The sequence below is a fragment of the Alkalimonas sp. NCh-2 genome, from assembly GCF_039631345.1.
Classification (GTDB): Bacteria; Pseudomonadota; Gammaproteobacteria; order Enterobacterales; family Alteromonadaceae; genus Alkalimonas; species Alkalimonas mucilaginosa.
This window is the reverse complement of the sequence record NZ_JBDIUV010000005.1, coordinates 57,672-173,014: the sequence shown is the minus strand read 5'-3', so window position 1 is coordinate 173,014 and position 115,343 is coordinate 57,672. Positions and strand designations below refer to the sequence as shown.

The 115,343-nt window shown below is 52.8% G+C and carries 96 protein-coding genes and 1 tRNA gene (2 of these 97 cut by a window edge); 38 read left to right on the top strand and 59 right to left on the bottom strand.

Features of this window, described 5'->3' with window-relative positions:
* The 5 genes from ilvD to ABC502_RS13660 form a co-directional block, all read left to right on the top strand.
* On the top strand, window positions 1-88 hold the final stretch of the coding sequence (gene ilvD / locus ABC502_RS13680; protein WP_345916238.1) for a dihydroxy-acid dehydratase. It extends 1,763 nt beyond the left edge of the window; only the last 88 of its 1,851 coding nucleotides appear in the window; its start codon lies off the left edge, out of view; its stop codon occupies window positions 86-88.
* A 203-nt stretch (window positions 89-291) separates the two neighbouring features.
* The gene (gene ilvA, locus ABC502_RS13675) at window positions 292-1,854 is read left to right on the top strand and encodes a threonine ammonia-lyase, biosynthetic (protein WP_345916237.1); all 1,563 of its coding nucleotides are present in this window, start codon (window positions 292-294) and stop codon (window positions 1,852-1,854) included.
* A gap of 72 nt (window positions 1,855-1,926) precedes the next feature.
* Entirely contained in the window at window positions 1,927-2,124 is a 198-nt protein-coding gene (locus ABC502_RS13670) for a ribosome alternative rescue factor ArfA (RefSeq protein ID WP_345916236.1), read from the top strand.
* 72 nt (window positions 2,125-2,196) lie between these two features.
* On the top strand, window positions 2,197-3,651 hold the full coding sequence (locus ABC502_RS13665; protein ID WP_345916235.1) for a hypothetical protein: 1,455 nt from the start codon (window positions 2,197-2,199) through the stop codon (window positions 3,649-3,651).
* Window positions 3,652-3,970: 319 nt separating this feature from the next.
* Window positions 3,971-4,207, top strand: a complete 237-nt coding sequence (locus tag ABC502_RS13660; protein WP_345916353.1) for a ribosome alternative rescue factor ArfA — start codon at window positions 3,971-3,973, stop codon at window positions 4,205-4,207.
* Here the strand turns inward: ABC502_RS13660 and zapE are convergent.
* The 4 genes from zapE to ABC502_RS13640 all read right to left on the bottom strand — a co-directional run bounded on the left by zapE (window position 4,117) and on the right by ABC502_RS13640 (window position 8,801).
* Window positions 4,117-5,316, bottom strand: a complete 1,200-nt coding sequence (gene zapE, locus ABC502_RS13655; RefSeq protein WP_345916234.1) for a cell division protein ZapE — start codon at window positions 5,314-5,316, stop codon at window positions 4,117-4,119. The two genes, ABC502_RS13660 and zapE, sit on opposite strands and share 91 nt — an antisense overlap.
* Window positions 5,317-5,352: 36 nt before the next feature.
* Window positions 5,353-7,116 carry an alpha-amylase domain-containing protein gene (locus tag ABC502_RS13650; RefSeq protein WP_345916233.1) on the bottom strand — a complete coding sequence of 588 codons (1,764 nt, stop codon included), beginning with the start codon at window positions 7,114-7,116 and terminating at the stop codon, window positions 5,353-5,355.
* Window positions 7,117-7,472: 356 nt separating this feature from the next.
* Window positions 7,473-8,357 carry a DUF4097 family beta strand repeat-containing protein gene (locus tag ABC502_RS13645; RefSeq protein ID WP_345916232.1) on the bottom strand — a complete coding sequence of 295 codons (885 nt, stop codon included), beginning with the start codon at window positions 8,355-8,357 and terminating at the stop codon, window positions 7,473-7,475.
* Between the two features lie 186 nt (window positions 8,358-8,543).
* Window positions 8,544-8,801, bottom strand: a complete 258-nt coding sequence (locus tag ABC502_RS13640) for a hypothetical protein (protein WP_345916231.1) — start codon at window positions 8,799-8,801, stop codon at window positions 8,544-8,546.
* Between the two features lie 146 nt (window positions 8,802-8,947).
* Here ABC502_RS13640 and ABC502_RS13635 point away from each other — a divergent pair, with 146 nt between their 5' ends.
* The gene (locus tag ABC502_RS13635) at window positions 8,948-10,186 is read left to right on the top strand and encodes a divalent metal cation transporter (RefSeq protein ID WP_345916230.1); all 1,239 of its coding nucleotides are present in this window, start codon (window positions 8,948-8,950) and stop codon (window positions 10,184-10,186) included.
* A 6-nt stretch (window positions 10,187-10,192) separates the two neighbouring features.
* Here the strand turns inward: ABC502_RS13635 and ABC502_RS13630 are convergent, their stop codons facing one another.
* From ABC502_RS13630 to ABC502_RS13620, 3 genes are all read right to left on the bottom strand, one after another.
* Window positions 10,193-12,634, bottom strand: a complete 2,442-nt coding sequence (locus ABC502_RS13630) for a penicillin acylase family protein (protein ID WP_345916229.1) — start codon at window positions 12,632-12,634, stop codon at window positions 10,193-10,195.
* Window positions 12,635-12,834: 200 nt separating this feature from the next.
* Window positions 12,835-13,329, bottom strand: a complete 495-nt coding sequence (ilvN, locus tag ABC502_RS13625; RefSeq protein WP_345916228.1) for an acetolactate synthase small subunit — start codon at window positions 13,327-13,329, stop codon at window positions 12,835-12,837.
* Between the two features lie 2 nt (window positions 13,330-13,331).
* The gene (locus ABC502_RS13620; RefSeq protein ID WP_345916227.1) at window positions 13,332-15,071 is read right to left on the bottom strand and encodes an acetolactate synthase 3 large subunit; all 1,740 of its coding nucleotides are present in this window, start codon (window positions 15,069-15,071) and stop codon (window positions 13,332-13,334) included.
* A gap of 308 nt (window positions 15,072-15,379) precedes the next feature.
* On the opposite strand from ABC502_RS13620, the gene ABC502_RS13615 reads away from it, so the two are divergent.
* Window positions 15,380-16,228 carry a tetratricopeptide repeat protein gene (locus tag ABC502_RS13615; protein ID WP_345916226.1) on the top strand — a complete coding sequence of 283 codons (849 nt, stop codon included), beginning with the start codon at window positions 15,380-15,382 and terminating at the stop codon, window positions 16,226-16,228.
* Window positions 16,229-16,248: 20 nt separating this feature from the next.
* Here ABC502_RS13615 and ABC502_RS13610 read toward each other — a convergent pair whose 3' ends face one another.
* A complete protein-coding gene (locus ABC502_RS13610) occupies window positions 16,249-16,632 on the bottom strand; it encodes a response regulator (protein WP_345916225.1) in 384 nt (127 codons plus the stop codon).
* A 92-nt stretch (window positions 16,633-16,724) separates the two neighbouring features.
* Between ABC502_RS13610 and ABC502_RS13605 the strand changes: the two genes are divergently transcribed.
* Window positions 16,725-17,909, top strand: coding sequence for a methyltransferase (locus ABC502_RS13605; protein ID WP_345916224.1), 1,185 nt, complete (start codon window positions 16,725-16,727; stop codon window positions 17,907-17,909).
* On the opposite strand, the gene ABC502_RS13600 is transcribed toward ABC502_RS13605, so the two are convergent.
* The 3 genes from ABC502_RS13600 to speA form a co-directional block, all read right to left on the bottom strand.
* The gene (locus ABC502_RS13600) at window positions 17,906-18,841 is read right to left on the bottom strand and encodes an acyltransferase (RefSeq protein ID WP_330087688.1); all 936 of its coding nucleotides are present in this window, start codon (window positions 18,839-18,841) and stop codon (window positions 17,906-17,908) included. The genes ABC502_RS13605 and ABC502_RS13600 overlap by 4 nt on opposite strands.
* A gap of 3 nt (window positions 18,842-18,844) precedes the next feature.
* Entirely contained in the window at window positions 18,845-19,738 is an 894-nt protein-coding gene (locus ABC502_RS13595) for an acyltransferase (RefSeq protein WP_345916223.1), read from the bottom strand.
* Between the two features lie 82 nt (window positions 19,739-19,820).
* Window positions 19,821-21,707, bottom strand: a complete 1,887-nt coding sequence (gene speA, locus ABC502_RS13590) for a biosynthetic arginine decarboxylase (RefSeq protein WP_330087686.1) — start codon at window positions 21,705-21,707, stop codon at window positions 19,821-19,823.
* Window positions 21,708-21,905: 198 nt separating this feature from the next.
* Between speA and speE the strand changes: the two genes are divergently transcribed.
* Window positions 21,906-22,772, top strand: a complete 867-nt coding sequence (gene speE, locus ABC502_RS13585; RefSeq protein ID WP_345916352.1) for a polyamine aminopropyltransferase — start codon at window positions 21,906-21,908, stop codon at window positions 22,770-22,772.
* A 54-nt stretch (window positions 22,773-22,826) separates the two neighbouring features.
* Here speE and ABC502_RS13580 read toward each other — a convergent pair whose 3' ends face one another.
* Entirely contained in the window at window positions 22,827-23,477 is a 651-nt protein-coding gene (locus ABC502_RS13580) for an OmpA family protein (RefSeq protein WP_330087684.1), read from the bottom strand.
* 150 nt (window positions 23,478-23,627) lie between these two features.
* Between ABC502_RS13580 and proB the strand changes: the two genes are divergently transcribed.
* Window positions 23,628-24,764 carry a glutamate 5-kinase gene (proB, locus tag ABC502_RS13575; RefSeq protein ID WP_330087683.1) on the top strand — a complete coding sequence of 379 codons (1,137 nt, stop codon included), beginning with the start codon at window positions 23,628-23,630 and terminating at the stop codon, window positions 24,762-24,764.
* Here the strand turns inward: proB and ABC502_RS13570 are convergent.
* The 5 genes from ABC502_RS13570 to ABC502_RS13550 all read right to left on the bottom strand — a co-directional run bounded on the left by ABC502_RS13570 (window position 24,749) and on the right by ABC502_RS13550 (window position 30,693).
* Window positions 24,749-26,863 carry a DUF6351 family protein gene (locus tag ABC502_RS13570; RefSeq protein ID WP_345916222.1) on the bottom strand — a complete coding sequence of 705 codons (2,115 nt, stop codon included), beginning with the start codon at window positions 26,861-26,863 and terminating at the stop codon, window positions 24,749-24,751. The genes proB and ABC502_RS13570 overlap by 16 nt on opposite strands.
* 52 nt (window positions 26,864-26,915) lie before the next feature.
* The gene (argA, locus tag ABC502_RS13565) at window positions 26,916-28,256 is read right to left on the bottom strand and encodes an amino-acid N-acetyltransferase (RefSeq protein ID WP_330087681.1); all 1,341 of its coding nucleotides are present in this window, start codon (window positions 28,254-28,256) and stop codon (window positions 26,916-26,918) included.
* A 213-nt stretch (window positions 28,257-28,469) separates the two neighbouring features.
* A complete protein-coding gene (locus tag ABC502_RS13560; RefSeq protein ID WP_330087680.1) occupies window positions 28,470-29,618 on the bottom strand; it encodes a glutathionylspermidine synthase family protein in 1,149 nt (382 codons plus the stop codon).
* A gap of 21 nt (window positions 29,619-29,639) precedes the next feature.
* On the bottom strand, window positions 29,640-30,257 hold the full coding sequence (locus ABC502_RS13555) for a DUF1190 domain-containing protein (RefSeq protein ID WP_330087679.1): 618 nt from the start codon (window positions 30,255-30,257) through the stop codon (window positions 29,640-29,642).
* 25 nt (window positions 30,258-30,282) lie between these two features.
* Window positions 30,283-30,693, bottom strand: coding sequence for a DUF350 domain-containing protein (locus ABC502_RS13550; RefSeq protein ID WP_330087678.1), 411 nt, complete (start codon window positions 30,691-30,693; stop codon window positions 30,283-30,285).
* A 233-nt stretch (window positions 30,694-30,926) separates the two neighbouring features.
* Between ABC502_RS13550 and ABC502_RS13545 the strand changes: the two genes are divergently transcribed.
* Window positions 30,927-32,987, top strand: a complete 2,061-nt coding sequence (locus tag ABC502_RS13545) for a M13 family metallopeptidase (RefSeq protein ID WP_330087677.1) — start codon at window positions 30,927-30,929, stop codon at window positions 32,985-32,987.
* Window positions 32,988-33,047: 60 nt separating this feature from the next.
* On the opposite strand, the gene ABC502_RS13540 is transcribed toward ABC502_RS13545, so the two are convergent.
* On the bottom strand, window positions 33,048-33,620 hold the full coding sequence (locus ABC502_RS13540) for a porin family protein (RefSeq protein ID WP_345916221.1): 573 nt from the start codon (window positions 33,618-33,620) through the stop codon (window positions 33,048-33,050).
* 207 nt (window positions 33,621-33,827) lie between these two features.
* Between ABC502_RS13540 and ABC502_RS13535 the strand changes: the two genes are divergently transcribed.
* Window positions 33,828-36,242: a prolyl oligopeptidase family serine peptidase gene (locus ABC502_RS13535; protein ID WP_345916220.1), complete on the top strand. Its 2,415-nt coding sequence runs from the start codon at window positions 33,828-33,830 to the stop codon at window positions 36,240-36,242.
* Between the two features lie 71 nt (window positions 36,243-36,313).
* On the opposite strand, the gene malQ is transcribed toward ABC502_RS13535, so the two are convergent.
* Entirely contained in the window at window positions 36,314-38,452 is a 2,139-nt protein-coding gene (malQ, locus tag ABC502_RS13530) for a 4-alpha-glucanotransferase (protein ID WP_345916219.1), read from the bottom strand.
* A gap of 409 nt (window positions 38,453-38,861) precedes the next feature.
* On the opposite strand from malQ, the gene ABC502_RS13525 reads away from it, so the two are divergent.
* From ABC502_RS13525 to ABC502_RS13515, 3 genes are all read left to right on the top strand, one after another.
* Window positions 38,862-41,555: a TonB-dependent receptor gene (locus tag ABC502_RS13525; RefSeq protein ID WP_345916218.1), complete on the top strand. Its 2,694-nt coding sequence runs from the start codon at window positions 38,862-38,864 to the stop codon at window positions 41,553-41,555.
* 71 nt (window positions 41,556-41,626) lie between these two features.
* Entirely contained in the window at window positions 41,627-43,123 is a 1,497-nt protein-coding gene (locus ABC502_RS13520) for a tryptophan halogenase family protein (RefSeq protein WP_330087672.1), read from the top strand.
* A 167-nt stretch (window positions 43,124-43,290) separates the two neighbouring features.
* The gene (locus ABC502_RS13515) at window positions 43,291-45,006 is read left to right on the top strand and encodes a hypothetical protein (RefSeq protein ID WP_345916217.1); all 1,716 of its coding nucleotides are present in this window, start codon (window positions 43,291-43,293) and stop codon (window positions 45,004-45,006) included.
* A 24-nt stretch (window positions 45,007-45,030) separates the two neighbouring features.
* Here ABC502_RS13515 and ABC502_RS13510 read toward each other — a convergent pair whose 3' ends face one another.
* Window positions 45,031-46,608, bottom strand: coding sequence for an ATP-binding cassette domain-containing protein (locus ABC502_RS13510; RefSeq protein ID WP_345916216.1), 1,578 nt, complete (start codon window positions 46,606-46,608; stop codon window positions 45,031-45,033).
* A gap of 216 nt (window positions 46,609-46,824) precedes the next feature.
* Window positions 46,825-48,024 carry an MFS transporter gene (locus ABC502_RS13505; protein ID WP_345916215.1) on the bottom strand — a complete coding sequence of 400 codons (1,200 nt, stop codon included), beginning with the start codon at window positions 48,022-48,024 and terminating at the stop codon, window positions 46,825-46,827.
* Window positions 48,025-48,139: 115 nt separating this feature from the next.
* Between ABC502_RS13505 and ABC502_RS13500 the strand changes: the two genes are divergently transcribed.
* A complete protein-coding gene (locus ABC502_RS13500; RefSeq protein WP_345916214.1) occupies window positions 48,140-48,646 on the top strand; it encodes a MarR family transcriptional regulator in 507 nt (168 codons plus the stop codon).
* 30 nt (window positions 48,647-48,676) lie between these two features.
* Here the strand turns inward: ABC502_RS13500 and ABC502_RS13495 are convergent, their stop codons facing one another.
* The 8 genes from ABC502_RS13495 to ABC502_RS13460 form a co-directional block, all read right to left on the bottom strand.
* Window positions 48,677-50,824, bottom strand: coding sequence for a TonB-dependent receptor (locus ABC502_RS13495; protein ID WP_345916213.1), 2,148 nt, complete (start codon window positions 50,822-50,824; stop codon window positions 48,677-48,679).
* A gap of 174 nt (window positions 50,825-50,998) precedes the next feature.
* Window positions 50,999-51,289: a DUF3325 domain-containing protein gene (locus ABC502_RS13490; RefSeq protein WP_345916212.1), complete on the bottom strand. Its 291-nt coding sequence runs from the start codon at window positions 51,287-51,289 to the stop codon at window positions 50,999-51,001.
* Complete coding sequence (locus ABC502_RS13485; protein ID WP_345916210.1) at window positions 51,286-52,893, bottom strand: PepSY-associated TM helix domain-containing protein; 1,608 nt, start codon at window positions 52,891-52,893, stop codon at window positions 51,286-51,288. The genes ABC502_RS13490 and ABC502_RS13485 overlap by 4 nt, the downstream gene beginning before the upstream one ends.
* A 10-nt stretch (window positions 52,894-52,903) precedes the next feature.
* Window positions 52,904-53,203, bottom strand: coding sequence for a DUF3649 domain-containing protein (locus ABC502_RS13480; RefSeq protein WP_345916209.1), 300 nt, complete (start codon window positions 53,201-53,203; stop codon window positions 52,904-52,906).
* A 359-nt stretch (window positions 53,204-53,562) separates the two neighbouring features.
* The gene (locus ABC502_RS13475; RefSeq protein WP_345916350.1) at window positions 53,563-54,762 is read right to left on the bottom strand and encodes a mechanosensitive ion channel family protein; all 1,200 of its coding nucleotides are present in this window, start codon (window positions 54,760-54,762) and stop codon (window positions 53,563-53,565) included.
* 148 nt (window positions 54,763-54,910) lie between these two features.
* Complete coding sequence (locus ABC502_RS13470) at window positions 54,911-55,648, bottom strand: phosphoadenylyl-sulfate reductase (RefSeq protein ID WP_345916208.1); 738 nt, start codon at window positions 55,646-55,648, stop codon at window positions 54,911-54,913.
* 11 nt (window positions 55,649-55,659) lie between these two features.
* The gene (gene cysI / locus ABC502_RS13465) at window positions 55,660-57,378 is read right to left on the bottom strand and encodes an assimilatory sulfite reductase (NADPH) hemoprotein subunit (RefSeq protein ID WP_345916207.1); all 1,719 of its coding nucleotides are present in this window, start codon (window positions 57,376-57,378) and stop codon (window positions 55,660-55,662) included.
* Window positions 57,378-59,192, bottom strand: a complete 1,815-nt coding sequence (locus ABC502_RS13460) for an assimilatory sulfite reductase (NADPH) flavoprotein subunit (RefSeq protein ID WP_345916206.1) — start codon at window positions 59,190-59,192, stop codon at window positions 57,378-57,380. The genes cysI and ABC502_RS13460 overlap by 1 nt, the downstream gene beginning before the upstream one ends.
* 285 nt (window positions 59,193-59,477) lie before the next feature.
* Here ABC502_RS13460 and ABC502_RS13455 point away from each other — a divergent pair, with 285 nt between their 5' ends.
* Window positions 59,478-60,272 carry a DUF2884 family protein gene (locus ABC502_RS13455; RefSeq protein ID WP_345916205.1) on the top strand — a complete coding sequence of 265 codons (795 nt, stop codon included), beginning with the start codon at window positions 59,478-59,480 and terminating at the stop codon, window positions 60,270-60,272.
* Window positions 60,273-60,344: 72 nt separating this feature from the next.
* On the opposite strand, the gene ABC502_RS13450 is transcribed toward ABC502_RS13455, so the two are convergent.
* Together ABC502_RS13450 and ABC502_RS13445 are read right to left on the bottom strand one after the other, a co-directional pair.
* The gene (locus ABC502_RS13450; RefSeq protein ID WP_330087661.1) at window positions 60,345-60,809 is read right to left on the bottom strand and encodes an ankyrin repeat domain-containing protein; all 465 of its coding nucleotides are present in this window, start codon (window positions 60,807-60,809) and stop codon (window positions 60,345-60,347) included.
* 121 nt (window positions 60,810-60,930) lie between these two features.
* Entirely contained in the window at window positions 60,931-62,403 is a 1,473-nt protein-coding gene (locus ABC502_RS13445) for a catalase (RefSeq protein ID WP_345916349.1), read from the bottom strand.
* 224 nt (window positions 62,404-62,627) lie between these two features.
* Between ABC502_RS13445 and ABC502_RS13440 the strand changes: the two genes are divergently transcribed.
* Both ABC502_RS13440 and ABC502_RS13435 read left to right on the top strand, forming a co-directional pair.
* Window positions 62,628-63,686 (top strand): M28 family peptidase, encoded by a 1,059-nt coding sequence (locus tag ABC502_RS13440; RefSeq protein WP_345916204.1) that lies wholly within the window; start codon window positions 62,628-62,630, stop codon window positions 63,684-63,686.
* 80 nt (window positions 63,687-63,766) lie between these two features.
* Window positions 63,767-64,489 carry a VC0807 family protein gene (locus ABC502_RS13435; RefSeq protein WP_345916203.1) on the top strand — a complete coding sequence of 241 codons (723 nt, stop codon included), beginning with the start codon at window positions 63,767-63,769 and terminating at the stop codon, window positions 64,487-64,489.
* 3 nt (window positions 64,490-64,492) lie between these two features.
* Here the strand turns inward: ABC502_RS13435 and ABC502_RS13430 are convergent, their stop codons facing one another.
* Window positions 64,493-65,806 carry an MFS transporter gene (locus tag ABC502_RS13430; protein ID WP_345916202.1) on the bottom strand — a complete coding sequence of 438 codons (1,314 nt, stop codon included), beginning with the start codon at window positions 65,804-65,806 and terminating at the stop codon, window positions 64,493-64,495.
* 151 nt (window positions 65,807-65,957) lie between these two features.
* Here ABC502_RS13430 and ABC502_RS13425 point away from each other — a divergent pair, with 151 nt between their 5' ends.
* Together ABC502_RS13425 and ABC502_RS13420 are read left to right on the top strand one after the other, a co-directional pair.
* A complete protein-coding gene (locus tag ABC502_RS13425) occupies window positions 65,958-66,779 on the top strand; it encodes an ABC transporter permease subunit (RefSeq protein WP_345916201.1) in 822 nt (273 codons plus the stop codon).
* Complete coding sequence (locus ABC502_RS13420) at window positions 66,776-67,681, top strand: ABC transporter ATP-binding protein (protein ID WP_345916200.1); 906 nt, start codon at window positions 66,776-66,778, stop codon at window positions 67,679-67,681. The genes ABC502_RS13425 and ABC502_RS13420 overlap by 4 nt, the downstream gene beginning before the upstream one ends.
* A 35-nt stretch (window positions 67,682-67,716) precedes the next feature.
* On the opposite strand, the gene ABC502_RS13415 is transcribed toward ABC502_RS13420, so the two are convergent.
* The gene (locus tag ABC502_RS13415; protein ID WP_345916199.1) at window positions 67,717-69,000 is read right to left on the bottom strand and encodes an amidohydrolase family protein; all 1,284 of its coding nucleotides are present in this window, start codon (window positions 68,998-69,000) and stop codon (window positions 67,717-67,719) included.
* Between the two features lie 3 nt (window positions 69,001-69,003).
* Window positions 69,004-69,291, bottom strand: coding sequence for an accessory factor UbiK family protein (locus ABC502_RS13410; RefSeq protein WP_330087655.1), 288 nt, complete (start codon window positions 69,289-69,291; stop codon window positions 69,004-69,006).
* A 125-nt stretch (window positions 69,292-69,416) separates the two neighbouring features.
* Here ABC502_RS13410 and rep point away from each other — a divergent pair, with 125 nt between their 5' ends.
* Complete coding sequence (gene rep, locus ABC502_RS13405; RefSeq protein WP_345916198.1) at window positions 69,417-71,435, top strand: DNA helicase Rep; 2,019 nt, start codon at window positions 69,417-69,419, stop codon at window positions 71,433-71,435.
* Here rep and ABC502_RS13400 read toward each other — a convergent pair.
* The 3 genes from ABC502_RS13400 to elbB all read right to left on the bottom strand — a co-directional run bounded on the left by ABC502_RS13400 (window position 71,432) and on the right by elbB (window position 74,690).
* Window positions 71,432-73,330: a diguanylate cyclase gene (locus tag ABC502_RS13400; protein ID WP_345916197.1), complete on the bottom strand. Its 1,899-nt coding sequence runs from the start codon at window positions 73,328-73,330 to the stop codon at window positions 71,432-71,434. The genes rep and ABC502_RS13400 overlap by 4 nt on opposite strands.
* A 211-nt stretch (window positions 73,331-73,541) precedes the next feature.
* A complete protein-coding gene (locus ABC502_RS13395; protein WP_330087652.1) occupies window positions 73,542-73,943 on the bottom strand; it encodes a c-type cytochrome in 402 nt (133 codons plus the stop codon).
* A 96-nt stretch (window positions 73,944-74,039) separates the two neighbouring features.
* The gene (gene elbB / locus ABC502_RS13390; RefSeq protein ID WP_330087651.1) at window positions 74,040-74,690 is read right to left on the bottom strand and encodes an isoprenoid biosynthesis glyoxalase ElbB; all 651 of its coding nucleotides are present in this window, start codon (window positions 74,688-74,690) and stop codon (window positions 74,040-74,042) included.
* Window positions 74,691-75,147: 457 nt separating this feature from the next.
* Between elbB and polA the strand changes: the two genes are divergently transcribed.
* Complete coding sequence (gene polA, locus ABC502_RS13385; protein WP_345916196.1) at window positions 75,148-77,919, top strand: DNA polymerase I; 2,772 nt, start codon at window positions 75,148-75,150, stop codon at window positions 77,917-77,919.
* 404 nt (window positions 77,920-78,323) lie between these two features.
* Here the strand turns inward: polA and yihA are convergent, their stop codons facing one another.
* Complete coding sequence (yihA, locus tag ABC502_RS13380; protein WP_345916195.1) at window positions 78,324-78,998, bottom strand: ribosome biogenesis GTP-binding protein YihA/YsxC; 675 nt, start codon at window positions 78,996-78,998, stop codon at window positions 78,324-78,326.
* Window positions 78,999-79,206: 208 nt separating this feature from the next.
* Here yihA and ABC502_RS13375 point away from each other — a divergent pair, with 208 nt between their 5' ends.
* The 3 genes from ABC502_RS13375 to ABC502_RS13365 all read left to right on the top strand — a co-directional run bounded on the left by ABC502_RS13375 (window position 79,207) and on the right by ABC502_RS13365 (window position 81,514).
* The gene (locus tag ABC502_RS13375) at window positions 79,207-79,833 is read left to right on the top strand and encodes a c-type cytochrome (protein ID WP_330087648.1); all 627 of its coding nucleotides are present in this window, start codon (window positions 79,207-79,209) and stop codon (window positions 79,831-79,833) included.
* A gap of 650 nt (window positions 79,834-80,483) precedes the next feature.
* Complete coding sequence (yihI, locus tag ABC502_RS13370; protein ID WP_345916194.1) at window positions 80,484-81,053, top strand: Der GTPase-activating protein YihI; 570 nt, start codon at window positions 80,484-80,486, stop codon at window positions 81,051-81,053.
* Entirely contained in the window at window positions 81,050-81,514 is a 465-nt protein-coding gene (locus ABC502_RS13365) for a DUF2489 domain-containing protein (RefSeq protein ID WP_345916193.1), read from the top strand. The genes yihI and ABC502_RS13365 overlap by 4 nt, the downstream gene beginning before the upstream one ends.
* A 40-nt stretch (window positions 81,515-81,554) precedes the next feature.
* Here the strand turns inward: ABC502_RS13365 and ABC502_RS13360 are convergent, their stop codons facing one another.
* The 3 genes from ABC502_RS13360 to ABC502_RS13350 form a co-directional block, all read right to left on the bottom strand.
* Window positions 81,555-82,838 (bottom strand): amidohydrolase family protein, encoded by a 1,284-nt coding sequence (locus tag ABC502_RS13360; RefSeq protein ID WP_345916192.1) that lies wholly within the window; start codon window positions 82,836-82,838, stop codon window positions 81,555-81,557.
* A gap of 153 nt (window positions 82,839-82,991) precedes the next feature.
* Window positions 82,992-83,528 (bottom strand): DUF1285 domain-containing protein, encoded by a 537-nt coding sequence (locus ABC502_RS13355; protein ID WP_345916191.1) that lies wholly within the window; start codon window positions 83,526-83,528, stop codon window positions 82,992-82,994.
* 74 nt (window positions 83,529-83,602) lie between these two features.
* Window positions 83,603-83,678, bottom strand: a tRNA-His gene (locus ABC502_RS13350).
* Between the two features lie 159 nt (window positions 83,679-83,837).
* On the opposite strand from ABC502_RS13350, the gene ABC502_RS13345 reads away from it, so the two are divergent.
* The 3 genes from ABC502_RS13345 to ABC502_RS13335 all read left to right on the top strand — a co-directional run bounded on the left by ABC502_RS13345 (window position 83,838) and on the right by ABC502_RS13335 (window position 87,861).
* Complete coding sequence (locus ABC502_RS13345; protein WP_345916190.1) at window positions 83,838-84,668, top strand: mechanosensitive ion channel domain-containing protein; 831 nt, start codon at window positions 83,838-83,840, stop codon at window positions 84,666-84,668.
* Complete coding sequence (locus ABC502_RS13340) at window positions 84,665-85,402, top strand: DUF481 domain-containing protein (protein ID WP_345916189.1); 738 nt, start codon at window positions 84,665-84,667, stop codon at window positions 85,400-85,402. The genes ABC502_RS13345 and ABC502_RS13340 overlap by 4 nt, the downstream gene beginning before the upstream one ends.
* 167 nt (window positions 85,403-85,569) lie before the next feature.
* Entirely contained in the window at window positions 85,570-87,861 is a 2,292-nt protein-coding gene (locus ABC502_RS13335) for an EAL domain-containing protein (protein WP_345916188.1), read from the top strand.
* An 8-nt stretch (window positions 87,862-87,869) separates the two neighbouring features.
* Here the strand turns inward: ABC502_RS13335 and ABC502_RS13330 are convergent, their stop codons facing one another.
* From ABC502_RS13330 to ABC502_RS13315, 4 genes are all read right to left on the bottom strand, one after another.
* A complete protein-coding gene (locus tag ABC502_RS13330) occupies window positions 87,870-90,878 on the bottom strand; it encodes a diguanylate cyclase (protein WP_345916187.1) in 3,009 nt (1,002 codons plus the stop codon).
* Window positions 90,859-91,419 carry a single-stranded DNA-binding protein gene (gene ssb, locus ABC502_RS13325; protein ID WP_330087639.1) on the bottom strand — a complete coding sequence of 187 codons (561 nt, stop codon included), beginning with the start codon at window positions 91,417-91,419 and terminating at the stop codon, window positions 90,859-90,861. The genes ABC502_RS13330 and ssb overlap by 20 nt, the downstream gene beginning before the upstream one ends.
* A 173-nt stretch (window positions 91,420-91,592) precedes the next feature.
* Window positions 91,593-92,393, bottom strand: coding sequence for a THxN family PEP-CTERM protein (locus tag ABC502_RS13320; RefSeq protein WP_330087638.1), 801 nt, complete (start codon window positions 92,391-92,393; stop codon window positions 91,593-91,595).
* A gap of 146 nt (window positions 92,394-92,539) precedes the next feature.
* On the bottom strand, window positions 92,540-93,907 hold the full coding sequence (locus ABC502_RS13315; protein ID WP_330087637.1) for an MFS transporter: 1,368 nt from the start codon (window positions 93,905-93,907) through the stop codon (window positions 92,540-92,542).
* Between the two features lie 256 nt (window positions 93,908-94,163).
* Between ABC502_RS13315 and uvrA the strand changes: the two genes are divergently transcribed.
* From uvrA to ABC502_RS13295, 4 genes are all read left to right on the top strand, one after another.
* Window positions 94,164-96,986: an excinuclease ABC subunit UvrA gene (gene uvrA, locus ABC502_RS13310; RefSeq protein ID WP_345916186.1), complete on the top strand. Its 2,823-nt coding sequence runs from the start codon at window positions 94,164-94,166 to the stop codon at window positions 96,984-96,986.
* Between the two features lie 60 nt (window positions 96,987-97,046).
* Complete coding sequence (locus ABC502_RS13305) at window positions 97,047-97,349, top strand: type II toxin-antitoxin system HigB family toxin (protein WP_305946078.1); 303 nt, start codon at window positions 97,047-97,049, stop codon at window positions 97,347-97,349.
* A 17-nt stretch (window positions 97,350-97,366) separates the two neighbouring features.
* Window positions 97,367-97,738 (top strand): transcriptional regulator, encoded by a 372-nt coding sequence (locus ABC502_RS13300; protein WP_330087635.1) that lies wholly within the window; start codon window positions 97,367-97,369, stop codon window positions 97,736-97,738.
* Window positions 97,739-97,862: 124 nt separating this feature from the next.
* On the top strand, window positions 97,863-98,324 hold the full coding sequence (locus tag ABC502_RS13295; RefSeq protein WP_330087634.1) for a hypothetical protein: 462 nt from the start codon (window positions 97,863-97,865) through the stop codon (window positions 98,322-98,324).
* Here the strand turns inward: ABC502_RS13295 and ABC502_RS13290 are convergent.
* Together ABC502_RS13290 and ABC502_RS13285 are read right to left on the bottom strand one after the other, a co-directional pair.
* Entirely contained in the window at window positions 98,314-98,841 is a 528-nt protein-coding gene (locus ABC502_RS13290) for a hypothetical protein (protein ID WP_345916184.1), read from the bottom strand. The genes ABC502_RS13295 and ABC502_RS13290 overlap by 11 nt on opposite strands.
* Window positions 98,838-99,764 carry a pseudouridine synthase gene (locus tag ABC502_RS13285; protein ID WP_345916183.1) on the bottom strand — a complete coding sequence of 309 codons (927 nt, stop codon included), beginning with the start codon at window positions 99,762-99,764 and terminating at the stop codon, window positions 98,838-98,840. Before ABC502_RS13285 ends, ABC502_RS13290 begins: the two co-directional genes overlap by 4 nt.
* A gap of 112 nt (window positions 99,765-99,876) precedes the next feature.
* On the opposite strand from ABC502_RS13285, the gene ABC502_RS13280 reads away from it, so the two are divergent.
* Entirely contained in the window at window positions 99,877-100,227 is a 351-nt protein-coding gene (locus ABC502_RS13280) for a RidA family protein (protein ID WP_330087631.1), read from the top strand.
* Window positions 100,228-100,238: 11 nt separating this feature from the next.
* Window positions 100,239-100,631, top strand: coding sequence for a DUF4920 domain-containing protein (locus tag ABC502_RS13275; protein ID WP_330087630.1), 393 nt, complete (start codon window positions 100,239-100,241; stop codon window positions 100,629-100,631).
* Between the two features lie 60 nt (window positions 100,632-100,691).
* On the opposite strand, the gene ABC502_RS13270 is transcribed toward ABC502_RS13275, so the two are convergent.
* The 4 genes from ABC502_RS13270 to ccoG form a co-directional block, all read right to left on the bottom strand.
* Window positions 100,692-101,486 (bottom strand): putative porin, encoded by a 795-nt coding sequence (locus ABC502_RS13270; protein ID WP_330087629.1) that lies wholly within the window; start codon window positions 101,484-101,486, stop codon window positions 100,692-100,694.
* A 258-nt stretch (window positions 101,487-101,744) separates the two neighbouring features.
* Window positions 101,745-102,386, bottom strand: a complete 642-nt coding sequence (locus tag ABC502_RS13265; protein WP_330087628.1) for a thiol:disulfide interchange protein DsbA/DsbL — start codon at window positions 102,384-102,386, stop codon at window positions 101,745-101,747.
* A gap of 79 nt (window positions 102,387-102,465) precedes the next feature.
* Window positions 102,466-103,461: a serine/threonine protein kinase gene (locus ABC502_RS13260; RefSeq protein ID WP_330087627.1), complete on the bottom strand. Its 996-nt coding sequence runs from the start codon at window positions 103,459-103,461 to the stop codon at window positions 102,466-102,468.
* Between the two features lie 51 nt (window positions 103,462-103,512).
* Complete coding sequence (gene ccoG, locus ABC502_RS13255) at window positions 103,513-104,937, bottom strand: cytochrome c oxidase accessory protein CcoG (protein ID WP_330087626.1); 1,425 nt, start codon at window positions 104,935-104,937, stop codon at window positions 103,513-103,515.
* 167 nt (window positions 104,938-105,104) lie between these two features.
* Between ccoG and ABC502_RS13250 the strand changes: the two genes are divergently transcribed.
* Both ABC502_RS13250 and ABC502_RS13245 read left to right on the top strand, forming a co-directional pair.
* The gene (locus ABC502_RS13250) at window positions 105,105-105,470 is read left to right on the top strand and encodes a hypothetical protein (protein ID WP_330087625.1); all 366 of its coding nucleotides are present in this window, start codon (window positions 105,105-105,107) and stop codon (window positions 105,468-105,470) included.
* 39 nt (window positions 105,471-105,509) lie between these two features.
* Entirely contained in the window at window positions 105,510-105,938 is a 429-nt protein-coding gene (locus tag ABC502_RS13245; protein WP_330087624.1) for a DUF3010 family protein, read from the top strand.
* 9 nt (window positions 105,939-105,947) lie between these two features.
* Here the strand turns inward: ABC502_RS13245 and ABC502_RS13240 are convergent, their stop codons facing one another.
* Window positions 105,948-106,298, bottom strand: a complete 351-nt coding sequence (locus tag ABC502_RS13240) for a replication protein RepA (RefSeq protein WP_345916182.1) — start codon at window positions 106,296-106,298, stop codon at window positions 105,948-105,950.
* On the bottom strand, window positions 106,258-106,953 hold the full coding sequence (locus ABC502_RS13235) for a division plane positioning ATPase MipZ (protein ID WP_330087622.1): 696 nt from the start codon (window positions 106,951-106,953) through the stop codon (window positions 106,258-106,260). The genes ABC502_RS13240 and ABC502_RS13235 overlap by 41 nt, the downstream gene beginning before the upstream one ends.
* Before the next feature lie 275 nt (window positions 106,954-107,228).
* Here ABC502_RS13235 and ABC502_RS13230 point away from each other — a divergent pair, with 275 nt between their 5' ends.
* On the top strand, window positions 107,229-108,932 hold the full coding sequence (locus ABC502_RS13230; protein ID WP_345916181.1) for a hypothetical protein: 1,704 nt from the start codon (window positions 107,229-107,231) through the stop codon (window positions 108,930-108,932).
* Between the two features lie 31 nt (window positions 108,933-108,963).
* Here ABC502_RS13230 and ABC502_RS13225 read toward each other — a convergent pair whose 3' ends face one another.
* The 6 genes from ABC502_RS13225 to ABC502_RS13200 all read right to left on the bottom strand — a co-directional run.
* Window positions 108,964-109,749: a peptidylprolyl isomerase gene (locus ABC502_RS13225; protein ID WP_345916180.1), complete on the bottom strand. Its 786-nt coding sequence runs from the start codon at window positions 109,747-109,749 to the stop codon at window positions 108,964-108,966.
* A gap of 115 nt (window positions 109,750-109,864) precedes the next feature.
* A complete protein-coding gene (locus ABC502_RS13220) occupies window positions 109,865-110,968 on the bottom strand; it encodes an SLC13 family permease (protein ID WP_345916179.1) in 1,104 nt (367 codons plus the stop codon).
* Window positions 110,969-111,063: 95 nt separating this feature from the next.
* Complete coding sequence (locus tag ABC502_RS13215) at window positions 111,064-113,025, bottom strand: TonB-dependent receptor (RefSeq protein WP_345916178.1); 1,962 nt, start codon at window positions 113,023-113,025, stop codon at window positions 111,064-111,066.
* Window positions 113,026-113,144: 119 nt separating this feature from the next.
* Entirely contained in the window at window positions 113,145-113,930 is a 786-nt protein-coding gene (locus tag ABC502_RS13210; protein ID WP_345916177.1) for a kinase, read from the bottom strand.
* Window positions 113,917-115,311: a sigma-54 dependent transcriptional regulator gene (locus ABC502_RS13205; RefSeq protein ID WP_345916176.1), complete on the bottom strand. Its 1,395-nt coding sequence runs from the start codon at window positions 115,309-115,311 to the stop codon at window positions 113,917-113,919. The genes ABC502_RS13210 and ABC502_RS13205 overlap by 14 nt, the downstream gene beginning before the upstream one ends.
* Window positions 115,308-115,343: the final stretch of a HAMP domain-containing sensor histidine kinase gene (locus tag ABC502_RS13200; protein WP_345916175.1), read on the bottom strand. It continues 1,467 nt past the right edge of the window; 36 of the gene's 1,503 nt are visible here — the last part of the coding sequence; its start codon lies off the right edge, out of view; the stop codon is at window positions 115,308-115,310. Before ABC502_RS13200 ends, ABC502_RS13205 begins: the two co-directional genes overlap by 4 nt.

Here is a 115,343-nt window from a genome sequence, read left to right as displayed (position 1 = left end):
GGTCAGCAATGCGCTGAAAGCCTACGCCATGCTGGCCAGCAGTGCCGATAAAGGCGCGGTGCGGGATTTGTCGAAGTTGGAAGGCTAGTACCCAGCAAAGCGCAGACAGGTAACAACATCAGAGTAAGCTGCACACAAGGACGCCGTGAATACATCCCTGTAGGCTCGGCTCCAGCATCCATGCTGTAGACGCCTTGTTTAGCAGCTTGTGGTCTTCGCCAGCGAGTCCTGTGTAGCGGCTGAAAAGCAGTCAAAAGTAGCAGCAAGTAGTGATCAATCAATGGAGTAGCAATGAATAACCTGGCAACAGCACAACCCGCCCCGGCAGATACCGATGTGATGCAGCAGTATCTACGCGAGATTTTGTTGTCGCCAGTGTATCAGGCGGCGGTAGAAACCCCGACCCAGCCGATGGCCAAGCTAAGCCAGCGGCTGGGGCAACAGGTGTGGCTTAAGCGCGAAGACAAGCAACCAGTGTATTCCTTCAAACTGCGTGGTGCCTTTCACAAGCTGCACAAAGTGAAGCAGCAGAGCCCGGATGCGCGGGTGGTTTGTGCCTCGGCCGGCAATCATGCCCAGGGCGTGGCGCTATCGGCCAGCAAGCTGGGCCTGCAGGCCACCATAGTGATGCCAATCACCACCCCGGAAATCAAAGTGGCGGCGGTGAAAGCACTGGGCGGCAAAGTAGTGCAGCACGGCACCGGTTTTGATGAAGCCAACCGCTTTGCCATGGAGCTAGCCGAAACCGAAGGGGCCTGCTACATCCCGCCTTTTGACGATCCGGATGTGATTGCCGGTCAGGGCACGGTCGCAAAAGAACTGCTGACCCAGCACAATCAGCTGGATGCAGTCTTTATTCCGGTCGGTGGCGGTGGTTTACTGGCAGGCATGGCGGTCTATATCAAGGCGGTGTTGCCGCATGTCAAAGTGATAGGGGTCGAGCCGGACGATGCCAACTGTTTACAGGCCGCGCTAAAAGCCGGTACGCCGATGACGCTGGAGCGGGTTGGCCTTTTTGCCGATGGGGTGGCAGTCAAGCGCATTGGCAGCGAAAACTTCAAACTGGCGCAGCAGTATTGCGATGATGTAATTACCGTCAGCAGCGATGAAATCTGCGCCGCCATCAAGGACATATTCGACGATTTGCGCGCTGTGGCCGAACCTGCTGGCGCCCTGGCGTTGGCAGGGTTAAAGAAATACAGCCAGCAGGCCGGTACCGCGCCCAACCAACAACTGGCGGCGGTATTAAGTGGGGCCAACCTGAATTTCGATACCCTGCGCTATGTCTCGGAGCGCTGCGAGCTGGGTGAGAAAAAAGAAGCCGTGCTGGCTGTGACTATCCCGGAGCAGACTGGCAGCTTCCGCCGCTTTTGCCAGACGTTGGGCGGTCGCGCCATCACCGAGTTTAACTACCGCTACGCCAGCGATCACAAAGCCCATATCTTTGTTGGCATCAAATTACGGCATGGAGTGCAGGAGCTGAATACCGTCAAGCAGGCACTGCAGGATGCCGGTTACGACTTTCTGGATTTATCCGATGATGAGCTGGCTAAATTGCATGTGCGCCATATGGTCGGTGGCCTGCCGCCCCGGCCCTTGACCGAGCAGGTGTATCAGTTCAACTTCCCGGAGTACCCGGGCGCGTTGATGAATTTCCTCAACACGCTGGGGGAACACCAAAACATCACGCTGTTTCACTACCGCAATCACGGCGCCGCTACCGGCGATGTGCTGGCAGGCTTTGAAGTGGCCGAACACAACGACATCGCCGAGCACTTAAACACCCTGGGCTACGAATACCGTTTGGTTAGTGATAATCAGAGCTACCTGACTTTTTTAACTGCGGGAAGATGAGATTCAGCAAACTCTTGCTGTGGACTAAAAGCGCAGCTACAATCCGCCCGATTTTTAACCAGGAGTAAATGCATGAGTAAGCCAGCAACAACCGAGCATGGCCGCGGGGAAATTCGCGATAATGCCATGAAAGCCTTAGTCACCAGCAAAGTATTTCAAACCAGGGTGGTGAAGGCGAAAAAAGGCAAAGGGTCCTACCAACGAAAAGGGCGTAATTCAAAAGATTACGCCCTTGTTGTTTCTATGCCATTTTCACAGGTCCCGCGCTGATAAAATGACATTGGTTATTTGCAGTGGTTGTGTTATTTTTCAGTAACAATAATTGCTACCTGTAGTTCATATATGCTTAAAAGTCTGATTTCTTTTCTTGCGCTCATTTGGCCTTTCTGGCTATGTGCTAACCCTTCAGTCATGAAAATGGCTGTGCTTGAGTATTATCCGCGCTGTGACTACAAAGTTATTTCATCCATAAATCAGCAGATGGAGCAAGCATCAAGCAGTGAGCAATTGCACGAGGAGTCAGCAAGCCTGTTGCAGGCTTTGGTGCAAAAATTAAAAGCAGAGGCTCAGTCTGTCGGTGCTGATGCGATTATTTTGAATTCTGTATCCCAACTCAGAGTCCATGATGCACCCACGGTTCCAAGCTCTGATGTCCTAAAGAACAGGAGAGCCAGGCGGCAAAACAACTCACAAGCGAATAGCATGACCTTATGGGCCAGTATTAACGCCGACTTTATTCAGTTGTGCGAAGAGGACCCTACCTTACCAAGAAAAAATACGCCCTTTGACGCAGCAGGTGTAGACTTAAACAACAAGCAGAGTCTCACTTTCGAAATCTCCTTTTCAGCGGACACTCAGATAACCTCCACTGAAAAAGAAGGTACTCGGCCTCTCTCAGACACTCTGGGTTTAAAGCAAGGGTTCTATGGGATTAAGCTTGGGATCTCGCCAGAGAATTTGGTGGCATGGCTTGGGCCAACATCTGTTGAGCTTCACCTGGAAAATAACGCCAAAGCGCTCGCATATGGGCGAAATCATTGGTTTTATTTTATCGACAATCAACTGGTAAGGATGGAGATTGGTAATCGGCATTTATCGGCTTTGGCAGAAGGGATGATTCCGGCGGATGCTTACTTTGATGACATCCAGCGTTGGCAACTGGATGGTAAATTTAGCTACGGAAGCACCCTGGAGACATTGCAGGCACATTATACTGACTCTTTGCAACAGCTTGCCGCAGACCGGTTTGCTTTAAGTCATCAACAGCATCAACTTGAACTTTATTTTGTCAACTACTTGAATATAGCTAGCGGCAAACAAGAAGCAAAGCTGAATAAAGTGGTGCTCAGAGATACCCAGCTTGACCATGAAGGATACCAATTAAGTTATTTGCCCGAAGCTAAATTACTGGAGATTCTGCAATCATTCTCATTGGATCATGAACTCGAAGAGATCATGGGGCATATCCTGCCAAAGCTGAGAGCGTCACATCATCTGCAGTTGCGAGGAGCCGAAAGGTTGTATGTTTTAAGCCCGAACTTTGCAATGCAATTTGATGGTTCTAAGCCGAGGACATTACTATTTCAACCAGTGCTCATTGGCGACGCTCACGCTCAGCCGTTAAGCCGTTTGCTTGCAGAAGCTGGCTTGCCCGGGACATTGCAACAGTTCCGCAATAAATACCAGGATAGCGTTTTTTCTTTTGAGCAGGATATCTATTACATCAATAATTACGATCTGGTGCTGCAATATGATGATGAGGATAGCATCCTCAGCCTACGTATTCGTTCCTATTAAGGCCAGCATAGCCATGCGTTGGTGGGGTGAGCTGGTTTTGCTTCAGTGCGTTTGGCGTGCTTTAGGCTATTGGCTAAAATAGCGCAGTTTCAGCTCGGCCAGGATGCCATCGTCAAGCAGCTGTTGCCAGGCAGCTCCCAACTGTGCCATTCGCCGCGCATCAAATTGGGCTTTACTGACCGCCAGATAGACAGGGCTTTACCGAACAATTGGGCATGTAAGTAATTGCGTGTTACAGGATGAGCCATAGCAAGTACCTCATCGGTTAACTTCATCGCACTAGCTTTTATGTCATGCCAGCAAGGTCGATAAAGTTGATCTGCTTTTCTCTGCAAAGCATGGCCGCGGGGAAATCCGCGATAATGCGATGAAAGCTTTAGTCACCAGCAAAGTATTTCAAACCAGGGTGGTGAAGGCGAAAAAGGGCAAAGGGTCCTACCAGCGAAAAGGGCGTAATTCAAAAGATTACGCCCTTGTTGTTTCTGGCCGCCAGCTTTGCATTTCAAATAGCCTGGAACTGCAGCGGGCAAACGCAAAAGCCAGCTGTTTCGCCTGATATAATTCTGTGGGCGGCACTTCAGCCGTCAGTAGCAACAGCTTACCACGATCGTAACACTCATCGACCAGCGCAATAAAACGGCGCGCTTCGTTGTCGAGCTTACTGACATAATAGTCTCTGTGTTCCCGTTGATAGCTGTCCTCCACACCATGAACTATGGGCTTATCTGCCAGATAACTAAACTGTGGTACCTGATGTACGGCAATGATGGGATACTGATCCAATAGTGCCATATAATCGAGTTGGCTACGTGGGCCAGCGCAGAGTGCATTAAAATCAAAGCCTATCACCTGCTCGTTGTGCCACAGCGCCGGAATGTCACGATTTAAGATGCGAATGGAAGGCAGCGGCAGCACAGGGCCGGTGAGTTGCTCGGCATGTTGCTTTAGCTGCTCGGCAGAAGCAGCCAATAAATAGTGTTGCCAGGCATTGCCGCTAAGCAGCCGATAATCCTGCGCACTGTTTACCCTGACAACTTCACAATAGCGTTGCAGAAGTGCGATCGTTGGTAAGAAGCGCTGCCGTTGCAAGCCGTTGGCATAGAGTTCTTCCGGTAAAGCATTGGAGGTGGTAACCAGCACGACACCAGCAGCAAACAAGTGCTGCCATAAAGTGCCAAGCAGCATGGCATCGGCAATATCGTTGACAAAAAACTCGTCAAAACATAATACCCGATACTGTCGGGCCCACTGCCGTGCGATGCGTTGCAGTGGATCGGTCTGGCCACTGAGCTGGTTTAACTCCGTATGCACCCGCGCCATAAAATGGTGGAAATGCAGGCGCGTCTTACTCGTGGTTTGCAGATGCTGATAAAACAGATCCATCAGCATGGTTTTACCGCGCCCGACAGGGCCTTGGATATAGAGGCCTCTGGGTGTTTGACCACTGGGGCTGTTTAGCTGGTTGGCCAATCGCTGCAAAAGCTTCAGCACTTGATACTGATGTTCGTCATAGTGCAATTGCTGTGCAGCGACTTGCTGCTGATAATGCTCTAGTAAATACTGCTGAAGTAAAATGGTGATTCGCTCCTTTTTTCCTGCTAACGAATTGGAGTGACAATTGCTCCGGGTTCGTTGCGAAAGGCCGCTTATACTGTTGCGCAGCAAAGCGGCTTTTGAGCGATTATAGCACTAGCTTGGGCGTTAAAAGCCACCATGAAAGCTTGGGTGCAGGTTGCTCTGGTTGTGGTTGCTACCACTTTCCCAGTTCTGACCACTGCCGCCGGTTGGGCCTTTACGGGTTTTCCATTCAAAGTTGCCCGGATCCGGGATGGTCACTTCCCAGACATGGCCACTGGTCCAGGTGCCTTCAATACCGCCGCCCCAATTGGTGAGCTCTGCACTGCTGCCAGTGAAGAACAGTGAAAAACCATAGCCAACATCCTTGGTCATCCGCAGGGTGATGGAGCCCGGCTGAGTGCCACCATTGGATTGTGGTACCCAGACTGACCAACCGGTACTTTCCGTCATAGTGACCGGGAAGCTGCCATAACCCTGCGCATTGGTGGTCACCGTGCCGCTGACATTGCCGGTATAATCGTAAAAGGTGGTATTCGGCTGATGGCTGTTGATGGTGAACGACTGCTGACCACCCCAGTTTCGACCCGATATCAGCATCACCAGACCGGTGCCCGGCACAGTGCTAAGCCCTTCGCGCACATAGGCGTAGACGGCCTCGGTATTGCCGGAGTACTCATGGCCAGGACCATAGGCAAAGTAGCGGCGCGCCTCAATCAATTTATCCAGCGTTGGCGCCATGCCAAATTCGTCGTAATCGCGGGCAAACACGGTCGGCACCCCATGCTCACGCAGCAGAATGTAAGCGTAGGCCTGGTTCTTGTAGTTGATCACCTGCGGCATGCCATAAGGGTTGCCGGCCCGGCTGGTATCGTGGTTATCGACAAAGGTGACCGCCCGATCACGGTGCTGGCTATTGACCAGACCACCCCACCAGCGCATGTCTTTGCTGCCACTGCTTAAAGCAACAAAGTCTTCGCGCAAATTGAAATCAAAAGCGCGCAAATGCGGCGTATTGACTGCATCCAGGTAACCGTTAATATCACTGACCCAGGCTTCGGCGACAAAGAACACATCCTCGCTGGTGGCCCACTGTACGTGATTGATCCAGTCACGGGTAAAATCGGTATCGACATGGGCAATGGCATCCATCCGAAAGCCGCTAAAGCCTACGCTGTTGATGATCCACTCGCCCCAGGCTTTCATTTCCTGCTGCACTTCAAAGCGGTTGTAATCGACATCCTCACCCATCAAATAAGGGAAGTGGAAGGTATTGCCCCACCATTTGCCGGGGTAGAGCTGATTGTCGGAGCCATTAAAGGCGGTCCAGTTCCAGTCAAAGTCGTGCCATAAGTAGCCCCAGTTTTGCTGGGTATAATGCGCCTGACGACCTTGCAGATGATACTCGGTCCAGGCCAGGCCAAAGCCAGGGATATGCTCCTGTGCATCGGCGCCCATGCGGTGGTTAAACACCACATCAAAATAGGCCTGAATACCCAGTTGGTCCAGAGCACTCAGTGCTTGTTGCAGCTGCTGACGGGTACCGTAACGGGTGGCGGTGGTGCCTTTTTGGTTAAACTCACCCAGATCCCATAAATCGTATACATCGTAACCGACACTGAAAGTACCATTCATGCCTTTGGCGGCGGGCGGCAACCACATAGAGGTAATGCCACGCTCGGCCAAAGGGGCCGCCATGGCCGGTAAATTGGCCCAAAGGCCAGGGTAGGCATCCCAATAAAATGCCTGGTACATGGTGTTGTTCACCTGCTGTGGTGGAATTTGTGGTAACTCGCTGGCCTGCAGGCCAAAGAATAAGCTGAGAGCGGATAAGGCAATGGCGCTGTGGCGCACCCTCTGCCAGATGGCGTTTTTCGCTGTGTTTTGCATGATTCTACCTGAAAATAAATGGTTTTATTTCCGGCCTGTAGTTGTACTACCCGGCTTCATGCCTTGCCGTCCTACGACTTTGTCCTTGTTGTTACCCCCTGCGTATCCGAACGCCACCAGCTGTACTAAACAGGCCTTGCGATCTCTGCGCTTAAAACTTGCACAAAGCCTTACTGTTATGGCCAAGCTGGTGCAGGTAAACAAGATGAATACGTATGCAGAGGTGAATTAACGAAATATTTGCACTGTTTTAGGGAAATTGTGAGTGAGCCGGTTTCGTCTAACCAGCTCTGTTGTGTCAGGTATGATCAGGCCCGGCAGCCTCATCCATCACAAACACCGGGCCTACTGTTCGTTTAGCGGGAAGGCAAGCGCACCTGACCGCGCACTTCCTGATGCCGTACCGAGCCACTGCCTTTGCGCTCCAGGCTCAAGTCCCCGCCAATGCGCTCGGCACGGATGCTGCCGGAGCCGATGGAGCCAAAGGCTGCATTGCCGGTCACATCACTGATCCGAGCTGAGCCGGAGCTAATGCGGTCTACGCTGACCGAGCCCTGCACATCACTGGCCCGGATCTGGCCTGAGCTTAGGCTGTTGAGCGTGACATCACCGGCTGCACTTTCAATACTAAGCTGTCCCGAGCTGACACTGCTGGCCTGCACGGCACCGACCTGACGCAACGTGACCTGGCCAGACGACAGCGCATTCAACTGCACCGGGCCAGCCTCAGTCAAAGTGAGTTGGCCACTGGACACCGTGCTGCTGACCGGGCCGGCTACCTTGCTGGCCTGCACCCGGCCAGAGCTTACTACCAAATCTAAACCGGCAATATTTTCAATACTGGCCGAACCAGAGCTGACCGTCAGATCCAGCAGCATGGACGCAGGCACCTGCAACGTTAAATCGAACCAGCCATAGTTGCCCCCCCGCCCAAAGAGCCCTGAGCCAAACTGATTGGAGCGCCGCTCAGGCAACAACTGCAATTGCGTAGACTGGCCCTGCTGCCGGCTTGCCAGCTGCAATTCATCCAGACGTTTTTGCGATGAAGCGCACAACCGGGCATGCACGGTCACTTCATGACTATTGCCACCTGTCAGCTTCAGCTGATCGGAGGCCATGGTCAGTTGCAAGCGCTGTACGTCCGACAAATTAAGTGTCCGCTCCACACTGTAGGCACAGCGTTCATTCGCCAGTGCCAAACCAGAGCTAAGTGCCAACACGGCGATTCCTGCTTTCCACATAATAAAATCCTCATGTTCGTTGCGTTGATCCCATCTTTTAATCAGCAAAGTTTGGGCCATAAATAAAGTTATTATTTATTAGTTGGTTACATTGGTGCTGGAGTTGGGCGATTTCATTAAATAAGCAAATTCACCAAAGATTGGCGAATTTGCTCATCATGATTAGGATTTATTTGTTTGCGAAAGTTACTCTAACCAGGGGGTATCAGGCAACATCGCCAGATGCTGGCAATAACGGGACAAATTAAAGGCTTCTTTGCGCTCTATCACCGCTTCCATTTCTGGTGCCAAGGCGCATGCCATCAGTTCAATCGCTTCTTCGCGGCTATGGCCGGTCAGTTGCAGTCGCATCAGGGCTTCGGTGGTTTCTTTTGGGTAACGGTCGGCCAATTGGTTTTCAATCACTTCAAACAACAGGCTTTGATCAAGCTGAGCATCGTCCATCGGGGGATCCTAGATTCGATTGAGTGACCTTAGTATGACGGATCCGACCGTCCTTGTCAGGCCAGAAAGATTGGAAAAGGCCACTGACGAAGAGCCCGGTTTACTGCTAAGATGTTTTCTTTAAAAAATCAGATAACTGCTGCGCTATGCTCTTGACACTCAAACACAAAATGTCCGCTCTCGGCCCCGGTTTGCTGATGGCCACCGCTGCCATTGGTGGCTCGCATCTGGTGGCTTCCACCCAGGCTGGCGCGCTCTTTGGTTGGCAGCTGTTGGGGCTGATTTTGCTGGTCAATGTGCTGAAATACCCATTCTTCCGTTTTGGGGTGCAGTACACTCTGGAGCAGGGTGAGAGTCTGTTGCAAGGTTATCAACGCAAAGGCCGCGGCTACTTTTACAGCTTTATCGTACTAAACCTGATAGCGGCTGTGGTCAATACCGCTGGTGTGCTGCTGCTCACCGCCAGCTTACTGCACTATGCGCTGCCCTGGCAGGTGTCGGTGACCCTGTTGTGCTGGCTGATTCTGGCCGTCTGTCTGCTGATTTTATTGCTTGGCCACTATCGGGCGCTGGATAAAGTCGCCAAGTTGATTATGGTGTTGCTGACGCTTGGTACCATCATCGCTGCTGTGATTGCGGCGCTGAATGGCGCCATGGCGCCAGCCGATTATCAGGGACCAAGCCCCTGGCAACTGGCGATGCTGGGTTTTCTGGTCGCTTTGATGGGCTGGATGCCGGCCCCGATAGAGATTTCTGCTATCAGCTCGCTCTGGCTAACCGCCAAGCAGCGCCAGCAGCCGATCAGCCGCCAGCAAGGTTTGTTTGACTTTAACCTGGGTTACTGGCTGACCGCAGGTCTGGCACTGGTGTTTGTCTCCTTGGGAGCTCTGGTGCAATACGGCAGTGATCAGCCGATAGCGCTGGCAGGTGCTGCGTTTGCTCAGCAACTCATTGGCATGTACGGCAGCACCATAGGGGACTGGTCGCGGCCGCTGGTCGCCGCCATCGCCTTTTTGTGCATGTTTGGCACTACCATCACGGTACTGGATGGCTACGCCAGAAGCTTGAATGAATCTTTTACCTTGCTGGGCTTACACCAGCGTGGCCAGCGCCGCAGTTACCAGGGCTGGCTGTTGGGCCAAGTCCTGGCTGGCATGGCGGTGATCCTGTTTTTCCGCTCAGCGCTTGGGCCTATGCTGACCTTTGCCATGACATTGGCCTTTTTAACCACGCCGGTCTTTGCCTGGCTGAATTACCGGTTGATGCGCCGCCACAGCAGCCAGCCCCTACCTGCATTGCTGGTGTGGTGGAGCCGGCTTGGCCTCTTGTACCTGCTCGGCTTTGCACTGCTGTTTTTGTTGTGGTATGGCAAGCTGTTGGACTAACCCCTGCTATTGAGCAGCTTGCTGCGGCAAGGTGAGCACCAGCTGCTTTACCTGATTGGCGGCAATATCCTCGGCTTTAAACAGCACCGGCCGCCATTGCAGTTGGCTAAAGTGCTGTGTTTGATCATCAAAATGCACCGATTCTGGATCGTGCGACTGGCTATAAGCCAGCAACATCGTAGCCTGAGGGCCTTGCTCGCTAAACTGCAACGCCAGCACATAACTGCTGCCATAATTGGTACGGTAACCGTATGTGTTGTCTTCCAATTGCATCAAAGGCGAGCGATCTGGCCGGGCTTGACCGGTAACAATGGTTGCCAGGCGCGAGGTGCTGCGTGATTGTGCTACCCCTTCCACCATATTAAAGACGCCTTCATACGAATAGCCGCCATGCATCGGAATGGGTTGCTGGCCGCTGGCCTTGACCAGGTGTTGTACGTCGGCAAGGGCAGCCTGAGGATTGATGCCCGCTTGTTGTAGGCGATGTAGTGCTGCGGCCAGTGCCAGTAAAATAGGATCCTGCTCTGCTGGCTCCACCGCCGGCGCCAGCCCTGTTGGTGTCTCTGCCGGCAGCGCTGGATCAAAAGGGATAGCAAACAAGGTATCGGATAAATCCCGATGACCAGGCACCCGGAACTCTGCCAAAAACTCCCGCATTAATAGCGCACCCTGGCTACTCAACTGATACTGCCCATCCCATTGCGCCAATGCCTGGCAGGCGGGTGTCAGGTCGACTGCTTCATCCAGTTGCAATAAAGGAGCATCCTGACAGCGCTGCAACAAAGACTGGTGCAATGTCTGGCCAAAGAGGGAGCCATTGTGATCCAGCACCTGCTGCAAGGCTGCTAAATCAAACTGGCCATCGCTGCCACTGACGATAGGGCTTGCCAGTAACATTGCATTGTAGCGGGTACGTGGGCTGCGAATACTTTGCTCGGGCCCGTACACCAGGCTGTAGCCTTCCAGCGGCTCTGTAAGATGGCTAAGCCAGTGGCTGCTATTGGCATTAAAGGCATAATCGTCACGTGTCAGCTTTGGCGCTTCTGACAGGGGCACCAGGCCTGGGGTATGTGTCTGGCCACTATCGTACCAGGCAAACAATGGGTTGTTGCCAGGCAGCAACAAGCTGCCAGCGCCATCCTGCCATAATACTGACAACGGCGGGGCGCCGATGGCCTGGCGCATGATCTGCTCGGCCTCAGGATGCAAGCGCGGTACCTGGGAAGCATCGACATAACTGGCGGTGCCTTCACTGCTGGCCAGTAAGGTATTGACCCAGGGGATCCCCTGGTGCTCGGCCAAAGCATCAAAGAACTCAGCGGTGGTGCTGGCTTTATTCAGCGCCAGCCACTGCTGCAGCATCCGGCTGTTGCCAAGGTTAGCATCTTTAATGGCCACCGCACTTTGGCTGGTCCAGCCCAGGCTGGGATCCAGGCTGGCTAAATTGACCAAAGGACCAAAGTGGCTGTGGTACAGGGTGTGCTCATGGCTGATCAAACTACCATCTGCTTGCCGAATTTCAACGGTGACCTGTTGCGGCGTGATGTCCCGATACTCGTCACCGTAACGATAACGCATGGGGTTGCCAGGCTCCAATTCCAGTTGATACAGGGTAAAACGCTTGCCCTGCGATACCGTATGGGTCCAGCCAAGCTGTTGGTTAAAACCAATCAACACTGCCGGCATGCCAATCATGCTGGCACCGGTCACATCCAGGGTGCCAGGAATGGTCAGGTGCTGCTCAAAAAAGCGCAGCTCCCCATCCCAGGGGAAATGGGGGTTGGCCAGTAAGCTGGCTTTGGCACCGGCACTGCGTTCTGCCCCCAATGCCCAGCCATTGCTGCCAAGGCCATTGGCACTAAATAACTGCGTCGGGTTCAGAGCCAGCTCAATCCCTGCTTCGCCGGATGGTGGCTGAGCGGCAGCCATAGCAGTTAAAAAGTTACGGCTGCTGGCGAGCAGAGCTAAATCCATATGGTAAGCCAGCAGGTCGATTTCGGAAATGGGCTGCACCCAGTCGGCATCACGGCAAGGGCTGGGGTAAGCCGCCGGACTATCAAACTCGCTTAAGCGTTGGTTAAAGCCGGCCACATAGCCATTGAGTGCAGCACGGGCATCTTCCGGTAAAGCCGCCAGCCGTTCTGCAGCCATTGCTGGCAAGTTCAGCCCGAGATAGCCAGCATCCATCAATACAAAATACTGATTGGGGCCGGGGCCGAAGGTGCGTGCCTGCTTGCCTTGCAATTTTAATATCTGCTCCGACAAGGTGCAGAGGTTCTCGCTGGCCTGACTGTAGCCAACACCATACCCCAAACCACGATAACTGCTGGCTTCGATATGCGGCACGCCATAGGCCGTGTAGGTAATCTGTACTTGCTCAGCGGGGTCTTTGCTGCTGTTGCAGGCGGTGAGTAGAAGAGCCGCTACGGGCAGAAGTTGACGCATCATAACTTTAAGCAACCTGAATGAAAATACTATGTAACCATCATAGACCATTGACATTGAAAGATCAGGCGGCAAAGTTCACACAGTATTCATTAAAACACTATGAAAGGCACACTTTGAACTGATAGGACTGGCTTCAAAGATGTGCCTTGACGGTCTCTCCGACGCAGACATAAAGAGTGCTGCAGTCGTAGCAAGTACTTTTAAAGCGCCAGAGTTTTCTCTCCGCGGGCAATGCCGGAAACACCGGAGCGCACCACTTCGATAATGGCTGAGCCTTTAAGCGCCTCGATAAAAGCATCCAGCTTGTCCGAAGTACCGACCACCTGAATGGTGAAGGTTTTAGCAGTGACATCGATGATTTGACCGCGAAAGATATCGGCACAGCGTTTAACTTCATCGCGCAGCTCATTGCTGGTGGCTTTGACCTTGATCAGCATCAGCTCGCGCTCGACATGGGCGCTTTCGCTTAAGTCCTGTAACTTCACCACCTCGATCAGCTTATGCAGCTGCTTGGTGATTTGCTCGATCACCTGATCGTTGCCATGGGTCACCAGCGTTAGCCGCGACATAGTAGCATCCTCAGTCGGTGCTACCGTCAGCGAGTCGATGTTGTAACCACGTTGCGCAAACAGGCCTACCACACGCGCCAATGAGCCCGGCTCGTTTTCCAGCAAAACAGAAATAATATGACGCATAATTAAGTCCTCTTTGTTTTGCTTAAGAACATCTCATTGATGGCACCACCGGGAACCTGCATTGGATACACATGTTCCTTTGGATCGACATGAATGTCTAAAAACACCAGTTGATCCTTAGTGGCAAAGGCGCGCTCCAGCGCCGGTTGCAGCTCTTCCGGTTTGGTGACCCGAATGCCGACATGACCGTAAGCTTCAGCCAGTTTGACAAAGTCCGGCAACGAGTCCATGTAAGAGCTGGCATAGCGCGACTCGTAGTTCATGTCCTGCCACTGCTTGACCATGCCAAGGTAACCATTGTTCAGGTTGATGATTTTCACACCCAGGCCGTACTGCTTGCAGGTGGACAATTCCTGAATATTCATCTGAATCGAGCCTTCACCGGTGACACAGATCACATCGGCATCGGGGTAATTCAGCTTCACGCCCATGGCGGCTGGCAAGCCAAAGCCCATGGTGCCAAGGCCGCCGGAGTTAATCCAGCGGTTTGGTTTGTTGAACTGATAATACTGAGCGGCAAACATTTGGTGCTGACCGACGTCGCTGGTGACGTAAGCCTCCCCTTGGGTGATGCGGCTGACCGCTTCAATCACCGCCTGAGGCTTTAACACTGGCGTATCGCTGTTGTAACGACCGCCATGCACAGCGCGCCACTGGTCAATCTGCTGCCACCAAGTCGCCAGTGCGGGCGCGTCCGGCTGAGCTTTCTTTTGCTCCAGTTGCGCCAGCATGGCTGACAGCACCGGCTTCACCAGGCCAACAATCGGAATATGGGCATTGATGGTTTTGGAAATGCTGGCCGGATCGATATCAATATGGATGATGGTGGCATCCGGGCAGAATTTTTTGGTGTTGTTGGTGACCCTGTCATCAAAGCGGGCGCCGACCGCCAAAATCACATCGGCATGGTGCATGGTCATATTGGCTTCGTAACTACCGTGCATACCCAGCATGCCAACAAACTGCCGATCGGCCGCAGGGTAAGCACCAAGGCCCATCAGGGTATTGGTCACCGGGTAGTTCAACTTGCGCGCCAGCGCAGTCAGCTCGTCGGACGCCTGGCCCATAATGACGCCGCCACCGGCATAAATCACCGGTCGCTTGGCTTTTAATAAAGCAGTGACCGCTTTTTTAATTTGCCCCGGGTGGCCAGCTGCGGTCGGGTTGTAGGAGCGCAGCTTGATCGACTCTGGGTATTGGTACGGATAGCGCTCATTGGGCATGGTCATATCTTTCGGAATATCCAGCACCACAGGTCCCGGCCGGCCGCTTTGCGCAATATAAAAGGCTTTTTTGATCAGGTAGGGGATATCTTCTGGCCGGCGTACCGACATGTTGTGTTTCACAATGGGACGGGAAATGCCGAGCATATCGGTTTCCTGAAAAGCATCTTCACCAATCAGGTGGCTCATCACCTGACCGGTCAGCACCACCATTGGGATCGAGTCCATGTAGGCGGTAGCAATGCCAGTCACCGCATTGGTCGCACCGGGGCCAGAGGTAACCAGCACCACACCGGCCTTGCCACTGGCTCGGGCATAGGCATCGGCCATATGGGTGGCGGCCTGTTCGTGGCGCACCAGCACATGCTTGACTTTGCTTTGCTGAAACAGCGCATCGTATATATGCAGCACAGCGCCACCCGGGTAGCCATACAGGTATTCCACGCCCTCGTCGGCCAGTGCACGGATCACCATGGCGGCGCCAGACAGCATCTCAGTTTTGGTATTCTGGCTTGTCATTGGTTCATTCTCTTTTGGTTCTAACATGCAAAGCAAAACAGCCTGCATGTCGCAGGCGTTGGAAACAAACTTCGACTGCTTACAGGCAAAGTTGTGGTTGTACGTGGCTGGTTGGAGGTGCCGCTTCGTTGGCGGCTGCGGCTGTTGGAATTATTTTAAGCCGTCTGTATGGCTTTAATGTACGTGATCGTTGGCACGATGTCGATGCCTTTTGCTGGTTTTTTCATGGCCTCGGTGCCTTGCCATGCCTTGCAAAACAAGGGTGCTGTCCTCATAGTATAACCATTGCCCGCAAACAAGGAACAACCGTGTCTTCCAGCCCGATTTTTGATGTCAGTATGGACAATGTGCGTGAACTGCTGGCCGCCTCTCAGCAACAACCGGTGGTATTTTTATTCTGGTCGGCGCAAAGCCAGGAATCACTGCAACTGGATCAGCAATTAAGTCAGCGCATGGCTAAAGCCCAGGGACAGCTGTTACTGGCCCGGGTCAATTGCGATGAACAGCAGCAAATGGCGATGCAATTTGGCATTCAGGCCCTGCCCACCACATTAATTATCAAAGATGGTCAGCCGGTCGATGGTTTTGCCGGCCCGTTGGACGACAAGGCTCTGGATGACAAGCTGGCCGCTTACCTGCCAAAAGCGGAAGACGAACTGGTGCAGCAAGCCTTGGTTTTGTTGGATGAGGCCAAGCATCAAGACGCCTTTCCACTGCTCAGTGAGGCCCTGCAACTGGCCCCTGAACGGGTGGATATCAAGCTGTTACTGGCCGACTGCGCGGTAGAGTTGGGCCAGTTGGAGCAAGCAGAAGCCCTGCTGGCAACCGTGCTGCTGCAGGATCAGAATGCCGATTATAAGGCCGTCCAGTCCAAGCTGGCCCTGGCCAAAGAAGCAGCCGATACTCCGGAAATTCAGGCATTGGAAGCAGCTCTGGCAAGCTCCCCGGATGACATGCAGTTACAAGAACAGCTGGCAGTGCAGTATCAGCAGGTGAAGCGCTCGGCTGAAGCGCTCGAGCTGCTGCACGGCATTTTACGGCAGGATCTGAATTTTTCCGAAAGTAAAAAGCTCTATCTGGATATTCTGGCGGCCTTGCCCAAAGGCGATCCCATTGCCAGTCAGTACCGTCGGAAGTTGTACAGTTTGTTGTATTAAATAAGTTTGCTCAGGCCAGCCTAATGGCTGGCTTGCCAGATTTGGCGGATGCGATCCGACAGAGTCATAGGATCAAAAGGTTTCACTACCACGTCGATAGCACCTAAGTCTTTGTACGATTGGACTTCATGGCTTTGTACCTTGGCAGTCATGAATACCACGGGTATGGTGCTAAGATCAAAACGTTGTTGCAGTTGTCGCAGGGTCTCAGGCCCATCCATGCCAGGCATCATCACATCCAGTAATACCAACTGAGGATTAAAGTCGGCAAACTGTTCCAGCGCCTGCTGACCGCCATGGCAGCTGCATACTTCAAAACCACCTACGGCCTCCAGGGCGATTTTGGCGATTTGCTGAATGGAGGGGTCATCTTCTACATGAAGAATTCGAACCAGTTCGGTCATCTCAGGCAATTCCTGTTGAGCTGTCGCATAACCTCACTATAATGCAGTTCTTTCATCCAGGCAAAAGCCTTCAGACGTTTCAAGGAGCAGCAATGTCGCATCAGGCCAGCTTTCTGCAATTGCAGCGGTTGCTGAGCAGCTACCAGCCTTACTGGCAGCTGATGCCTTTTGCCTGCCGCGAACTGCCCTGGCAAAACAGTTCCCTGTTGGCTCAACTGAATTTGCTTTCTGATGACGCTATCCGCCAGCTCGACAGCAACCCAACCAAACGGCAAGCCTGGTTTATCGATTGTTTTCCGGAGTTGGCACAGTTACCGGAGGTGCCCGCTTTTGACCGACTGCGGCCAATGCCCGAGCTGCCTTTTTGGCTCAGCAACGGGATTCCGGGGCGCAAAGTGGAGCAAATCCAGCAGTTTTGTACCCTGGTACCTGACAGTGTAGCCCCGGTGCTGGAGTGGTGTGCCGGCAAAGGGCATTTAGGCCGGATGCTGGCTTTCAGCCAACAACGTCGGGTACTCAGCCTGGAATGGCAGGATGCTTTGTGCCAGCAAGGTGCAGCACTGGCAGAAAAACACCAGTTGCCCCAGCGCTTTGTAAAGGCTGATGCGCTTTCAGCTGAAGGCCTGGCGGTACTGAAGCCGGAGCAACAGGTACTGGCGCTGCATGCTTGTGGCGAACTGCATCTGCAGCTGCTTCGCTCTGCCAGTCAGCAGGGCTGTCAGCAACTGCAACTGGTGCCCTGTTGTTACCATCTGATCCCAGAGCCACAGTATCAACCACTCAGCCAATTAGCGCAGCAGCACGATTTAGCGCTAAGCCAGCACGATTTAAAGCTGGCGGTGCAAAGCCAGGTCACAGCTGGAGCCCGTATCGCCAGGCTCAGAGAAACCGAAGTAGAATGGCGGCTGGCCTGGCAGGCATTGCGGGCAGAACTAAGTGGGGACAGCCACTATCAGCCGCTGGCGTCGGTCAGCAAACAAATATTCAGCACCGATTTTCGCCAGTTTGCTGAGTGGGCTGCCGAGCAGCAGCAAGTGACTTTGCCTGCCGGGCTAAACCTGGATGGCTATCTGGTGCAAGGGCGGTCACATGCTCGCTTAGTGCGACGCATTGAGTTGGTAAGGCACTTGTTTCAGCGTCCATTAGAGCTTTGGCTGCTGTTTGACCGAGCCTTGTTCCTCGAGCAACAAGGCTATCAGGTCGAAGTGGGTACTTTTTGTGCAAGAGAGCTGACACCACGCAACCTGATGCTGCGGGCTGAGCGCATCCAGCGCTAAGCGGAGCTGGCGCGTGACTCAGCCAGAGAAGTTAAGCGCTGACCAGAGCGGTGAAAGTCGGTGATCAGTTGGTCTTTACGCTGCCAGCGCTCATTGAGCCACTGCTGGAACTGCTGGCGAAAACTGTCATCACCAAAGTAATCCCCGATCATTGCCTCGGTGACTGGCAAGCGCTCTACCTGCAGCACCACCCGTTTCAGTTTGCCGGATAGCATTGCCAGCACGATATGCTTCGGATTGTCCGGATAAATCAGGGTGACATCCAGGATGGCATCGAACTGCTCGCCCATGCTGGCCAGGGTAAAGGCAATGCCACCGGCTTTCGGTGGCAGCAGATGTTCAAAGGGGCTCTTTTTCAGGCGTTGTTTGGTTTTGCTGCAGCGAGTGCCTTCGACAAAGTTGATGATGGTGGTCGGCTGATGACGGAATTTCTCACAGCTGCGCTTGGTGCTTTCGATATCCTGACCTTTAAGCTCCGGATGTTTGGCTAAGTAGGCCTGGCTGTAACGCTTCATAAAAGGCATATCCAGTGCCCAGGCACCCATGCCGATAAAAGGCACCCAACGCAGCTCTTCTTTTAAGAAAAACTTCGGCAGCGGCATCCGGCCATGGGTAAATTGCATCAGTAAGACCACATCCAGCCAGCTTTGGTGATTAGCAATCATCAGGTACCATTGCTCACGGCTAAGGCCTTCGGCTGGCAGTTGCTCCTGCCAATCCAGGTTATTTACCAGCTTAATGAAAAAGGCATTGATGCCAATCCATTGGTGGTAACAACCATGCACCGCCCTGCTGCAAAAGCGCTGCCAGCCGGTTATCGGCAACAAACGCAGCAGACTAAACACCAGCACAATGCTCCCCCAGAACGCCAGATTTAAAGCGAACAAAGCAAAACTAATGGGGGCCAATACCCAGGCTGGTAAGGTCGACATGGCTCAGGACTCCTGCTCTGCAGCCATTTGCTGCAACTGCTGATCTTTGTATTGCCAGAGTTCATTCACCCACTGTTGGAAGGAAGCGCGAAAAGCCGGATCCTGATAATCTCCCAGCAGTTGGTCGGTGATTGGCAATACTCGTACTTTGACGTTTATAGCATGAACAGCGCCGGAAATGTAATCCCAGAAAGTTGGGATCCGCTCCGGGTAGTGAATGGTAACATCCAGTATCTTATGCAACTGATGGCCCATAGCACCCAGCACAAAAGCGACTCCGCCAGCTTTGGGTTTGAGCAAATGCTGGTAGGGCGATTGTTGCTTATCGTGTTTCATTTGGGTAAAGCGGGTGCCTTCGACAAAATTCATCACCGTTACTGGCTTAAAACGGAATTTGGCACAGGCTTTACGGGTGGTTTCGATGTCTTTACCTTGCAGCTCTGGTTTTTTTGCCAGTTCAGCTTTGCTGTAGCGCTTCATAAAGGGGAAATCCAGCGCCCACCAGGCCAGCCCCATAAAAGGAACATACAGCAGCTCTTTTTTCAGGAAAAACTTGAGAAAAGGAATTCGGCGGTTAAACAGATTCTGCAGTACCAGAATATCGGCCCAGGATTGGTGGTTGGCTAGCAGCAAATACCAGTCTTTGCGCGATAATGCATCCATTCCTTCCACTTGCCAGTGAATGCGGGTAAATAGACGCGTAGTGACATTGTTCATGCTGATCCAGGCCACCGCAATGGCATCCAGCAGGTAAGTTAGCCAGGCCTGCCAGCGTTTCACCGGCAGCAGCTTTAACACGGCCAGCAACATCAGTGGCAAAAACCAGAACAGAGTATTAAGAGCGTAAAGCAACAAAGCCAGCGCGCCTCGCACCGGCTTTGGTAAAAAGTACAGCATGATTCACCTTAAACGTACAGTCGGCAGGCAAGCGCAGCTCCAGCTGCCTGCCGACACTGATCGGATCAGTGCTTAGTGTACCTTAATCTTCAAAATAGGTGTATCCATTGACACCGGCTTTCAGCTCTTCTAACAGCTCGGAGCGGCGCTCTGCCGGGATAGCCAGAGTTTCCAACTGCTCGCTGTACGACTGGATCAGCTTATTGGCATCAAAGTGCACATAGCGCAGCACATCGGCTACCGTATCGCCTTTAATTGCATTGGTTAGCTGGTAGCCACCATCGTCGGTCAGCTCCACATGCACCGAATCGGTATCGCCAAACAGGTTGTGCAAATCACCGAGGATTTCCTGGTAGGCGCCCACCATAAACATCCCCAGCAAGTACTGTTCGTCTTCTTTGTACACTGGCATCGGCAGACTGCTTTCAATACCATTACCATCGGCATAGCTTTTTAGCATGCCGTCGGAGTCGCAGGTAATGTCCTGAATGATGCAGCGGTGGTCCAACGGCTCGTGCATCCGCTCCAGCGGCATCACCGGAAACAGCTGATCAATGCCCCAGGCATCCGGCATCGACTGGAACAGCGAGAAGTTAACAAACAACTTATCGGCCAGCTTTTCGTTCAGCTCGTCGTGAATAGCCCGGTGCGAGCGCGAGCTTAAATCCAGGTTATCACGCACCCGGTTGATGGTGGCAAAGTAAATTTGCTCTAACAAGGACCAGTCTTGCAGGTTCAGTAAGCCATGCACATACTGGGTATGGGCATCGCTGAAATAGTGCACCGCATCGTGATAGGCCTCAACTGCTGTGCGAGGCGTAACATTGGTGTAGGCGTCCCACAGCCCCAGCACCACGGATGGCGCATCTTCGCCTGGCTCTGGCAGGTATTTCAGCCCTGGTGCCCGCTCAATATCAATCGCATCGGTCACCAATACCGCATGGTGCGCTGTCATGGCACGGCCGGACTCGGAAATAATATTTGGATGCGGCAAATCATACTCATCGCACACTTCTTTTAAACCATTGACCACATTGCGGGCATACTCGTACATGGTGTAGTTCATCGAGCAGGTCGAGCGCGAGCGCGAGCCTTCGTAATCGACCCCGAGGCCACCACCGACATCGACCGTATCAATCGGCACTCCCAAGGTGCGCAGCTCGGCGTAGTGACGGGCACACTCACGAATGGCATTGTGAATATCGCGGATATTGGCGATTTGCGAGCCGATATGGAAGTGCACCAACTGCAGCAAATCCAGCTTACCGGCTTCTTTTAACACCTCAATGGCCTGCAGCACCTGGGTAGCAGTGAGGCCAAACTTGCCTTTCTCGCCGCCGGTGTTTTGCCACTTGCCTTTGCCGATGGAGTTTAGCTTAATGCGAATACCGATATGCGGTGCCGCCCCTAGCTGATCGATTTCACGCAGCAGGGTTTTTAGCTCGGACAGTTTTTCCACCACAATGTAGACCTTATGGCCCATCATCTGGCCAATGGTGGCCAGTCGTAAAAACTCACTGTCTTTGTAGCCATTACAAACAATACTGAGTGGTTTGTCCGACACACCAAGAATGGCCATCAATTCCGGTTTACTGCCAGCCTCCAGTCCTACGGTGCCGCTGTCGTGGCTAAGCAACTTTTTTACCACCGAGTACTGTTGGTTCACTTTGATTGGATAGACCGCCGTGTACTGGCCCAGGTAGTCTTTTTCCTGTTTGGCTTTTTGAAAGGCGGTGATCAGGGAATCAATGCGGTGCTGCAAAATATCGGTGAAACGCACCAGCACCGGCAGCGTCAGACCCTCGTCTTTAAAACGCTGCACCAGCTCCGGGAAGTGAATACCCGGCTTGCTGTGATCCTGATCAGGGTAAGCTACCAGCTCGCCTTTTGGGTTAATATCAAAATACCCTTCACTCCAGGTGGCGACATTGTAGATGGAACGTGCTTTTTCGGTACCCCAGTCAATCATGGTGGATCCTTATCCTGTCATCGCAGCAGAAAAAAGAAAGCGAATGCTGTCAGGACAGAATTCGCGGCAATGCCTCTATTTTAAGCCCTATCACGGCTACTTGCAGCAAAATGCGATCAAAAATTTGTTTGTAGGGCGCAATACAGGCAAAATAATGGCCCTAAAATGCAATGCAAGGCTTTCACAAAGGGGACGATGATGTCTGGTCTGGATACACAACAATGGTTTACCGAAGTCTTTGAGCCCAGTGGCAGTGCCTTTGGCCTGGCCATTACTGCCAAGCTGGATGAAGTGCAATCGCCTTTTCAGCACATTGAAATTTTTGACACCACCCACTTTGGCAAGTTGATGGTAATCGACGGCTGCACCATGGTCAGCACGCGCGAGAACTTCCTCTACCACGAAATGATGAGCCACCCGGCGCTGTTTACTCACCCGAACCCGAAAAATGTGGTGATCATTGGTGGTGGCGACTGCGGCACCCTGCGTGAAGTGTTAAAGCACCCAGGCGTAGCAACGGTGCATCAAATCGATATCGACGAGCAGGTCACCCGGATGGCGGAAAAATACTTCCCGGAGCTCTGTGCCTCGAATCATGATCCGCGTGCGACCATTTTGTTTGATGATGGCATCAAATTTATGCGCGAAGCCGCGCCTGAATCGATTGATGTGGTGATTGTCGACTCAACCGATCCGGTTGGCCCTGGTGAAGGCTTGTTTAACCGCGCTTTTTACCAAAGCTGTCTGAATGCACTACGCCCGGGTGGTATTCTGGTGCAACAAAGCGAGTCACCTCTTATTCACTTGCAATTACTGACCGATATGCGTCAGGCTATGCTGGATGCCGGCTTTGCTGCGCTGCAAACGCTGAACTTTCCACAAATGATTTATCCGTCCGGCTGGTGGACCTGCACCCTGGCCCGAAAAGGGGAAGCTTTTACCGGTTTCCGTGAAGCCGATGCCGCCGCAGCCAATCTGAATACTGACTACTACAATGTCGACATTCACAAAGCAGCGATGGCGTTGCCCAACTTTGTGCAGAAGGCCTTTGCCGAGCAAAAGTAAGGGCTTTACCGACAAAAAAACCTGCCGTGCGGCAGGTTTTTTATTCGCAAAATTTTAGCTTTGCGTGACAGGTTCGATATGAATTTCTACCCGCCGGTTCAAAGCCCGGTTGGCTTCCGAGGTATTGGGCACCATCGGGTAGGTTGGTCCAAAGCCCTGAGTTTCCATTCGTACTGGCAACACGCCCTGGGCTGCTAAATAACTGCTGACGCTATCGGCCCGCTGCAGCGATAAACGCATATTGAAATCGTATGGTCCGGTATCATCGGTATGACCAGAGATAATCAACATGGTTTTGTCGTAGTTGCCGAGCACCCGTGCTATATCGTTTAGCACCGGGTACAGCTGAGGCTGAATATCGGCCCTGTTAATGACAAAGGTCAGCTGAGATGGAATTTCCAGCCGCAGATTATCGCCTTCACGGTGCACCTTTACACCAGTACCGCTTAACTCTTCACGCAGCGCTTTTTCCTGGTTATCCATATAGCTGCCTACAGCAGCACCCGCCAGAGCGCCGACCGCAGCACCAATCACCAAGCGTTTATTGCTGCGATTGGCTGTAGTTTTACCAGCAATGGCGCCAGCAACTGCGCCGATAGCAGCACCTCGGGTGGTATTCTGATTGTCGGTACTGGCACAGCCCACCAGCCCTCCCAGCGATAAACTTCCGGTTAATACACCGACCATCACAAGCTTTGACTTCATCTGCATAAACTCCTTTGACGTATAATAAATAGCATAATCCCACAAGCTGAATCACGGCTGAACTATTTTTGCATCCACTCACGAAAATGCATAGACATATGGCCATCCAAAATTATAATCAGAGCATCATTTCAGCAGTGAGCATTGGGTATGTTGGGGCAGTCTTGGCAGCGTTTGGTGTTAAAAGTGGGCAGCGCCTTAATAGCGCCGGAAGGTAAAGGTTGCTCTACCCGCTATTTGCTGACGCTGGCGCGCTTTATCAGCGAGTGCCGCTCGCGTGGCATTGAAGTCGTGTTGGTGTCCTCCGGCAGTGTCGCCGCCGGGCGCAGCGCCATTGCTTTTTCGCATCAGCCGCTGCCTATTCCGGTGAAGCAAGCTATGGCTTCCGTTGGCCAGTACCAGATGATGCAGTTGTGGCAAAATTTGCTTGATTGCCACTGTGGTCAGTTGCTGCTGACGCACGATGATTTTCACAACCGGCGCCGCTACCTGAATATTGAAAACACCCTGCGCACTCTGCTGGATCATCAGGTGCTGCCGATCATCAATGAAAACGACAGTGTCGCCACCGCCGAGCTGAAGCTGGGCGATAACGACAATCTGGCGGCTTTGGTGGCGACCGCCGTCGATGCCGATGTGCTGATTATCTGCTCGGATATTGACGGTTTGTACAGTGCCAACCCACGTAGCAACCCCCAGGCGCGCTTTATTGCTGAGGTGGAGTGCATCACACCAGAGATTTTCGCTATGGCTGGCGGCAGCCATCACAGTGTTGGCACCGGCGGTATGGTGACCAAGCTGCAGGCAGCGCAAAAAGCCGGGCAGCAGGGCATTGATACGCTGATCGTCAACGGGCAAAAAGCAGCGGTATTTGAAGCCTTGTTGGAAGGCAAAGCTGCCGGCACTTTGTTTCATCGCCAACAGGAACGGCTCAGTGCCAAGAAACACTGGCTGCTGCACGGTTTAAAAAGTCAGGGCCAGATCCAACTGGACGCCGGTGCGGTGAAAGCGCTGCAGCAACAGGGTGCTTCTTTATTGGCCAAAGGGGTTAGCGCTGTGAACGGCCAGTTTGATAAAGGCGATGCGGTGCTGCTGTGCGACAGCAGCGGAGCCCCTTTTGCCAAAGGTATTTGCCAGTATCCGGCATCAGAGCTTAGCCGGATTAAAGGCCTGCACAGCCAGCAAATCGCCGCCACCCTGGGGTATTGCCCACGTGAAGAAGTGATTCACCGCGACGATCTGGTGCTGTTGTCCGCTGCCGAAGCTGCTGCTCAGTCCTCGAAATAACGCCAATCCGGTGGATAGGCCAGATCCGGCTGCTGATAATCGCACAGCCCATCCGGAAAAATGTGCTTGAGTTCGCCCAGCCAGGGCGTCATATCCACTGCACCAAAGTCACCGCGCGCCAGCGCCTGCTCAATTGGTATTAGCGCGCACTGCAGCAGTAGGCCATGGCTTGGTGCGCCAGCCTGTTGCCGACTGTTGCTCAGTACCGGATAAGTTTGGTGACAGCGGCCCTCGGACTGCCAGACCTTATTACCGCTGGCAATCACCTGACCATCGGCTGCAAAACAACGATCCGAAGCTGCAGCCGGAGCTTTGCCACCACGAACCCAGTCCACCACAGCCGCAAAGGCTTCGCTTTCCGGAGTGTAATCCGGATGACTGACCCAGATGCGTTGCCAGGCTTGGTTTCCTCGCTGCGCCAGCCGCTCACGGACCATAAAAGATGGCTGCAAATGATGCATATCCAGCACAGGATCCAGGTAGTGGCGCAAATCCAGCACTGGGATCGACAACTCGCCGGTAAACAACTGGCCATAGCGATAGGCCCGCTCAATCGCCTTCAGGTTGGCCCGATAGCGTGGTGCTACCTTGATGCCAGCCTCCGTCATCTGTAGCGGAGCCATATTGTGCCGGCCAAAGGCACTCAGCCAGATGGGCGTATCCCAGATGGGCAGAAAACGTGCCCGCTCGGGCTGCATCTGATGCTGCGGCAGCCAGCTGCCAATGCGGGCATTCAGCTCTATAAACTGCTCGGGACTAAGCTGGTCTGCTCTAAGAGCCAGCAAACCATAGGGCACGCCAACATTGCCCCACAAGCTATGGGCAAAGCCATGCTGATCGCGGCCATAGATATCCACCAGATCTTCCCAGTAACTCCAATGTTGTTGTTGCAGCAACCCAGGGCTTACAAAGGGCCGTAACCGACCCTGCTGTGGGTTATGCACCATGGATGACAAGCCAAACCAGGCATTGATGCACTGGGTTGCTCCTGCCATCGGTGTTGGTTTGAACCCGGACAGCAACTGGATGGCGCTGATTTCCCGTTGGAAGCGCACCTGCTGATCCGGCACAGTGCTCAGCCCTTCAATCCACTGCCGGTGTTGCCAGTCTTGCCAGAAGTTTTTATCGCTGGCATTGAAGTAGTAATAGTTGTGTAGCAAATCGCAATCCAGCGCATAGACGACCTGGCTCAGCATATCCGGATAGCTGTATTGGGCAATGGCTGCATCCAGCAACCCAGGGGCATTTTGTGCCAGCAGATATTGCGCGATACCACCGCCGGAACCGCCAATACCAATGGTCATCTCCGGCTCGCCATAGAGGCTGATAAAATGCTGCTTTAACTGGCGAGCCACTTCTTCGGCCCGCAGAAAGTGGTAACTATGGCTGGTGCGGTTGGCGCTGCTGCTAATGACTGCATAGCCCTGACGCAGCTGGGCAGCCCGGTTGCGCAGCAAACGCTCAATACGCAGCTCGCCCTGACGAAAACCGATGCCAACCCCGCCATGAAACTGGTAAATCAGCTTGTCATTCCACTGGCTTTGACCAGTACGCAGCGGAAATTCATCGGTTAGTACCGGCATCACCAGCAGGTAAAAATAGCGCTGTATGGTGCCAAGTTCAGCCCGAAGCAACAGCTCACCATCGGCCAGCGGCCCCCCCTGATAAGCTGCTACAGTCCCGTCCTGGCTGAGCCGGTACCAGAGCAGACGACTGGGGTGCAGGCAGTCCTGGCTATACCCCTGCAAAGCGCCATCATCGGCATAAATGGCAACGCCATAGCCCTGGTCATTATCGACCAGTGGTGGCTCGATGCCCATCTGATGCCAGGCGCAGTAGAAAGGGTATTGCTTGGGGCCGGAAAAAAGGGGTGTTGATGGGCCCACCGCACCAAGTGGGATAGGGTACGGGTAGGTATCCAATGGCCGTGGCGTGTGGCCAATAAAGTCATCGACTTGTAACAGCTCACCAGCGCGCTCTGGTGGCACTGCCAGCACAGGGTGGGGCTCAAAAAAGCTGGCCGGGATCTCACTGCGCGGCCACATCAGAATCAAAGCCAGCACCAGGCCAAGCAACAACAACCATTTCAATAAGCGCACTTTGCTCTCCTTACTCGTTCTCTACTAAGGATAGCAATACGCCAGACTTGTGCTAGCTCAGAGGCAGAGCCAACACCTTGGATTTACGCTGATAATTGTACAGCTGCTGTTTTTGCGCCGGTAAATCCTCCACCGTGGCCAGCTCAAAGCCATGCTCCAAAAACCAGTGGATGCTACGGGTGGTCAGTGCAAACAGGGTATGATAACGCCGCTGTTTGGCCTGCTGGATCACGTATTTCAGCAAGACACTGCCCCTGTCAGCATCGCGGTAATCCGGATGCACCGCCACACAGGCAAACTCACCGACCTGCTCATCGGCAAAGGGATAGAGGGCCGCGCAGCCGATCACCAAGCCTTCTTTTTCAATCAGCACAAAGTAGTCGATTTCCATCTCGAGCTGCTCACGCGAGCGACGCACCAGCAAGCCCTGCTGCTCCAATGGCCGGATCAAGTCCAGAATACCGCCGATATCCGCAATGGTAGCCGGGCGCAGCTTCTCAGCCGACTCATTGACCATCTGAGTACCGATACCATCACGGGAGAACAGCTCCTGCAACAAGGCGCCATCGGCATTGTGGCTGATTAAATGACAACGCGGCACGCCGGCACGGCAGGCGCTAATCGCAGCATGCAAAAAAGCCAGACTGGCAGCACAACAACTGTCTTGCAGCTCTAACCGCTGCATAATTTGCTCAGCATCATTGGGAAGGAGTTCCGGGATAATATCGCCATCGTCGGATACAATGCCGCCATCGGCACTGAAGCCTATCATTTTATCGGCTTTTAACTTTATGGCGACCTGGGTAGCAATTTCTTCTGCCGTCAGGTTAAAACTTTCACCGGTGACGGAGGCCGCGATTGGCCCCATCAGCACCATGCCATTGCTATCGAGCTGACGGCGAATGCCCTGCACATCAATGCGCCTTACCCGGCCGCTGTGGCAATAGTCAACGCCCTCATCCACGCCAAGTGGCTGAGCAATGACAAAGTTGCCACTGACCACGTTGATTTGCGCACCCTGCATCGGTGTATTGCTTAAACTCATCGACAGCCGGGCGGTAATATCCAGTTGCAAAGCACCGGCTACCTGCTTGATCAGCTGAAAAGTATCGTCATCGGTGATCCGTACCCGCTTGTGGTAACTGGCATCCAAACCGGCTTGCTGCAGTGCCTGGTTGATTTGCGGCCTGGCACCATACACCAGCACAATTTTAATGCCCAGGCTGTTCAGCAGAGCAATGTCATTGATAATGCTACGAAAACCAGGCTGAGCAATGGCTTCGCCTCCCAGCATCACCACAAAGGTTTTGCCACGGTGAGCATTGACATAAGGGGCAGATTGGCGAAAGCCAGAGACAAGTTCAGTAGTACGCACCTTGGCAAAATCCTTCATCGGTTGAACACCCAGGCTGATGCAACACCACTGTATGAACACATCATGACAGCCGGATGAATCAGGAAAGAATAATTATACGGAAAAACAGGATAAATAATCAACAAATATTCACATGCACCCTGGCACCGGTCAAGCTGTTCTGCCCAATCAAGCACAAAGCCAACGTAACGCTGGCTTTGTGCTTGATTGGCTTGCTGCAGAGCTAAACCATCAATCCAAAATAATATGCGGTAAAAAACGCGAGCTGTCTTTGGTGATCAGGCTGTTGTCTTCGCGGATGCCGATGCCGGCTGCGCTGTCGCCGACCACCCAGCTACCGATTAAGGTATAATTGCCGTCAAAGCTTGGCAAGGGCTGCAGCCGCTGACGGATAAAGGGCGCGTCCTGATAAGGGCCGGGTTCGCTTAGGCGTTTGCCATCGGCAGTGACCAATTCGATATTGGCCCCTTCGCGTGAAAACAGCGGCTTGCGCAGCCAGCCTTTATCCAGTGCCTTGCCGCTATCAAAATGACTTTCCAGCAGGTTCGGATGGCCCGGGTGTTTTTGCCACAGCAAGGGCAAAATGCCTTTATTGGATAGCAGCAGTTTCCACAGTGGTTCCAGCCAGAGAGTCTGGGAAGTTTTTACCTGCTCAGCAAAAGCTTCTTCCAGCATAAATTCCCAGGGGTAAAGCTTGAACAAACCGGTAATGGGCTCGCCCTGCAGATCGTAGTATTGCCCATCCAGGCTGCCGATGTCTTCCAGTGCGATGTAGCGGCTGTCGACGCCACTTTGGGTGGCAATATCCAGCAGGTAATCGACGGTACCTTTGTCTTCGATGCTTTCGCGCACACTGGTAAAGTGAAATGGCTGCGGCAGTGTAAGATTGGCAAAGGCCTGCTCCAGTTTGTCCTGCAGTGAATTAAACTGATCGGCTCCAGCCGGCAGCTCGCCCCGCATGAGTTGGTCTTCCAACCAGACCCACTGAAAAAAGCCGGTTTCGTACAAAGAGGTCGGCGTATCGTAGTTCAGCTCCAGCAGTTTGGCCGGGCCGCTGCCGTCGTACACCAGATCCATCCTGCCGTAGAGGTGCGGATCGCCACGCTGCCAGGATTCGGCCAACGCATCACGGTAGTCTGCTGGAATAGCCAGCTGATCCAGTTTTTGTTCATCGGCCAGAATATCTGGTACCAGATCGAGCGCCATTGCGTGCAGCTCTTCGGTCACATCTTCCAGATCCTGCTCAATCTGGCGCAGACTAAACTGATAGTAGGCGCTTTCATCCCAATAGGGCTCGCCATCAATGGTATGAAACTTAAAGCCCAGGCTTTCGGCATAAGCCTGCCAGCCCGGCCGGGGCGTGCTGTTTACTCGCTTCATCGTACTCGCTTCTTCGTCTGCTTAACTGCCGTAACTGCGCTGGCGATTGGCCTGCTGTCGGGCCGCTTGCTGGCGCACCGCGGCTTGTTCGCCAAAACCACCACGACGGACCAGTTGCGCCCGCTGCGGCTGCACCGCCGAAGGCCGGACCCTGGCCACACCCGGCTGGCTGGCTACTGCCTGGTTACCGGCCGTACGGAAGGTGGAGCGATCATCGCGTGATTTGTACAACGGCTGGGTAGGTACTGCGGAGCGGTTGTTGGCGGTGCTTTGCTGCAGCTGCTGCGCCTGCCCTCCAGCCAGGTTGCCACGATTCATCATTTGGCCAGCCATATAGCCCATCATCATCGGCATAAAGAAACTGCCGCTTTGATGGCGCTCAGGGGCGGTTTCACACTGACCTGCGCCAAAATCTGCTTCGCATTCAAACTGGTCCTGATAGCGTGGCGCTACCTGCGTATGCAACACCGAGGCCCGCTCAAATTCAGCCTGACACTCTGCTGGTGGGTGATAAAAAGCGGCGCATTCTTCAGCATTATGAAAAACATGCACTTCCTGTTGTTGCTCGCCACAGCCTGCCAACAACAGGGTGGCCGCTGGTGCCATTAAGACCAGCGCGGCTTTTTTACTGCGTTTCATGAAAAAGTCCTCCGGGCGGAATGAATCAATAGCTCATGCTGGCAGAGTTCAGCATGCCCACAGCAATGGAGCAGGCAGCAGAGAAAATACCAGCAGCCAGTTCACCTTGCTGAATACGGGCCGGCAATTGCTTTAAGGTCAATTTAACAACAAAGAAGGTCAATACTTGCACGACCAGGGCAACGCCACCCCAAATGGCGCAATCGAGCAGCGACATCGAGTGGGTGATAGCACTGGCCAGCGGAATAGAGAAACCTATCAGCGCGCCACCAAAGGCGATTGCCGCTGCGCTGTTGTTGGCGCGGATCAGATCAAATTCGTGATGTGGCGTCACCCAGCTGTAAATGCGGGCAAAACACAGCAGCAGTATGGCTGCCAGCGTAAAGTACAACAGAAAGTAGGGAACTCCCGACAACGACAACCAAACCGTTTCCATGCAATGACTCCATAAGGCTGTTGAGAAAGAGCGCCGATCCTGACGAAAAAATCAGCCCAGTACAAGCTTTTTACCGCCTTTTTGCAGCGATTAACCGCTTACGGCCTGGTACAGAGCGCGTCTGACTTTACATCACAGCCGAACTTTATACACTGAGCGTTACAGAACGAGCAAAGTGAACGCTTTGTGCAAAATCGTCATGACTATAAAAAACACAACCACAGGAATCCCCGATGAAAAAAACACTTCTCAGCACAGTGGCGCTGGCTGTTAGCCTGGCTTTAACCGGCTGCAGCGGCGAAGCTCCGCTCCAGCAAGCATCGTCCAGCCAGCAGCAAGTAGAACTAAGCTCTGGCATTGAGCTGCACAATATGGATACCAGCGTAGCGCCGCAGCAGAATTTCTTCCGCTATGTCAACGGCAAATGGCTGGAGCGCACTGAAATTCCTGCCGACCGTGCCCGCTGGGGCAGTTTTGATGAACTGCGGGACCTGTCCGAGCAGCATGTATTGGCCATTATTCATGAGCTGGCGTCAGAGCAACACGCCAAAGACAGTGATGCGCAGAAAATTGCCGATTTGTTTCGTTCTTTCCTGGATACCGATACCATCGAAGCGCTGGGCCTGACACCATTGCAGCAGGATCTGGCACGCATTGAGTCGCTGCAAAGTCATAAAGACCTGGCAAAAGTTTGGGGTGAATGGCAAAGCATCCGTACTGGTACTCCTGTTGCTGTTTTTGTCAGCCAGGATCAGCGCCAGTCTGATCAGTACATTACTGCAGCCAGTCAGTCTGGTCTGGGCTTGCCGGATCGCGACTATTACCTGAAAGATGATGAACGTTCGCTGCAAATCCTCCAAGAATACCAGCAGCTGATCCAGCGCTTTTGGCAACTGGCTGGTTGGCAGCACGGTGAGCAGGCCGCGGAAAGCATCGTTGCAATTGAGCGGCAACTGGCAGAAGCTCAGTGGAGCCGTATCCAAAACCGCGATCGTAATGCCACTTACAACAAAATGACACCGGCAGAGCTGGCAGCACTGGCACCAGGTTTTGACTGGCCGGCCATGCTAAACGCAGCGCAACTGGGCGATATTGATGCATTGGTGATCCGTCAGCCCAGCTACTTCACCGATTTTGCAGCCCTGCAGCAACAAATTCCGTTAGCCGACTGGCAAAGCTACCTGCGTTTCCACCTGCTGCGCAGCAGTGCTGCTATGCTGCCCACTGCTTTTGATGACGCCAGCTTTGATTTTTATGGCCGGGTGTTAAGCGGCCAACAGGAGCAACGCAGTCGTGAGAAACGTGCGGTGCAAACCACGGAGCGGATGCTGGGCTTTTTGGTGGGCAAAAAGTATGTCGAGCGTCACTTTCAGCCAGAAGCCAAGGCGCGGATGGATGAATTGGTGAAAAACTTTATGGTGGCTTTTAGTCAGGCTATTGATGAACTGGAGTGGATGAGCGATGCCACCAAGGTTGAGGCTCAGGCTAAACTGGCCAGCTTCAACACCAAAATTGGTTACCCGGACGTGTGGCGTGATTACGATTGTCTGAGTATTGCTGCCAATGATTTGCTGGGTAACGCCCGGCGAAGTGCCGAGTGTGAATATGAGCGGATGATCGGCCGTTTAGGTCAGCCGGTGGACCGGGATGAATGGGGCATGACACCGCAAACGGTCAATGCTTATTACAGTTCCACCATGAATGAAATTGTGTTCCCGGCTGCTATTTTGCAACCACCTTTCTTTGATGTGAATGCCGACGATGCACTGAACTACGGTGCAATTGGCGCAGTGATTGGCCATGAAATTACCCACGGCTTTGATGATCAGGGGCGCCGCTCCGATGGCGAAGGCAACCTGCGTGACTGGTGGAGTGAAGAGGATGAGCGTCAGTTCCGGGAGCGGGCGCAGTTGATGACTGAGCAGTTCAATGCCTTCAACCCGATTGACGATCTCTACCTGCAGGGCGCGCTGGGGCTAGGTGAAAACATTGCCGATCTGGGCGGCTTAACCGTCGGTTACCGCGCCTATCAAAACTCGTTGCAAGGCCAACCTGCACCTGTGATTGATGGCTTTACCGGCTCACAACGGTTCTTTATCGGCTGGGGCCAGATCTGGCGCATCAAGTTCCGGGATGAAGCCTTACGCCAGCAAGTGATCACCGGGCCACATTCACCGGGCAAATACCGGGTACTGGGACCTTTATCCAATATGCCGGAGTTTTATCAGGCGTTTGATGTACAGCCGGGTGATGGTATGTACCGTGAAGAAGCGGTGCGGGTGAAAATCTGGTAACGCTTGCCAATAGATAAAAGAATGCCGGCGTTTTTGCCGGCATTTTTATTTGATCACGGCTTAGAAGCGATAATTAACACCCAAAGCCACATTGGATGAGCGAAGTTTAAATTCCCAACCATCGTCCCGCAATTTTTTGGTTGGCAAATGAACATATTCCAAAGTCACCGACAGTTGCGGTGTAAAGGCGAACTCGCCACCAACGCCGTAACTCAGGCCTTTGCTGTTAAATGAACCTCGTTCGCTCCCACCTTGGCCAGATTCTTTCCACTTGTATTTGGTATGAGCATAACCAGCTAAACCATACAAAGAAAACTCCTGCGATAATGGCACTATCCCCTTTGCATAAAGACCATAGCTATTGCCAGCAGAGAAGGTTTCGGAGTAGCCGTCTTCACGCCATTTCTTATCTTTAACGCCAGTTCCGAAGCGACCTTCCAGTGCAAAGTTTTCATGAAACTGATAACCGGCTAATACACCCAGAACCCCAAGATCCATGGATATATTAAAGCCGTCATCTTTCTCTTTTACCGTGTTCTTACTGTACTGAGCACCAGCATAAAAACCTTCGCTGGCTACTGCTTGTCCTGCTAATAGCGCTGCAGCACCTGCCATCAATGCTAACTTTTTCATCCTGAACTTTCCTTTTGGTTTGTTTAAAACACAAGCATCCTATCGAGCTAGAAATGAACAAAAACTTAACGCAAGATACAGTTGTTTACTATTTGTACAATCAGGGTTCCGCGCTTTATCCTGTATTCCACACGGATCAACGCCATAAACTCGCTACTGCTGTCTTTTTTTGTTACAAAAAGGCATTGAAATGCTCAAGGAAGTAGGATGAAAACTCTCTCTCTCTTTTTGCTAGGGCTTCTTCTTAGTCTTAGCCAACCCGTTTGGGCCGAAGCCGTTGATATTGGCTATATGGAGCCTGCCGCGGAAATCACCGCTATCGTGGATGCACCACCACCGCCAGCGGCCAGTTTAAGCCCGGATGGCCGCTGGTTGCTGTCGCTGGAGCGCCCGGCGCTGCCATCACTGGCCGACCTGGCCGAGCCAGAGTACCGGCTGGCCGGCATGCGCTTTAACCCTCGCAATCAGGCCCCATCGCAGCCGCGCTATTTATCCGGCGTGCAGCTGATTGAGCTGGACAACCAACAAGTCAAATCAATCCGTGGTTTGCCGCGCAATTTGCGGGTGCTGTCGGCAAGCTGGTCGCCGGATAGCCGCTATCTGGCCTTGCTGCAACTGGAACAAGACCACACCGCACTGTGGCGGGTCGATGTTGAACGGGGTCGCGCTGAGCGCTGGTCAAAGGTCAAAGTAAACGCCATTCGTGGTGGCGAGCTGCAATGGTCTGCTGATAGCCAGGCGGTGTATCTGCTGGCCGTCGACCCCAAACGTGGTGCAGAGCCAGCCGCGCCGGCAGTACCGGCAGGTCCGGTAGTGACCGAAGTACGTGGCCGTACGGCACCGGCCCGGACTTATCAGGATCTGCTGCAAAACAGCCATGATGAAGCCCTGTTTAATCATTACATGGCCAGCCAGCTGGTCCGGGTTGGTCTGAACAACCGTATTCTGGTGATTACCGATGCCAAACCCTACTTAGGTTTTTCACTGGCACCGGACAATCAGCATCTGCTGACCACCCGCCTAACGGAGCCTTATTCCTATGCGGTACCGATGTCCCGCTTTGCCCGCACTAGTGAAGTGCTGAACCGCCGTGGTGAGTTGCTGTATACCGTGGAGCAGCAGCCGCTGGCCGATAACCTGCCGATTGCTTTTGATGCTGTGGTCGATAGCCGCCGCGCTATTCAGTGGCGTAGTGATCAACCGGCTACTCTGGTCTGGGCCAAAGCTCAGGACGGTGGTGACCCGCGCCAGGCGGCTGACACTCGGGATCAGTTGCTGCAGCTGGCCGCGCCTTTTAATGCAGAGCCCACCCCCTTGCTGGAGATGCAGTACCGTTTTGCCCGCCTGCTGAGTGCCGAAGATGGTACCAGCCTGGTGTGGGAGCGCTGGTGGCAAGATCGGCAGGAAAAACTCTGGTTGCTGACCGATACCGAACCAAAACTGCTGTGGGAACGCTCGTACGAAGACCGCTACGGCGATCCGGGCACGCCACTGACCCGCCTGGATGCCAATGGTAACCGGGTACTGCGACTGGATGATGGCGCCATTCTGTTAACCGGTAGCGGTGCTTCCGATGATGGCGATCGCCCCTTTATCGATCGGATGCAGCTGCACAGTGGTGAAACCGAGCGACTGTGGCGCTCCGAAGCACCTCACTACGAATACCCGATCACACTGCGGGCCGATGGCCGTTTACTGACCCAGCGGGAAAGCATCGATACGCCGCCCGACTTTTACCTGCGCGACTTGCAAAGCGCTGAGCTGACTGCAGTGACCCAAACCCCACACCCGATGCCACATACGCTTGGTATCAGCCGGGAAATGATCCATTACCAGCGCGAAGATGGTGTGCCGATGTCTGCTACGTTGCTGCTACCGGCTGGTTACGATAAAGAACGCGATGGCCCGCTACCGACCATTATCTGGGCTTACCCGCGCGAGTTCCGTAGCAGTGCCGCTGCCGGTCAGGTCAGTGGTTCGCCCTATCGTTTTAATCGCATTGGCTACTGGAACCCACAGTTTTTGGCCACCCAGGGCTATGCGGTGCTGGATAGCGCCACCATGCCAATCGTCGGTGAAGGTGATAACGAGCCGAACGACAGCTTTATCGAACAGCTGGTGATGAACTCTAAAGCAGCGATTGAAGCCGGCGTTAGCCGTGGCGTCACCGATCCGGAGCGGGTAGCGCTTGGCGGTCACTCGTACGGTGCCTTTATGACAGCCAATGTGCTGGCGCATTCCAACCTGTTCCGCGCAGGTATCGCCCGCAGCGGTGCCTACAACCGCAGCTTAACCCCCTTTGGTTTTCAACGTGAGCAGCGCACCCTGTGGGACGATCCCGATCTCTACATCCGGATGTCGCCGTTTTTTCATGCCGAGAAAATCAAAACCCCGCTGCTGCTGATCCATGGTGCGGAAGACAATAACTCCGGTACTTTCCCGATGCAGAGCGAGCGTTTGTACCAGGCCATCAAGGGCAACGGCGGCACCACCCGGCTGGTAATGCTGCCACTGGAGTCGCACGGCTACCGCGCCCGCGAATCGGTGCTGCATATGCTGTGGGAAACGGTGAACTGGCTGGATGAGTTTGTCAAAAATGCTGAACCGCGCTCTGCCGATTAAGCGGTAGGCGCAATAAAAAACCAGCTTCACAGTGAGCTGGTTTTTTTATACCCGTGATACTAGCTGCAGATCTAGTTGCCCCTGGCCGCTTTTATCTCGGCCAGCAGTTGCTGCACATCAGCCCGCTTTAGCAGTTGCTCGGCCGGCTGTGGCAAACGGCGCTGCCAGTTCGGGTACTCGGTGCTGGTACCCGGCACATTGATTGGTGTATCCACCAGCACCAGATCTTCCAGCTGAAAAGCCATTAGCTTAGCCGGCGTAGCCGCCACAAAACGGTGACTGTGACGGATCAAGGCCGCATAGTCACCCTCTGGCAAAGCAAACTGATGACGCAGGATCTGCTTTTCTTGCTCGCGCAACTGGTGCAACTGCTCAGCCACCTCTGCGCTGGGGTACAAATCCAGCCGGTGGCGCAGCGCCAAGTCGTGTTCCTGCCAGTAGCCCACCATGGTGGGCATATCGTGGGTGGTGACCGTCGCCATCGAGCGCTCCGGGTAGGTGGCATCGCTGTGCTGGTAACTGCTGTCTTTTTGCTCCAACAAAAACACCCGGTACGACAGCACCTGGTACTGCTCCAGCAAACGGCTGATTTCCGCCGGTACTGTGCCCAAGTCTTCGCCAATCACCACACAGTGATTGCGCTGGCTTTCCAATGCCAGGATGGCAAATAAATCATCCGCCGGAAAACGGACATAGGCGCCCTCGGTGGCACTTTTGCCCACCGGCGTACACCACAATCGCAGCAAGGCCATCACATGGTCAATGCGCAGAGCACCGGCATGCTGCATATTGGCCTGCAGCAAATCAATAAAGGGCTGGTAGGCTTTGCTTTTTAGCACCGCCGGATTGTAAGGCGGCAAGCCCCAGTCCTGGCCTTTGGGTGCCATTATATCGGCTGGTGCGCCGACACTCAGCTTGAGAAAGTAGTTTTCCGGCTCCGCCCAGGTCTCGGCACTGCTGCGGTTGGTGCCCACCGCCAGGTCGCGGTACAAACCAATGGCCATACCGGCCTGCAGACAGGCTTGCTGAGCGGCAGCCAACTGACGGTAGGCCAGCCACTGGGCGTACAACTGCTGCTGAATCGCGTCCTGATGCTGCACAGCAAACTGCTGCACTGCCGGGCTATGTGGCCACTGATACTCGGCCGGGAATTGCTGCCAACTGGCCATCTGCCAGTCTTTGGCAAACATTTGCTGCTGCAACACCTTGTACACCACCAGTTGATACAGGCTATCGCCACCGTCTTCAACAAAGCGTTGAAAGGCTTTGGCTCTGGGGGTTGCTGCCTGCAGCTCCTGCTGCTGAAAATGCGCAAACATCAAACCGGTAATGCGCTGCTTCAGCCTGCTGACGGTGGCGTAATCCACATCGGCAGCCTGGCGGCACTGCTGCAGCTGCTTTTTAAAGTCAGCGCTTTGTACTGCCTGCTGCACCGCATCGGCCTGGTACTCAGGCTCCAGCGTTAAATCGGCATAGAGGCTGTTCAGCCACAAACGGCTGTTCGGGCTGTACGGGCTGCAATCTTGCGGCAATGCCGGATAAAGCGCATGCAGTGGGTTTAGACCAATAAAGTCACAACCTGCGGCAGCAAACTGTGGTGCCAACCGGATCAGATCGCCAAAGTCGCCGATGCCCCAGTTGTGTTCGGTATTGAGTGCATACAACTGAATGGCTGGGCCGGCCGTTTTACGGAACACGGCTTTATCCTGCAGTTGGAAGCAGCGTGATGGCGTGATGATTAAACGCTGGGTTAGCTGATTCTGGCCAGCAGTTAACGTTAATTGGTGATAGCCAGGTTCCAACTCGACCGGGATCTGTAAGTGAAACGCCAGCCAACTGCCATCTGTCAGCTCGGCTTGTTCGACAATATCGCCCTGATGCAGCTCCAGCTCACCTTGCAGTTGCTGGCCATGCTCAGTATTCACCTGCCAACGCCAATGGCTTTGGGCACTTTGTTGGGGCTGCTGCAACCGGACTTGCAGCGGCTGATACTGCTGTATTACCGTCACCGGTTGCAGATAATGGTGCCAGTGCTCAGTTTCCAGTTGCTGAATATGGGCAGCGATGCTGTGTTCATTGCTTAAGTCATAGCCCATTGCCTGCAACACGCCGGCAATCACTTGTGCGGAGATGGTCTCAGGCTGGCCATGGGCATTGATGTAATGATCCTGAACCCCGGCCAGCTCGGCCAAACGTTTTTGTAATTCCATAGTGCACCTGTTGCCGGAAAAGCTGCTTGCTGGCAGCCAGCATATTGTGCTGGCATTCATAAAAATAAATCACTGAGCCAAGCATAAACAGCACAGCAAAGGAAAGGAATGCACTGCATACGTATGCATTCACTGATAGGCAAAAAACCTGTAAAAACACCGGCTTCCAGGAGCAATTCAGAACCAGGTAAGCAAAAAATCAACCAAATCAATGGTTAGAAATCAAGCGGTCGCACCAAATGGGGGCGATCTTACAAAAAATAGCCCCGCTTCTGTGCAGAAGTGCCTGTATGAATACGTATTCATCTTGTTGTTGCACCCGAATAAGTTTAATAAATAGCAAGATGACAGGATTAGCTGCTGCTGAAAAAAGCCGTGGCATATAAAAACCAACACGGGGATAAAGGGCATGAACAAGTTTAAACTCAGTCTGCTGACCATGGCGATGGCAGGCATGGCCACGCAGGCTTTTGCCAATGACAGTACCACCGAGGTGCAAGCCGATGAAGTGGAAGTGATTCAGGTTACTGGTTTTCGACGTAGCCTACAGGAATCTCAAAACCTGAAGATGTTCAGCAGTAGCATTGTAGAAGCGGTATCCGCGGAAGACATTGGTAAGCTGCCTGATGTCAGCATTGCTGAGTCCTTAGCCCGGTTACCAGGTTTAACTGCTCAGCGTCTGAATGGCCGTAGCCAGGTGATCAGTATTCGTGGCTTATCCCCTGACTTTTCAACTTCCCTGCTAAATGGTCGTGAGCAAGTAAGCTCTGGTGATAACCGTGGTGTTGAATTTGATCAATTTCCATCTGAGCTATTAAGCGGTGTTATTGTTTATAAAACACCTGATGCAGCATTGCTAGGTCAAGGCCTGGCTGGTACTGTCGATATGAGGACAGTCAGCCCTCTGGCCCACGGTGAGACCACGGTAGCAGTGAATGCCAGATATGAATGGAATCAAATTGATGCTTTAAACGCTGGTGCAAAAGATAATGGCCGACGTTTAAGTCTGTCGTATATCGACCAGTTTGCTGATAATACCATTGGTATTGCTCTTGGTTTTGCTCATATGTCCACTCCAACACAAGTGGAGCGATTTGAAGCCTGGGGTTACGCAGATACTGATGATGGCGCCCGAGTCATAGGTGGTGGAAAAGTCTTCGCAAATTCAAACTTGTTGGAGCGGGATGGTTTTATGGGGGTTTTTGAGTACAAGCCCAACGCAAACTTCAGCTCCACAATCGATTTGTACTACTCAAAGTTCGATGAAACACAGCGTATCAGCTTTATTGAGCTACCCTTATATTGGGCTGAAGCACCGTTGGTTGATCCAGTGGTGACTGACGGGCTCGTTAGCTCGGGTGGCTATACCGATGTGAAAAGTATTGTGCGTAACCATGGCTACTATCGTGACAGTAAGATGTTGGCTGCCGGCTGGAAAACGGAGTTTAGCTTAGCGGATAATTGGTTTGCTACCCTGGATCTGAGCCACTCCTCCATCAAACGTACCGATTTAATTCTGGAATCAGATGCTGGCACTGGCCCGGCGGGCTCAGGAGCCTTGGATCGGCTTGGCTTTACCATGACCAAGAGTGGACCTGTTTTCACAAATATTCTGGATTATTCGGATCCAAGCCTGGTGTTATTGACCAGCCCTCAGGGGTGGGGGGGAGATATTATTCCTGGTGGCCAGCTTGGCTATTCTAACTCTCCTTCCATTGAAGATGAGCTTAACCAGCTTCGCTTTAGTGCCAAAACACTGTTGGAAGGTGGTGTCATTAGTGAGCTAGAGGTTGGTGTCAACTACAGCCAACGTGAAAAGGATAAAAAAGCAAATGAGTTTTTCCTGGCATTGCCCGATGGAGCACTCAGTGCGCCTATTCCGAATATAGCTGGATCAACCAGCCTTGCAGCTTTTGGTTTAGGCAGTATGGTGAGCTATGACCCACGTGAGCTATTGGCCAGTGGTGCTTTAGTGCAACTCCGTAATCCTAATGCGGATGTGCTGATTAAAGACTGGAATGTTCAGGAGGATGTGTTCACCAGTTACATAAAACTTGGCATCGACTCCTACATTGGCAGTATTCCGGTAAGTGGTAATGTTGGCACGCAAGTCGTCCATACGGATCAATCCTCGTATGCTTTGGGAGCTTCAGGTACAGGTGACAACGTAACCTCACTAAGGTTAGAAGGTGGCAAAAAATACTGGGAGATTTTACCCAGCCTGAACCTGAACTTTGAAGTTGACCAAGGCCAGTATGTGCGGCTTGGTATTGCCCGTACTATGGCTAGAGCCAGGATGGATCAAATGCGTGCAAGCCAGGACTTCAGCTTTAACCCAGCCTTGAATAACGAGCAGGCAACCCCAACGCAGAATTCGCCATGGTCAGCCGGAGGCGGTAACCCTGAATTGAAGCCCTGGATCGCCAACTCAATTGATGTGTCCTATGAGCGTTATTTTGACAACAGTCTGGGCTATTTCTCGATAGCTGCTTTTTATAAAAATCTGGAAAGTTACATTTATGACCAACAAGTGATTCAGGACTTTACTGGCTTCCCAAGTGGTGGTGAAACACCGGTCATCAATGAAGGTTTAGCAACTACGCCCCAAAATGGTGATGGTGGTCGAATCAACGGATTTGAAGCGGCGGTGTCATTAAGTGGCGGTATGCTGCACCCTGTGCTGGAAAACTTTGGTGCCATCCTCAATGCATCCTGGACTGACAGCAGTATTCAGTCGAACCCTGACGATGCCGCAACACCGCTACCTGGTTTGTCTAAAAAGGTCGCAAACCTGACTTTTTATTATGAAAATGAAGGCTTCTCTGCGCGGGTAAGCAGTCGCTACCGTTCCGAGTTTTTAGGGGAGGTGTCTGGTTTTGGCAGTGGTCGAGAGCTTCGAATGATTGCTTCGGAAACTGTGGTTGATGCTCAGGTTAGCTACAGCTTTGAGTCCGGCAGTTTTGATGGCCTAACCGTGCTGTTTCAGGTGAACAACCTGACGGATGAGCCATTTATTCGCACGGATGGTGGGGATAGCCGTTACGTGCTGGAACATCAACGCTACGGTCGTACCTTTATGGCAGGCCTTGCGTACAAGTTCTGATCACCGGCTAGCAGAAACCCAGCCCCTGAACTACCTTGGTAGCCAGGGGCTTTTTTATCAGAGGCACCAAAATGAACACAGATCCTATCCGTAAGGTGGTGATTGTCGGCGGTGGCACCGCTGGCTGGATAAGTGCAGCCCTGTTGGTCAAAATGCTGGGAAAGAGTGTGCAGATATGCCTGGTGGAGTCCGAGGACATTGGCATTGTTGGCGTTGGTGAGGCAACCATTCCCCCCATTATTCATTTTAACGAGGGCCTGGGGCTGGATGAGCGGGCATTTTTGCGTGAAACCATGGGCACCATCAAGCTGGGGATCCAATTTGAAAACTGGGGCCAACAAGGGGATAGCTACATGCATGCTTTTGGCAGCTTTGGCAAAGATTTCCCGTTTTGCAGCTTCCACCACTTTTGGTTAAAAGCCAAAGCCGAAGGATTAAGTGAGAACTTCTGGGATTTTTCGCTCAACTTTCAGGCAGCAAAAGCCAACAAGTTCAGCAAACTAGAGCGTATTGCGCAGGCCAACCTGCCGGGCCTGGTGTATGCGTATCATTTTGATGCTGCCCTGTATGCCAAATTTTTGCGCCGTAGCAGTGAAGCCATGGGCGTGTGCCGCATTGAAGGTAAAATTGAACAGGTTCATGTGTGTGAACAAAGCGGCTTTGTGCAAAGCGTACAACTGGCCAATGGGCAGCAGATTGCGGGTGATTTATTCATTGACTGCAGTGGCATGCATAGCCTACTGATTGAAAAAACCTTAAATACCGGTTACGAAGACTGGAGCCACTGGCTGCCCTGTGACCGTGCGCTTGCGGTTCCTACTGAAGCCGTCAAACCTATTGTGCCCTACACCCGATCGATTGCGCATAAAGCCGGCTGGCAATGGCGTATTCCTTTGCAACACCGTACTGGCAATGGCCTGGTTTATGCCAGCAACTACCTGAGCGATGATGAGGCTCAGGCAAGGTTGCTGCAAAAGCTGGATGCGCCAACACTGGCAGAGCCCAGACTTATTCGTTTTCGCACCGGGCGACGGCTGAAGCAGTGGCATAAAAATGTGGTGAGTATTGGCCTGTCCAGTGGCTTTTTAGAGCCGCTTGAGTCCACCAGCATTCATTTGATCCAATCGGGCGTGATTCGGCTGGTAAACAGCTTCCCGCATCAGGGTATCAAGCAAGTGGAGGTGGATGAATACAATCGCCAGTCACAGATTGAATTTGAGCATATTCGTGACTTTATAATTCTGCACTACAAACTAACCAAGAGAACCGATAGCAAGTTCTGGCGCGATTGCAGGCGCATGGATATTCCAGAGCGGCTGGCCCGAAAGATGGCACTGTTTGAAGCCAGCGGCAAAGTGTACCGGGAACAGGATGAGCTTTTTACGCCTATTGCCTGGGTTCAGGTGATGCTGGGCCAGGGGATGCTCCCGGCAGACTTCCACCCGATGGCTAATGCTTTGTCGCCTGCCCAATTGCAGGAGTTGATGGACAGCCTAAGCACTATCTATCAGGGTAGTTTGCAGCCACTGCCTTTGCATGATGTCTTTATTCAGCAATTCATTCGCTAAGCCGCGCTTGGTCGCGGCAGCAAAACACCACTTAGTACCTTTTCGCAACATCCATTGCGCCAAATCAAAACTAAAGTTATTATTCATCACTTGCTAACTTAACAAATTTCGGTACTGCTTCACACCACAGGGACGAGGTGGTGCTTAGGCACTTTCAGGAGATTCCAATGCGTACTATCCTTATCGCCGCTGCTTTGCTGATAGCTGCATGCTTTGCTTACATGAAGCTCACCGCCAATGGCGTTGAACGGGCTGCCGGGCAGCTGAGCTACATACCGGCTGACACCGCCATGCTTGCCGTCCAACTGGAACCTTTGGAACTAGCCCATTACCTGCAACAGCTTCAGGGGCAGTTGTCACCTCAGGATGCGCAGCATACTGTGGCTATGTTGACTGCTCTGCTTAGTACATCAGATACGAACAGTGGCCACTTTTTTGCTGCTTTACTGGAACAATTCCAGCACCTGCTCAAGCAGCCTGAACACATGGCCGAGCGTACTGGTATCAAACAGGAGTTCCGGGGGTTATTTTATCTGGTTGGTTTATCTCCGGTTAGTCGCTTTGAACTGGCGGATGAGCAAGCTTTCTGGCGTTTTTTTGATCGCATCGAGCAGCAAAGTCAGCTTTGGCATCAGGCTGAAGAATTGCATGGCGTGGCGTATCGCCGTTATACCCTTTCCTCATTGAATGGGCACAATCTGGATTTGCTGGTCAGTAGCCGGGATGGCTGGGGCACCTTGGTGCTGACTTCATCTGGCTTTGATTCGGCGCATCATGCCGAAGCTCTGGCCATTCATAAACCCGTCGACGCCCTGAGCTGGAAGAAAAGCATTACACCACTGACTAAACGCTACCAATTGGATGAAGCCAGCTTTGGTATGTTGAGCAGTGCAGAGTTGTTCAAGGCCATCACCAGCAACAACCAGAATCGCTTAGCCCGTGATCTGCATGCGCTGTATGGCGATGAACTCAGTGTGACTTTAGCCGATTGGCGTACCCCGGCCTGTCAGGCCGATACAGCCGCTATCGCAGCCAACTGGCCCGGAATTTATTTTGATAACCAGCTCAACAAACAGCCAGCGAGCAGCCGGGTACTGATTGCCAGCAGCGATAAAACCGCCATGGCGTCACTGCGCCAACTGCGTGGGTTTATTGCTCCTCATATCCAACAACCAACCGGTGATAATCTGCTGCAATTCGGCCTGGGGCTGAATGTCGGCCAGTTACTCCCTACCATTGGTGAGCTTTGGTCCGCCACTGTACATGCCAGCTTCCAATGCAAGCCCTTGACTGAAGTGCAAATGGCGCTAGAAACCAGCAACCCGCTGGCAGCTATGGCCATGGTAGCCATGGGCGGTTCCATTAAAGGATTATCCCTTAGTATTCACGATGTACAGATAGATCCGGCCACACATATGCCGACGGCAGTCGATGCCTTAGTCAGCTTATCTGCCGATAACGCCCACAGCCTGTTGCATAGCCTGATGATGCTTGCACCCAACCAACTCGATATTGAACTCCCGGAGCAAGGTGTAGCAGTAGAGCTGAATGAACTGTTCCCAATGGCTGCGGCCTATGGTCTGGCTCCGAAATTACTGTTAGCCCGGGATCATGCGCTGATTTATCAGGGTGAACAAGCAACTCAGCAGGCCAAAGTGCTGGCAGGCACAGCCTTGAGCCAAAATGGGATGCTGCATTTTGGTTTGAACTATGCCCGCTTGTTTGGTGTGCTTGCCGATAGCATGGCGGCAGCTGGAATGGATCTCCCAGATGATCTTGCCTCGATACAAGATAATCCGTACCAATTGGATCTAAGCCTGGATATTGAAGCTCAGGGCATTGCCATTGAAAGCCGGATGTATCTGGATGCCAAAGCGGACTAATCCTCAGCGCCCGGCTTAGCCGGGCTATTGATGTAACCTAAGGTGTTGGTTGCAGCCGCAGTCGCTGGCAAAGTGCTGATCGTGTGAAACCAGCACAAAGCTTCCCGGCCATTGTGCCAGTTGCCTCGCCAGATAGGCTTTGGCCTGCATATCCAGATGATTGTCTGGCTCGTCCAGTAACAGCAAGGGCATTTGAGGCTGTGGTCGGGTCAATGCCAGCAGCGCCAATTTCATCCGCTCACCACCACTTAGGCGGCTTACCGGTTGCAACCACTGTTGTGCCGTTAAACCAATGGCTACCAGCGCCGTTCTGGCCTGGGTATTATCCAACAGCGGTGCCAGCCGCTGCAGGTTATCCAAAGCGCTTAGTTCAGGCTTGAGCAGGCTAAAGTATTGATCCAGATAATGGCAAGGTGACGAGCAACGCAACAGGCCGGCCGTGGGGGCTAAGCTGCCGCTGATGGTGCGCAGCAATACCGATTTGCCCGTGCCGTTATTACCCTGCAACCAGAGCTTATTACCACACGACACCACCAGGCTGACAGGTTCGGCCGAACCATAACATAGCACCAGATCCTGCAGCCTTATCTGCTCACCCGCTTGCTGTGCTTGCGCTGGCAGTTGAAAGCTCAGCTCCTGCTCGTTGTGCTGGCGCTGCGTCAACTGGTTCAACTGCTGTTGCAAACGCTGGCGCTCGGCATCGGCCTGGCGTTTTCTGGTTGCACCGGACTGCTCGGCACTGTTTTGCCGCGCATCCAGCAACAGCTTAGACTGACTGCCACTGGCACGTTGCAACTTGCCACTGCGAGCCCGGCGCTGCGCTTTTTGCTCGCGCTGTGCAATGCTGTGTTCCAGCTGCCGCTGCTCTTTTTTACGCTGCGCCAGCGCCTGCGTCACCGCCTGCTGTTCGGCCAGTTGTTGGCTTTGGTACAAGGAAAAGCCGCCACCATAGCGCTGCAGCTTGCCTTGCTGCAGCTGATACAACAGTGGCACGGCCTCCAGCAAACTGGCATCATGACTGATCAGCAAGACAGCCCCGGGGTAAACCAGCAACTGCTGCTGAAGCCAGGCGCGGCCACTGGCATCCAAATGATTGCCTGGCTCATCCAGCAGCAACCAGTCCGGTTGCTGGCGAAACAACTGCCATAGCAGCAAACGGCTGAGCTGGCCGCCACTTAGCTCGGCACAGGGCTGCCAGACATCACCGCTAAGACCAAGGGCTTGTAATTGCGCGGCCAGCTCGTCTGCCAGGGTCCACCGCTCTGCCAGCACTTCAAAATCGGCTTCGGCGCAGCTGCCCGCCAGGATCCGCTGCAAAGCTTCCAGCGGTGCGCGCAGCTGTAGCAGATCGGCCACAGTGCCTGCTTGGCGCCAGCCATGCTGCTGCAACTGGGCAAAGTAGCCCAGACTGCCCTGGCGCTGAATACTGCCTTGCTGCAGGGCCCGTTGCCCGGCCAGCAGCTCCAGCAACACCGACTTGCCACTGCCATTGGCTCCGGTCAGCCCCTGCAAACCGGGTTGCAGGCTGATATCAAGCGACTGGAATAACAGCCGGCCATCTGGCAGAGTATAACTAAGATGATGGGCAAAAAAATACGACATACAGCCTCCTTACGGGGGCGGCATAGCCTGCAACAATCAGTAGTGGGTATCAATCACCGCAGCAAGAAACGCTGCAATGCAGGACGATGCCAGCAGACCCCCGAAAATCCAGAAATAAACAAATGCGGATTGTCAGGTGTCATTGAATCATGTCGGCATCGGCTCCAAAGCGAAAAGTGGTGAAATTCTAATCAGTGCTGCAGCAAAAGTAAAGCGTCAGGCACCAACCTCGGCAGGCGCATAATGCTGCTGATAGCTGGCAACACTGAATTTGGCACCCAACCAGAGCGCCAGCACACTGGTGGCAGCCAAAGCCAGCCAGGCCAGGGTAAAGCTTTGCAGCCAGTCACGCAGCATCCCGGCCAACCAGGGCGAAAAGGCTGCAATGATGTAGCCCACACCTTGTACAAAAGCCGTTAAGCGGCCGGCCTGTACCGGATGATCGATATGATCCATGGTAATGATCATCGCCAGCGGGAAAATACCGCCAATACCCAGGCCGATAAAAGCGACCCACAGCAACAAAGCGGTATCAGGCACGAGAGCCAGCGCAGTAAACCCAATCAGCTGCAACACGCAGAGCACCGCGATCACCGGCCGGCGATCGGCCCGTTGCGCCGCCCACCAGGGAAACAGCAAGCCCGCCACCACTTCACAAGCCGTTAAAAAGCCCAGCAGCAAGCCGGCTTGCCTGGCGCTGTAGCCCAGTTCCAGCGCATAAGGTGCCAGCCAGGCCAGCACTGAGACATAACAGCTGGTGCCCAGGGCAAAGAAAACCGCCAGTTGCCAGCTACGTGCTTTGCGCCACCAGGCAAAAGCAGGTGGGGCCGGCTGGGCACAGGCCTGTGCAGTGGATGGCCGCATCGTCCACAGCCACAACAACAAGGCCAGCAATACCAGCCAGCCCCAATGTCCCAGGCTATGACGCCAGCTCAGACTGTCAGCCAGCAGTGGCGTACTGATAGCGGCAATAGCAGCACCTGCCATAATGGCAGTGACATAAAGCCCCATCATAAAAGGTGCTTTTCCGGCAAAGCGGGCTTTGATGATGGCGGGCATCAGGGTTTGGATCATGGCTATAGCAATACCGGCCAGCAAGGCGGTGGCAATCAGCAGGCTGGCAGAGGGGGACCAAAATCGCAGCAGCGTTGCCGCGGCCAGCAGCAGCAGAGCGACTCCTATGGTGCGCTCCAGCCCTAGCGGGGCGGCCAATCGAAAGCCCACAAAGCTTAACAAGCCCATGGCGAGCACCGGCAGGGTAGTTAGCATCGAAGCGGCGCTAAAACTCAGCAACAAATCGGTTTGGATCCCCTGCAGCAGCGGCCCTATCGCCGCCAGCGCCGGTCGCAAATTCAGTGCCACCAGCACAATGGCAACCAGGTACCAGCCGTGTTTTTTCTGCAGAGCAGTCGTCATGTTCGTTGCGCCTCTAAAATCTTTTTGAAAAGTATCTTTATATAAAGATATTTTTATTGTGCCGATTTTTCGTTAAGCTGTAAAGCATCCATTGCTGCTAAAAGCTGTAACCTTCGTGATAACAGATGATTTGGATCGCATTACCGCCCAGTGGCAACGCCAGGGGATAGCAGATGAACTGCTCGCCATGCAGTTGCTGGGACGTTTTGCCCGACTGAACAAAACACTGGAGCTGGCCTTTTTGCATTGCTACGACCAGCATGGTTTGAAACAGGGTGAGTTTGATGTGTTGGCGACCTTACGCCGGGCTGGCGAGCCTTACTCCTTGTCTCCCAGCCAGCTGCATCAAAGCATGCTGCTTAGTTCTGGCGCTATGAGCAGCCGGCTGGACAAGCTGGAGCAACGCCAGTTAATTGCCCGCCGTCACTGCACCGAAGACCGCCGGGTGGTGCATGTCAGCCTGACCGACAGCGGCAAAGCCCTGATTGAAAAAGTACTGCCGGAGCATATTGCACTGCAGCAATCGCTGATGGGCGATCTCAGCCCAGAGCAGCAGCAGCAACTGAATGCTTTGCTAAAAGTCTGGCTGGCAGGGCTTGCTACCCTACCAGCGAAGGATTAATTTTTTCAGCCCAGGCTGTCACTCCCTTGCTTAGAACCGGTAGGTGGCGTTGGCGTATATACGGCGAGGTTCGCCAGGGAAGTGGCCGGTGCGGTCAAGAAAACCACTGGAAGCATAAGTTTTGTCAAACAGGTTCTGCACATTGAGCTGAAATAACCACTGCTGATAACTGGTTTGCCAGCTTAGATCATACACAGTGTACGGTTTCACCCGCTGCCCAGAGAAGCTGATTTGCTCACTGACATACTCGATACCACCACTGATGGAGGATTTCAGCAGCGGCAGCTCATACCGTGTCCATAGACCGAACTGATGCAAAGGTGCATTGACAAAGCGATCGCCAACCGCGTTGGTAATGCCGGCTCCAGGCACCGTTGCCACCACCCGGGTATCGTTGTAGGCATAGTTGACATTCAGTACCCAACGCGCGGTTAAATCCCCCAGTACATCCAGCTCGAACCCCCGCGCCCGGACTTTACCAACATTTCCCAGTACGTCCCGACCATCGCTGCTGATCTCACCCGTAGCTTGTAAGATGTTCTCACGCTCAATCTGGTAGCTGGCAGTACTGATACGAATGGCATCATCAAGCAGTGACCAACGCGCGCCCAATTCCGCAATCGTGGATTGCTCCGATGGGAAGGGGCCACCGATCAATGGATCTTGCCGGCCGGCCGATTGCGGCACGAAGCCAGTACCATACAATGCATAAGCCCGTACCCATGGAGCAAACTGGTAAGTGCCGCCCACCCGATAGGTCACATCGCTGTCTGAAAACTGTGTGCTGCCGCTCTCATCTTCAAAACGGTCGTAACGCATGCTCAGCAAGATATTGGCTCGCTCAGTGAGCGTAATTTGATCTTGCAGGTACACTCCCTTGCGAACACTGTCGCCCAGAGTCGGGGTAGCCAGGCTAAGATCCGTGTTGTAGGGGCCTGAGGTTGCGCCGTATTGCGGGTCCATCAAGGAGAGCGGCGGGACCACCGCAGGGCCGGCATTGGAGCCTACAAAGTAGCTGTCGCTGCGAACCGTCTCCCCGCCAATAAGCAGGGTGTGCTCCAAGCCTGGGGTTTGCAATTCACCGACAAGATTTGCTGTTACACTGGTGGTGCTGTTTTCGCGGTATTGATTGCGAAACTGGCGGGCGCTCATCACCGCGTCGGCTGGATCTGTCACTGGGTTTAAATTCGCATCCAGCAAACCAAAGGGCTCGTGGTAGTTTTGCAACTCGACATTGTCATAATGACGTACCGTGACATCTGCGTGCCAAGTGCGACCGAACTCGTGATCAATACGGGCCTGGTATACCTTGGCATCCAGGGTTTGGAAGTCTGTGGCTTCATTATGGTTCCAGCGACGATCGGTGATAAAATCACCGTTGTTATCCACCGGCACACCACGTAAACGCGCGCCCTGATAGTCCTGGCTGTAGTCGGTGTACTGCAGTACCACTTCGGTGGTTTGGCCCAGATCAAAGGCATACCCTAAATCCAGTACTTTGTTGGTTTGCTCGGTATTAAAGCGAAAGGGTTGCTCATGGTCGTAATAGTAAGCCGCCCGATAGCGCTGTGAGGCGTCTTCGGTGATGGGGCCGCTTAATTCGATGGCCGCACGCCGATAGTGGTCATTGCCAATTCCCAACTGAATAGAACGCTCAGCAAGTGCAGTCGGCTTCTTGGTCACATAGTTAATCACACCACCAGGCTCACCACTGCCGAACATAGCGCCGCTTGGGCCTTTCAGTATCTGCACCTGGGCGATGTTGAATAACTGTGGCACCGAAAAACCATTAAAGGGATCGCCTCGTACGCCATCGTACAGGATTTCATCCTGCCGAAAACCCCGGAACGTGACTCCAGAATAGCTAAAGGAGCTTACCCCGGAAATACTGCGATACAAATCGGTAATCTGACGCGCTGCCTGGTCACGCATCAATGCATCTGTCAGTACTTGCACACTTTGCGGAATTTCATCAATCGGCGTGTTGGTTCGGGTGGCAATGCTGCTCTCGGTTTGGCGATACAGTGTTTGGGCACGGCCCAGTACCTCAATACGTTCAACGCCAACGGCATTGCCTGCCGGTTGTGTCTCCGCTGTTTGCTGCAAAGTGTAACCAGCCATAGGCAAACCTGAGACTACAGCCAGAGTCATGGCCGATAGATAGCTTGTGCGGTTCATTGATAAAGATCCTCAGAAAATGAAGCGGATGTCAGTTGATATTTATTCATATTGCAATGCGTGCTTAGTGGCCCAGTAAGCGGTCGCGTACAGTAAAAAACGGCACCAGCAGCTTGATTTGAGCGCGCAGCCTGTGCCAGGTTGGCTACAGAGGCCGTTACAGCATCATAGTGGCTACTTTACTGAGCCTCGTAACAGTGTGGGCCGGTAGCTCAGTATCAACACCACACTCAGTGCCGCCAGTGTTAACAGTGCAAACCAAAATACTAAGCCGTGATCCCAGTTACTGCGGTTAAGGCTAACAACAAGGGATAGCAGCAAACAGAACCAACCGCAGAGACGCCAGCGCCAACGCTGCTGCTTGGACGGTAACGACTGCCAGACCTGGCGATAATGCCGATCCAGCGACAACGCCAGGCCGGTAAAGCCAATAACAGCCAGCAGGAACACCAGTAAAAAACTCATTTCGCCTCCGGCCATGCTTTGCTGGGCCTGGCGGCAGGCCGTGTGCTAGCCGTGCTGGTGCTCGGTACAGCTTTGCTTTGCAGATAGCCGGCCAAGCAGGCAAATAACACACCAAGCCCCAACATGCTGAGATCAAAGCCAGCAAACACCCAATCCCCGGCAGCCAGGCTGGTCAGCAGGTGGCGATCGGTGGTAAGAGCGTTTAGCAAAGGCAAGCACCCAAAGGCAGCGGCCGCCAGCCAGCTTTGCTCCAACCACACTTGCCGGGTGGAGCGTAGGCTGGCATGTATCAACAGCAGTAACCACACCAAAAATAAGGAATGTACCTCCCAGCCAGCGCGGTTGCTCAGCTCCAGCGGCAACAGCCGGTTGGCCCAAAAGTAAGCCGCAATAGCCACCGGCAGGCCAAGTACGGTGGCGACATTCAGCTTTTCCACCAGTCGCAGGCCAAAATGAGGTTGTTGGCGGGATTTTTCGGCCCGCTCACGCCGTTTGACGCTCCATAACATCAGGCCAGTGGCAATCATGGCGCTGCCAAGCAGGCCAAAAAAGACATACAAAGCACGCAGCACAGGCCCGGCGAATAGACCCTCATGCAGGCCCAGCATCAGATCACGAAAGGTTTTGCTGCCAGATATGCGGGCGGGCTGCTCTGTCAGCAATTCACCACTCACTCCATCAAACACCAGGGTGCCTGCAGCACGCAAAGGTCCGGAGGCATGATTACCACGCACAATAATACGGCTATTGGCGTTATAAGGATGTTGGATATCGATCGAACGTAGCGCTGCGCCCTGCCAGTGCAACTGTGCCTGATGCACAATCTGCTCCAGTGCCACCATAGAGGCAGTCTCTGTACTTGCTTGCTGAGCGGGTAAGGGGCTGAATACCTCATCAAAAAACTGCTGCCGGCTCTCCGCTCCGGTACCGTACCAGGCGGCAACCACCAGTGGCATATAGGTGAACATCATAAAGATGAGGCCTGAATAGGTAATCATTAACTGAAAGGGCAGGCTCAATACACTGGTGATATTGTGTGCGTCCAGCCAGCTACGCGGCCCTTTTTTAGGTCTGAAACTGAAAAAGTCGGCAAAAATTTTGCGGTGAATAATCACCCCGGTTATCAGCGCAATCAACATAAACATGGTGGCTACGCCAACCAACCAGAAGGCCATTTCGGCTGGCAGGTAATGCAAACGCCAGTGCATCCGGTACAGGGTTTGCCCACCACTGGTGTCGCGGGTTTCAAGCGCTGCTCCTGTGGTCGGATCCAGCAACTGGCTGCCCCTTGCTGCTACCCCTTCACCTTGAGCTCCGCTCCAAAACACCCGTGGATAAGGATCATTGCGGTTAATGGGTAGGCTACTAAACCAGCGTTGGGCATCAGGGGCATGCTGTTCAAGGTAACGAATAGAAAGCTCAAGTGTCTTTTCTGGTGCGACCGAGAAATCTGCGATGGGTGCCTCCGGCATCATCCAGCGATCGATTTCGGTATCTAAGTAACCGGCGGTACCCGTGATAAATACAAAGTACAACAGCCAACCTAGCAGCAATCCTACCCAGGTATGCAACCAGCTCATCGAGTGGCGGAATGTTGCTTTCATCGGCCGCTACTCACAATACTGCCCAGGCGGTCAGGCCACTGACCAGTACAGACAGCAGCAGGCCAAGCCAGGCGTGTGTCGCAGTGCGTGCCGCAAAGCACCACAACACCGCCAACAGATACACCAGGAAGCTCATTTGAATGGCTGCCAAAGCGGCCTCGCCCGCAGCGATAGGCAGCAGTGCCATCAATGCAACCGGTAGGGTATGCGCCAACGCATAGCCACCAAACGTTGCAGCCAGTATGCGAGCGATCAGCCCGGCATGCAGCTGCAACTTTGATTTGGTGTGGTGCAGTAAAGCGATCATCATGATTTTGTGCTGCCTCAATCTTTATTCATGCCAGTCTGTAAGTATGAGACGCCGCTTAATAACATGGCTTTCCAGCCAATATCCTGTGCAAATAGCATGGGCCATAATTTATGGCTAATGGTAAGGCTTGATCTTGGTCCATACAGAGTCAGCATCACCCACCAAGCGGATTGACGTTACAGAGAAAAAACAGGAGATAACTTAGCAGAGTTTGGTTGTAATGTAAATGCAATTGATTCGCATTACATTGCTCTTGGTTGCTGCTGGCAGGATGCGGCTGAAGGCTGTGAGCATATACAAAATGTAATCGCTAGGTTTGGCTATAGTATCGGCAGCGAAGTCAGCAGAGCTCAGAGTATTTACTCTGAGCTGGCTGTGAAACCTTCAATCCGCAGCTGACGCAAATCCAGTCCGCTGGGGTGCTGATAGACCCGCAAGCCAAACTCTGGCAAAATTGCAAACAGGTGGTCGAAAATATCGGCCTGAATGCTTTCGTACTCGACCCAGGCCACGGTATTGGTAAAGCAGTAGACTTCCAGTGGCAGGCCATCCGGTGTCGGTGGCATTTGCCGCACCATCTGGATCATGCCCTGATGCACCCGCGGATGACTTTGCAGATAGCGCTGCACATAGGCGCGAAAAGTCCCCAGGTTGGTAATGCGGCGGGTATTGACCGGCTCTTTGCCCTGCTCTTTCAGAGCTTCGTTCCAGGCCTGAATATCGCGGTCTTTTTCCGCCAGATAGTCTTTCAGCAGCCGGAACCGATCCAGATGCGCCCGTTCTTCCGGGCTTAAAAAGCGTACGCTTTGCTGATCGATCATCAGGCTGCGCTTAATGCGCCGGCCACCGGACTGCTGCATGCCGCGCCAGTTTTTAAAAGGATCGGTCATAAAACGGCGGGTTGGGATGGTGGTGATGGTGCGGTCCCAGTTCTGGATTTTCACTGTGTGCAGTGCTATGTCAATCACATCGCCGTCGGCGTTTAATTGCGGCATTTCGACCCAGTCGCCGACCCGGATCACATCGTTGGAAGCAATCTGCACACTGGCCACCACCGATAAAATGGTGTCCTGAAAAATCAGCAACAGCACCGCCATCATGGCGCCCATGCCCGACAGCAAGATCAGCGGCGAGCGGTCAATCAGCATCGCCACCATCAGCACAAAGGCAACGGTGTAAACAATGATTTTCAGCAGCTGAATGTAGCCTTTAATCGGCTTGGTTTTTGAGTCGGGTCGGCGCTCGTACAGGCTGTTGACCATCGTCAGCACATTGCTGAGCGACATAGCAATAGTCAGCACAATAAAGGCATTGCTGACATTGCGTACTACTTCGACCACCAGATGCGGCAAGCCCTCAATCAAGCCGATCCCGGCCGCCAGCACCAACGCCGGCACCACATTGGCCAGGCGGGCAATGATGCCAAAATCCTGCTGCAAGGCTTGTTGGGCAAAAGGAGTGGCGTTAAAAGCTTTAGAGACAGCCCGTACCAGAATATTTTTGGTAATCCAGTTGGCCAGCCAGGACAACAGCACCAGCAGCAGCAAGCTGCCAGCCATAAAGAGCTCGGGCGAGAGTTCGCGCCAGTGTTCCAGGGTTGCAAGCCAGTCGTTCATGTCCACTCGTTAAACAGGGGAAGTTGTGGCTAGTGTAACCGATTCTTGGCAATGACAAAATGACGATAATGTAGTGCTGAATAAGCGATGGCTAGATGCCATCGCCATCGATATGCAGGCCGCACTCGCGGCCAAAGCCGTTAAAGCGGGTGTCTTCTTCGCTCATACCGGGCTCAAATTTGACGGTGGAGTGGGTATCGCCGACCGACAAATAGCCTTGCTCCCATAGCGGGTGGTAGCTTAAGCCGTGCTCTTTTAGGTAATAGAACACCTCCTTATTGCTCCAGTCGATGATGGGCTGCACCTTGACCACGCCGCGGCTGATTTCCACCACCTGCTTGTCGGCCCGGGTGCTGCTCTGGCTGCGGCGCAGGCCGGTAAACCAGCAACCGACATTGAGTTCACGCAAGGCGCGCTGCATTGGTTCCACTTTGTTCAGCCGGTTGTACTCCTTAATGCCTTCGGCACTGTGCCATAGCTGGCCGTAACGCGCTTCCTGCCAGGCCGGCGAGAGCGCGGCGCGGTAGACTTTCAGGTTTAATCCCAGTTGCCCGGTCAGCTGATCGATAAACTGATAGGTTTCCGGGAATAAATAGCCGGTATCGGTCAGCACCACCGGGATATCGGCTTGCTGCTGTGTGACCAGGTGCAGCATCACCGCCGCCTGAATACCAAAACTGGAGCTCAGCATCGGTTGCTGCGGCAAATGCGCCAGCGCCCAGCGCACCCGCTCTGCTGCGCTAAGCGGGGTCAGGATGCTGTTGATTTCTGCCAGCCAGTCCTGCCGGGTGGCTTCATCCTGCGTCAGGATCTGTCGAAATTTGCTCATTCTGGCCTCACTCAGGCATGAAAATCGGTTTTGGAAACTTTGACTTCCGCCACCACACCGGCGCGGATCACAAAGTCACCAAAGCACTCATCGGCCAGCCGCTCGTTGGCCCAGCGGCCAATCAGCTGATCGAGCGCGGTTAAAATCTCGGCTTCTCCGACATTGTCCAGATACAACTTCGGTACCCGGCTGCCGACCCGGTCGCCGCCCAGATAGAGGTTGTATTTGCCCGGCGCCCGGCCGACCAAACCGGCTTCGGCCAGCATGGCGCGGCCACAGCCGTTAGGGCAGCCAGTGACGCGAAGTACGATATGCTCATCGGCCAGTTGGTGTTTGCCAAGCAGGCCTTCCACCTTGGTCACCAGCTCTGGCAGATAGCGCTCGGCTTCAGCCATCGCCAGCGGGCAGGTGGGGAAGGCGACACAGGCCATCGAGTTCTTGCGCTGCTCGCTGTGGCCATCATCGATCAGGCCGTATTTCCTGGCCAACTGCTCAATCTGGGCTTTTTGCTCGCTTGGTACACCGGCGACAATCAGATTCTGATTGGCGGTCATCCGGAAATCACCCTGATGCACTTTGGCGATCTCGGCCAGGCCGGTTTTCAGCGGCTTGCCGGGGAAGTCCAGCACCCGGCCATTTTCAATAAAGAGCGTTAAATGGTGCTTGCCATCGATGCCTTCGACCCAGCCAATGCGATCGCCACGGTTGGTAAAGGTATAGGGCCGTACCGGCTCGAACGGCACACCCACGCGCTGCTCGACTTCGCGGCGGAAATTATCCAGCCCGATGCGATCAAGGGTGTATTTGGTTTTGGCATTTTTGCGGTTGACCCGATCGCCGTAATCGCGCTGCACCGTCACCACATGCTCAGCCACTTTTAAGGTGTGTTCCAGCGGAATAAAGCCCAGTTCATCGGCCCGGCGCGGGTAGGTCGAGGTATCGCCAAAGGTCATGGCCAGGCCACCACCCACCAGCACGTTAAAACCAACCAGCTGGCCGTTTTCGGCAATGGCAACAAAGTTCAGATCGTTGGCATGCACGTCGATGTCGTTGTCCGGCGGGATCACCACTGTGGTTTTGAATTTACGCGGTAAGTAGGTATCGCCCAGTATGGGTTCCTGCTCGGTGGTTTCGACCTTTTCTTCATCCAGCCAGATCTCGGCATAGGCGCGGGTTTTTGGCAGCAAATGCTCGCTGATTTTCACCGCCCACTGATAGGCCTGCTGATGCAATTCCGACTGCACCGGGTTGGAAGTGCAGAGCACGTTACGGTTGACGTCGCCGGCGGTGGCGATGGAGTCAATGCCAATCTGATGCAGGAACTGGTGCATCGGTTTGATGTTGGGTTTCAGCACGCCATGAAACTGGAAGGTCTGGCGGGTGGTCAGCCGGATACTGCCGTACATGGTTTTCTCGGCGGCAAAGCGGTCGATGGCCAGCCACTGGGTCGGGGTGATAATACCGCCCGGCATCCGGGCCCGCAGCATCACATTGTGCAGTGGCTCCAGCTTTTGCGCCGCCCGCTCGGCGCGGATATCGCGGTCATCCTGCTGGTACATGCCGTGAAAACGGATCAGCATAAAGTTATCGCCGTTAAAACCGCCGGTGATTTCGTCCTGCAAGTCGGTGGTGATGGTGCCACGCAGGTGATCGCTGTCGGCCTTTAACCGTTCGTTATCAGACAGCTTGCCCTCGGCAACAAAAGCTGGGTTGATCGGATACTGGCTCATTAATACACATCCTTCTGATAACGTTTGGCTTGCTTCAATTCATCTAAATACTGTTCGGCCTGCTCCGGGCTTTTGCCGCCGTGCTGCTGAATAATGGCCAGCAGGGCCTGGTGCACATCTTTCGCCATCCGGTTGCCATCGCCACAGATGTACAGGTGAGCGCCGCGTTCCAGCCAGGCAAAGACCTCGCTACCTTGTTTTAGCAGCTTGTGCTGCACGTAGATTTTCTCGGCCTGATCGCGGCTAAAAGCCACATCCAACCGGCTCAGCAGCCCTTGTTTCAGGTACCGCTGCAACTCAACCTGGTACAAAAAATCCTGGGTAAAGTGCGGGTTGCCAAAGAACAGCCAGTTGTCGCCGCTGGCGCCGCGCTGCTCACGCTCTTGCAAAAAGGCGCGGAAAGGGGCGATGCCGGTGCCAGGGCCTACCATGATGATCGGGGTGTCGTCATTGACCGGCAAACGGAAGTTGTCGTTTTTCTCGACAAAGACCCGCACCTGGTCGCCTTCGGCCAGCCGCTCAGCCAAAAAGCCGGACGCGCCGCCTAAGTGGGTGCTGCCAAAGGCATCGTAGCGCACTACGCCAACGGTTAAATGCACTTCGTCTTCCACCTCGGCCTGCGATGAGGCAATCGAATATAGCCGGGGCTGTTGTTTGCGCAGTGCATCCACCAGTTGCTGGGCACTTGGCATGCCCGGGTGTTCGCGCACGATGTCGATGATTTGCCGCACTGCCAGATAATCCCGCAGCGCTGTTTTATCCGCGGCAAGGGTCTGTAAGGCCTCGCTGCCAATGGCGGCGGCGTACTTGTCGACAAAGGCCGGGTAGGACTGGGTCAGCTCCAGCTGGCTGGTTAAGGCCTCAGCGATGGTGAGGCGCTGCTCGCCGAGCCGCACCGGCGTGCTGCTGGCAATGGCGGTGATTTGCAGCAGCTCGCGAACCAGCGCCGGATCATTGTCGAAATAGACGCCGAGCGCATCGCCCGGCTGGTAGCTCAGATCCGAGCCTGCCAGCGAGATTTCGATATGGCGCACGTCTTTGCTGGAGTCTCGACCGGTGATTTTCTGGTTGGTGTACAGCTCAGCGGCAAACGGCTGTTGCTTGCTGTAGCTGCTGGCAGCGGCGGCGGTTTGGCCCGGCCAGGCTATGACCTGAGCACCACTGGCAGGCGTCGCACTTTCTTTAAACTCCGGCTCAAGCACCTCAATTAACGCCTGATTCCAGCTGCTGGCGGCGCTTTCGTAATCGACATCCAGATCCTGCCGGCCTTGCAGTGGCTTAGCGCCCAGCTCAGCCAGTCGCTGGTCAAAATCCTGCGCTGTTTTGCAGAAAAATTCGTAGCTGGTATCACCCAGGCCAAGCACGGCGTATTTCAGTTGCGGTAACTGCGGCGCTTTTTTGCTGAACAGGAACTTGTAGAAGGCTTCAGCATTCTCTGGCGGCTCACCCTCACCGTAGGTGGAGGTAACGATGGTCAGGAATTGCTCGTTCTTCAGCTGATTGGCCTTGTAATCGGCCATATCCAGCAGGTTCACCGCCCACTGTTTGGCCTTAGCCTGCGCCGCCAGTTGCTCGGCGACATGGCGGGCATTGCCGGTCTGGGAGCCATACAAAATGGTCAGGGTCGCTGCCGGGGCTGCACTGGCAGCAGGCTGCTGCGGCAAAGCGCCACTGGCCAGCTGGGCACTGGCCGCCAGATAGCCACTGACCCAGGCTTGCTGAATGGGATTAAGCTGGCTAACCAGCCCCTGCAACTGCTGCACCTGCTGTTCCGACAACGGGCTGGCCTGCGCGACAAGAGAAGACAAAAGCATAACGACACCTGTTCGATGATAAGGCCGCTAGCATAGCCGTCTATATGGATGCGCGTAAAAGAATAGATCTCTCTTTTTTATTCCTTTATGGAATTACAAAGTGGCATGTCGGTTTAGCAAAAGGACTATTTTTTGGTCAATTTCCTTATTTGCGCCAATAGTTCAATCAGAAGTTCATATAAAATACCATTAAAAACAATGAGATAAAAGTTGGCATTGCGGTTGCAAAAGTCCATTCACTTGAACAGCAATTTGCATCAGCAACACCCAACAAGAAGGAACAGCATGATGAGCAGCCTCGTATTAACCACCGCCCTGGCATTCACTCTGAGCAGCGGCACGGTGCAGCACCAGCAGTGCAACTTTCAGTTGCAGCATGATTTAACCCTATCGCCGCAGCAGCTGACACTGTCTTCGGCCAGCACCGAGTTATGGCGCATCGACCAGGATGGCAACTTCTGGTTGCAGCAAGAAGCGCAGCAAACCACCCCGGCGCAGCGTGCACAGCTGATGCAGTACCGTGAGGGGGTCTATCAGCAAGGCCAAAGCACAGTGCGCATTGTGGTCGAAGCGATGGACCTGGCCTACAGCGCCGTCGATCAGGTGCTGACTGAACTGACCGGCCGGCCGCTGGCGCAGCACAAGGCGATGCAGAGCGCGATGCAACAGGTGGATGACGCCAGAAGCCGTATTATTGCTGAGCAAGGCGATACCCTGGTGATCCGCGGCAGTCAGCTCGATGCGTTGGATGAAGCCTTTGGCCCCGAATTTGAAGCCGCCATTGAAGAGGTGGTGAAAAGCTCAATGGGCAGTATTTTCTGGCAACTGGGCAAAGCCTTTTTCAGCGGCGAAGGCAACTTCGAGCAGCGGATGGAAGCCTTTGGTCAGCGGATGGAAAAATTCGGCGAAGAGCTGGAAGCCAGCATGAACTTAAAAGCCGAAGCATTGGAGCAACGCGGCGATGCCTTATGCGAGCACATTCAGCAACTGACTCTGCTCGAGCAAAGTCTGATCAGCGAACTGCCGCAACTGGCTCCTTATGCGCTGTTTCAACAGGATGCTCAGGTGAATCGCCGTTAAACCAGTCTTAGCCAAAACACAGTTCCCAACCACAGCCTTGGCGCCTTACTCCGAATGGATAAGGCGTCTTTTTTAGTGAGCGGCAGGCTCAATCCCCAACTCAGCTCGCAATGCCGCCAAGCGCTCAGTCTGGCCAAAAACTTCGGCAAACTCGTCCAGAGTCACGCCTGCTGCGGCATCGCTGGTGTCGCAATCTGTCCGGTAAAGTGCACGGGCGATGCGCCATTCGGCTTTGACCACGGCGCCCATCATGGCGGTATGGCCACGCTTATCGCGGATGCAGCGGTCAGCGCCGTGCTCCAGCAGCAATTGCACTGCGGGCAATTGGCCGGCATAGGTCGCAATCATTAGAGCGGTATAGCTTTGCTCATTGCGGGCATTGACCGGATAGCCATGCTGCAAAAAAGTGTGCAACACCTCGGTATCGCCCAGGCGGGCGGCGGCAAAAAAGTACTGGTCCAGCTGATGGCTGGTGGGCTGAGCCTGAGTGCCGGGCAATGCCAGCAGCAGGCCAAGGCATAACAACCACTTGTTCATGTGTACTCCTTGAAAGTAAATGCCTGCAAAGCTCATCCAGGTGCAGGAAGGATATACGAGCTTTGCAGGACTTTAAGGGGTTAAACAGCTGACCACTCCTGCCAGTGGTTTAGCGCAGGGCTTACAGGGCGGCCGCCAGTTGTTGCACCCGGCTTAAATCCCCTGCGACAGCTTCTGTCAGGCGGCTGCCGTAATCGCTGTCCGCTTTGTAGAAGTGCGACAGCATGGCATGCTTGGTGTCACTATCACGGACTTGCCCAAGATCGGCCGCCAGATTGCGGATCAAATTGCTTTGCTGCTGAGCACTGAACGAGCGGAACAGTTCGCCGGCCTGGAAGAAGTTGTCCTGCTTCTCGATGGCGATTTGTTGCACCTGGCCTGTTAATGGCGTTTGGCTGGCCCGGGCGGTTGTGACCGAAGGTTTAGGCGCGATGCGACTGGGCTCGTAGTTCACATCCGAGCGGGTGTTGCCATGATTGGCTGCACCATCCTGATTGTTGCTGTTGACGGCAACCCGCGGGCGGTTAATCGGCAACTGCTGGTGGTTGGCACCCAGCCGGTACAGCTGCGTATCGCTGTAAGAGAAAATACGTCCTTGCAGCAGACGATCTTCCGATGGCTCAATCCCCGGGATCAGGTTGGCCGGGGCAAAGGCCGATTGTTCTGTTTCCTGGAAGAAATTATCCGGCATCCGGTTCAGCGTCATGGTGCCGACTTTCACTTCCGGAATATCTGACCATACCTTGGTCGCATCCAATGGGTGGTAGCGAAAATCGTTCAGCTGCTCCGGGCGCAGGGTCTGAATGTACAGATCCCACTTCGGGTAGTTGCCGGCACCAATGTGGTGGTATAAATCACGGGTCAGGTGGTTAAAGTCTGCCGCCTGGGTTGCTGCGACCTGGTCCAGATCCAAAGAGTTGACGCCCTGCTGACTGCGCCAGTTAAACTTGACGTAATGGACGTCACCTTGTTCGTTCACGAATTTATAAGCATGCACGCCAAAGCCATCCATCTCGCGGTAGCTGGCCGGTGTGCCTAAATCGGAATAGACAAAGGTCAGCATATGGGTGGAGGTGCCACCATCCAGCGAAAAGAAATCAAAAAAGCGATTGGGATCCTGCAAGTTGGTGACCGGCGATGGTTTCAGGGAGTGCACCATATCCGGAAACTTGATGGCATCCCGGATAAAGAAGACGGGCAGGTTGTTGCCCACCAGATCCCAGTTGCCGGCATCGGTATAGAATTTGGTGGCAAAGCCACGGGGATCCCGCAGTGTTTCCGGGCTGTGCAGACCATGAATCACGGTAGAAAAACGCACAAAGACCGGTGTGACCTTGCCGGGCTCGGCAAAAGGCGCAGCCATGGTCAGGTCCGATAAGTCTTTGCTGGCGACAAATTCGCCATGGGCACCCGTACCCCGGGCATGCACCACCCGCTCAGGAATGCGCTCACGGGCAAAGCGCTGTAATTTTTGGATCAGATGCACATCCTGCAGCAGCACGCTGCCATTGGGGCCGGCGGTGATGGAGTTCTGGTTGTCACCGACCACAGCGCCGTTGTCACGGGTAAGGGGCGCATCGGCAACGGCGGCCATGCTGACGCTGATGGTTATGGTAAGTATAGTAGGCTTAAACATAGCTTTTCGAACCTTTTTGTTTGGGTTGATCCTTCCTGCCGGCATAGACTAGCGCAGATAAACTGTTTTGAAAAAATGATTAATGTAGATTGAGTTAATCACTTTTTGTGATTTATGGACCAGTATTGCCTGGCTGAAAAAACAGGTAAGATGAGCCCCTTGAAAACATAAGGGTTGCCAGGATGAACAGACTAAAAGCAGGGCTGCTGACGCTGGGCCTTGGAGCCGTGGTGCTGCTTGGTCAGCAGTGGGGTTATCCAGCCTGGCAGACTTGGCTTACCGAGCGGGAAGCTGCCCGGATAGAGGCAAAAAAATCAGCGCCAGTCACAGCGCAGGCGGTGCCTGAGCGGCTCAATCATCAGCGTATGCTGGCCGATCTAAGCTGGATGGCGCATCCGGATCGCGAAGGGCGTGAGTCCGGCCAGCCCGGCGCCTTAGCCACCCGGCACTGGTTGCTGGAGCACTACCAACAAATTGGCTTGCAGCCAGTCGGGTTAGAGGGCTATCTGCACGAGTACGAAGTGCAGGAACACATTCAATTCAGCGGGCTCTTTCGGCAGCGTCAGCGACAAATCCAAGCCATCAGCAATGCGGCCAATGTGCTGGGTAGTCTGCCGGGCAAACAACCCAACTTGCCAGCCATCGCCATAACAGCGCATTACGATCATCTGGGGGTGCGTGACGGCCAGATTTTCCACGGTGCCGACGACAATGCCTCGGGTGTAGCTGCCATGCTGGAGCTGGCGCGCTACTTTGCGCAGTATCCGACGGAGCATCCGCTGCTCTTTATCGCCCTTGATAGCGAAGAAAAAGGCCTGCAGGGCGCGGTCGCCCTGTTTCGCGATCAGGCGGTAAAGCCTTCGCAGCTGGCCTTTAACGTCAATCTGGATATGTTAAGCCGGGATAGCGAGCGTCAGCTGTTTGCGGTGGGCACTTACCAGCATCCCTGGTTGCATCCCATTCTGGATCAGGTGCAGCAACAGAGCTCGGTGCGGCTGATGCGGGCGCACGACAGGCCCTGGTGGCGGGCGGGCCGTACCGAGAACTGGGTGAACAGCTCGGATCACGGTGTTTTTCATCGCCATGGTGTGCCTTTTATTTATTTTGGTGTGGCCGACCACCCGGATTATCATACGCCACGGGATACCAGTGATCGGGTCGATGCCGCCTTTTATCAGGCGGTTACGGAAACCGTGCTGGATTTTATTGTAAAACTTGATCAGCAGCTGACCGCGCTTTAATGCGTGACTGCTTCAGGCACAGGTGACAAGTCAGCGGCTATGAGTATACTGGGCAGATTGAAACAACAGAGCGTGCAATAATGAGTGAATCGGTAACCCCAGCCAAACCCGCCCGCAAAAAAGGCGGCTTTTTTAGCAATCTGGTGTTTAACATCATTATTCCGGTGGTGATTTTAAGCAAGTTCAGCGGCGATGCGCACCTGGGGCCGATGTGGGCTTTGGTGGTGGCACTGGCGTTTCCGGTGGTCTATGGCTGCTGGGATTTTGTTCGTAGCGACAAAGTGAATTTCTTCTCGGTGCTTGGGGTGATCAGTGTGCTGCTGACTGGTGGTATTGGCTTGTTGCAGCTGGATCCGGCCTACATCGCCATCAAAGAAGCGGCGGTACCGGCCGTGCTGGGCATCGCGGTGATCCTGACCCACAACACCCGCTATTCGCTGGTACGCAAGCTGCTACTGAACGACGATCTGATCCGCACCGACAAGCTGGCTGCTGCCCTTGCCGCCAAACAGGCAACCCAGCAGTTTGAGCAGAAAGTCCAAATCAGTACCTACCTGCTGGCCAGCTCCTTTGCACTGTCGGCTGTGCTCAATTATGTGCTGGCCAAATGGATAGTAGTCAGTCCGGCCGGTACCGAAGCCTTTAATGCCGAAATTGGCCGTATGACAGCGCTCAGCTTTCCGGTCATTGCCATTCCCTGCACCATCATTATGATGTTTGCGGTACTCTATCTGTTTAGCCAAATCGGCAAACTGACCGGCGAAGAGCTGGATCAGTTTTTGGTGGGTGCGCCTGAAAGCTAATTTTCAGGACGCAGTCACTTCTTTTAGCCGCCAGGAAAACAGCACCCCCAGGCCACTCATGGCGGCGAACAACACCAGCACCGCAAACAGCGACCAGCTGGCGACCACCGCACTGACCAAACCGGTTAGCAGCAACAAGGCCCCAATTACGGTATTGCTGACCGAAACGTAATCGGTGCGTTTGTTGCCGCCGGCCATATCCAGCAAGTAGGTTTTACGCCCCACCCGCACTCCGGCATGCGCAATGCTCAGCAGCATAAACAGCAGCGGGTAAAACCAGATGCTGGCTACCAGCGCGCCATCCAGCTGACTGGCGATGGCAGCGATAAAACAGAATACCGAGGCAAGGGCTGCCGCCAGCAAAAGCACCCGCCGGCTGGACCAATCGGCCAGCCAGCCCCAGATGCTGGAACTGAGCAAACTGGCCAGGCTGCTGGCCAGCAAAAAAGCCCCCAATAAAGCGCCCGAGCTACTGTGCTGCTGCGCCAGCACAATCAAAAAAGGCGTGGCCAGCGCCGAGCTGAGCAGCAGTGCCCGGGTAATGACAAAGTGGCGAAACAGTACATCGTTCCGCAGCAGCGCTAAGTTAGCAAAGGCTTGCTGCATGGCATTGCCTCCGCCGCTGGTCTCACCAGGCTCTTCATCAATCTGACTGAATAAGGTAGCTGCACCAAACCACAGCATGGCAGCCCCGAGCAGCAACAGCACATAGATCAGCACGCCGGCTTCTTTCACGCTGCTTAGCAGCCAGATGGATACGCCGGTGGTCAGCAAGCCTGATACGGTGCTGGCCAGACCGGTTAACCGGCCACGCCGCTGCTTCGGGATGGTTTTGCCCTGCACATCTTTCATTGCCACCGAGTTCAGGCCCCGGCCCAGGCTAAAAACCACCAGCAAGCCGAGTATCGCCAGGCCAGCGCTTAGCCCCTCCAGCCAGAGCACCGCCAGCACCATGCCAAACAGGCTGAGTGCCTGGATGATGGCGCCCAACACCAGAAAGGGTTTGCGCAGCGCATGCTGGCGCACCCAGGCGCCAATCAGCAGCTGCGGCAGCAAAGATCCCGACTCGCGAATAGGCACCAGCCAGGCAATCAAAGCCGCTGGGGCGCCCACTGCGGTCATCAGCCAGGTTAGCACGGTTTTCGGGCTGGTCAGTAAATCGCCCAAGCTGGTCAGGGTTTGGCTGATTAAGATTAAGAAAAAATTGCGCGGCACTTCGGTACAAGCTTGCTCCGAGATATCCTTGCAGGCACGGGCATCTTCTTCGTTGGCTATCAGGCTGTACAGCTTGTCTACTTTTTCCTGGGATGGGGTCACGCTACCTCCGGATGGTGATTCTGACGAAAAAAGTCGCCTTTAGACTTCAATAGCCTTAGTCTAGCAGGCTAGTGTATTGAATTTTAGTCATTTTTATTCTGGCACTGATATTGCTGGATTTATCGTGTCTTTTCTTTGCCAAGGAGCTTGTATGCATCTGCCCGCCTGGTCCCAACTCTGGTTGCTTAGCCAGATCGAATGGCAACGGCTTTTTTTAACCCGCAGAGGCTGGTTAACCATTGCCGCATCTTGTCTGCTGTGGTTTGTGTTGCTGCGCTATCTGGTGATGCCGCTCAGCCAATGGATGCTGGATCCTGCCATTAACGAAGGGGCTGAAATGGTCGCAGGCTGGGTCGATGTGCGGCAGTTATTGCTCTGGCCTCGACCAGAACTGAGCCTGTTTTGGTTACTGGCTTTGGTGTTAAGCCCGATGGCGGCCGTGCTCTTTAGTGCCGGACAGATTTGCCGCGATCGCAGCCGGGGTACCTTGCGCTTGTACTGCCTGCGTATCAGTCGCAGTAGCTTGCTGCTGGGGCGCTTCCTTGGCCAGTTGCTGGTGCAGGGGACTTTGCTGGCAGTTACTCTGGCAGCCAGCCTGGCGCTGGCCTTATGGCAGGGAGCGGCTTTGAGCCTTGAGCTGTTAAGCGCGGCCTTGTTTTGCTGGGTTTTCGTGATGCTGTGCTTGCTGCCTTTTACTGCCTTGATGAGCCTGATGTCGGTGTGGCTGAACTCCAGTCGGGCTGCCGTTAGTCTGGCCATCGTCGTGCTGAGTGTCTTGCCAGTGGTGTTAGGAGTGCTTGCCTATTACTGGCCCGGTGTGCTGCCGCTGTTTGGCTGGTTGCCTGGTGCTCAGATCCCGGCACTGATGAACAGTCAGCCCTGGCAATCCTGGGCACCCTTGGCCCTGCCGGTTGGGCAAGCGCTGTTGTTGTTGGCACTTTCACTGTATAGCTTTCAACGGAGGGGCATATGACAGTACTGGTCGATTGTCAGGGGCTGAGTAAGCATTTTGGCAACAAGGCGGTATTGCAGCAACTGGATCTGCAGCTCCATGCCGGAGCTCCGATTGCGCTGGTGGGTGCCAATGGAGCCGGTAAAACCACCTTGCTGAGTGTGCTTTGTGGCTACATTCAGCCCGATCAGGGCCGGGTGCAGGTGCTGGGGCATCAGGCGGGTAGTCCAGCCCTGAGTGGACGCTTAGGTGCTTTGCCACAGGATGCGCAGTTTGATCCGGATTTTGGCCTGGCCAGGCAGTTGCATTGGTTGGCTCGCTTGCAAGGAATGTCAGTGGCAAAATCCCGGCAGGAAACTGAGCGGGTGCTGGCACTGGTGGATTTAACGGCGGAAGCGGGTGCAAAGGTAGCGCAGCTAAGCCACGGCATGCGCAAGCGACTGGCGATTGCCCAGGCACTGCTGGGTGAGCCTGAGCTGGTGCTGCTGGATGAGCCGACTGCCGGGCTGGATCCGCTGCATGCCAAAGCCTTGCGCGATTGCATTCAGCGATTAAGTAAAGACTGTACCTTTGTAATCAGTTCGCACAACCTGTTTGAGCTGGAGCAGCTGTGTGGCACTGTGCTGATGCTGGAACAAGGCCAGATTCGGCAGCAAATAGCCCAGGCCAGCGGGGCAGGAGTGCTTCGCTTACAGTTGTGCCAGGAAAATTATCAACCTTTGCTGCCTTTGCTGCAGCAGTTGCCTGGTCTGGTGTCTTTTCAGATAGTGAGCAAATTGCAGCTGGATTTGCAGTACGATGCCGAGCGGGCAGCCGATTTTGATGTCCTATTGCTGCAATTGTTGCACCAGCAGGGCATTGACTATCGGCAGTTAAGCCGGGGACAGTCACTGGAGCAACTGTTGTTTCAATCAGACGGCTAAGCCAACAAACTGAAAAGTGTTGGCCTTTGTGCTGTTTACTTGACCTGTAGCCCACCCTTCACCACCACCGGAATGGCTTCAAGCAGGCGGATGTTTTGCAAGGGATTGCCTTCAACCGCGACCAGATCGGCATAGGCACCGGGCTCTAACAGGCCAACATTCAACTGACCTTGTTCATTGCGCCAGTCCAGCAAAGTGGCAGCGTGCAGGGTGGCACTCTGAATGGCTTGCAAGGGGGTCATACCCCACTCCACCATGTAGGCAAACTGGCGAGCATTGTGGCCATGGGTATAAACGCCAGCATCGGTGCCATAGGCCAGATTGACACCGGCCGCGACCGCGCGGCGAAAGTTTTCGCGTTGCAGTTGGCCGACCTGTCGCTCTTTGGCCAGAGACTCAGGCAAAATGCCCGCTGCTTCGCCTTCACTTAAAATATAATCGCTGACATAGATGTCCATCACCAGGTAAGTGCCACGTTCGGCTGCCATTGCCAATACTTCGTCGTTTAAGAAGCTGGCGTGCTCAATGGAGTCGACGCCAGCCTCAATGGCCCGTTTCATACCATGCAGTCCATGAGCATGCGCAGCCACTTTGGCACCACGGTCATGTGCTTCGGCCACCAACGCCTGCATCTCTGCCAGGCTGAACTGGCTGGCATTCACATCGGTGTTGCGTGATAGCACACCACCGGTGGCAGTGAACTTGATGAGATTGGCGCCGTATTTCATGTTTTCCCGAACCCGTTTGCGGGTTTCATCCGGGCTATTGGCGACACCAAAGCCAGTAGCGGCATAGGTATGGGGCAGTAAATTGTTGTCGCAGTGACCGCCTGTCATGCAAATCGAGTGGCCGGCCACCCGCATTCTGGGCCCGGTAATTTCCCCTTCATCAATGGCATTGCGTAAATCTACATCGGCAAAACCCGCTGCGCCCAGGTTGCGGACTGTGGTAAAGCCAGCATGCAGCGTGACTTCGGCGGCGCCAACACCAAAAATAGCTTGCCGTGACGGAGTAGAATTGAGCCGGCGAAAGCCATGTTGCTGCGGATTGGAAGTCAGATGCACATGCATATCAATAAGACCAGGCAACACGGTATAAGCGGATAAATCCAGGGTTGGGATGGCGCGCTGGGCAGGCGATAACTGACGAATGGGCAGGATTTGCTGTATGCGTTGATCCTGAACCAGAATAGCCTGGCTGGCAGTTAGCTCTCCGCTTTGGACGTCCAGCAGTTGGCCTGCCAGTATCAGCTTATCGGCAGCCAGGGCGCCTGTGCTGCACAGCAGTAGCAACAGGCTGGCTATGGCGCTTCGTGTCATCCTTTACTCCTGATCTGAGCTGGGCGGTGTGCTTGGTTGCTTTAGTGGTTGCTGTGCAGCCAATAAGGCGTGCAATTGTTGCTCCAAGGCATCTACTTTTTCACGGGTGCGTGCTAACACCTGGCGTTGAACATCAAACTCTTCCCGGCTGATGACATCCAGATCAGCCAACTTTTGTTGCAGCACAATTTTGATCTTACTTTCAATATCATCAGCAGCCTGGCGCACTTTGGCCGGGATAACGGCTCCAATCTGCTTGGCCAAATCTTCAATTTTTTTGGGGTCGATCATAATGGGAACCTTTGTTTGTCTGCACAGAGGCTGAGTATAACAAAGCTTGCGCTGCTCTTTTAGCGGATTTTCCGGTAAACTGGCCGGCCTGCTAAACAATGTAAAATGAGCTCTGCCAGTTCGCAATGAAATTAAATCCGCAACAGAATGAAGCTGTGCATTACATCTCCGGACCCTGCCTGGTATTGGCGGGGGCTGGCAGCGGTAAAACCAGGGTAATTATCAATAAAATTGCTTATTTGATTGAGCAGTGCCAGTTGCCTGCCCGCCATATTGCTGCCGTGACCTTTACCAATAAAGCCGCCCGGGAGATGAAAGAGCGTATTAGTTTGCAACTGCCTAAGCCGGCCTGCCGCGGTTTAACCATCTCGACTTTTCATACTCTGGGTCTGGGCATTTTGAAAAAGGAATATCGGGCGCTTGGCTACAAAGCCAGCTTTAGTTTGTTCGATGATCAGGATTCGATGGCACTGTTAAAAGAATTGACTGAAGCAGACTATCTGGGTGACAAAGACTTACTGAAGCAGTTGCAAAGCAAAATATCCAACTGGAAGAATGATCTGATGCTGCCGGAACTGGCACTGAAGCAGGCGCAGCAACCGGAAGAGCAGCTGCAGGCCCAGTACTACTTGCGGTACACCCAATTACTAAAGGCATATAATGCCTTTGATTTTGATGATTTAATTTTATTGCCAACCTTGCTGCTGCAGCATCAGCCCGAGGTAAGAGCGCGCTGGCAGCAAAAGATCCGCTATTTACTGGTAGACGAATATCAGGATACCAATACCAGCCAATATCAGTTGGTAAAGTTACTGGTTGGTGAGCGTCAGCGTTTTACTGTGGTAGGTGACGATGATCAGTCGATCTACTCCTGGCGTGGTGCCAAACCGCAAAATCTGGCGTTATTGCAGCAGGATTTCCCTAATCTTAAGCTGATCAAGCTGGAGCAAAATTACCGCTCGTCTGAGCGGATTTTGAAAGCGGCCAATATACTGATTGCCAACAATCCGCATGTGTTTGAAAAGCAGCTGTTCAGTGATATCGGGTATGGCATGCCACTGAAGGTATTGCCCTGCAAGCACGAAGAGGATGAGGCAGAGAAAGTGGTGGCGGAAATTATTTCGCACCGTTTCAGTAATCGAACACACTACAAAGATTACGCCTTATTGTATCGCAGCAATCACCAGGCACGTATTTTTGAAAAGGCGCTGATGAGCAACCGCATCCCCTACCGGATCTCTGGGGGGACCTCGTTCTTTTCCCGGGCAGAAATTAAGGATGTGATGGCCTACCTGCGTTTGCTGGTCAATCAGGATGATGACAATGCGTTATTGCGAATTATCAATGTTCCACGGCGGGAAATAGGGGCCGCTACTCTGGAAAAGCTGGGCACTTTGGCACATGAACAGCACAGCAGTTTGTTCAGCAGTTGTTTTGCACCGGAGTTGGCGCACCGTTTGCCCGCCCGTGGTTATCAGGCTGTGCAGGGATTTGGCAATTGGATCCTGGCACTAACGGAGCAAGTCAAGCGCTCTGAGCCTGTCGATGCAATCCGTGACTTGATCCGGCAGAGTCAGTATGAAGCCTGGCTGTTCGAAACCAGCAATAGCCCAAAAGCCGCTGAAATGGCGATGAAAAACGTCAATGAGTTATTTCGCTGGATTGTCGAAATGCTGGAAGGCAAAGAGGACGATGAGCCCATGACTCTGCCGGAAGTCGTCACCCGTTTAACCTTACGCGATATGATGGAGCGTCAGGAACAGGATGAGCAGTCGGATCAGGTGCAGTTGCTCACCTTGCATGCTTCAAAAGGGCTGGAATTTCCCTATGTGTTTATGGTGGGTATGGAAGAAGGCATTTTGCCGCACCAGGGCAGCATTGATGAAGACAACATTGAAGAAGAGCGCCGATTGGCGTACGTTGGTGTGACCCGGGCACAGCGTGAGCTGTTTTTTACCTATGCCAAAGAGCGTCGTCAGTACGGTGAGGTGATCCGGCCTGAACCAAGTCGTTTTTTGTATGAGTTGCCACAAGACGATCTGGACTGGCAACACAGCGCAGCCCCAAAAACGGCAGAGCAACGGCAGGAGACAGGTAAAGCCAATATTGATCGCTTGCGGCAATTGTTAAAAAAGCCGGATTAACCAGCCTGTACTTCCCGACAGCTTTGCATCTTGCTGCCGGCATCAGGCTTTGGGGCATTCACCTCCAGCATCTCTGCGGTAAAAATCACAAAACGATTGCTGCCAAGTGATTTTGCCTGATACATGGCCGCATCGGCATCACGCAGCATTTCATCGGCATCCTGGTAATCTGTGTGGTACAACGCAATACCAATGCTGGCACCGGATAAAACCTGCTGTTGTTCAATAAGCACCGGTTGCCTGACCGACTCAATAATACGATCGGCAACCTCCTCAACATCCAGTTGCTGTTGAATATCCGTCAGCATCACCACAAACTCATCGCCACCGAGGCGTGCGACTACATCATGCTCACGCACTGCTTGTTGTAAGCGGTGGCTGGTTTCAATCAGGTAATGATCACCACAGGCATGGCCAAGACTATCATTGATGGCTTTAAAGCGGTCGAGATCGATAAAAAGCAGCGCCAGTCTGCCATCGCTTTGTCGTTTACGTTGCCTGAACTGTTGCTGCAGCAACTGGAGAAAGCGCGGACGATTTGCCAAACCGGTCAGGGCATCGTGATTGGCTTCGTGAAACAGCTTCTCTTCGATTTTTTTGCGTTCTTCAACCTGCAGACGTAAGAACAGATTAGTCTGGCGTAACTCCCGGGTGCGTTCAAACACCTTGCGTTCCAGATCTTCCTGATGTTTGCGCTGTTGTTCAGTTGCCAGCTTGCGTTGAATGGCAACGGCAATATGGCGTGATACAAAGCGCAGGATCTTCAATTCCTGTTCGCTGTAATCGTATTTATAATCGTAAGCTTGCAGGGCAATCACACCAATCACTTCATCATCCAGCAGCAGGGGGGCTCCTAACCAGCTGGTTGAGTAGCGGGTGGTGCGTAAGGAGGTGACCATGCCACGGGTAATGTCTCCCTGCTGGTTCAGTTGAGTGGCAGCAGCGCCATCAATCAGTGCCGCCTCACCACGGCGGATAATGTATTCAGTAAGTCCTTTACCTAACGGGCGCTTTGGAGCTGCAGGCGTATATTGATCACGGTAAAAGGGGAAGCTTAGGGTGTTATCGCTGGCATCAAGCAAGGCGATGTAACAGTTTTCCGCATACATCAGCTCACACAATACCTGATGGATATCGTGGTAAAAGCTTTGCATGTTTTTGCTGCAGGCTGACAGCTCTGAAATCCGATACAGTGAACTTTGCAGCTTCTCCGCTGCAATCCGCTCTTTGATTTCTTTTTGTAGCTCCTGATTGGTCCGTTGCAGCTGCCGGGTGCGCTCGCGCACTGTTTGCTCCAGCAGCTCACGGCTGCGGACCCGGTCAATGGCAGTGACAGTATGGCTGCCTAAGTGACCAAACACCTCAAGATCCTGAGCTGTGTACTGTTTCTCCGGATCATAACTTTGAATGGCCATCACACCGATGACTTGTTGCTCCCGCTTCAGCGGGATGCCCATCCAGTGAGTTGGCATGCTGCCCTGAGCCTGAATGGCACCACTGGCGATCAGCTGCTCAAACTGCTCTTTGTTGCAGAGTAAAGGTTGTGCTGTGCGAAACACATAGCCTGTCAAGCCGGAAGCAAAGGCATCTGAGGGAACTTGCAGAATAACTTGCTGATCTTTTTCATCGGAGAAGTACTCGAGTGTAAAACTGTCCGATGCCTGATCATGCAGCACGGTGTAGAAATTTTTGGCATGCAGCAGTTCGGCTACCATTTGATGAATGGCAGGATAGAATTCTTTCATATCAGCAACAGTGCTTGCCAGTTCCGACAGGCGCAACAGGGCACCCTGAATGGTATAAGCCTGTCGGTAACGGTCAGCCATATGCTGCAGCCGCTGCTGATTGGCTTCTGCGCGTTGCTGTGCGCGGGTACGATTCGTTAAGTCCTTCAACTTCGTCTCTAATAATTATTGTTGGCTTTGGCGCATAAAACTACACCATTATGCACAAACTTTGCACAGAGGGAAATCAAAGACCATCGAAATTAGGCTGTTATTTATACTTTTTTAATATAGAAAGTAGCGAAATATCTATAAGGGGGTTCTTGCTGAGGAAGCAAAGCTGGCCTGATGCTTTCAGGCCAGCGTACAGGAAATGCAGTGATTAAATATCTTTAATCATAAAGCGAATGGCTTCAGCGATTTCATCTTCAGAGCAATTCATGCAGGTACCCATGGCAGGCATATTGCCAAAACCCTCAATGGAGTGACGCAGCATCACGTCAAAACCCTGATCGATACGGGCTTGCCAGGCTGAAGCATCCCCAGGTTTAGGCGCATCCAGGGCTCCAGTGCCATGGCAGGCAAAGCAAGCGGTTTGATACACCTGCTCACCACTACGAGGGCCTGTATCAGCAACGACCTGAGCCGGGGCTTCACCATCCAGATACACCTGGCCAACCGGAGCAATGCGTTTACGTAGCTCCTCATCAGCAGCAGAACTTGTGGCCAGGCCAGTGAACAGCAAAGCACATGCAGCCGTCGCTACAAGGTAGATTTTTCTCATCGTTGTGGGTCCTGTTTCAATTTTGTACAAATCTTGCGCCATTATAGCGAGCCCGTTGACGTTGGGGAAGCCCCGTTCAACCATGCCGTGCTGTTCTCAGGCAAGCTCGAGTAGCGCCGCAATTAACTTTTTAATGCCGCTGTTGGCTTCTGCAACTGATTGAGCCAGCATGTAAGCTGGGGTGGAAACTACCTTTGCCTGATGATCCACCACAATATCCTGTACCTGGCACTGAACATGCTGTGCCCCCAGGCTCTCCAGCGCAGCGGCTGTATCCGTATCGGTACCAATGGTCAAACTTACCGGCTGTGGATAAATGAGTGGGATTAGCGCTGGAGCTATGCAGATAAAGCCGACCGGCTTGTCTGCCGCTGCAAATGCCTGGATGCATCGCTTCAGCTCCGGTAAGACAGTGGCCCCAGCACCCTGAAGCGCAAAGTCCGACAGATTTTTTGCCGCGCCAAAGCCACCGGGCAATACCAAAGCATCAAAGTCTGTGGCGACTAATTCCGTCAGAGGCTTAATCGCGCCTCTGGCAATACGGGCAGCTTCCACCAGCACATTGCGTTGTTCGGTCATTTCTTCGCCCGTCAGATGATTGATCACATGGTGTTGGGTAACATCCGGGGCAAAACACTGGTAACTGGCATGCTGCAGCTCAAGGTGCAACAAGGTGAGCACTGACTCATGGATCTCTGCGCCGTCGTATACGCCGCAGCCACTTAGAATAACCGCTACTTTCTTCATTATCGCCTCCTGTAAATCATTGTTTATAATGGCTTATAGCAAAGCATTCTTAAACCGATTTTCTTAAGCTAAAATTATTTAAAAAAATGGCTGGCCTGGTTCTCTTTCTGTGATAGTCTACACAACCGCTGACGATGCGTCTGCTGGTTTTTTCTGATCGCCATCAGCTGCCATCAGAAATAATTTTCCACACGATGGAATAAAAAAAATAATAAGGGTTCCAGCTGTTCTCCCTGTTAAATACATTAATACTTTCAATAAGTTACCTGGTGCGAATTTAGCGTTGACCAGCACATTCCTACACCTTCAACTTATCTTTTGCACAAAGTTATCCACAGATTGTCCGGGCGAGGCTACTTTGAACTTGCCACAGTGATCCTGACTATATCCCTTACCCTGCCTGTAGTATGATTCTAACCTAAGCATGACACCTATTGGCAAAAGTACAGGATGCACTATGGCTTCACACCCGGATACTCCTCTTGTTTTAGTAGATGGCTCCTCTTATCTGTTTCGGGCGTATCACGCCCCGCCTCACCTGACCAACTCAAAAGGTGAAGCCACAGGAGCTATTTACGGCGTGGTCAACATGCTGAAAAGCTTACTTAAACAATATCGGCCTGAGCAAATGGCGGTGGTTTTTGATGCCAAAGGACCAACCTTTCGTAACGAGCTTTATGCCGATTACAAAGCGCACCGGCCACCTATGCCAGATGATTTGCGCAATCAGATCGCGCCATTACATCAAATTATTCAGGCTATGGGTCTGCCACTGTTGTGTATTTCCGGGGTAGAGGCCGATGATGTGATTGGTACCCTGGCCAGAGCCGCCAGTGCGATTGGGCGCGATACGGTGATCTCAACGGGTGATAAAGACATGGCACAACTGGTCGATCAGCATGTCACCCTGATCAATACCATGACTAATACTGTGCTGGATCCAGCGGGTGTGGAAGCAAAATTCGGAGTGCCACCGGAGTTGATTATTGATTATCTGGCATTGGTAGGAGATAAATCAGACAACATTCCCGGCTTGCCGGGAGTGGGCGATAAAACGGCTACGGCCATGTTGCAGGGCATTGGCGGCATTTCAGCCTTGTTAGCTCAGCCGGAGAAGCTGGCTGAACTCAATTTCCGTGGCGCCAAAACCATGGCAGAAAAGCTACTGGCACATCAGCAGCAGGTGGAGCTGTCGTATCTACTGGCTACCATCAAAACCGATGTTGAGTTGCCCTACCAACTGGATGATTTAACCATACAACCAGCGAACACCTCTGCTTTAGCTGAGCTGTACAAAGTTTGCGAGTTTAATCGCTGGCTGAAAGAATTGCTCAGTAGTGACACTGAGCCATCCAGCAATAAAGTCGATGCCGCAGCACTGGAGCAGGAGGCTGAGCAACCGGTGGCTGTCAGCCTGGATCAGTCGGGCTATCAAACTGTGCTGAGTGAGCAGGCGTTTGAACAGTTAATGCATGAGCTGGCGCATAGTGAGCTGACGGCATTCGACACCGAAACCACCAGCCTGGATTATATGGAGGCAGAGCTGGTTGGTCTGTCTTTTGCGACCGAGCCAGGTAAAGCCTGGTATTTACCTTTGGCGCACGATTACCTGGATGCGCCGGCACAGCTGGATAAAGAGTGGGCGCTGGCCAGATTAAAGCCGTGGCTGGAAGATGCAGGCAAAGCCAAAGTGGGGCAGAACCTGAAATACGATCAAAGCGTATTGGCACGCTACAGCATTGCTTTACAGGGCATCGCCTTTGATACCATGCTGGAGTCGTACGTGTTGAACAGTGTGGGCTCCCGCCACGACATGGACAGTCTGGCGTTGAAATACTTAGGCCACAATACCATTAGCTTTAACGATATTGCCGGCAAGGGCGCCAAACAGCTGACCTTTAACCAGGTTGAGCTGGAACAAGCCAGTCGTTATGCCGCAGAAGATGCTGATGTCACCTTGCGTCTGCATCAGACTTTATGGCCACAGCTACAACAAACGCCATCGCTGCTACAGGTACTGCAGGATATTGAAATGCCATTGGTACCGATTTTATCAGCGATGGAACGGCATGGTGTCCTGATTGATGCCAGTTTATTGCGTCAGCAAAGCCAGCAACTAGCTGTTCGGCTGGCAGAACTGGAACAACAGGCACACCAATTAGCAGGGCAAGAGTTCAATCTGGCTTCGCCAAAACAGCTGCAGCACATTTTGTTTGAGCAACAACAATTACCGGTTTTGAAGAAAACCCCAAAAGGGACTCCATCCACTGCAGAAGAGGTATTGCAGGAGCTGGCGCATGACTACGAGCTGCCGCGCTTGCTGATGGAGCACCGTGCGCTCAGTAAACTTAAATCCACCTATACTGACAAGCTGCCAAAAATGGTAAAAGCATCAGGGCGGGTGCATACATCCTATCACCAGGCTGTAGCAGCCACCGGCCGGTTAAGTTCAACTGAGCCGAACTTACAGAATATCCCTATTCGCAGTGAAGAAGGTCGGCGCATTCGGCACGCCTTTATTGCACCACAGGGTAAAAAAATACTCGCTATTGATTACTCGCAGATTGAACTGCGTATTATGGCGCACCTTTCAGGTGATAAAGCACTGCTGGATGCTTTTGCCGCCGGGTTGGATATTCACAAGGCTACCGCTGCGGAGGTGTTTGCCGTGCCTTTGGCGGAGGTGACCTCGGAGCAACGTCGTCGCGCCAAAGCGGTAAACTTTGGGCTGATTTATGGCATGTCAGCTTTTGGCCTGGCACGTCAGCTGGATATTGGTCGTCAGGAAGCTCAGCAATATGTGGATCGTTACTTTGAGCGTTTCCCGGGGGTGTTGGCTTACATGGAGCGAACCCGCAAGCAGGCTCATGAGCAGGGTTTTGTTGAAACCATTTTTGGTCGTCGTCTGTACCTGCCGGAAATCAATGCCCGTAATATGGCCAGGAAAAAAGCCTCTGAGCGTGCAGCCATCAATGCACCGATGCAAGGGACAGCTGCTGATATCATTAAACGAGCGATGATAGATGTTGCAGCTTACCTGGAACAGCACAGTGAGCTGCAAGCGGTGATGATCATGCAGGTGCACGATGAACTGGTGTTTGAAGTAGCCTGTGAGCAAGTTGACACTGCAGCCCGTGAGCTGGCGACAGTGATGGAGCAGGCCGCCAGCTTGAATGTGCCGTTATTGGCAGAGGCTGGCTTTGGCGATAATTGGCAGCAAGCGCATTAAACAGAGCCGACAGCACGGCCATGGCATGGTAATTTTATTACCGCAATATGGCTTACAAAGGCTTAAAAATGATTTTTTGTAGTTTTTTTACCAAACCTGCTTGATTTTTTAGCAGTGCACGCTAACATAGAAAGGGTAGGGTACAGAGGTAAGATGTTCTATCTTTCAGTGTCAGAACCCGGTTCTACACCAGAAGGTAAGCTTACTATTAGCCGCTCCACTGCTTGCAGTGGAGCGTTTTTTTTATGTCCGGCGGGAAAACAAGAATAATTTTTTAGAGTAAATACTTCAAACTGGTATTTTTTTGTAGTATCATTACAACGTCTCGATTGAGACACCCTGTTGATTTGAACTAATAGCTTCTCCCCGTTTGCTATACCGGCCTCCACTGTGAGGCCGTTTTTTTATCCGTTTTCTGGGTAGAACCATTGCGCCAGGGCTTGCTCCAGCTCGGGTAATCCTTGTTTGCTTAAAGAGCTGAATAGTTGCACCTGCACATCACCCATAAAAGCCAGGGCTGCTTCCGATACTTCCAACAGTGCTTTTTTACGTGGCCCAGGGCTTAGTTTGTCCGCTTTGGTTAGTAATAGCCGTACTGGTAACTTACTCGCTACTGCCCAATGGATCAGATCTTGATCCAGATCTTTCAATGGATGTCGGATATCCATCAGTACCACCAGGCCTTTCAGGCTAACGCGTTTTTCCAGATACTCACTCAGCGAGCGTTGCCATTTTTCTTTTACCGCCAGTGGTACCTTGGCAAAACCATAACCAGGCAAATCAATCAGTCGTTGTTGCTCGGTCAGTTGGAATACATTAATAAGCTGGGTGCGGCCAGGTGTTTTACTGGTTCGGGCCAGGCTTTTTTGCCGGGTTAGGGTGTTAAGGGCGCTGGATTTTCCGGCATTCGAGCGGCCAGCAAAAGCGACTTCAATGCCTTCATCCGGTGGCAGCACCCGGATATCCGGGGCACTGGTCAGAAAGGTGGCTTGTTGGTAATTGATGGTTTGGGTGCTCACAGCAAACTCCAGTAAGTTTTTCAGGCCCAATCGCTGCTTTTCACCGTGATCAGACAACATTGTTGTTGCTAAGCCAGCGTCGCTTGGGACGGTTTTCTTGGTTCGGATAGTCTATTGTAACGGATCGAATGGATCGGAAGAAGCAAATGCTGTATAGATGGGATTTTATATTAGCCAGATTCGTGTAAAATAAGCAGCTGGAACAACTTAAGCAATAACAATGGTGCCACCAAGCTGGCGACTAAATGCGGACAGAGACGGAAACAACATGAAAAGACTTGTACTGCCACTTACGCTGTTATTCAGCATGATAGGAGCGGCCCACGCATTTGATGGCGATGCGGCGGCCGGAAAGGAAAAAGCAACCACTTGTGTTGCCTGTCATGGCACCGATGGCAATAGCCCGATCGATATCTATCCAAAAATCGCTGGCCAGCATGCTGAGTATCTGTACAAGCAATTGCAGGACTACAAGCAAGCTATGCAAACCGGTGGTGAGCGGGGGCGTAGCAATGCGGTGATGTTTGGCATGGTGGCTGGTTTGTCCGATCAGGATATGCGCGATCTGTCTGCCTATTTTGCCTCGCAAAGCATGTCTGCCGGAACAACGCCAGAGCATGCGCTGGAACGCGGTCAGCAATTGTATCGCAGCGGAGATGCCGAGCGTGGCATACCAGCCTGTATCGCTTGTCATGGCCCTCGTGGTGCTGGCACCAGCTTGTCTGGTTTTCCGCGCATTTCTTTCCAGCATGCGCCCTATTTGATCGAAACTCTGAAAGAGTTTCGCAGTGGTGCCCGCGCCAACGATATGAATGGCATGATGCGTGACATTGCCCGTAAGATGACCGATGAAGACATTGAAATGGTGTCGTTGTATCTGGGCGGTTTGCATTAAGCCGCTGCTGTTTTGACCAAGAAACCAGTCATTAGGCTGGTTTTTTTGTGTCTTCAACGCAGTCAGTGTGAGATATATCTCACATGGGCTGTAGGATATTTGCCTGCCTTGTTTTCTGTGGGTAGTCTAAAACAGGGTTGCCGCCTGTCTAATCTATTGATATATATGCTACTAATGAATAACCAGATAGCGGTAGTGGATTTTTTTCCGTTTAGAGGTTGTTATCTGGTGAAATTGGCGTAGATTAACACTTCGTTACATGAGTAACGCGTCGAAAAAACGGAACTACGGCACGGAAAGCTTAGTAAGTGCGACGACGAATATACCATTGCTGCGATGCTCGTGCGCTATCTATGGATGACTAATAAAGTATCAGGACGATCGCAAACAAAAAAAGCTACATAGGGATATTACAAAAAAATATCAGGGACCATTCCGGACGCGCTGTCCAAATCAGGTCATTATGACTGCAGCAAATGAAAGTGTCCACTTTAGGCACATGGTAAAGGCGATAAGGTAACTTATCGCCTTTTCTTTCTTCTTAATTCTTCGTATCACTCCTTCCAAACCATAAGGATGTGTTAAAATACAGCACATCGATCAGCGACTTTACCGGCGTTCAGCCAGAAGCGCTTACCAGGTATCAAAACATGACACGTCAAAAGAAGACCCGCAATAGCGGTGAAAATGGGCCTCGTTTTTTACCAGCAGCAGAAGTACGTAAACAGCGGGAACGTAAAGAAGAGAGTAAAAAGTCCGGTGCTGGTGGCAAACCGGGTCAGCGTAATTCGCAATTGCTGCGTAAAGCAAGCGAGCCGTCAGGTGGTAGCAGCAATAAAGATCCGAGACTGGGCAGTAAAAAGCCGGTCCCACTGTTGCCAGAGGAAGCCGAGGCTGCACCGCAAGGCTTAAAGACTATCCAGCCGAAGGCATCGATTGCCAAAGTGGTTGTTGCAACGGGCTTAACCCCCGAACAGGAGCTGGCCCAGCTGGAACAGGACAGCCATTTGCAGCTGTTGTTAGAGCGGGTTGAGCGTGATGAAGTTTTAACCGGCAAAGATGCGAAGTACTTTAATCGCATGACAGAGCGCTATGAACAGCTATTGCAGCAATTAGGCCTGGCCGAGGACGCAGAACCAGAGTTGCAGGATCCGTTGGCTGAGTTTGAGCGTACTGATTGGCGAAAACAGCTGCTGTCGGATGATGAGGAAAACGGATGAGTTGGTTGTGGTTGAGCTTATTGTTGGTTGGCGCCACCATTATTGCTGGCCTGGCTTTTTATGCCGGGCGCTTGTTGCGGCTGGTACGATTACAAAGCCTGCAAGCTGAGCAAGCAAAACAAAAGAAAAATCAGTATTTAATCGACAGTATTGTGGTTATCAGTCGGGCGATGCAGGCAGAGCAATGCGAATTATCTGAGGGTGCGTTACGGATTTGGGTATTACTGGACCATCTGGAGCTGGCAGAAAAGCCGGATCCGGTCATTGCTTACCCTGGGCTGCATCAGATGTATGAAGTTGTGAAGGACATGCCAACCCACAAAGCCCGCAAAGAGCATGACAAACGGCATATTCGTCAGTTGGATCAGATCCGTGAAAAAGCCGAAGACGATTTAAAGGACTTTATTCTGGCGGATGTAGAGACGCTACTGCAGCGATACCGGCAGCAGACGAGCTCTTGATTTTACGGCAGCCGCTCTGAACGGCTGCTGTCTAAACTTCTCAATCGTGTTTATAGATCACACCATCTTTCATGACAAAGCTAATCTGGCCCATCAAGGTGATGTTTCCCAGAGGGTCTCCCGGTACAGCGACCAGATCGGCTTTTTTACCTTGGGTGATAGTACCGAGCTGTTCACTGATGCCGAGTAATTGGGCGCCATGGTAGGTAGCAGAGCGGATCGCTTCAATCGCAGGCATGCCCGCTTCGGTCATATAGACAAACTCTTTCCAGTTATCGCCATGGGGTCCAACACCGGCATCGGTTCCAAAAGCAATCTTTACGCCTGCCTGCCAGGCTCGGGCAAAGGTCTGCTGAATGAGAGGGCCTATTTCCTGGGCTTTGGGCCGCACCAGCTCAGGAAAGAAACCAGGCATCACGGCCATTTCAGCAACAAATTTACCAGCACTGATGGTCGGTACATAATAGGTACCATGCTTTTTCATTAAGGCTATGGTGGTGTCGTCCATGTAGGTGCCATGCTCAATGGAGTCGACCCCGGCTCGTATTGCCCGCTCCATACCTTCTTTGCCATGCGCGTGGGCAGCAACTTTAAAGCCATAGTCTTGTGCGGTGACCACTACCGCCTGGATTTCTTCTTCCGTAAACTGAGCATTCATCCCACTGGCAGCCACACTTAAGACACCGCCGGTTGCTGTGATTTTGATTAAGTCTGAGCCCTCTTTATAGCGTTGACGCACTGCTTTGCGTGCCTCTTCAGTACTATTAATCACCCCTTCTACCGGGCCGGGATCCCCCATACGACGAAAGGTGATGCCATTGGTTGGATCGGCATGACCGCCGGTGGTAGCCAGTGATTTACCCGCTGCATAGATGCGAGGTCCATGAACATAGCCGTTGGCGATGGCATTTTTTAAGGCTACGCTGATCTGGTGGCTGTCACCAAGCTCCCGTACCGTGGTAAAACCAGACAGCAGGGTTTTATTGGCAAAAGTAGCACCGCGCAAGGCATAGTCTGCTTCATTCATACGAAAGCCTTCCGCATAAGAGGATGCGCTGATTTGCGTCGAGAAATGGGTATGCATATCCATCAGGCCGGGCATCACCGTATGTTGACGTAAGTCAATCAGGGTATCGGCTGCGCCGGGGGGGAGGAAACCTGCTGCCACGCGCTGAATGATGCCGGCTTCAATCACGATACTCTGGTTGTGCAGAACCTGGTTATCTTCCGCGGTAATCAGGCTACCGGCATGAATGATGGTGGCGGCATGACTAGCCGTGCAGGCCAGTAAACAACAGGCAGCTAATAACCTTGGTCGTAACATAATGGCTCCTGGCGTCGGACAAAGGACAGCTTCCAATCTGGCAGCATTTTTCTTTACAGCAAGATGGATGCGACCAATAGCAGCATTTGGCTGTTTAAATTCATCAAGCTGTGACAATATCACGTATATCAAACAGCGAAGCGGGCCGCTGTCTCAGAGCTGCCCCAGTAGAAAGCTGTAGTCAGTACTTTGCAACCAAAGCTGGTTTGGATTGGGCTGGGGTTGTTGCTGGGCTTCTTCAATCCATTGGTAATAGACAGTGCGGCAAAGCCGGGCTTGCAAGTCTCGCCACAGTGCAATATAAGGTACCGGCTGAGCCTGATAATCTTGTAAGCAGATGGGATGCTGCTGGCCAATCAGTACCTGCTCATTCAGGTTGGTAACGGCTATCAGGGCTGGTCCTGCCGACGTTTGCTGCCAATGCCAGCTGTGGATCAAAAAGGGCACATCCTCAACCTGAATACGCACTTTTTCTACCGGCGTTTTCAGAAAGTATTCCTTGCCTTCGAAGACCAGTACAGAAGCGAATAATTTAACCAAAGACAAACGGCCGATTGGACTATCCTGATACCACCACTGACCCTGCTGGTCAATACGCAACGCCATATCACCGCAAAAAGGCGGATCCCAGCTGTCAAATGGCGCTTGCTGGTGTTCCAATTGTTGTTGTAGTTTGTGTAAACTAAGCATGGCTAAGGCTTGTTGCGCATTCTGATTGCAAAGCTTAGCGTAAAATGGAAAGGAAATAAAAAGCAGATTGAAAGTGGGGTGACTGATGGGGCTCGAACCCACGACAACCGGAATCACAATCCGGGGCTCTACCAACTGAGCTACAGTCACCACTTTGTGTGGCCGGTATTTTAGCGAAAATTACGCTGGGTACCAAACTTTTTTTCCCTTGACGGGAAAATATCCTGAGATCAGCGACATTGCGCCTTAAGTCTGTCGACCTTGTGCTATGATTGCGGCGTAACAACAGAAAACTCAGTGGAGATATTTATGGATGAAGTAACTAATTTTGTGGCAGAGAATCAGGAGGTGGTGTACCACCATCTGATTAGCATCGTTATTGCCTTGGTGATCTTTGTAATAGGTCGCTGGATTGCCAAAGGCATCAAAGGATTTTTGGAGCGGTCTTTGCTGGCACGCGCTATTGATAAAGCTGTGGTTAGCTTCCTTGGCAGTATTGTCTATACCCTGATCATGATTGCTGTCCTGTTGATGGCGCTGTCGCATGTTGGGGTACAAACAACGTCCTTTATTGCTATTCTCGGTGCTGCCGGTTTGGCGGTTGGTTTGGCACTGCAGGGCTCGCTGGCTAATTTCGCTTCCGGGGTCTTGATCATTATTTTCCGTCCTTTTAAAGCCGGGCATTTTATTCAGGCTGGCGGTGTGATGGGAACTGTTGATAAAATTGAAATTTTCCAAACTATTTTAAAAACCCCGGATAATAAAAGAGTGTTGATCCCGAACGCGCAAATTACCGGTAGTGCCATTACCAACTTCTCAGCTGAGCCTACTCGTCGGGTCGATCTGGTGATTGGCATCAGTTACGACTCAGATTTACGCAAAGCGAAGCAAATTCTGGCCGATATTCTGGCCGCCGACGAGCGTGTTTTGCCAGAACCTAAGCCTGTTATCGCCATTGGCGAGTTGGCGGACTCCTCGGTCAATATACTGGTGCGGCCTTGGGTTAATGCGGCTGATTACTGGGGCGTATATTGGGACACGTTGGAGAAAGTGAAGCTGACTTTTGATGAGCAAGGCATTGGTATTCCGTTTCCACAAATGGATGTGCATATTCAATCCAACAAGCAGGAGAAAGAATGAAGTATTCAATGACTGCAGTCGCCATGGTATTGGCGGTGGCGGGTTTTCAAAGCAATGCAGATGAGCTGGGCTGGACTTCCTCCGCCGAGCTGGGTGCCATTACCACCACTGGTAATACCGAAGGGACCTCCATCACCGGTCGGATCAATTCGCTACAACGGCTGGAGCGTTTTGATAACGAATATCTGTTCAGTGCTTTTTTTAAGGAAGATAAGAAGCGGCAGGAAGATGGCAGTTCAGTGCGGGAACGAACAGCAGAGCGCTTCAGTATTTCAGTGAAAAGTGCTTATAAACTGGAAACTGAGCACGATACCTTGTTCGGTTTAGCTCGGTACACCGACGATAAATTTGGTGCTTACCGCAAGTACTCGACTCTGGCTGTCGGTTACGGTACCCGTCTGCTGGACTTGACTGATCACAGCTTGAATATCGAGCTTGGTCCTGGTTATTCCTGGGGTAAAACTGCCGAGGGCGAAACGGAAAAAGGCATGCTGGCCCGGGCTGGTGCGACCTATCGCTGGCAAATCAGTGAAAGTGCAAAATTTCGGCAGGATTTGGTGGTGGAATATGGTGAAGATAATACCCGAACCACAGCTGAAACATCACTGACCGCTCGTATCAATGGCCGGATGCAGATGAAAGCGGCCTTTACGGTACAAAACGACAGCGATGTTCCTGTGGATAAAAAACGCACCGATACACAAACCTCCCTTACCCTGGTGTATTCCTTCTAACGACCAGGTAAGCCAGCCCATACGGGCTGGCTTGTGCTCCCGCATTTAGCTTCCTTCTCCTTATGCAAATATAGTCTATGCTTAACTGGCTGATTTTAATCAGAAGCATCAATATTGGTTCAGTCAAGGGATGCGTTAGCATGCAAGGGGACAGGATAGGAAGCCGATTGTCAGACACTACTGCTCTGAGCCAAAGACCCTGGTTCGGCGCTTTGCTGTATCTGATTTTCGGCGTAGCCTGGATTGGCGGCAGTGACCATCTGCTTGGCATCGTGGTGACGGATGCGGAACTCTATAGCCAGTACCAGACGTATAAGGGGTGGCTCTATGTTGCTTTTACCGCAGCACTGGCCTGGTTGCTGCTATGGCAACGTTCCAATGCCGAGATGCAGTCGCTGCGTAGCCGGCAGCTTTTTAAGCAAACATTTGAACTGGCGAACGTTGGTATTGCACATGTGAGTTTGCAAGGGCGCTGGCTGAAAACCAACGAGCGCTTGCAGCAACTGCTTGGCTACACCCAGTACGAGCTGCAGGGTATGACTTTTGCGCAGATCACTCATCCGGATGATTTAGACAAAGACGTCAGCCAACTGGCACAGTTAGAAACCGGGGTTCGGCGTGAGTACAGCATGGAAAAGCGGTATCGCCATAAAGACGGGCATTATATTTGGTGTCGGTTGGGAGTACGAATGGTGGATGCCCCGGTGTTTGGAAAGCCTTTTTACATCTCTATTATTGAAGACATCCATGAGTTAAAAGTGATTGAAACCGAGCTGCGTGCCAGCAATCTGAAGTTTCAGGCATTGCTGGATAGTGATGCAGCCATCTCCATTCAGGGCTATGAAGCCGACGGTACTACGATTTACTGGAACCGTGCCAGTGAACGTATTTATGGTTACAGCGCGCAGGAGGCGAAAGGTCAGAATTTATTGGATCTTATTATCCCCGAGTCGATGGCGGATGAGGTAAAAACAGCAATCCAGCAGATGCTGGCAACCGGCAAGCCGATTCCATCAGCTGAGCTGCAGTTAAAACGCAAGGATGGCCGCTTTATCAGCGTTTTTTCTTCGCATGCTCTGGTGCGGTTGCCTGATAAACCACCACAGATGTATTGCATCGACATTGATCTGACCGAACAGAAAAAACATGAGCAGCAGGTGGCCTATCTGGCGCACTACGATGCACTGACCAATTTACCGAATCGGGCATCTTTTGTGCAGCAATTAACACAAGCCATTGAGCGGGCAGCACTGCGCTCTTATCTTATCGCCGTCATCATGCTGGATATTGATCACTTTAAGAACATCAATGACAGTTATGGCCACAGCATCGGTGATGAGCTTTTGCAGCAAATCACCCAGCATCTAACCGAAGCGCTGCAGCCGATGGATTATCTGGCCAGACTGGGTGGGGATGAGTACGCTGTTTTGCTGGAGGATATTGAGCAGGCGGAGGATGCTGTACGTCTTGCCGATCAATTGCTGCATTGCATCAATCGGGTATGGACATTAAGCAATGGTATTGAAGTCAAAATAAGTGCCAGTGCAGGCATTAGCTTGTACCCTCTGCACGAGATAAATGCCGAAGCTTTACTGCAAGGCGCTGATGCGGCCTTGTATAAGGCTAAGAGCGAAGGGCGGAACAGCAGTGCTTATTACTCCGATGATTTGACTCAGAGTGCCAGAGAGCGTTTGCGACTGGAGTCGCGACTCAGAACCGCGATTTTGGAGCAGCAGTTGGTATTGTATTATCAACCTCAGGTGGATATTGCTTCCGGGCAGATCATTGGTGCAGAAGCCTTAATCCGCTGGTTGGATCCGGAGGACGGCCTGATCTCGCCGGAGCGCTTTATCCCGGTTGCAGAAAGCTCAGGCCTGATCCACGAGATTGGTGTGTGGGTGATTGAGCAAAGTTGCCGGCAAGGTGTGCTTTGGCATCAGCAGGGGCTGCATGGTCTTAGTATCGCCATTAATGTGTCGCCTTTGCAGTTTCAGCGCTGTGCGCTGACACAACAGATTACAGATACCTTGCTTAGTACTGGTTTTCCAGCGGATTTACTGGAGCTGGAGTTGACAGAAAGTGCCCTGATGACACAGCAAGCCGATGTGCTGACTATGTTGCGGCAGTTGAAGCAGCTTGGGGTCCGGCTTGCCATTGATGACTTTGGGACTGGCTATTCGTCGCTTGCTTACCTGAAGTTATTTCCACTTGATGTCTTAAAGATAGACAAAAGCTTTATTGATCAATTACCAAATCATCAGCAGGATGCCGAAATTTGTCGGGCTATCGTCTCGTTGGCACATACGCTAGGTTTTAAAGTCTTGGCCGAAGGGGTCGAGCACCAAGGGCAGCGTGACTTTTTAACGGCTATAGGTTGTGACTGTTTTCAGGGGTATTTATTTGCACCGCCGTTAACTGCTGATGATTTCTTCCATTTGGCACTTCAGCACAAAGCGTAACAGAGCTGTTATTGACGACAGGCAAAAACCTGATTGCGACCTTTGGCTTTGGCTTGGTACAAAGCCGTATCGGCCTGGAGGAGCAAGCGATCAGCCTCAGTGCTGTCGTGGCATGCGGTCACCCCAATACTGACCGTGATGTGTAGCTCGCTGGCAATATCTGAAAAATCCAACTGACTGATTTGCTGTCGTAAACGCTCACACAGCTGCAGTGCCTCCGGTAAGCCGGTTTCTGGCAACAGCAAAGCAAATTCTTCGCCTCCCCAACGTGCCAGGGTATCCGTGCTACGGCTGTGTTGCTGTAAGCTGTGGGCGACCCGAAGCAAGACCTCATCCCCGACAGAATGTGACCAGCGATCATTAACCTGCTTAAAAAAGTCGATATCAATCAGTGCCAGACAGAGTGGATGCTGATGCCGCCTGGCCCGGCTGAACTCCTGCAACAGCATTTCGTCAAAGACTCTTCGGTTGGCCAGGCTGGTTAGCGGGTCTTGCCTGGCTTGCCTGGCAAAGGCTTCCGATTGCAGGCGTAGCTGCTCCAGTAACTCGGACTTCTCGTTATTGCTTTGCTCCAGATGATTGGCTTTTTGTTGCAGTTGAATGGTTTTCTCGGTAACTTGCCGCTTTAGTTCTGTAGCTGCTATTTTCAGCTGGCCAATACGCCAGCGGATCACCATAAAGAGCAGGCTGATGGAGGCGACCAGCACCAATAACCAAAACAGTGGGCGTTGCCAAAGGTGCGGTGCAATGGAGAAATGCAGGCTGGCAGCTGCAGTGCTCCACTCGCCTGCCGGATAGGATGCAATGACTTCAAACTGGTAGTGGCCGGGAGCCAGGTTGGTCAATTCCGTATAAGCTTGCTGGCCGCGTTCTACCCAATCGCTATCAAACCCCTTCAGGCGGGTTCGGTATTGAATCTGCTGCGGCATTACATAGCCAAGGCCAGCATAAAATAACTCAATCCGCTGGGTGCCTGCGGCCAAACTCAATGGTCCCTGTTGCTGTACCGGCTCGCCATCCACTCTTATTTGCTCAAGCACTACCGGTGGGATGAAAGCTGAAAAGTTACTGAGCCGCTCCGGATGAGAAAATGCCACTCCACCTGCAGTGGCTATCCAAACGGATCCGTCTTGGTGCAGGGCTGCGGCAGGGTTGGAGCCACCATTGGCTTGTGCACTTAGCATGCCATCACCTTCTGCAAAGTGCTTCAAAGCCAGGGTGGCTTCCCTGTAGCTCAACACAGCTTGAGCTGCATCCAGCGAAAATTGCAGAATGCCGCGGTTACTGGTAAGCCAGAGATTATTTTGTTGATCCGCCACCACCTGAAAGTATTTATCAAAGGGTAGTCCGGCGCTACGACCCAAAATACTGAGTGTGTTTTTGCTCAGATCGTACCGTACCAGTCCCCGGTCAGTGGTGATCCAGAGAAACTCTTGGTGAGGTAGCTCGAGAAAACCAAAGGCAAACTCAGCTGCATCCTGGCTATACAGATCGAGCGTATGGAGAGCATCATTCTGCCAAAAAGCCACACCGGTACCGGTGCCAATCCAGATACGGCCATCACTGCTTTGGTACAGTGCCATAATGTAATTTCCGGGCAGACCGGATGACATATCCAACTGTTCCATCCGGCCCTGATACCAACGATTTAGACCACGAGAAGTACCAATCCAGACACTGCCATCATCGGCAGGTAGAATAGCGCGTACTTCATTGGTCCAGAGGCCATCGTCCCGGGTAAACAGGCGGCTGGTGCCATCTGCTGCTATGGTGAAGAGTCCATGAGCATAGCTGCCAAACCAAAGCTGCTGCTGTGCATCCTTTGCCAGGCTGAGAATGGATTCACGCAAAAAAGGGGCCGGGTGATTGAAAGGTTCAGCCAATTGATGACGGATATGAGAAACACCACGACTGGTGGCGGCCAATACCGAGCCATCTGCCAGTGGCAGTACAGCCCGGACAAAATTATCGGCCAGACCATGCTGGCTGGTGATGGAGGTAAAAGGAGCATTGCGCAGCCGGAATAGCCCACCGTTGGTGCCAACCCACAAACTGCCTTCGGTATCCTTATGCAGGGCCAGGATCCGGTTAGCAGGCTTATTGCTGTCGGTACCCAATCCTTCCAGGCCGCTGCTGTCCAGTCGAAACAGGCCATCGCTCAGTGTACCAATCCAAAGGGTGCTTTCCTCCATCAACAGAGCCGAGGCCGCCATGGTCAGCTCCGGGTGTATAAGGGCAAACCCTTGCTGTACGCTACCGGTAAATACGCCCTGCTCAGTGGCAACGATGATGTGCCCGGTGTGATCCAGTGCCAGGCTAAACACTGGCCCGACAGGCAAGCCATCTTCTGGCTGGATGGGGGTTATGTTGTTTTCTTCCACCAAAAACAACCCTTTGGCAGTGCCGACCCAGATGGCGCCCGAGTCACTTTCGGCCAGGCTATACATGGCTTCATCCATCAATGCTGGGCTGCTAATACGGTCACGGTGACCGTCCACTTCTTGTCGCCATAGCCCTGCACCCTCTGTGGCAATCCATAAACGTTGCTGTTGATCATACAACAAGGCACGTACCAACGCAGCCGCAGCAGGCAGTGGGGACCATTGATTCTGTTGATAGCGAACAATACCACCACGTGAGCCAGCAGCCATCAACGAATTATTGTCACCGGTATACAAGGCAAAGATGCCAGAATCGGGCAGGCCAGTCGTGGCACTGCGATCAAAGACCGTAAAGCTGCGTCCGTTATAACGGGCTATCCCTTCCCAGGTAGCAAACCACAAATAACCGTCGTCGGTTTGTGCGATGCTGTTGATGGTGTTGTGGGGTAAACCATCGCGGGTGGTCCATTGCTCAAGAAAGAAGTGTTGCAGTGAGTCGTTTGGCGTTAAAGCGAGGAGCGAGAAGCTGAAGAAAAAACAAAGCGTATTGCAGACAAGGGCCAGCTTAGAGCGGAAGGTCCCCGGCAGTATGCAGGGACCAGGCGAAACATCAGACTCAGAAGGGGATATCATCATCAAAGTCGATAGGCGGCTCCATCGGCGGGCGTTGCTGCTGTTGATTTTGCGGCCGTTGAGCTGGAGCACTTTGTTGGAAACCACTTTGTTGTGGCTGCTGATAACCGCCGGCAGGGGCTTGCTGCTGGAAGTTGCTTTGCGGAGCCCGTTGTTGCATTGGCGCTTGCTGGCTTTGATAGCCCCCGCCGGCATTCTGGCCTTCATTGCGCCCATCCAGCATTTGCATTTCACTGGCAACGATTTCAGTGGTGTAGCGCTCAATATTGTCTTTATCGGTCCACTTGCGGGTTTTAAGCTTGCCTTCCAGATAAACCTTGGAGCCTTTGCGCAGGTACTCGCCGGCAATCTCCGCCAGGCGCTGATAAATAACCACCCGGTGCCATTCGGTTTGCTCTTTCATTTCACCGGTGTTTTTGTCTTTCCAGCTCTCAGAGGTAGCCACGCTTAAGTTGGCAACGGCACCGCCTTGCGGCATATAACGTACCTCTGGGTCATTGCCCAGATTTCCGACCAAAATCACTTTATTTACACCACGTGCCATGAATTTATTCTCCTCGCTTGATCACGGGCTCTGACATTATTGTTGCCAGACCTTATCGCCTTTATGTTCAGAGTATACCATGGTATCAGGGCATTCAAGCTGGAAAAGTCCAATAAAAAAGAGGCTGTCTTATACAGCCTCTTAGTGTCATTACCTTGGCAAACTACCCGCGGCTAGTGCTGCTTTCTACGACGGGCATAAGCACCCATACCAAGTAAAGACAAGCCAAACAAGGCCAGTGTGCCAGGTTCCGGCACCGGACGAACATCAATGCGGGCTACTGTGTACAGGGTGCTAAGCTGATTTTCGCCAGTCCAAATTTTTACGGTTCCATCCCCTTGGTCTTCCACGAAGGTGCCAGGCCCTGCCATGTAGCCAAAAGACAGGGAATAGATGTAGTCACCAATGAGCAGAGGAATATTGACTTCCAGCACTTCCGTTTGCAGTACGTCATCACAGATAGTGATATTGCCACCTGGCCTTGGATCGTCGCAAGGCTCTTCGTTCAGAGTTTCGTTGAAATTCACATTGTTGATACCGGCGGTTGCAAACACCAGATCATTGGTTGGTGTCAGCAGTTCGAACATCGCTGCTACCTGAACAAAGTTTAACCAGCCGCCTGAGGCCCAAAGGGTAAAGTTGGAATGATGAAATGCATCAATGACAAACCAGCCACCGTTGGTGGTAATAGATGCATAGCTGAACGGGTTGTGCTCTACTTCTAAAAAGCTGGTATCGCTGCCATTTGCCGGGTCACCCCAGGTGACTCTGAGTGGGTCACCTGTGATAGCATCGCTGCCAGAGTAGCTGATGCCACAAGGATCTACGCCAGGATTGCAGGTCCCACTGCCATTTACAAAGCCGCCGCCTACATTGAAATTAAACTCGGTAATCGGTGCTGCAAAAGTATGGGCTGACAACAAGCAGGCGGCACCTGCTAACAGTCCTAAGGTTGTTTTATGTTGTGTTTTCATCGTTGCCTTCCTTTGTCGATTGAGCAAAATATGCCCTGCAAGGAAGAAATTTGCATAGAAAATGCCAACTTTTTTTATAAAGCTAATTCAGTAGATTATAAATTACATGACTCAGTGGTGAGGGTGAAATGTAAACAAACTCGACATTACTGCTGCTGCAGGGCCTGCAGCTGTTGATAGTCAAAACGACCGGCTTCTACTTTCAGGTAACAGCGCTGTTCCTGAAGCACCAGAGTTGCTTCAATCACCCCAGGTAAGTTGCTTAGCTGCTGCAGCAATGCTTTGGCTTCCTCATCGCCGTTGTGTGGTAGCTTGATGCTTAAACGTTCCGCTTTGGCAGTGATGGTCATGCCAAAAGTAAGACACATCCATAAAGTCGCCAGCAAGGCACTTAACACAAAGACTGCTGGCAGACCAAAGCGGCTGGCCACCAGTCCACCGACCAAACCACCCAGGAAAGCACCAAAAAACTGCGCGCTGGAATACAGCCCCATGGCCGTACCCTTTTGACCTGCTGGAGCCTGGCGCGACAGCAATGCTGGCAGGCTGGCCTCCAGGTAATTAAAGCCGGTAAAAAACAGCAGCAGCGCAGTTGCCAGCAGCGGCAACTGTGCCGGGCCCAGCCAGAACAGCAGAGCAGCACTTAGTAACAGCAATAACGCCAACCGAAAGAAAACAACTTCTTGCTGCCTGCGGACGCTAACAATGATCATCGGTACCATCAGCACAAAGGAAGCAAACAATACCGGCAAATAGAGTTGCCAATGCGTCTCACTGGCAAAATCCAGTGCCAACAGCTGCTGGGGTAAGGCAATAAAGAGCGCTGTGAGTAGAAAGTGCAGCAGCAAAATACCCAGATTCAACCGCAGTAGTTGCGGTGAACGCAACAGTTTGCCAAGCAAGGCAGGCACGGCCAGAGTTTCGCGCTGTGGCGCCTGATTGATGGCTTTGGGGGTACGCAGCACCAGCCCCATGGCAAGAACCGCCATAACAGCCGTAAACCAAAACACGCCACTTAAACCGGCACGGGCGGCGATCATCGGCCCCAGCACCATGGCAGCGGCAAAAGACAACCCTATGCTCATGCCGATAATGGCCATCACTTTGGGGCGTTGTTCTTCGCGGGTCAGATCGGCAGCCAGCGCCAGCACGGCACCGGCAATGGCCCCGGCCCCTTGCAGCACCCGGCCAAAGGTCACCATATAAACCGAGTCGGCCAGCGCAGCCACTACGGAGCCGAGCGCAAAGAGGCCAAGGCCAAGCAGCATCACCTGATGGCGGCCAATTTTATCCGACAACCAGCCCATTGGAATTTGCAGCAGCGCCTGGGTAAAACCATAGGCACCTATGGCCAAACCAATCCACAGTGGCGAGAAACCAGCCAGTTCGCTGCCATAAATGGCAAAAACAGGCAGCAGCATAAACAGGCCCAGCATCCGGCTGGAAAAAACCAGCGCCAGCGCTGTGGCCGCTTTCTTCTCGGCAGAAGTTAACTGATGCGATGTCGGTTGCATAAGCCTTTGAGTGGTAGTGACAGCAGCGCCGGAGTATACCACAGCCCCATTGTCAGATGCACCGCTCCTGCTGAGTGGAAAAGAGTTCATGTTCATTTAATCCAAGGTTGAAAACAAATTAGCGCACAACCTAAACCAGAGAAGGTTTTACAGCGTTCTGTCTGGATGGCAACTTTGCCGCAGTGCAAAGTTAGTGTATATTTGTACAGTTTTTATCATTAGCCAACCCGGCTGCCCGCTGCAGGTAACAGAACGCATGGATAAAATTTCAATTCGTGGAGCCCGTACCCACAACCTGAAGAACTTTTCGCTCGATATTCCGCGCGATAAGCTGATTGTGATCACCGGTTTGTCCGGCTCCGGCAAGTCGTCGCTGGCGTTCGACACCCTCTATGCCGAAGGGCAGCGCCGATACGTCGAGTCGCTGTCGGCCTATGCCCGTCAGTTTCTGAGTATGATGGAAAAGCCGGATGTCGATCTGATTGAAGGCTTGTCACCGGCCATTTCGATTGAGCAAAAATCCACTTCGCACAATCCGCGCTCGACGGTCGGCACCATCACCGAAATTTACGATTACCTGCGGCTGTTGTTTGCCCGGGTAGGCGAGCCGCGCTGCCCGGAGCATGATTTGCCCCTGGCGGCCCAGACCATCAGCGAAATGGTGGATAAAGTGCTGGCGCTGCCGGAGGGCAGCAAAATGATGGTGCTGGCGCCTGTGGTACAAGACCGCAAGGGCGAGCACGTTAAGCTGCTGGAAAGCCTGGCGGCGCAGGGGTACATTCGGGCCCGCATTGATGGCGAAATCTGCGATTTAAGCGATCCGCCGACGCTGGAGCTGCACAAAAAGCACAGCATTGAGGTAGTGATCGACCGCATTAAAGTACGGGCCGATATCCAGCAGCGGCTGGCCGAGTCGCTGGAAACGGCGCTGCAGCTGTCCGGTGGTGTAGTGCGGGTGGCCGATATGGACGACCCGGGTAAAGAAGAGCTGGTGTTCTCGGCCAACTTTGCCTGCCCTACCTGCGGCTACTCGATGACCGAGCTGGAGCCGCGGATGTTTTCCTTTAACAACCCGGCCGGTGCCTGCCCTAGTTGCGATGGTTTGGGGGTAAAGCAATTCTTCGATCCGGCCAAGGTGGTCAGCAATCCGGCGCTCAGTCTGGCTGGCGGGGCGATTCGCGGCTGGGATAAACGTAGTTTTTATTACCATCAGATGCTGCTGTCGGTGGCCGAACATTACGGCTTTTCGGTCGACACCCCTTTTGCTGATCTGACTAAGAAACAGCAACAGGCGGTGCTCTATGGCAGTGGCAGCACCGCCATCGACTTTAGTTACGTCAATGATCGCGGCGATGCGGTGCGCCGGCGCCATCCGTTTGAAGGCATTTTGCCCAATATGGAGCGGCGCTACCGCGATACCGAGTCGAATTCGGTGCGCGATGAACTGGTGAAATACATGGCCAGCCAGCCCTGCCCCAGCTGCAACGGCAGCCGGTTGCGCGAAGAAGCGCGCCATGTTTTTATTGGCCAGACCAACCTGCCGATGGTGACCGAGCGCTCGATTGGTGATTGCCTCGATTTTTTCCAGCAGCTCAGCTTAACCGGTCAAAAAGCCAAAATTGCCGAAAAGGTACTGAAAGAAATTCAGGATCGGCTCAGTTTTCTGGTCAATGTCGGCCTGAACTACCTGACCTTATCGCGCAGCGCCGAAACTCTGTCCGGCGGCGAAGCGCAGCGCATCCGGCTGGCCAGTCAGATTGGCGCGGGTTTGGTGGGTGTGATGTATGTGCTGGATGAACCTTCGATTGGCTTGCATCAGCGTGATAACGACCGCTTGCTAGGTACCCTGACGCACCTGCGCGATCTGGGCAATACGGTGATTGTGGTCGAGCACGACGAAGATGCCATTCGCAGCGCCGATCATATTCTGGATATTGGCCCGGGCGCCGGGGTGCACGGCGGCCAGGTGGTGGCGCAGGGCACGCTGGACGACATCAAAGCCTGCGAACAATCGCTGACCGGCCAGTACCTTAGCAACAAGCGACGGATTGAAGTGCCGGCAGAGCGCACGCCGCTGACCGATAAGTGGCTCAAAGTGTTGGGTGCCAGCGGCAATAACCTGAAAAAGGTCGATTTGGCCATTCCCTTTGGCTTGCTGACCTGTGTTACCGGTGTGTCGGGCTCGGGCAAGTCTACCTTAATCAACGACACCCTGTACCGGGTGGCGCACAAGGTGCTGAACAAGGGCGAAGGCAGTGATGCAGCGCCACACAAAGCCATCGAAGGGCTGGAGCACTTTGACAAAGTGATCGACATCGATCAAAGCCCAATTGGCCGCACCCCACGCTCCAATGCTGCCACTTACACCGGTATTTTCACCGGGGTGCGCGAGCTGTTTGCCGGTACCCAGGAAGCGCGTTCGCGCGGTTATCAGGTCGGGCGTTTCAGCTTTAACGTCAAAGGCGGGCGTTGCGAGGCCTGTCAGGGCGATGGCGTGATTAAGGTGGAAATGCACTTTCTGCCCGATGTCTACGTGCCCTGTGATGTCTGTAAGGGCAAGCGCTACAACCGCGAAACGCTGGAAGTCAAATACAAAGGCAAAAGCATCCACGAAGTGCTGGATATGACGGTGGAAGATGCACTGGAGTTCTTCCAGGCCATTCCGGCCATTAAGCGCAAGCTGCAGACCCTGATGGATGTCGGGCTGTCCTACATCAAGCTTGGCCAGTCGGCCACCACCTTATCCGGTGGTGAAGCCCAGCGGGTGAAGTTAGCCCGCGAGCTTAGCAAGCGCGATACCGGCAAAACCCTGTACATTCTGGACGAGCCCACCACCGGTTTGCACTTTTACGATGTGCAGCAACTGCTGAACGTGCTGCACCGGCTGCGCGATCACGGCAATACCGTGGTGGTGATCGAGCACAACCTGGATGTGATCAAAACCGCCGACTGGATTGTCGACTTAGGCCCCGAAGGCGGCAGCGGTGGCGGCGAAATCCTGGTAGCCGGCACGCCGGAGCAGGTTGCTAAGTGCAAGAAGTCTTTTACCGGGCATTATCTGAAGCCGTTGTTGGGGTAGTGGGCATGAGATGTTGTAGAAACATTGCAAAAGTCCCATTTTGGGACTAAGATGGTGGCTATGCGGATCATTGCATTGTCGACACTAAAGTCATTTTGGGAGTTAAACCCCGAGTACATAGATGCAAAAGAGCCAGCTTTATCATGGTATCGCTTTGTGCAAAAAGCAAATTGGCATGCGCCGGCAGACGTAAAAAATGACTTTAGACATGCAAGTATTTTAAAAGATGGCAGGGTTGTGTTTAACATTGCCGGTAATAAATATCGGCTTGTGGTCTGGGTAAATTATCACTACCAAGTGGTGTATATACGCTTTATTGGAACTCATGCAGAGTACGATACGATAGATGTTCAACGTATTTAACAACGGGAGGTAGCAACATGGAGATAAAACCCATCAAAAATGATGCTGACTACCGTGCAGCATTGCAAGAGGTTGAGGCCTTGATGTTGGCAGCGCCGGATACAGCTGAAGGTGAGAAATTGGATGTGCTGGTCACCTTGATTGAGGCTTACGAAGCGAAACACTTTCCGATGGAATTACCCGATCCGGTAGAGGCCATTAAATTTGAAATGGAGCGCAAAGGCTTATCGGTAAAAGATCTTGAGCCTATGATAGGCAAGAGCAACCGGGTGTATGAAATTTTAAATTACAAACGCTCTCTGACGTTAAATATGATCTGGCGTTTACACGAGGGGCTGGGTATACCGGCTGAGTCACTCATTAAACCTTCGGCTAAGTTGCCGACTTAGCCGCTGAAATTAAGGGAGCCGTAGTCACAAAGCAAAATGCTTTTGACTGATCACCTGTATAATCTGTTGCCATCATCGCTATGTTATCATTGCAGCAATGTATCCCGCGCACTAAGGAAAGTAGATGAACCCATCACAGAGGAACAACAACGAGATACTAAAGCAGCGCCGCCTGGCGGTGCCGGTATGGCTAAAAATTGCTGGTTGGTTGGTACTGGGCTTTTATGGTGTCGTTTTTCTGTTTGCCACGATTTATTTGCTGGGCGGTGATGCGTCTACTTCCTTTACTTTCTCGGAGTATACGCTGCAACATCCATTCAGGGTGCTTGCAATGCTGTGGGGCGGGTTTGCTTTGATGGCCATATGCTTTTATGGATTGCTGCGCGGGTACTATGCTGGTCTGTTCAGTTGCCTGGTGCTGAGCTATCTGGGGTTGGCGGATGCGGTCTATAGTTTTGCAACCACAGGTAACTTGGACTTAACCCTACTGATTAGCCTAATTGTGCTTACCCAGCTGCATAAGGTTTGGCGGCGCTGGCGTTTGTTTGCGCAAAGTGAAGCTCTGCTGACTCCCACTAATCGGTAATCTTTTCTATCAAACCACACAACCGCTCGATTTTCTCATTGCTCAGTTGCCGGTAGTCAAAATACGGGCAAACCAGCAAGCGCTGCTGTTTATCCATGGCAAACTCGTGATCCAGCCAGTCGAGTTGGGCGTCAAGGCCGCCAGCCAGCAGCACTCTAGCGTGGGTGCGGCCGGCGATGATATGCAGGGTGTTACTGGTCGGCTGCAGCTGCGGCGCGCTAAACAGCAGTGCTGCGCTGCTGCCTGCTTGCAGCAGGTGCTGGTCACGATAGCTTTGCCAGCTGGTACTGGCTTGTTTCAGAGGCTGCAGGGCTTCTGGCAATGCTTGCACCAGTTTGGCGTACACATTAAACAGCTTACGCCAGCCATTGCCGCAAGCCTGATTGATGCTGTCGATTTCGCCGCGGCACAGTGGCTGTACCCCGTTTAACTGCGCATACTCCTGCATCGGTGGCCGTTTTGCCACATAAACCCGCAGCATGGCATTGGCATCGCCCAGCCCACAGCCATGCTTCATGCCGGCCGCTCCTGCAGTTCAAAGCCAGACTCAAAATGCCGGGCCTCGCCAATGGTTGGGTCGTTGAAGCTAAGCTGTTTGGCCAACAGCTGCAACGGCTGACTGAAATTGGGGGCCTGCTTGGGCAACAGTTCGGGGTAATAGCGATCGTACAAAATTGGCACGCCCAGGCTGAGCATATGTAGCCGCAGTTGATGGGTTTTGCCGGTATGGGGCTGCAATTGAAAGAGCCCCAACTCCCCGCTGCGTTCAGTCAGCTCGATGGTAGAGCGGGCATTGGGCTCGCCTGCGGCAATGCGGTTGATAAAGCCTGGCTTGGCTTTCTCAATGCGGTTGTCTATCTGCCAGCGCTGTGGCAAGGCCACTTGCTGCAGCTGTGGTGTCAGCCGGGCTACCGCCTGATACTGCTTCTGAATGCTGCCTGTGACAAACAACTGGTAGTAGCCGGGGCGGCTTTTAGGGTTTAACGAAAACAGCACCAGGCCGGCGGTGTCGCGATCCAGCCGGTGCACTGGGACCAGATCGACCAGGCCGGTATCACGCTTTAGCCGGGCCAGCAGGCATTCATTGACGTAATCGCCACCCGGCGTTACTGGCAAAAAGTGCGGCTTGTCGGCAATCAGGATATGCTCATCCTGATACAGGATACGATGGGCAAAGGGGATCACCGGCTCGGCCGTCACTTCGCGGTAATAACAGACCCGCCGGCTGGGTAAAAATGGTGTCTGCTCGCTGATAAGCTCCCCATGATGCCAGTGCACCTTGCCCGCTGCCATGCGCTCACGCCAGATGGCTTCACCTATGTTGGGAAAGCGCTGACACAAAAACTCAAATACGGTAGGACAGCCATTGCTGGTGGGTGGTAAGGTAATTTCAGAGGCAGTTTTGGCAATCGACACGGCAAGTTCCCAGTTATACAGCATGAGTGTACCACAAAGCCGCACTCGCTGTGGTCTGTTGGATACTGAGCTATGAAAATGATTGTATTTCGCATTTAAGCTGGCGATAATCCATTTTTGCATGCAGGAGTTCACGATGCGTATTCAACGCCACAATCCAAGTCAGCGCTGGTCCGATGCCACCGTATTTAACGGCATCGCCCACTTTGTTGAAGTACCGGAGGATACCAGCGCCGATATGGCGGGTCAGGCCCGGCAGATTTTCCAGCTGGCAGAGCAAACCCTGGCGGCCCTTGGCAGCGATCACAGCAAGTTACTCAGTGCCACTATTTTCATTACCGATAGCAGTCAGGTCGATGCTTTTAACCAGTGCTGGGATGCCTGGCTGCCGGCAGGCTGTGCACCATCACGCGCCTGCATCAAGGTAGAACTGCTGGATCCAGCCATGCTGGTTGAAATTGCCTTTGTGGCAGCTTGTCCGGAATAAAGGAGCTTAGAATGAACAAAATCATCATCTTGCTGGCTGCTGCCAGCTGTTTAGTAAGCGTTGCACAGGCTGATCCGGTGCAGTTTGGCGGCGAAGTGCAGCAGGAAAAATTAGTTGCTTTAAGCAGTATCCTGGCTGCCCCGGAACACTATTTGGATCAGGAAGTGACAGTGCAGGGTACCATCGCTGCAGTCTGTGAGAAAATGCATTGCTGGATGCGCTTTGAAACGACAGAGCATCAACCGGCGTTTCGTATCAAGGTGCGGGATGGTGACATGGTGTTTCCGGTAAGCGCCAAAGGCAAAACTGCTTATGCAACCGGCATTTTGCAGCCCTGGCCAGGTGCTGACAGTGCACGGTATCAATTGGTGCCGATAGCCGTCTTGATTGAAACTGCTGAGTAAAATACTGCCGACAGCAAAAAGGGCACTCAGGGTGCCCTTTGCAAGATCATAAACTATGGTTTAGAACTGGCCAGTAACGCCCAGGTGCCAAATGTTCAGACCTGATTCGTCACGGTTGCTGCCGTAGCCAGCTGCCAGTGCCCAATTCTGGTTGAAGAAGTGCTTAGCTTTGAAGCCGTAGCTTTTGCTGCGATTGTAAGTAACTGCAACTGAAGTCATACGGGTGAAGTAGAAACCTACTTCTGCTTCCCACTCATTGCGCTCGCCGTCAAAGCGCTCAAATTCAGCGCCCACAGTGATAAAACGATCATCACCCAGAGCAGCGAAGTACTTGCTGCTGATGCTCTGGTAGTCGAAGTCATCATCGGTGCTTACGGTAAAGCCGATGTAGTCGTTGCCTTCCAGCTGTACATTGTAGCTGGCAGAGAACAGGTAAGAAGTGCTTTCGCTGCGTGGGCGAATGGCTTCAGCGCGAACGATGAAGTCATTTGAAAACAGGTAGCCCAGGCCCAGTGTATTGGTATGGAAATCGCTGTTGCGCAGGTGAGCTGCAGAAACTACAACACCTGAATCGGTAAAATATTCGCCACCCAGACCATACAGGTTGGTGCTATCGGCGCGGCTATAACCAGCCTGGATGTTGGAAGTTTTGTTGATGTACTCAAACTGATCCAGCGGACCAAGTACAGTTTTGCTGTCCAGGAAGTAGGTGGCTTCCAATGCGCGTACATTGGCAGAGTTACCGCCTTGACGGATATGATCCCACTCCAGAGAAGAGATCAGTTGGTAATCATTGGCGATGGCAGAAGCGGATGCTGCAACTGCAACGAATGGAAGTGCATATTTTAACATCATAGTGTTATGTCCTTGTCCTGTTGGTGTCACGGCGGCGGATTCTAGGGGGGCAATGATGTAATGTAAAGTCATACCAGTGTCATAAATTGTTTTTTGGGTGTTAACTGTTGGATTGTTATGCAAATTGATTAAAAGTAAATCAGTCTGGAGCCGTTGCCTGACGAGGTAGCTGTGGCTGCTAGCGGAGTCTGTCTGGTGGGTAACAACTGAGCGTTGGGGATGAGGCCAGGCAGCTTTTGCTGCCTGGGCGAGGAGATATTAGCTGTCTTTTTGCAGCAGATAATCTACCAGTTGCTCCAGCTCGGAGGCGAAGTTACGGCCATCCAGATTGGAGTTATTTATTTTGTATTTGCCGTTAATGACAAAGGTAGGGACACCGGTCAGCACGCGTGAACGGGACATTTCATTTTGTTCGTTGCGCATCACAGTGGCGCCCATACGCACGGCAAAGCTGTTGATGCGGCTATCGTACTCGTCTGCTGCAATGCCAACACCCAGGGCGATGGTACGGACATCATTGTCGTTACGTATTTGCTGGCGCTGACGGTGGATATGGTTGAAGACAGCTGTTGAGAAAGCATTACCTCTGTCCAGTGCATCGGCGACGATATAGGCTCGGGCCAGCGTATTTTGCACTTCCGGTGAGGCGCCCCGCACAAAATCCACATGGACTTTTTTAAACTGAGTGCCTTCTGGCAGGTTATCACTTAGCTGCTGTACAACCGGTTCGATACTGGCACAGCCGCCGCAGAAAAAGGAGAAGTACTCTTTTAACTCTGGCTTGTCGGTGCCTTGCTCTGCTATTACCTCGTAGTGCTTGCCTTCAACAAAGGTCTGGGCGTAAGCCGGGGCTGCCAGCAAGACCGTGGCTACCAATAAAGCAAACAACGTTTTCATCATGGAAGTTCCTTTCATAAAGTACAACAATCTGATTGGGCTAGCCTAGCAAAAAAGCCTCGTTTTGCCCATGGCTGGCCTATTAAAAACCGGCCTGCAGCGATAACGGGGGCTGGCGCAGCTGAAACAATTGTTCTTTTAACACCAAAGCCTGCTGCTCCCAGTATTTGTCTGTGGCAAACCATGGAAAGTTCATTGCAAAAGCCGGATCATCCCAACGTCGTGCCAGCCAGGCCATGTAATGAATTATACGCATGGCACGCAAGGGTTCGATCAGTTTCAGCTCCGCCGGGTTAAAATCGCAATATTGTTGGTACTCCTCCAACATGATGTCCAGATACAGCAACTGGTCGGCACGCTCACCCGACAGCATCATCCACAGATCCTGAATCGCCGGACCCATACGACAGTCATCCAGATCGACAAAAAAGGGCCCTTGTTGATCAATGAATAAATTACCGGCATGACAGTCCCCATGCACCCGAATTAACTGCCTGGGTTGATACAAGGCAGTTGCTTCGGTGATAACCTGGTCCAATACGGTAAAAAATGCATTGTGCATATGCGCTGGGATGTGCGGGCACTGCTGCAGCACCTGCCGGCTTTGCAGCAAGTGGCTATCGGTACTGAAGCTTGGGCGCTGTTGAAACACCTTGCTTTGTCCCACCTGGTGCAGACGCCCTAAAAATCGACCTAGTTGGGCCAATTGTTCTTCGTTGTCCGTTTCCAGGGTGCGCCCCCCTCTGCTGGGAAACAGCGCAAAATAGCCACCGGTATAAGGCAATACGGATTGACCGGCCAGCTTTATGGGGGCGACCACCGGCACATCGGCGGCCAATAGCTCGTAGGTAAAGTCGTGTTCCTCCTGCAACTGGGCATGGCTCCAGCGTTGCGGGCGGTAGAATTTGACGACCCAGCGCTGGATCTCTGGCTGCTCTGGCAATTCGCCGATAAATTGATAGACCCGGTTCTCATAGCTATTGAGAGGGGTTAAGCCAGAATGAATGACAAAGCCGATATGCTCCAGTGCATCCAGTACGGCATCAGGTGTTAAATCGGCAAAACAAAAAGCGGACATGGGGCTCCTATAGTCGCTGCAGGCAAGAACATGCAGCGACTATAGCATGACTTAGCGTCTGGAGAAGAAGCGGTTGGTTTGTGAGACTTCGATATCTGGCTGCCCTTCAATGGTGACCGTAAAGGTGATGTCACTAATGGGTTGCTCCAGCTCCCAGGGATCGGCAGCCAGACTGATTGGCAGGCTGGCAGTCTCACCGCCGGCTACGGTTAGCTCGGTAGGGCCTATCCAACGAACATCAGCCAGCCCCGACATTGAAAACACAAAGGTTTGCGCTTGTTGTGACTTATTAATGATACGCAGCGTATAGGTATTTTCCACCCAACCCTCACTGGTATCACGGTACAAGGCTCCGCGGTCTCGCAGAATATCAAACTCCAGCGGCTGCCGGCTGTATAAGGTATAAACAAAGGCCAGACAAACGATCACCAGTACTGTGAAATAGCCCAGCAGCTTAGGCCTTAGCACATGGGCACCTTTGCCTTGCAGCCGGTTTTCCGTAGTGTAGCTAATTAAGCCTTTTGGATAGCCCATTTTGCTCATGGTATCGTCGCAGGCATCAATGCAGGCACCACAGTTGATGCACTCGTACTGCAGGCCATTGCGGATATCGATGCCGGTCGGACAGACATGCACGCACAGGTTGCAGTCGATGCAATCTCCCAGACCTTTGGCTTTGTAATCGGTATCTTTACGGCTACGTGGGCCACGGGTTTCCCCCCGACGCTCATCGTAAGCCACCGTGAAAGTATCTTTATCGAACATTGCCGATTGAAAGCGGGCGTACGGACACATATGAGTACACATAATCTCACGCATCCAGCCGGCATTGCCATAGGTGCAGAAGGTGAAAAACAACACCGAGAGCGTGGCCCAGAAACCGGCCTGTAGAGTGAAAAAGTTCAGAAAGAGTTGGTCCACCGGGGTAAAGTAGCCCACAAAAATCAAGGCTGTTAACAAGGCAAAGGCTACCCAACAGAGGTGGGTAAGAAACTTTTTACCGAATTTACTGATACTCCATGGCTGCTGGTCCAGCTTCATGCGTTGGTTACGACTGCCCTGAATCTTTTCTTCAAACCACATAAAGATAAAAGTCCAGACCGATTGTGGGCACAAATAACCACACCAAACCCGGCCATAAAACGTGGTAACAAAGAATAAGGCATAGGCCGCTATAATAAAGAGCCAGGCCAGAATGGTGAAGTCCTGTGGCCAGAGCGTCAGGGCAAAGATACTGAATTTTTGTTCAGCGATATTCAGCAAAATGGCTTGCTCACCGTTGTACCGCAGCCAGGGTAGCAGCATAAACAGGCCCATAAAAAAGAAGCCCATGTAACGCCGTATAGCCTGATGCATGCCCTTCATGGCCCTGACATAAATGCGATCACGCGATGGGTAACGGCCTGGTGGTGTTTGCTCTGGCTTATGCAGCTTTACGTCTACCGGAATATTTTTCACATCAATCTTATTGGTCACGGTTACCTCTGCCCTGGCATGCATCAGCAGACAACGATTCTGCTGACTGCAGTATACCATTTCTTTGGATGGTGTTCAGGAACAGTGCTTTTACTTTGGTCGGATGCAGACAAATGTTCCGGCAATCAGGTATGATCAAGCTATCTGTACTCAGGAAAAGCTTTGCCATGAAAAAGCTACTGTTCATTTTGCTGGTCATTCTGTTGCTGGCGACCTTTTCTGATCATCCCAGAGTGAGTCCCTATAAAGAATGGCTGTTTCAGCAGTTTTATCAAATGGCCGGATTGACCAGCCGCTCTGGTGAAGCTCAGGCCTTACGCAACATTGACCGACTCTTTGCTGAGTTAGGGCAAGAGCTGGGTGAAGGCCAGCGGGCACAATTGCAACGGGCAGCATCGTCGAAACAGGAGCTGCTGTTATTCCGGCAGCGGTATTGCATCGATGGTGACTTTAATCCGTTGCTGTTTGGCGAACCACTGCGCAAAGCCTGTGGCATTATCGACAGTCAGTATGACATCCTGATGCGACACTGAGCTTGCGGTATATCAATAAAATTACTTTAGGAGATACTGATGCGTGTTTGTGGGGTAGATATTAAAAGCAATGAAGCCATTATTTGTCTGATGACGCTGGAGCAGGGATTATTTCAATTGCCGGATTGCCGCCAGCAGCGTTTTGCCCTCTTGCAGGATAAGGACGCCGAGTCTGTTCGCAAGTTTCAGTTTACACTGCAAAAATTTTTGCAGGACTATAAAGTAAGTCAGTTAGTTATTCGGGAGCGGCCGCAAAAAGGCAAATTTGCCGGTGGTGCTGTGGGCTTTAAGATTGAAACGGCCTTGCAACTGTTGCCGGATATTAACGTAGAGCTGCTATCTGGTCAGCAGATTAAAGACCAGCTCAGTCGTAACCCGCTGCTCATCGATTTTAAAGCCACGGGCTTAAAAGGCTTTCAGCAAACCGCTTTCGAAACTGCTTATGCCTGGTTGCATCGTAAAGAATAAAGCGGGACCTTAGCTGGAGCCTGTTTTATCCGAGGGGGTAACGGGCTCTATCACCAGATCGGGTCTTGGGCTGGCTTGCTGAATTGCCTGCAACACCAAATGCCGGATAATTTTAGACTTTGCTTCACCTGTTAACTCACTAAGCTGATTCAGGGCCTCAATCGCTTCCTGGCTCAGAGTAAAAGTGGCATGGCGCATAGGCTGACGTGGGCCTGGCTCTTCGTCAGGCTGCAGTTGGCGCAGGTTTACGACCTTAGGCAAACCCATGGCATAATTGTTGGCATCATCAATAAACGCATCTACATCGACGGATTTTCGTTCAGACGGCGTAGACTTTTTTTTCAGATCCTGCAGACCCATCTTCTTGTATCGCCTTCATCGACAGCAGTTCAGTAATAATATCCCGGATTTCTACAGCGGCTTTGCCATCCGGATCGATGTCCATCACCGATAAGCCTTTCTCTTCGCTGTCATCATAGATGTTACGGCTGTAGGTAATGGCTTCAAGGACTCGTAAGTTGAATGACTTACAGACTTCCTTGGCATCCAGAATACGGTTCGCCTGGTTCGGCAGGGATGGGCACTGTGTCATCACGCAGCCGACAATCATATCAGGATTGACCACATTGCTGGCGCTGACCAGATCTTCTAAATGCTCCAGTGTTTTCAGATCCCGTCGCTTGGGACGCAGAGGCAATAACACATGGCTGGCAACCACCATGGCCGAGCGCAGGGCAACACTGTCCTGGCCACCGCAGTCTACCACTACCACATCGTAATGCATTTCCAGGCTTTTCAGCTCGTACCGGATTTTGCCGTACATTTGTACGCAGTTAATCCAGGGCAGGTCTGGGTTCAGATGCCTTTCCTGTACCCAATCCGAGGTCGTTCGCTGTGGATCACAGTCGACCAGCATTACATTGGCTTGTTTTTCCCGGGTAAAATACACCGCGATGTTCTGTGCCAGACAACTTTTACCGCTGCCACCTTTTTCTCCACCGACTAACAGAATCATCTGTCTATCCTCATTTGCTGCTTTCAGTATTTGCTGCTTTCAGTGAAATGTTCCTGCGGAACCTACTAAAAAGTATAGGCTGGAACTTTAGAGTATGCGAATAATCAGCGCTGGAAATGAGCGGCGAAACACGCAAAGCTATTGGCAGCGAACTTCAGGTAATTTATCTGTGTATCCGATGTAACAATCGAACAAAAAATATGCGCTAAAGATTTCCAGTTTCAGCAAAAAACAAGTATCCTACTTAGCTCAGTTGGTAGAAAGGCGGGTACGCAATGGCAAATTACAGCGAAGTGAAAGCAGTGTGTGAGCGGTTGCAAAGGGAAGGGCGGCCTATTACGTTGGATATTCTGGCGAAACAGATTGATGGCAGTCGCTCCAGCATTGTGGTGCATTTTGACCACTGGTGTACAGAGTATCAGTACGATCCAGTGCAGGCTGCAGCCCTTGATGCCTCGACAGCAACCACCCGTGGCATCGCTTCGTTAACAGCACTGACTGAGAAAATGCCTGGTTCATTGAGTAAAATGCTGAAATTCAGTAAAAATAAAAAAGCCAATCAGGAAAAAGATGCCGGGCAAGCCGAACAAGCTCCGCCGGCAGAGGTGATGGAGGAGGCCGCTGATTTGGGTACTGAACCTGAGCAGACGCTGACTCAGCCGATGGAGCAGGCCAAAGAGCAGCCCAAAGAGCAGCCAACCGATGCAAAGGAAGCATCTGCAGAACCCGTTGAACAACCAGATCAAGAGCCGGCAGTTGCTGCGAAAACGTCTGCAACCGTTCATGGTGTGCCTAAGGCACAGACTTCCCAACCATCAGCTGCTGTGACAGCGGCTTCTTTAACTGAGCACGATGACATGATTGAGCAATTGGAACTTCAGATTGAACAACTCGAACTGCAGCAGCAAGATATGCAGCAGGAAATTGACCAACTGCGTGAACGTTCGAAAGAGTTGACGGAAGACAGCCAGGATTTGCATCAGCAATTTACCGATGCGCAGCAACTGGCGATTGAACGCCAAAAAGCACTGAATGAATTGCAGCAACAATTAGTGGCTCAGCAGGCAGAGTTGAATCGCTTGAAAGATCAGTTGCTTGAAGTTGAGCAACAGCGGGATGAAGCTGTGCAGGCGAAACGGCAGGGGGATGAGCAATACGAACTGTTGGCGCAAAAATTGGACGCGTTGCAACTGGCCAATGCTGAGTTGCAAGCCGGTGCCAGCTCGAAGCATTCTGAGCATATCAATAAGCTGGAACAAAGCCTGGAGCAAACTCAGCAAGAGCTGAATCTGCAAAAGCAGCAGTTGCCGATCCTTGAGCAGCAATTAAAAAAAGCCGAAGAGTCTCGGACTGCTGTGCAGCACAAGTTGGATGAAGAGCAGCAAGCTTACCGGGCTATGGAAACCAAATTGAGCGATTCTCAGCAGCATGCTGCTGAGCTGAGCGAGCAGTTAAAGCAGCTGGCAGCTGAGCGCGACCAGGCGCTGCAACAACTGAGTGACGTTAAAGAGAGTAAAGAAGAGCAGGAGCAACGCTTAAAAGAGCAAGCCGAAGAGTTGGAGCAATTGGCCTCGAAGCTGCCGGAGATGCGTTCTGAGCATGAGTTCAGTGAGCAAGAACAGGAATTAAAGCGGCTGCGGTCACGCTTGCAAGTGATGGAAAGCAAGATTGCTCACCTGCAAAATACCAATTCCATGCTAAAAGAGCAAAGTGAAGTTACTACCGGCCATCAAACCCGGCAGCGGGAAACCATTAAATTACAACGCGAAGAGAACAAGCAACTGCGTGAAGCCCAGCAGCAGTATCTGCAGGAGAAGGAGCAGTTGCAGCAACGTTGTCTTAAGCTGGAAGAGCAATTGAACTTTGTAAAGAGTAACTCCACCTCTACCATTGAACGTCTGACACTGTCTAACCAGCAAGCTCAGCAAAAGATCGTGGTACTGGAGCAGAAACTAAGTAAAGCAGCGACCCCTTCTTAAGGGGCGCTGCCGGTTCGTGAAGTGGAGGAGCTTAGCGAAAGCGCCGGCGGCGCAGCAACAAACCCAATAACAGCAGACCAGACCAGATAGACAATGAGCTGGCACTGTCAGAATCAGGTTGCTGAGGCTGTTGACCAATCAGGGTATTAGCGACGGGGCTTAAGCCGGCAGCTGTATTTGAACGTGGATCCACCACCACTACACTTTCAATCATCACCAGGTGTTCGGCTGTAACCGCTTTGTTGGCGGCAGCATCGGCGTTGCTGTAATTACGCAAAGGCATGCTGTCGGCAGCACCACCAAGATTATAGCGTGGCAGAGCAGCAATACGTTCCAGCACTTCCATGCCATGCTCTGATACCTGACCAAACACAGTAAATCCGCCATTTTGTGTATCCAGTCGCGGTGAACCGGCATGGTTGTCTTTCAGATTAAAAAACCACTGATTGGTGGCACTGTTGGCATTTCCGGATACCTTGGCCATGGCAATGGTACCGCGACGGTTGGACAGTTTGGGTTCATTCTGTACGGCTGGTTTGGCCGGGATAACTTTTAATGGCATGGCACCGCTGTATGTAAAACCACCGCCCTGCACTACAAAATCCGGCACCATCCGGTGGATAACACTGTTGTGGTAGCTTTCATCTTCTACGTACTTTAAAAAGTTTTCTACCGTTTTTGGCGTGACATCATCAAACAGATTTACTTCAAAGGTGCCTACCGATGTGCGAAACTCAACGATGGTAGCCTGTACTGAAAAGCACAAACCAGCACATACCAGGCCAGTGGCCATGAGCCGAGAAAGGGGTTTTTTCATGGTTATTTCCGCATGCTATGAATAGAGCAACAGCATACTTCACCAGAGGTGACAGCAACCAGTCTGGGTAACACTTAGTAACCAAAGGCTACCAAAAGCAACAGCTGTGATTGCGTTACAGCATCACAGCTCCAAGCAGCAGACTTACCAGAAACAGTGGGATTGCCCAGCAATGGAACTCCCGCCATAGTCCAGCTTGCCGGGCCAGCCGTAGTGCGATCAGGTTAGCCAGCGAACCAATAGCCAGACCAAAACCACCGACACTGACCCCCCAGCTAAGCGCGCGCCAGTCGTCGGTAAAGTTTTGCAGGAAGATAGCTGCTGGCACATTTGACAGGAGTTGCGATAATAAGGCGCCGGCGGTAAAAGCTCCGCCCGGCAGTTCCAGCGAGGAGCTTGCCAGTTGCTGCATTAGCGGTAGTTGCGCCAACAAGCCTAAATCTATGAACATCAGTGCAAAAATCAGCAACAACCACCAGTCGATACCAAGCACCACGTTTTTGGCTCTCAGCCAATAGCAAACAAGCACCAGCCCGGCAACTGCCGGAGCATAGCCAAGTTCAATGGCCATGATCACTGGCAGATAGCCGAGCAGTGACCAGCGAAACAGTTGTTGATGCAGCTGTGGCTGCGCAGAGCTGGCTGGCAAGGACAAACGGCTGGATGGAAAAGCCAGATAACTCAGCAGCATCAACAGCAGGGTGAGTGTCAGTGCCAGTGGCAGCATCATCAGCAAGAATTGCAAAAAACCAAGGCCGGATGCCTGCCACAGCAGCAGATTCTGCGGATTGCCGATGGGGCTGATACTGGAGCCGGCATTGACTGCCAGCGCCAGAAAAATAATCAAACGGCCAACCGGCAAGCCACTCAGCCTGGCAAGACTGAGACAGATAGGCACCAGTACAAAAAGCGCTACATCGTTGGTAATCACTGCCGATAGCACTGCAGCAAAGGCCACCAGTACCACCGCAAGTTGACGCTGCGAATGTTCTTGCCGTAACAACCAGGCGGCAAAGCGGGCCAAATAGCCACTGTCTTCCAAACCCCGGCTTAGCAACATCAAGGCAGCTAAGGCGGTGATGGTGGTCCAGTCTACCAGGTGCAGCAGCGCTGCCGGGCTGCTGGGGCTAAACCAGAGCAGCAAAGGCAGTGCCAGCAGCAATACCAGCAACAGTAAGTCTTCGGTGACTCTGGATAGCAGGTGTCGTAGCAAATGCATGGAAGCCCCGGTGGCATAAGCTGCAGGTTGCGTAGCGAAAGGCTTAGCGTGCATGCCGCTGCATACACGCTAAGCCTGTTGAGGCTGGTAGGGTATTAGAATTGATAGTGCAAGGCAATACGGAGATCGCGACCGGGCTCTTCGGTGGCGAAGCCGTTTTGCCACAAAGTACTATGACTAATGTAATGTTTGTCGGTCAGGTTTTGTGCGGCCAGTGTCAGTTCCAATTGGGGCAGGGCTTGCCAGTTCAGGTGTAGGTTGTGGGTGACATAACCTGGCTTACGGCTGTCATCCGTCAGCGTCAGGCCGTGTTGTGCCGTCAATTGGTAGCCGGCTTGCCAGTCGCTGGTTAGCTGGTAATTCAGCCGTAGATGAAATTTATCACCCAACTCGGTGCCAGCCCGGGCCCGATGCTGTGGTTGTTCCGGCAGGTGGCGGCTGCTGGTATGGTTGTATCCCAGCTCAGCCGACCAATCCTGGCTTTGCGCCCGAATTGTCAGTTGTACACCTTCAAAGATGATCGGTTCGGACTGATTGCTAAAAGCAATCACCGGGCGCCCCCCTAAGCCACCACTGCCGCCATGCTCGTACAGAATAAAGTCACGTAGCTGGTTGTGAAAGTAACTTAGCTCACTGGCCAGGCTCAGGCTGGCTGAAACCGGCCAGTGCCAGCGCAGGCCCGCTTCCTGCTGCCTGGCGCGCTCTGCTTTATCCGGAGCTGTTGCATCTGGTTGAATGCGACGGGCAAAGTGAACCGGAATGGTACCAAAGCCACGGGCGCTGCTGCCATAGCCAGCAAAGAGCTGCCAGGCGTCATTCAGCTCCCAGCTTGCCTGCAGGTTGGGAGACCAGAGGCTGCCATTTGCTTTGCTGTCGCCATAGTGCGTTTGGTAATGGTCATGCCGGGTACCGGCTGTTAGCGCCAGTGCTTGCCATTGCCAGTAAGCCTGTACAAAAGCACCGGTATTGCGGTAATTGATAGCTCCCAGACTGTCTGGCAGGTTGTTGCCATAGGCATTGCCTTTTTCCTGCAGATGATCCAGACCAGCAACCAGTCGGCTAGCCTCAGACCATTGGACGGTATTTTTTAAAGTAACGCCAGAGCCTTTGCTGTCAAAGGCTTCGCCCAGGTTATCTGGTGAGGCCCAGGCTGTTTTTTGTTGATAGACATTCAGTTCAGGTGTCAGCCAGGTGAAGCCACTATTCCAGCCATAATCCAGATGCGTGCTGGTGCGTTTCAAACTTTGCTGTCTGGGTGGGCGATTCTCGGTTGGCGGCTGTACCTGATAAGGATAATCCCCTCGTTGCTGGAAGTTGAGTCCGGAAGTCTTGTTCTGCTCATGGCCAATGCGTAGCTGGTGTTCACCCAGCAGGCTTAATTTGATCAGTTGATTGCGATCCTGATAGGCAGAAAAGGGAATGGTATCACCGCCACCAATGCGCTGCAGCCCAGCATTGCTGCCACCGGCATAGGCTAAAATACCCAGTTGCTCGGTTGGTGTGATGGCTAACGCCATATTTAATGTTTCAGCGCTGGCCGCTGAAGCATGGCTGGCACGAATAAAGCCCGCCAGAGTTTCATGAGCCAGGGCAATGTCCTGCGCATCCTTGGTGGTAAAACGAATGCTACCAGCCATGGCACCAGCGCCATCTTCTGCTGTGGCTGGGCCTGAAGTTACGCTGACCTGCTTTAGGATGGCCGGATCAACCCCTAACATACCTCCCCGGTGATTGTACAAATTTGGCCCCTGCCGGGCACCATCCACGGTAATATTCAGATTGGAGCCTTCAGCACCACGCAGAAACAAACGACGACCCTGACGGTCGCCGCCCCCAATCGAGATATCCACCGCATTGGCAAAAATATCGCGTACTTCTCTGCCAGCGGTTTGCTCTGCGTAATCCAGAGTCAGTCCCTGGCCTGGTCTGGCACGTACTTCAATTCGTTCTATGTCCGCCTCATCGCCTGCATGAGAGGCAGCCTGTAAGGCGGGGGCAAGGCACAGACTAAGTAAGGATAACGGGAAATAGCGGCTCAGCAGACTCCTGGCAGACATGACAACAACTCCATCTTTATTGAATGAGGTTGCAAATAATAATGGTTATTATTTATAATATCTAGCAAAACCGTTTCGGTGGACTAGTATCGGCACGGAGTGTGGGCTGTAAGCGAACTTCATTGAGGTTGCTGCCGGGTATTCAACGGGATTTGGATCTCTGCGCGTTGTGGTAGCTGCTGCCAACTGGCGCGGGTTAGGCGCTCAAAGCTCAGCATAAAGTGCTCGAGCTGCTCCTTGTTCATGCCTTCACCCCTTTGTTGCCACAGTTGCTGCTCTTGTTTGGCCCGCCAGCGACAGACCGACTCCCAATCCGGTGCCTGCAGCCAGATCAGCGGCCTTAGTAACTGCCAATACTGCTGATAAGCGCCGGCCAATTGCTGGTTGATAAAGTGTCGCCATTGACCGGTCGGATCAGCGTTGGCCTCCAGGCTGTTCTGTGGCTGTTCAAGCTCATGCGCACTCTGTGGGCTAAGTCCCAGACACCAGCCTTCGACGATCAGCAGTTGCAGCTGTTGCAGCGGCCGGTCAGCGACTGGCTCATCCAGAGCTTTATCAAAACAAGGCAGCTGCACCGGCTTTGCTGCGAGTACCTTGTTGGCATCGGCAATGGCTCTGTCAATGGCGTGGGTGCCTGGTACACCCCGCTGGGCCAATAGAGGATGCACCTGCTCTGCCAGTTGTTGGCGCAATGCTTTGCTCAGGTAATAATCATCCAGCGATACAGTAGCCGTAGTTAGGTCCAAAGCCGTAAGCTGCTCGGTGAGCAGGCGGGCCAAGGTGCTCTTGCCACAGCCCTGAGCACCACTAATGCCCACTACGGCTGGTTTGGGCAAGGCAAGCAAATGGCTGCAGAGCTGAGCCAGCAACTGCTGATAAGCCGGGCTGGTATCACTTCGCTGCATGGTCAGGGTCTTCGTTATCGCTGCTTGCCGGCTCCAGCCAGCGGTACAGGGTTCGGCGGGTAATGCCAAGCAGCTGGGCGGCCTTTTGTTTGTTACCAGCGGTATGCTGCAGCACCTGCTGTACATAGTTGCGCTGCAATTGCTGCAAGCTGGGCCAACTGGTGTTGCTTTGGTGAGGCTGATTGGTCTCTGGTTGATAATTGCAGATACGGCCGGGCAAATCTGCCGGCTGAATCTCTGTGCTATCGGCGAAGGTAAAAGCGCGCTCAATGGCGTTTTGCAATTCCCGCACATTGCCGGGGAAAGGATAGCGGTACAGACAATCGAGTGTTTCCGGACTGATGCCCTGCACATTTTTGGGTTGCTGTTGCTTTAGCTTTTGTAAAAAGACATCGGCCAGCAGCTCCAGATCATCGGCCCGCTCACGCAGCGGTGGTACCTGCAGACTGAAGGTTTCCAGCCGGTAAAATAAGTCGGCACGAAAGCTGCCCGCCTCGACTTTTTGTTCCAGATCCTGGTGGGTAGCGGCCAGAATACGTACATCAATGCTGTATTCCTGATCACTGCCCACCGGGCGGATTTTTCCTTCCTGCAAGACCCGCAGTAGCTTGGCTTGCAGCAGCAGGGGCATTTCAGCGATTTCATCCAGCAACAGGGTGCCGCCATCAGCTTCTTTAAACAGGCCCTGGCGGGCGTTACGGGCACCGGTAAAAGCACCGGCAGCATGGCCGAAAAACTCGCTTTCCATCAGTTCGGCCGGGATGCCGGCGCAGTTGACGGCGATAAACGGCTGCTCGCTGCGGGCACTTTGCCGGTGAATGGCCTGAGCGACCAGCTCCTTACCACTGCCACTTTCTCCCAGAATCAGCACGGCGCCCTGGGCCGGTGCCACCTGGGCAATGTGCTGGTACAGCCGGCGCATGGCACGACTTTTCCCAATCATCCCGGTAATGCCGGCAGGGCTCTCCTGTTGCTGTTGCCGCAGCTGCTTGACCTCGCGTTGCAGCGCCTGGTGGGCCAGCAAGCGTTGTACGGACAATGTCAGATGATCCAGATCCAGCGGTTTGGTTAGAAAGTCATCAGCGCCTTGTTTTAAGGCTGCAACGGCCTGACGCACGGTACCAAAGGCTGTGATCAGCAACAGTGCCGGTGGATTGCTGAGTTGCTTGATGCGGCTTAGTAATTCCAGGCCACTGATACCGGGCAGGCGAATATCGCTGATCACCAGTGCAAAAGAGTGCTCTGCCAGCACCGCGAGCAAATCCTCTGCCTGGGCAAAGGCAGTCACCTGATAGCCCTGGCCGGTAAGTTCTTCCTGCAATAACTCAAGCAGGGCCGGATCATCTTCCACAATCGCCAACTGGTGGGGTGAGAATGTCATGGCTGTGGCTCCTTCATGGTAGCGAATGGCAG

Excerpts from the sequence above, each read along its gene's own strand:
- ABC502_RS13650 (WP_345916233.1), bottom strand. The coding sequence starts at position 7,116 with ATGCAAAACACAGCGAAAAACGCCATCTGGCAGAGGGTGCGCCACAGC.
- ABC502_RS13215 (WP_345916178.1), bottom strand. The coding sequence starts at position 113,025 with ATGTCTGCCAGGAGTCTGCTGAGCCGCTATTTCCCGTTATCCTTACTT.
- ABC502_RS13270 (WP_330087629.1), bottom strand. The coding sequence starts at position 101,486 with ATGATGTTAAAATATGCACTTCCATTCGTTGCAGTTGCAGCATCCGCT.
- elbB (WP_330087651.1), bottom strand. The coding sequence starts at position 74,690 with ATGAAGAAAGTAGCGGTTATTCTAAGTGGCTGCGGCGTATACGACGGC.
- ABC502_RS13640 (WP_345916231.1), bottom strand. The coding sequence starts at position 8,801 with ATGGACGATGCTCAGCTTGATCAAAGCCTGTTGTTTGAAGTGATTGAA.
- ABC502_RS13250 (WP_330087625.1), top strand. The coding sequence starts at position 105,105 with ATGAAAAAGCTACTGTTCATTTTGCTGGTCATTCTGTTGCTGGCGACC.
- ABC502_RS13525 (WP_345916218.1), top strand. The coding sequence starts at position 38,862 with ATGAACAAGTTTAAACTCAGTCTGCTGACCATGGCGATGGCAGGCATG.
- ABC502_RS13290 (WP_345916184.1), bottom strand. The coding sequence starts at position 98,841 with ATGAAGCATGGCTGTGGGCTGGGCGATGCCAATGCCATGCTGCGGGTT.
- ABC502_RS13595 (WP_345916223.1), bottom strand. The coding sequence starts at position 19,738 with ATGCTGTACTTTTTACCAAAGCCGGTGCGAGGCGCGCTGGCTTTGTTG.
- ABC502_RS13440 (WP_345916204.1), top strand. The coding sequence starts at position 62,628 with ATGAACAGACTAAAAGCAGGGCTGCTGACGCTGGGCCTTGGAGCCGTG.
- ABC502_RS13280 (WP_330087631.1), top strand. The coding sequence starts at position 99,877 with ATGCGTATTCAACGCCACAATCCAAGTCAGCGCTGGTCCGATGCCACC.
- ABC502_RS13340 (WP_345916189.1), top strand. The coding sequence starts at position 84,665 with ATGAAGTATTCAATGACTGCAGTCGCCATGGTATTGGCGGTGGCGGGT.
- ABC502_RS13610 (WP_345916225.1), bottom strand. The coding sequence starts at position 16,632 with ATGACCGAACTGGTTCGAATTCTTCATGTAGAAGATGACCCCTCCATT.
- ABC502_RS13295 (WP_330087634.1), top strand. The coding sequence starts at position 97,863 with ATGAACCCATCACAGAGGAACAACAACGAGATACTAAAGCAGCGCCGC.
- yihA (WP_345916195.1), bottom strand. The coding sequence starts at position 78,998 with ATGTTGTCTGATCACGGTGAAAAGCAGCGATTGGGCCTGAAAAACTTA.
- ABC502_RS13645 (WP_345916232.1), bottom strand. The coding sequence starts at position 8,357 with ATGTGGAAAGCAGGAATCGCCGTGTTGGCACTTAGCTCTGGTTTGGCA.
- ABC502_RS13495 (WP_345916213.1), bottom strand. The coding sequence starts at position 50,824 with ATGAACCGCACAAGCTATCTATCGGCCATGACTCTGGCTGTAGTCTCA.
- malQ (WP_345916219.1), bottom strand. The coding sequence starts at position 38,452 with ATGGAATTACAAAAACGTTTGGCCGAGCTGGCCGGGGTTCAGGATCAT.
- ABC502_RS13635 (WP_345916230.1), top strand. The coding sequence starts at position 8,948 with ATGCTCTTGACACTCAAACACAAAATGTCCGCTCTCGGCCCCGGTTTG.
- ABC502_RS13535 (WP_345916220.1), top strand. The coding sequence starts at position 33,828 with ATGAAAACTCTCTCTCTCTTTTTGCTAGGGCTTCTTCTTAGTCTTAGC.
- ABC502_RS13205 (WP_345916176.1), bottom strand. The coding sequence starts at position 115,311 with ATGACATTCTCACCCCACCAGTTGGCGATTGTGGAAGATGATCCGGCC.
- ABC502_RS13220 (WP_345916179.1), bottom strand. The coding sequence starts at position 110,968 with ATGCATTTGCTACGACACCTGCTATCCAGAGTCACCGAAGACTTACTG.
- speE (WP_345916352.1), top strand. The coding sequence starts at position 21,906 with ATGTCTGGTCTGGATACACAACAATGGTTTACCGAAGTCTTTGAGCCC.
- ABC502_RS13470 (WP_345916208.1), bottom strand. The coding sequence starts at position 55,648 with ATGAGCAAATTTCGACAGATCCTGACGCAGGATGAAGCCACCCGGCAG.
- ABC502_RS13435 (WP_345916203.1), top strand. The coding sequence starts at position 63,767 with ATGAGTGAATCGGTAACCCCAGCCAAACCCGCCCGCAAAAAAGGCGGC.
- ABC502_RS13605 (WP_345916224.1), top strand. The coding sequence starts at position 16,725 with ATGTCGCATCAGGCCAGCTTTCTGCAATTGCAGCGGTTGCTGAGCAGC.
- ABC502_RS13555 (WP_330087679.1), bottom strand. The coding sequence starts at position 30,257 with ATGAAACGCAGTAAAAAAGCCGCGCTGGTCTTAATGGCACCAGCGGCC.
- ilvN (WP_345916228.1), bottom strand. The coding sequence starts at position 13,329 with ATGCGTCATATTATTTCTGTTTTGCTGGAAAACGAGCCGGGCTCATTG.
- ABC502_RS13245 (WP_330087624.1), top strand. The coding sequence starts at position 105,510 with ATGCGTGTTTGTGGGGTAGATATTAAAAGCAATGAAGCCATTATTTGT.
- ABC502_RS13230 (WP_345916181.1), top strand. The coding sequence starts at position 107,229 with ATGGCAAATTACAGCGAAGTGAAAGCAGTGTGTGAGCGGTTGCAAAGG.
- yihI (WP_345916194.1), top strand. The coding sequence starts at position 80,484 with ATGACACGTCAAAAGAAGACCCGCAATAGCGGTGAAAATGGGCCTCGT.
- argA (WP_330087681.1), bottom strand. The coding sequence starts at position 28,256 with ATGAAGGATTTTGCCAAGGTGCGTACTACTGAACTTGTCTCTGGCTTT.
- ABC502_RS13545 (WP_330087677.1), top strand. The coding sequence starts at position 30,927 with ATGAAAAAAACACTTCTCAGCACAGTGGCGCTGGCTGTTAGCCTGGCT.
- ABC502_RS13425 (WP_345916201.1), top strand. The coding sequence starts at position 65,958 with ATGCATCTGCCCGCCTGGTCCCAACTCTGGTTGCTTAGCCAGATCGAA.
- ABC502_RS13415 (WP_345916199.1), bottom strand. The coding sequence starts at position 69,000 with ATGACACGAAGCGCCATAGCCAGCCTGTTGCTACTGCTGTGCAGCACA.
- ABC502_RS13480 (WP_345916209.1), bottom strand. The coding sequence starts at position 53,203 with ATGATGATCGCTTTACTGCACCACACCAAATCAAAGTTGCAGCTGCAT.
- ABC502_RS13540 (WP_345916221.1), bottom strand. The coding sequence starts at position 33,620 with ATGAAAAAGTTAGCATTGATGGCAGGTGCTGCAGCGCTATTAGCAGGA.
- ABC502_RS13620 (WP_345916227.1), bottom strand. The coding sequence starts at position 15,071 with ATGACAAGCCAGAATACCAAAACTGAGATGCTGTCTGGCGCCGCCATG.
- ABC502_RS13360 (WP_345916192.1), bottom strand. The coding sequence starts at position 82,838 with ATGTTACGACCAAGGTTATTAGCTGCCTGTTGTTTACTGGCCTGCACG.
- ABC502_RS13490 (WP_345916212.1), bottom strand. The coding sequence starts at position 51,289 with ATGAGTTTTTTACTGGTGTTCCTGCTGGCTGTTATTGGCTTTACCGGC.
- ABC502_RS13600 (WP_330087688.1), bottom strand. The coding sequence starts at position 18,841 with ATGTCGACCTTACCAGCCTGGGTATTGGCCCCCATTAGTTTTGCTTTG.
- ssb (WP_330087639.1), bottom strand. The coding sequence starts at position 91,419 with ATGGCACGTGGTGTAAATAAAGTGATTTTGGTCGGAAATCTGGGCAAT.
- ABC502_RS13375 (WP_330087648.1), top strand. The coding sequence starts at position 79,207 with ATGAAAAGACTTGTACTGCCACTTACGCTGTTATTCAGCATGATAGGA.
- ABC502_RS13550 (WP_330087678.1), bottom strand. The coding sequence starts at position 30,693 with ATGGAAACGGTTTGGTTGTCGTTGTCGGGAGTTCCCTACTTTCTGTTG.
- ABC502_RS13515 (WP_345916217.1), top strand. The coding sequence starts at position 43,291 with ATGCGTACTATCCTTATCGCCGCTGCTTTGCTGATAGCTGCATGCTTT.
- ABC502_RS13395 (WP_330087652.1), bottom strand. The coding sequence starts at position 73,943 with ATGAGAAAAATCTACCTTGTAGCGACGGCTGCATGTGCTTTGCTGTTC.
- ABC502_RS13240 (WP_345916182.1), bottom strand. The coding sequence starts at position 106,298 with ATGGGTCTGCAGGATCTGAAAAAAAAGTCTACGCCGTCTGAACGAAAA.
- uvrA (WP_345916186.1), top strand. The coding sequence starts at position 94,164 with ATGGATAAAATTTCAATTCGTGGAGCCCGTACCCACAACCTGAAGAAC.
- ABC502_RS13505 (WP_345916215.1), bottom strand. The coding sequence starts at position 48,024 with ATGACGACTGCTCTGCAGAAAAAACACGGCTGGTACCTGGTTGCCATT.
- ABC502_RS13365 (WP_345916193.1), top strand. The coding sequence starts at position 81,050 with ATGAGTTGGTTGTGGTTGAGCTTATTGTTGGTTGGCGCCACCATTATT.
- ABC502_RS13285 (WP_345916183.1), bottom strand. The coding sequence starts at position 99,764 with ATGCTGTATAACTGGGAACTTGCCGTGTCGATTGCCAAAACTGCCTCT.
- speA (WP_330087686.1), bottom strand. The coding sequence starts at position 21,707 with ATGATTGACTGGGGTACCGAAAAAGCACGTTCCATCTACAATGTCGCC.
- ABC502_RS13330 (WP_345916187.1), bottom strand. The coding sequence starts at position 90,878 with ATGATGATATCCCCTTCTGAGTCTGATGTTTCGCCTGGTCCCTGCATA.
- ABC502_RS13455 (WP_345916205.1), top strand. The coding sequence starts at position 59,478 with ATGATGAGCAGCCTCGTATTAACCACCGCCCTGGCATTCACTCTGAGC.
- ABC502_RS13345 (WP_345916190.1), top strand. The coding sequence starts at position 83,838 with ATGGATGAAGTAACTAATTTTGTGGCAGAGAATCAGGAGGTGGTGTAC.
- cysI (WP_345916207.1), bottom strand. The coding sequence starts at position 57,378 with ATGAGCCAGTATCCGATCAACCCAGCTTTTGTTGCCGAGGGCAAGCTG.
- ABC502_RS13260 (WP_330087627.1), bottom strand. The coding sequence starts at position 103,461 with ATGTCCGCTTTTTGTTTTGCCGATTTAACACCTGATGCCGTACTGGAT.
- ABC502_RS13210 (WP_345916177.1), bottom strand. The coding sequence starts at position 113,930 with ATGCAGCGAAGTGATACCAGCCCGGCTTATCAGCAGTTGCTGGCTCAG.
- ABC502_RS13445 (WP_345916349.1), bottom strand. The coding sequence starts at position 62,403 with ATGGCCGCCGTTGCCGATGCGCCCCTTACCCGTGACAACGGCGCTGTG.
- proB (WP_330087683.1), top strand. The coding sequence starts at position 23,628 with ATGTTGGGGCAGTCTTGGCAGCGTTTGGTGTTAAAAGTGGGCAGCGCC.
- ABC502_RS13420 (WP_345916200.1), top strand. The coding sequence starts at position 66,776 with ATGACAGTACTGGTCGATTGTCAGGGGCTGAGTAAGCATTTTGGCAAC.
- rep (WP_345916198.1), top strand. The coding sequence starts at position 69,417 with ATGAAATTAAATCCGCAACAGAATGAAGCTGTGCATTACATCTCCGGA.
- ABC502_RS13410 (WP_330087655.1), bottom strand. The coding sequence starts at position 69,291 with ATGATCGACCCCAAAAAAATTGAAGATTTGGCCAAGCAGATTGGAGCC.
- ABC502_RS13235 (WP_330087622.1), bottom strand. The coding sequence starts at position 106,953 with ATGATTCTGTTAGTCGGTGGAGAAAAAGGTGGCAGCGGTAAAAGTTGT.
- ABC502_RS13305 (WP_305946078.1), top strand. The coding sequence starts at position 97,047 with ATGCGGATCATTGCATTGTCGACACTAAAGTCATTTTGGGAGTTAAAC.
- ABC502_RS13275 (WP_330087630.1), top strand. The coding sequence starts at position 100,239 with ATGAACAAAATCATCATCTTGCTGGCTGCTGCCAGCTGTTTAGTAAGC.
- ABC502_RS13670 (WP_345916236.1), top strand. The coding sequence starts at position 1,927 with ATGAGTAAGCCAGCAACAACCGAGCATGGCCGCGGGGAAATTCGCGAT.
- ABC502_RS13475 (WP_345916350.1), bottom strand. The coding sequence starts at position 54,762 with ATGGCTGGCAGCTTGCTGCTGCTGGTGCTGTTGTCCTGGCTGGCCAAC.
- ABC502_RS13355 (WP_345916191.1), bottom strand. The coding sequence starts at position 83,528 with ATGCTTAGTTTACACAAACTACAACAACAATTGGAACACCAGCAAGCG.
- ABC502_RS13265 (WP_330087628.1), bottom strand. The coding sequence starts at position 102,386 with ATGATGAAAACGTTGTTTGCTTTATTGGTAGCCACGGTCTTGCTGGCA.
- ABC502_RS13320 (WP_330087638.1), bottom strand. The coding sequence starts at position 92,393 with ATGAAAACACAACATAAAACAACCTTAGGACTGTTAGCAGGTGCCGCC.
- polA (WP_345916196.1), top strand. The coding sequence starts at position 75,148 with ATGGCTTCACACCCGGATACTCCTCTTGTTTTAGTAGATGGCTCCTCT.
- ABC502_RS13225 (WP_345916180.1), bottom strand. The coding sequence starts at position 109,749 with ATGAAAAAACCCCTTTCTCGGCTCATGGCCACTGGCCTGGTATGTGCT.
- ABC502_RS13630 (WP_345916229.1), bottom strand. The coding sequence starts at position 12,634 with ATGATGCGTCAACTTCTGCCCGTAGCGGCTCTTCTACTCACCGCCTGC.
- ABC502_RS13520 (WP_330087672.1), top strand. The coding sequence starts at position 41,627 with ATGAACACAGATCCTATCCGTAAGGTGGTGATTGTCGGCGGTGGCACC.
- ilvA (WP_345916237.1), top strand. The coding sequence starts at position 292 with ATGAATAACCTGGCAACAGCACAACCCGCCCCGGCAGATACCGATGTG.
- ABC502_RS13510 (WP_345916216.1), bottom strand. The coding sequence starts at position 46,608 with ATGTCGTATTTTTTTGCCCATCATCTTAGTTATACTCTGCCAGATGGC.
- ABC502_RS13665 (WP_345916235.1), top strand. The coding sequence starts at position 2,197 with ATGCTTAAAAGTCTGATTTCTTTTCTTGCGCTCATTTGGCCTTTCTGG.
- ABC502_RS13450 (WP_330087661.1), bottom strand. The coding sequence starts at position 60,809 with ATGAACAAGTGGTTGTTATGCCTTGGCCTGCTGCTGGCATTGCCCGGC.
- ABC502_RS13560 (WP_330087680.1), bottom strand. The coding sequence starts at position 29,618 with ATGAAGCGAGTAAACAGCACGCCCCGGCCGGGCTGGCAGGCTTATGCC.
- ABC502_RS13485 (WP_345916210.1), bottom strand. The coding sequence starts at position 52,893 with ATGAAAGCAACATTCCGCCACTCGATGAGCTGGTTGCATACCTGGGTA.
- ABC502_RS13460 (WP_345916206.1), bottom strand. The coding sequence starts at position 59,192 with ATGCTTTTGTCTTCTCTTGTCGCGCAGGCCAGCCCGTTGTCGGAACAG.
- ABC502_RS13315 (WP_330087637.1), bottom strand. The coding sequence starts at position 93,907 with ATGCAACCGACATCGCATCAGTTAACTTCTGCCGAGAAGAAAGCGGCC.
- ABC502_RS13580 (WP_330087684.1), bottom strand. The coding sequence starts at position 23,477 with ATGAAGTCAAAGCTTGTGATGGTCGGTGTATTAACCGGAAGTTTATCG.
- ABC502_RS13300 (WP_330087635.1), top strand. The coding sequence starts at position 97,367 with ATGGAGATAAAACCCATCAAAAATGATGCTGACTACCGTGCAGCATTG.